At 74.0% G+C, this 112,058-nt stretch carries 109 protein-coding genes, 2 tRNA genes and 1 riboswitch (2 of these 112 only partly in view); of the genes, 39 read left to right on the plus strand and 72 right to left on the minus strand.

What is annotated here, in order from left to right; genetic code table 11:
- Positions 1-477 carry the final stretch of a DUF222 domain-containing protein gene (locus ACQZ2A_RS01130; RefSeq protein ID WP_430206652.1) on the plus strand. It extends 588 nt beyond the left edge of the window, so only the last 477 of its 1,065 coding nucleotides appear in the window; its start codon lies off the left edge, out of view; its stop codon occupies positions 475-477.
- Positions 478-511: 34 nt separating this feature from the next.
- Here the strand turns inward: ACQZ2A_RS01130 and ACQZ2A_RS01135 are convergent, their stop codons facing one another.
- On the minus strand, positions 512-958 hold the full coding sequence (locus tag ACQZ2A_RS01135; protein ID WP_430206653.1) for a VOC family protein: 447 nt from the start codon (positions 956-958) through the stop codon (positions 512-514).
- A gap of 156 nt (positions 959-1,114) precedes the next feature.
- Between ACQZ2A_RS01135 and ACQZ2A_RS01140 the strand changes: the two genes are divergently transcribed.
- Complete coding sequence (locus tag ACQZ2A_RS01140; protein ID WP_430206654.1) at positions 1,115-1,279, plus strand: hypothetical protein; 165 nt, start codon at positions 1,115-1,117, stop codon at positions 1,277-1,279.
- A 57-nt stretch (positions 1,280-1,336) separates the two neighbouring features.
- Here ACQZ2A_RS01140 and ACQZ2A_RS01145 read toward each other — a convergent pair whose 3' ends face one another.
- The 5 genes from ACQZ2A_RS01145 to uvrB all read right to left on the minus strand — a co-directional run bounded on the left by ACQZ2A_RS01145 (position 1,337) and on the right by uvrB (position 8,681).
- Positions 1,337-1,591, minus strand: a complete 255-nt coding sequence (locus ACQZ2A_RS01145; RefSeq protein ID WP_430206655.1) for a hypothetical protein — start codon at positions 1,589-1,591, stop codon at positions 1,337-1,339.
- Positions 1,588-2,988 (minus strand): glycosyltransferase family 2 protein, encoded by a 1,401-nt coding sequence (locus ACQZ2A_RS01150; RefSeq protein ID WP_430206767.1) that lies wholly within the window; start codon positions 2,986-2,988, stop codon positions 1,588-1,590. The genes ACQZ2A_RS01145 and ACQZ2A_RS01150 overlap by 4 nt, the downstream gene beginning before the upstream one ends.
- Positions 2,989-3,094: 106 nt before the next feature.
- Entirely contained in the window at positions 3,095-6,133 is a 3,039-nt protein-coding gene (locus tag ACQZ2A_RS01155) for a bifunctional diguanylate cyclase/phosphodiesterase (protein ID WP_430206656.1), read from the minus strand.
- A gap of 87 nt (positions 6,134-6,220) precedes the next feature.
- A complete protein-coding gene (locus ACQZ2A_RS01160; protein ID WP_430206657.1) occupies positions 6,221-6,547 on the minus strand; it encodes a hypothetical protein in 327 nt (108 codons plus the stop codon).
- A 22-nt stretch (positions 6,548-6,569) separates the two neighbouring features.
- Entirely contained in the window at positions 6,570-8,681 is a 2,112-nt protein-coding gene (gene uvrB, locus ACQZ2A_RS01165) for an excinuclease ABC subunit UvrB (protein WP_430206658.1), read from the minus strand.
- A 74-nt stretch (positions 8,682-8,755) separates the two neighbouring features.
- Between uvrB and ACQZ2A_RS01170 the strand changes: the two genes are divergently transcribed.
- Complete coding sequence (locus ACQZ2A_RS01170) at positions 8,756-10,279, plus strand: pyridoxal phosphate-dependent decarboxylase family protein (RefSeq protein ID WP_430206659.1); 1,524 nt, start codon at positions 8,756-8,758, stop codon at positions 10,277-10,279.
- Here ACQZ2A_RS01170 and coaE read toward each other — a convergent pair.
- Positions 10,206-11,399 (minus strand): dephospho-CoA kinase, encoded by a 1,194-nt coding sequence (coaE, locus tag ACQZ2A_RS01175; protein WP_430206660.1) that lies wholly within the window; start codon positions 11,397-11,399, stop codon positions 10,206-10,208. The two genes, ACQZ2A_RS01170 and coaE, sit on opposite strands and share 74 nt — an antisense overlap.
- Positions 11,400-11,464: 65 nt before the next feature.
- Here coaE and ACQZ2A_RS01180 point away from each other — a divergent pair, with 65 nt between their 5' ends.
- Positions 11,465-12,616 (plus strand): acyltransferase family protein, encoded by a 1,152-nt coding sequence (locus tag ACQZ2A_RS01180; RefSeq protein WP_430206661.1) that lies wholly within the window; start codon positions 11,465-11,467, stop codon positions 12,614-12,616.
- Complete coding sequence (locus ACQZ2A_RS01185) at positions 12,613-13,803, plus strand: acyltransferase family protein (protein WP_430206662.1); 1,191 nt, start codon at positions 12,613-12,615, stop codon at positions 13,801-13,803. The genes ACQZ2A_RS01180 and ACQZ2A_RS01185 overlap by 4 nt, the downstream gene beginning before the upstream one ends.
- On the opposite strand, the gene ACQZ2A_RS01190 is transcribed toward ACQZ2A_RS01185, so the two are convergent.
- The 3 genes from ACQZ2A_RS01190 to rpsA form a co-directional block, all read right to left on the minus strand.
- Positions 13,756-14,226 (minus strand): PPOX class F420-dependent oxidoreductase, encoded by a 471-nt coding sequence (locus ACQZ2A_RS01190; protein WP_430206663.1) that lies wholly within the window; start codon positions 14,224-14,226, stop codon positions 13,756-13,758. The genes ACQZ2A_RS01185 and ACQZ2A_RS01190 overlap by 48 nt on opposite strands.
- A 24-nt stretch (positions 14,227-14,250) precedes the next feature.
- The gene (locus tag ACQZ2A_RS01195; RefSeq protein WP_430206664.1) at positions 14,251-15,012 is read right to left on the minus strand and encodes a DUF4184 family protein; all 762 of its coding nucleotides are present in this window, start codon (positions 15,010-15,012) and stop codon (positions 14,251-14,253) included.
- Positions 15,013-15,094: 82 nt separating this feature from the next.
- A complete protein-coding gene (gene rpsA, locus ACQZ2A_RS01200; RefSeq protein WP_430206665.1) occupies positions 15,095-16,579 on the minus strand; it encodes a 30S ribosomal protein S1 in 1,485 nt (494 codons plus the stop codon).
- A 145-nt stretch (positions 16,580-16,724) separates the two neighbouring features.
- On the opposite strand from rpsA, the gene ACQZ2A_RS01205 reads away from it, so the two are divergent.
- Complete coding sequence (locus tag ACQZ2A_RS01205; RefSeq protein ID WP_430206666.1) at positions 16,725-17,516, plus strand: class I SAM-dependent methyltransferase; 792 nt, start codon at positions 16,725-16,727, stop codon at positions 17,514-17,516.
- Between the two features lie 24 nt (positions 17,517-17,540).
- On the opposite strand, the gene ACQZ2A_RS01210 is transcribed toward ACQZ2A_RS01205, so the two are convergent.
- A complete protein-coding gene (locus ACQZ2A_RS01210) occupies positions 17,541-18,461 on the minus strand; it encodes a DUF3068 domain-containing protein (RefSeq protein ID WP_430206667.1) in 921 nt (306 codons plus the stop codon).
- A gap of 122 nt (positions 18,462-18,583) precedes the next feature.
- Between ACQZ2A_RS01210 and ACQZ2A_RS01215 the strand changes: the two genes are divergently transcribed.
- The gene (locus tag ACQZ2A_RS01215; RefSeq protein ID WP_430206668.1) at positions 18,584-19,834 is read left to right on the plus strand and encodes an acyltransferase family protein; all 1,251 of its coding nucleotides are present in this window, start codon (positions 18,584-18,586) and stop codon (positions 19,832-19,834) included.
- Here the strand turns inward: ACQZ2A_RS01215 and ACQZ2A_RS01220 are convergent.
- The gene (locus ACQZ2A_RS01220; RefSeq protein ID WP_430206669.1) at positions 19,773-20,618 is read right to left on the minus strand and encodes a 2OG-Fe(II) oxygenase; all 846 of its coding nucleotides are present in this window, start codon (positions 20,616-20,618) and stop codon (positions 19,773-19,775) included. The two genes, ACQZ2A_RS01215 and ACQZ2A_RS01220, sit on opposite strands and share 62 nt — an antisense overlap.
- Before the next feature lie 128 nt (positions 20,619-20,746).
- Here ACQZ2A_RS01220 and ACQZ2A_RS01225 point away from each other — a divergent pair, with 128 nt between their 5' ends.
- Genes ACQZ2A_RS01225 through ACQZ2A_RS01235 form a run of 3 tightly spaced genes read left to right on the plus strand, consistent with a single transcriptional unit; the run spans position 20,747 to position 25,352 of the window.
- Positions 20,747-22,189: a glycosyltransferase gene (locus tag ACQZ2A_RS01225; protein ID WP_430206670.1), complete on the plus strand. Its 1,443-nt coding sequence runs from the start codon at positions 20,747-20,749 to the stop codon at positions 22,187-22,189.
- The gene (locus ACQZ2A_RS01230; protein WP_430206671.1) at positions 22,186-24,228 is read left to right on the plus strand and encodes a hypothetical protein; all 2,043 of its coding nucleotides are present in this window, start codon (positions 22,186-22,188) and stop codon (positions 24,226-24,228) included. Before ACQZ2A_RS01225 ends, ACQZ2A_RS01230 begins: the two co-directional genes overlap by 4 nt.
- Positions 24,225-25,352: a glycosyltransferase family 4 protein gene (locus ACQZ2A_RS01235; protein ID WP_430206672.1), complete on the plus strand. Its 1,128-nt coding sequence runs from the start codon at positions 24,225-24,227 to the stop codon at positions 25,350-25,352. The genes ACQZ2A_RS01230 and ACQZ2A_RS01235 overlap by 4 nt, the downstream gene beginning before the upstream one ends.
- A 10-nt stretch (positions 25,353-25,362) precedes the next feature.
- Here the strand turns inward: ACQZ2A_RS01235 and ACQZ2A_RS01240 are convergent, their stop codons facing one another.
- Positions 25,363-25,503, minus strand: coding sequence for a hypothetical protein (locus tag ACQZ2A_RS01240; RefSeq protein WP_204129979.1), 141 nt, complete (start codon positions 25,501-25,503; stop codon positions 25,363-25,365).
- A complete protein-coding gene (locus ACQZ2A_RS01245; RefSeq protein ID WP_430206673.1) occupies positions 25,503-27,254 on the minus strand; it encodes a hypothetical protein in 1,752 nt (583 codons plus the stop codon). The genes ACQZ2A_RS01240 and ACQZ2A_RS01245 overlap by 1 nt, the downstream gene beginning before the upstream one ends.
- Positions 27,255-27,305: 51 nt before the next feature.
- Here ACQZ2A_RS01245 and ACQZ2A_RS01250 point away from each other — a divergent pair, with 51 nt between their 5' ends.
- Both ACQZ2A_RS01250 and ACQZ2A_RS01255 read left to right on the plus strand, forming a co-directional pair.
- A complete protein-coding gene (locus tag ACQZ2A_RS01250) occupies positions 27,306-28,031 on the plus strand; it encodes a class I SAM-dependent methyltransferase (protein ID WP_430206674.1) in 726 nt (241 codons plus the stop codon).
- Positions 28,032-28,079: 48 nt separating this feature from the next.
- Positions 28,080-29,399, plus strand: a complete 1,320-nt coding sequence (locus tag ACQZ2A_RS01255; RefSeq protein WP_430206675.1) for a lipopolysaccharide biosynthesis protein — start codon at positions 28,080-28,082, stop codon at positions 29,397-29,399.
- A 24-nt stretch (positions 29,400-29,423) separates the two neighbouring features.
- On the opposite strand, the gene polA is transcribed toward ACQZ2A_RS01255, so the two are convergent.
- Complete coding sequence (polA, locus tag ACQZ2A_RS01260) at positions 29,424-32,138, minus strand: DNA polymerase I (RefSeq protein WP_430206676.1); 2,715 nt, start codon at positions 32,136-32,138, stop codon at positions 29,424-29,426.
- Here polA and ACQZ2A_RS01265 point away from each other — a divergent pair.
- From ACQZ2A_RS01265 to ACQZ2A_RS01275, 3 genes are all read left to right on the plus strand, one after another.
- The gene (locus ACQZ2A_RS01265; protein ID WP_430206677.1) at positions 32,137-32,568 is read left to right on the plus strand and encodes a PaaI family thioesterase; all 432 of its coding nucleotides are present in this window, start codon (positions 32,137-32,139) and stop codon (positions 32,566-32,568) included. The genes polA and ACQZ2A_RS01265 overlap by 2 nt on opposite strands.
- 147 nt (positions 32,569-32,715) lie before the next feature.
- The gene (locus ACQZ2A_RS01270) at positions 32,716-34,431 is read left to right on the plus strand and encodes a DUF1800 family protein (protein ID WP_430206678.1); all 1,716 of its coding nucleotides are present in this window, start codon (positions 32,716-32,718) and stop codon (positions 34,429-34,431) included.
- A 9-nt stretch (positions 34,432-34,440) separates the two neighbouring features.
- A complete protein-coding gene (locus ACQZ2A_RS01275; RefSeq protein WP_430206679.1) occupies positions 34,441-35,754 on the plus strand; it encodes a DUF1501 domain-containing protein in 1,314 nt (437 codons plus the stop codon).
- 108 nt (positions 35,755-35,862) lie between these two features.
- On the opposite strand, the gene ACQZ2A_RS01280 is transcribed toward ACQZ2A_RS01275, so the two are convergent.
- From ACQZ2A_RS01280 to hisI, 16 genes are all read right to left on the minus strand, one after another.
- Positions 35,863-36,423 (minus strand): GNAT family N-acetyltransferase, encoded by a 561-nt coding sequence (locus ACQZ2A_RS01280; protein WP_430206680.1) that lies wholly within the window; start codon positions 36,421-36,423, stop codon positions 35,863-35,865.
- A 158-nt stretch (positions 36,424-36,581) separates the two neighbouring features.
- Complete coding sequence (locus ACQZ2A_RS01285; RefSeq protein ID WP_430206681.1) at positions 36,582-37,175, minus strand: ANTAR domain-containing response regulator; 594 nt, start codon at positions 37,173-37,175, stop codon at positions 36,582-36,584.
- A 1-nt stretch (position 37,176) separates the two neighbouring features.
- A tRNA-Leu gene (locus ACQZ2A_RS01290) sits at positions 37,177-37,259 on the minus strand.
- A 39-nt stretch (positions 37,260-37,298) separates the two neighbouring features.
- A complete protein-coding gene (pyk, locus tag ACQZ2A_RS01295) occupies positions 37,299-38,762 on the minus strand; it encodes a pyruvate kinase (RefSeq protein WP_430206682.1) in 1,464 nt (487 codons plus the stop codon).
- A 77-nt stretch (positions 38,763-38,839) separates the two neighbouring features.
- Positions 38,840-40,300 carry a glutamate synthase subunit beta gene (locus tag ACQZ2A_RS01300; RefSeq protein ID WP_430206683.1) on the minus strand — a complete coding sequence of 487 codons (1,461 nt, stop codon included), beginning with the start codon at positions 40,298-40,300 and terminating at the stop codon, positions 38,840-38,842.
- Positions 40,293-44,834, minus strand: a complete 4,542-nt coding sequence (gene gltB, locus ACQZ2A_RS01305; protein WP_430206684.1) for a glutamate synthase large subunit — start codon at positions 44,832-44,834, stop codon at positions 40,293-40,295. The genes ACQZ2A_RS01300 and gltB overlap by 8 nt, the downstream gene beginning before the upstream one ends.
- A gap of 129 nt (positions 44,835-44,963) precedes the next feature.
- On the minus strand, positions 44,964-45,905 hold the full coding sequence (lgt, locus tag ACQZ2A_RS01310; protein ID WP_430206685.1) for a prolipoprotein diacylglyceryl transferase: 942 nt from the start codon (positions 45,903-45,905) through the stop codon (positions 44,964-44,966).
- Positions 45,906-45,932: 27 nt separating this feature from the next.
- Complete coding sequence (locus ACQZ2A_RS01315; RefSeq protein WP_430206686.1) at positions 45,933-46,709, minus strand: DsbA family protein; 777 nt, start codon at positions 46,707-46,709, stop codon at positions 45,933-45,935.
- Between the two features lie 32 nt (positions 46,710-46,741).
- Complete coding sequence (locus ACQZ2A_RS01320; protein ID WP_430206687.1) at positions 46,742-47,254, minus strand: MauE/DoxX family redox-associated membrane protein; 513 nt, start codon at positions 47,252-47,254, stop codon at positions 46,742-46,744.
- Positions 47,251-48,069, minus strand: coding sequence for a tryptophan synthase subunit alpha (trpA, locus tag ACQZ2A_RS01325; RefSeq protein ID WP_430206688.1), 819 nt, complete (start codon positions 48,067-48,069; stop codon positions 47,251-47,253). Before trpA ends, ACQZ2A_RS01320 begins: the two co-directional genes overlap by 4 nt.
- Positions 48,066-49,277: a tryptophan synthase subunit beta gene (gene trpB, locus ACQZ2A_RS01330; RefSeq protein WP_430206768.1), complete on the minus strand. Its 1,212-nt coding sequence runs from the start codon at positions 49,275-49,277 to the stop codon at positions 48,066-48,068. The genes trpA and trpB overlap by 4 nt, the downstream gene beginning before the upstream one ends.
- A gap of 44 nt (positions 49,278-49,321) precedes the next feature.
- Positions 49,322-50,122: an indole-3-glycerol phosphate synthase TrpC gene (gene trpC / locus ACQZ2A_RS01335; protein WP_430206689.1), complete on the minus strand. Its 801-nt coding sequence runs from the start codon at positions 50,120-50,122 to the stop codon at positions 49,322-49,324.
- Positions 50,123-50,135: 13 nt separating this feature from the next.
- A complete protein-coding gene (locus ACQZ2A_RS01340) occupies positions 50,136-50,363 on the minus strand; it encodes an HGxxPAAW family protein (protein WP_430206690.1) in 228 nt (75 codons plus the stop codon).
- Positions 50,364-50,426: 63 nt separating this feature from the next.
- On the minus strand, positions 50,427-51,032 hold the full coding sequence (locus tag ACQZ2A_RS01345) for a Trp biosynthesis-associated membrane protein (protein WP_430206691.1): 606 nt from the start codon (positions 51,030-51,032) through the stop codon (positions 50,427-50,429).
- Positions 51,029-52,591 carry an anthranilate synthase component I gene (locus tag ACQZ2A_RS01350; RefSeq protein WP_430206692.1) on the minus strand — a complete coding sequence of 521 codons (1,563 nt, stop codon included), beginning with the start codon at positions 52,589-52,591 and terminating at the stop codon, positions 51,029-51,031. The genes ACQZ2A_RS01345 and ACQZ2A_RS01350 overlap by 4 nt, the downstream gene beginning before the upstream one ends.
- On the minus strand, positions 52,588-52,956 hold the full coding sequence (hisI, locus tag ACQZ2A_RS01355; RefSeq protein WP_430206693.1) for a phosphoribosyl-AMP cyclohydrolase: 369 nt from the start codon (positions 52,954-52,956) through the stop codon (positions 52,588-52,590). Before hisI ends, ACQZ2A_RS01350 begins: the two co-directional genes overlap by 4 nt.
- A gap of 202 nt (positions 52,957-53,158) precedes the next feature.
- Here hisI and ACQZ2A_RS01360 point away from each other — a divergent pair, with 202 nt between their 5' ends.
- The 3 genes from ACQZ2A_RS01360 (at position 53,159) to ACQZ2A_RS01370 (ending at position 55,291) form a co-directional block, all read left to right on the plus strand.
- A complete protein-coding gene (locus ACQZ2A_RS01360; protein WP_430206694.1) occupies positions 53,159-53,422 on the plus strand; it encodes a hypothetical protein in 264 nt (87 codons plus the stop codon).
- Positions 53,422-54,810, plus strand: coding sequence for a DUF4331 domain-containing protein (locus tag ACQZ2A_RS01365; RefSeq protein WP_430206695.1), 1,389 nt, complete (start codon positions 53,422-53,424; stop codon positions 54,808-54,810). The genes ACQZ2A_RS01360 and ACQZ2A_RS01365 overlap by 1 nt, the downstream gene beginning before the upstream one ends.
- 88 nt (positions 54,811-54,898) lie before the next feature.
- Positions 54,899-55,291, plus strand: coding sequence for a hypothetical protein (locus ACQZ2A_RS01370; RefSeq protein WP_430206696.1), 393 nt, complete (start codon positions 54,899-54,901; stop codon positions 55,289-55,291).
- On the opposite strand, the gene ACQZ2A_RS01375 is transcribed toward ACQZ2A_RS01370, so the two are convergent.
- From ACQZ2A_RS01375 to hisF, 3 genes are read right to left on the minus strand one after another with little or no spacing between them, the layout of a single operon-like run.
- Entirely contained in the window at positions 55,266-55,943 is a 678-nt protein-coding gene (locus ACQZ2A_RS01375) for a Pr6Pr family membrane protein (RefSeq protein WP_430206697.1), read from the minus strand. The genes ACQZ2A_RS01370 and ACQZ2A_RS01375 overlap by 26 nt on opposite strands.
- Positions 55,944-55,978: 35 nt before the next feature.
- On the minus strand, positions 55,979-56,539 hold the full coding sequence (locus ACQZ2A_RS01380) for a hypothetical protein (protein WP_430206698.1): 561 nt from the start codon (positions 56,537-56,539) through the stop codon (positions 55,979-55,981).
- 20 nt (positions 56,540-56,559) lie between these two features.
- Positions 56,560-57,348: an imidazole glycerol phosphate synthase subunit HisF gene (gene hisF / locus ACQZ2A_RS01385; RefSeq protein ID WP_430206699.1), complete on the minus strand. Its 789-nt coding sequence runs from the start codon at positions 57,346-57,348 to the stop codon at positions 56,560-56,562.
- A gap of 37 nt (positions 57,349-57,385) precedes the next feature.
- Here hisF and ACQZ2A_RS01390 point away from each other — a divergent pair, with 37 nt between their 5' ends.
- From ACQZ2A_RS01390 to ACQZ2A_RS01400, 3 genes are read left to right on the plus strand one after another with little or no spacing between them, the layout of a single operon-like run.
- Entirely contained in the window at positions 57,386-57,964 is a 579-nt protein-coding gene (locus ACQZ2A_RS01390; RefSeq protein WP_430206700.1) for a hypothetical protein, read from the plus strand.
- Positions 57,961-59,067, plus strand: coding sequence for an FUSC family protein (locus ACQZ2A_RS01395; RefSeq protein WP_430206701.1), 1,107 nt, complete (start codon positions 57,961-57,963; stop codon positions 59,065-59,067). The genes ACQZ2A_RS01390 and ACQZ2A_RS01395 overlap by 4 nt, the downstream gene beginning before the upstream one ends.
- Positions 59,068-59,088: 21 nt before the next feature.
- The gene (locus ACQZ2A_RS01400) at positions 59,089-60,321 is read left to right on the plus strand and encodes a CynX/NimT family MFS transporter (RefSeq protein ID WP_430206702.1); all 1,233 of its coding nucleotides are present in this window, start codon (positions 59,089-59,091) and stop codon (positions 60,319-60,321) included.
- Here the strand turns inward: ACQZ2A_RS01400 and ACQZ2A_RS01405 are convergent.
- The 9 genes from ACQZ2A_RS01405 to ribD form a co-directional block, all read right to left on the minus strand.
- Positions 60,311-60,760: a PH domain-containing protein gene (locus ACQZ2A_RS01405; protein ID WP_430206703.1), complete on the minus strand. Its 450-nt coding sequence runs from the start codon at positions 60,758-60,760 to the stop codon at positions 60,311-60,313. The genes ACQZ2A_RS01400 and ACQZ2A_RS01405 overlap by 11 nt on opposite strands.
- Entirely contained in the window at positions 60,757-61,602 is an 846-nt protein-coding gene (gene hisG, locus ACQZ2A_RS01410) for an ATP phosphoribosyltransferase (protein ID WP_430206704.1), read from the minus strand. Before hisG ends, ACQZ2A_RS01405 begins: the two co-directional genes overlap by 4 nt.
- A 28-nt stretch (positions 61,603-61,630) precedes the next feature.
- Positions 61,631-61,894: a phosphoribosyl-ATP diphosphatase gene (locus tag ACQZ2A_RS01415; RefSeq protein WP_430206705.1), complete on the minus strand. Its 264-nt coding sequence runs from the start codon at positions 61,892-61,894 to the stop codon at positions 61,631-61,633.
- A gap of 67 nt (positions 61,895-61,961) precedes the next feature.
- Positions 61,962-62,999 (minus strand): class I SAM-dependent methyltransferase, encoded by a 1,038-nt coding sequence (locus ACQZ2A_RS01420; RefSeq protein WP_430206706.1) that lies wholly within the window; start codon positions 62,997-62,999, stop codon positions 61,962-61,964.
- Between the two features lie 16 nt (positions 63,000-63,015).
- Positions 63,016-63,777, minus strand: a complete 762-nt coding sequence (gene pnuC, locus ACQZ2A_RS01425) for a nicotinamide riboside transporter PnuC (RefSeq protein WP_430206707.1) — start codon at positions 63,775-63,777, stop codon at positions 63,016-63,018.
- Complete coding sequence (ribH, locus tag ACQZ2A_RS01430; RefSeq protein WP_430206708.1) at positions 63,774-64,283, minus strand: 6,7-dimethyl-8-ribityllumazine synthase; 510 nt, start codon at positions 64,281-64,283, stop codon at positions 63,774-63,776. The genes pnuC and ribH overlap by 4 nt, the downstream gene beginning before the upstream one ends.
- 31 nt (positions 64,284-64,314) lie before the next feature.
- Positions 64,315-65,541, minus strand: coding sequence for a bifunctional 3,4-dihydroxy-2-butanone-4-phosphate synthase/GTP cyclohydrolase II (locus ACQZ2A_RS01435; RefSeq protein WP_430206709.1), 1,227 nt, complete (start codon positions 65,539-65,541; stop codon positions 64,315-64,317).
- Positions 65,538-66,155, minus strand: coding sequence for a riboflavin synthase (locus ACQZ2A_RS01440; protein ID WP_430206710.1), 618 nt, complete (start codon positions 66,153-66,155; stop codon positions 65,538-65,540). The genes ACQZ2A_RS01435 and ACQZ2A_RS01440 overlap by 4 nt, the downstream gene beginning before the upstream one ends.
- 3 nt (positions 66,156-66,158) lie before the next feature.
- The gene (gene ribD, locus ACQZ2A_RS01445) at positions 66,159-67,193 is read right to left on the minus strand and encodes a bifunctional diaminohydroxyphosphoribosylaminopyrimidine deaminase/5-amino-6-(5-phosphoribosylamino)uracil reductase RibD (protein ID WP_430206711.1); all 1,035 of its coding nucleotides are present in this window, start codon (positions 67,191-67,193) and stop codon (positions 66,159-66,161) included.
- Between the two features lie 131 nt (positions 67,194-67,324).
- Positions 67,325-67,455: riboswitch (FMN riboswitch) on the minus strand.
- Positions 67,456-67,582: 127 nt separating this feature from the next.
- On the opposite strand from ribD, the gene ACQZ2A_RS01450 reads away from it, so the two are divergent.
- Positions 67,583-68,278 (plus strand): hypothetical protein, encoded by a 696-nt coding sequence (locus tag ACQZ2A_RS01450; protein WP_430206712.1) that lies wholly within the window; start codon positions 67,583-67,585, stop codon positions 68,276-68,278.
- 10 nt (positions 68,279-68,288) lie between these two features.
- On the opposite strand, the gene ACQZ2A_RS01455 is transcribed toward ACQZ2A_RS01450, so the two are convergent.
- Both ACQZ2A_RS01455 and rpe read right to left on the minus strand, forming a co-directional pair.
- Positions 68,289-68,900 carry a pentapeptide repeat-containing protein gene (locus ACQZ2A_RS01455; protein ID WP_430206713.1) on the minus strand — a complete coding sequence of 204 codons (612 nt, stop codon included), beginning with the start codon at positions 68,898-68,900 and terminating at the stop codon, positions 68,289-68,291.
- A gap of 2 nt (positions 68,901-68,902) precedes the next feature.
- Positions 68,903-69,559 carry a ribulose-phosphate 3-epimerase gene (gene rpe, locus ACQZ2A_RS01460; protein ID WP_430206714.1) on the minus strand — a complete coding sequence of 219 codons (657 nt, stop codon included), beginning with the start codon at positions 69,557-69,559 and terminating at the stop codon, positions 68,903-68,905.
- 39 nt (positions 69,560-69,598) lie between these two features.
- On the opposite strand from rpe, the gene ACQZ2A_RS01465 reads away from it, so the two are divergent.
- Positions 69,599-70,018 (plus strand): NUDIX hydrolase, encoded by a 420-nt coding sequence (locus ACQZ2A_RS01465; RefSeq protein WP_430206715.1) that lies wholly within the window; start codon positions 69,599-69,601, stop codon positions 70,016-70,018.
- A gap of 3 nt (positions 70,019-70,021) precedes the next feature.
- On the opposite strand, the gene ACQZ2A_RS01470 is transcribed toward ACQZ2A_RS01465, so the two are convergent.
- Together ACQZ2A_RS01470 and ACQZ2A_RS01475 are read right to left on the minus strand one after the other, a co-directional pair.
- Positions 70,022-70,444 (minus strand): GNAT family N-acetyltransferase, encoded by a 423-nt coding sequence (locus tag ACQZ2A_RS01470; RefSeq protein ID WP_430206716.1) that lies wholly within the window; start codon positions 70,442-70,444, stop codon positions 70,022-70,024.
- Between the two features lie 73 nt (positions 70,445-70,517).
- Positions 70,518-72,008: an RsmB/NOP family class I SAM-dependent RNA methyltransferase gene (locus ACQZ2A_RS01475; RefSeq protein WP_430206717.1), complete on the minus strand. Its 1,491-nt coding sequence runs from the start codon at positions 72,006-72,008 to the stop codon at positions 70,518-70,520.
- A 96-nt stretch (positions 72,009-72,104) separates the two neighbouring features.
- Between ACQZ2A_RS01475 and ACQZ2A_RS01480 the strand changes: the two genes are divergently transcribed.
- On the plus strand, positions 72,105-72,965 hold the full coding sequence (locus ACQZ2A_RS01480) for a DinB family protein (RefSeq protein ID WP_430206718.1): 861 nt from the start codon (positions 72,105-72,107) through the stop codon (positions 72,963-72,965).
- A gap of 7 nt (positions 72,966-72,972) precedes the next feature.
- On the opposite strand, the gene fmt is transcribed toward ACQZ2A_RS01480, so the two are convergent.
- Positions 72,973-73,911, minus strand: coding sequence for a methionyl-tRNA formyltransferase (fmt, locus tag ACQZ2A_RS01485; RefSeq protein WP_430206719.1), 939 nt, complete (start codon positions 73,909-73,911; stop codon positions 72,973-72,975).
- A gap of 53 nt (positions 73,912-73,964) precedes the next feature.
- Between fmt and ACQZ2A_RS01490 the strand changes: the two genes are divergently transcribed.
- Together ACQZ2A_RS01490 and ACQZ2A_RS01495 are read left to right on the plus strand one after the other, a co-directional pair.
- Entirely contained in the window at positions 73,965-75,107 is a 1,143-nt protein-coding gene (locus ACQZ2A_RS01490) for a helix-turn-helix transcriptional regulator (RefSeq protein ID WP_430206720.1), read from the plus strand.
- A 69-nt stretch (positions 75,108-75,176) separates the two neighbouring features.
- Positions 75,177-75,614: a hypothetical protein gene (locus ACQZ2A_RS01495; protein WP_430206721.1), complete on the plus strand. Its 438-nt coding sequence runs from the start codon at positions 75,177-75,179 to the stop codon at positions 75,612-75,614.
- Between the two features lie 6 nt (positions 75,615-75,620).
- On the opposite strand, the gene ACQZ2A_RS01500 is transcribed toward ACQZ2A_RS01495, so the two are convergent.
- Both ACQZ2A_RS01500 and metK read right to left on the minus strand, forming a co-directional pair.
- Complete coding sequence (locus tag ACQZ2A_RS01500) at positions 75,621-77,675, minus strand: primosome assembly protein PriA (protein ID WP_430206722.1); 2,055 nt, start codon at positions 77,673-77,675, stop codon at positions 75,621-75,623.
- Positions 77,676-77,745: 70 nt separating this feature from the next.
- Positions 77,746-78,966 carry a methionine adenosyltransferase gene (metK, locus tag ACQZ2A_RS01505; protein WP_430206723.1) on the minus strand — a complete coding sequence of 407 codons (1,221 nt, stop codon included), beginning with the start codon at positions 78,964-78,966 and terminating at the stop codon, positions 77,746-77,748.
- Positions 78,967-79,097: 131 nt separating this feature from the next.
- Here metK and ACQZ2A_RS01510 point away from each other — a divergent pair, with 131 nt between their 5' ends.
- Entirely contained in the window at positions 79,098-80,600 is a 1,503-nt protein-coding gene (locus ACQZ2A_RS01510; RefSeq protein WP_430206724.1) for a hypothetical protein, read from the plus strand.
- Complete coding sequence (locus ACQZ2A_RS01515; protein WP_430206725.1) at positions 80,600-81,799, plus strand: DivIVA domain-containing protein; 1,200 nt, start codon at positions 80,600-80,602, stop codon at positions 81,797-81,799. The genes ACQZ2A_RS01510 and ACQZ2A_RS01515 overlap by 1 nt, the downstream gene beginning before the upstream one ends.
- Before the next feature lie 304 nt (positions 81,800-82,103).
- Here the strand turns inward: ACQZ2A_RS01515 and coaBC are convergent, their stop codons facing one another.
- The 12 genes from coaBC to pyrR all read right to left on the minus strand — a co-directional run bounded on the left by coaBC (position 82,104) and on the right by pyrR (position 94,684).
- Positions 82,104-83,357, minus strand: a complete 1,254-nt coding sequence (gene coaBC / locus ACQZ2A_RS01520) for a bifunctional phosphopantothenoylcysteine decarboxylase/phosphopantothenate--cysteine ligase CoaBC (protein ID WP_430206726.1) — start codon at positions 83,355-83,357, stop codon at positions 82,104-82,106.
- A 5-nt stretch (positions 83,358-83,362) separates the two neighbouring features.
- The gene (gene rpoZ / locus ACQZ2A_RS01525) at positions 83,363-83,641 is read right to left on the minus strand and encodes a DNA-directed RNA polymerase subunit omega (protein WP_430206727.1); all 279 of its coding nucleotides are present in this window, start codon (positions 83,639-83,641) and stop codon (positions 83,363-83,365) included.
- Positions 83,642-83,644: 3 nt separating this feature from the next.
- Positions 83,645-84,226: a guanylate kinase gene (gmk, locus tag ACQZ2A_RS01530; protein WP_430206728.1), complete on the minus strand. Its 582-nt coding sequence runs from the start codon at positions 84,224-84,226 to the stop codon at positions 83,645-83,647.
- Complete coding sequence (gene mihF, locus ACQZ2A_RS01535) at positions 84,223-84,540, minus strand: integration host factor, actinobacterial type (protein WP_430206729.1); 318 nt, start codon at positions 84,538-84,540, stop codon at positions 84,223-84,225. Before mihF ends, gmk begins: the two co-directional genes overlap by 4 nt.
- 90 nt (positions 84,541-84,630) lie before the next feature.
- Entirely contained in the window at positions 84,631-85,497 is an 867-nt protein-coding gene (gene pyrF, locus ACQZ2A_RS01540; RefSeq protein WP_430206730.1) for an orotidine-5'-phosphate decarboxylase, read from the minus strand.
- On the minus strand, positions 85,494-86,444 hold the full coding sequence (locus ACQZ2A_RS01545) for a dihydroorotate dehydrogenase (RefSeq protein WP_430206731.1): 951 nt from the start codon (positions 86,442-86,444) through the stop codon (positions 85,494-85,496). The genes pyrF and ACQZ2A_RS01545 overlap by 4 nt, the downstream gene beginning before the upstream one ends.
- A gap of 8 nt (positions 86,445-86,452) precedes the next feature.
- Positions 86,453-87,328 carry a dihydroorotate dehydrogenase electron transfer subunit gene (locus tag ACQZ2A_RS01550; protein WP_430206732.1) on the minus strand — a complete coding sequence of 292 codons (876 nt, stop codon included), beginning with the start codon at positions 87,326-87,328 and terminating at the stop codon, positions 86,453-86,455.
- Positions 87,325-90,654 (minus strand): carbamoyl-phosphate synthase large subunit, encoded by a 3,330-nt coding sequence (gene carB, locus ACQZ2A_RS01555; RefSeq protein WP_430206733.1) that lies wholly within the window; start codon positions 90,652-90,654, stop codon positions 87,325-87,327. The genes ACQZ2A_RS01550 and carB overlap by 4 nt, the downstream gene beginning before the upstream one ends.
- A 1-nt stretch (position 90,655) precedes the next feature.
- Positions 90,656-91,822 (minus strand): glutamine-hydrolyzing carbamoyl-phosphate synthase small subunit, encoded by a 1,167-nt coding sequence (gene carA / locus ACQZ2A_RS01560; protein WP_430206734.1) that lies wholly within the window; start codon positions 91,820-91,822, stop codon positions 90,656-90,658.
- Positions 91,816-93,120 (minus strand): dihydroorotase, encoded by a 1,305-nt coding sequence (locus ACQZ2A_RS01565; RefSeq protein ID WP_430206735.1) that lies wholly within the window; start codon positions 93,118-93,120, stop codon positions 91,816-91,818. The genes carA and ACQZ2A_RS01565 overlap by 7 nt, the downstream gene beginning before the upstream one ends.
- Positions 93,117-94,061, minus strand: coding sequence for an aspartate carbamoyltransferase catalytic subunit (locus ACQZ2A_RS01570; protein ID WP_430206736.1), 945 nt, complete (start codon positions 94,059-94,061; stop codon positions 93,117-93,119). The genes ACQZ2A_RS01565 and ACQZ2A_RS01570 overlap by 4 nt, the downstream gene beginning before the upstream one ends.
- Positions 94,058-94,684, minus strand: a complete 627-nt coding sequence (gene pyrR, locus ACQZ2A_RS01575; RefSeq protein WP_430206737.1) for a bifunctional pyr operon transcriptional regulator/uracil phosphoribosyltransferase PyrR — start codon at positions 94,682-94,684, stop codon at positions 94,058-94,060. Before pyrR ends, ACQZ2A_RS01570 begins: the two co-directional genes overlap by 4 nt.
- A gap of 134 nt (positions 94,685-94,818) precedes the next feature.
- On the opposite strand from pyrR, the gene ACQZ2A_RS01580 reads away from it, so the two are divergent.
- Positions 94,819-95,577 (plus strand): metallophosphoesterase family protein, encoded by a 759-nt coding sequence (locus ACQZ2A_RS01580; protein ID WP_430206738.1) that lies wholly within the window; start codon positions 94,819-94,821, stop codon positions 95,575-95,577.
- A 3-nt stretch (positions 95,578-95,580) separates the two neighbouring features.
- Here ACQZ2A_RS01580 and ACQZ2A_RS01585 read toward each other — a convergent pair whose 3' ends face one another.
- Positions 95,581-95,955 carry a hypothetical protein gene (locus ACQZ2A_RS01585; protein WP_430206739.1) on the minus strand — a complete coding sequence of 125 codons (375 nt, stop codon included), beginning with the start codon at positions 95,953-95,955 and terminating at the stop codon, positions 95,581-95,583.
- A gap of 163 nt (positions 95,956-96,118) precedes the next feature.
- Between ACQZ2A_RS01585 and ACQZ2A_RS01590 the strand changes: the two genes are divergently transcribed.
- The gene (locus ACQZ2A_RS01590; RefSeq protein ID WP_430206740.1) at positions 96,119-96,310 is read left to right on the plus strand and encodes a hypothetical protein; all 192 of its coding nucleotides are present in this window, start codon (positions 96,119-96,121) and stop codon (positions 96,308-96,310) included.
- Between the two features lie 7 nt (positions 96,311-96,317).
- On the opposite strand, the gene ACQZ2A_RS01595 is transcribed toward ACQZ2A_RS01590, so the two are convergent.
- Entirely contained in the window at positions 96,318-96,791 is a 474-nt protein-coding gene (locus ACQZ2A_RS01595; RefSeq protein ID WP_430206741.1) for an N-acetyltransferase family protein, read from the minus strand.
- A 46-nt stretch (positions 96,792-96,837) separates the two neighbouring features.
- Between ACQZ2A_RS01595 and ACQZ2A_RS01600 the strand changes: the two genes are divergently transcribed.
- A complete protein-coding gene (locus ACQZ2A_RS01600; protein ID WP_430206742.1) occupies positions 96,838-97,416 on the plus strand; it encodes a maleylpyruvate isomerase N-terminal domain-containing protein in 579 nt (192 codons plus the stop codon).
- A gap of 40 nt (positions 97,417-97,456) precedes the next feature.
- Positions 97,457-98,113: a hypothetical protein gene (locus ACQZ2A_RS01605; protein WP_430206743.1), complete on the plus strand. Its 657-nt coding sequence runs from the start codon at positions 97,457-97,459 to the stop codon at positions 98,111-98,113.
- Between the two features lie 15 nt (positions 98,114-98,128).
- On the opposite strand, the gene ACQZ2A_RS01610 is transcribed toward ACQZ2A_RS01605, so the two are convergent.
- The 8 genes from ACQZ2A_RS01610 to ACQZ2A_RS01645 all read right to left on the minus strand — a co-directional run bounded on the left by ACQZ2A_RS01610 (position 98,129) and on the right by ACQZ2A_RS01645 (position 103,947).
- Positions 98,129-99,058 carry a reverse transcriptase-like protein gene (locus ACQZ2A_RS01610; protein ID WP_430206744.1) on the minus strand — a complete coding sequence of 310 codons (930 nt, stop codon included), beginning with the start codon at positions 99,056-99,058 and terminating at the stop codon, positions 98,129-98,131.
- On the minus strand, positions 99,055-99,792 hold the full coding sequence (locus ACQZ2A_RS01615; protein WP_430206745.1) for a zinc ribbon domain-containing protein: 738 nt from the start codon (positions 99,790-99,792) through the stop codon (positions 99,055-99,057). The genes ACQZ2A_RS01610 and ACQZ2A_RS01615 overlap by 4 nt, the downstream gene beginning before the upstream one ends.
- The gene (locus ACQZ2A_RS01620; protein WP_430206746.1) at positions 99,789-100,637 is read right to left on the minus strand and encodes a Nif3-like dinuclear metal center hexameric protein; all 849 of its coding nucleotides are present in this window, start codon (positions 100,635-100,637) and stop codon (positions 99,789-99,791) included. The genes ACQZ2A_RS01615 and ACQZ2A_RS01620 overlap by 4 nt, the downstream gene beginning before the upstream one ends.
- Before the next feature lies 1 nt (position 100,638).
- Positions 100,639-100,711 (minus strand) — tRNA-Val (locus tag ACQZ2A_RS01625).
- A gap of 91 nt (positions 100,712-100,802) precedes the next feature.
- Complete coding sequence (locus ACQZ2A_RS01630) at positions 100,803-101,282, minus strand: peroxiredoxin (protein ID WP_430206747.1); 480 nt, start codon at positions 101,280-101,282, stop codon at positions 100,803-100,805.
- A 93-nt stretch (positions 101,283-101,375) separates the two neighbouring features.
- Positions 101,376-101,816 carry a DUF3052 domain-containing protein gene (locus ACQZ2A_RS01635; RefSeq protein WP_430206748.1) on the minus strand — a complete coding sequence of 147 codons (441 nt, stop codon included), beginning with the start codon at positions 101,814-101,816 and terminating at the stop codon, positions 101,376-101,378.
- A gap of 38 nt (positions 101,817-101,854) precedes the next feature.
- On the minus strand, positions 101,855-103,426 hold the full coding sequence (locus ACQZ2A_RS01640; protein WP_430206749.1) for a PH domain-containing protein: 1,572 nt from the start codon (positions 103,424-103,426) through the stop codon (positions 101,855-101,857).
- Positions 103,423-103,947: a PH domain-containing protein gene (locus ACQZ2A_RS01645; RefSeq protein ID WP_430206750.1), complete on the minus strand. Its 525-nt coding sequence runs from the start codon at positions 103,945-103,947 to the stop codon at positions 103,423-103,425. Before ACQZ2A_RS01645 ends, ACQZ2A_RS01640 begins: the two co-directional genes overlap by 4 nt.
- A gap of 71 nt (positions 103,948-104,018) precedes the next feature.
- On the opposite strand from ACQZ2A_RS01645, the gene fdhD reads away from it, so the two are divergent.
- From fdhD to ACQZ2A_RS01680, 7 genes are all read left to right on the plus strand, one after another.
- Complete coding sequence (fdhD, locus tag ACQZ2A_RS01650) at positions 104,019-104,852, plus strand: formate dehydrogenase accessory sulfurtransferase FdhD (protein ID WP_430206751.1); 834 nt, start codon at positions 104,019-104,021, stop codon at positions 104,850-104,852.
- A gap of 122 nt (positions 104,853-104,974) precedes the next feature.
- A complete protein-coding gene (gene aceE, locus ACQZ2A_RS01655; RefSeq protein WP_430206752.1) occupies positions 104,975-107,755 on the plus strand; it encodes a pyruvate dehydrogenase (acetyl-transferring), homodimeric type in 2,781 nt (926 codons plus the stop codon).
- A 96-nt stretch (positions 107,756-107,851) separates the two neighbouring features.
- Positions 107,852-108,154 (plus strand): thiamine-binding protein, encoded by a 303-nt coding sequence (locus ACQZ2A_RS01660; protein WP_430206753.1) that lies wholly within the window; start codon positions 107,852-107,854, stop codon positions 108,152-108,154.
- A 48-nt stretch (positions 108,155-108,202) separates the two neighbouring features.
- Positions 108,203-109,630, plus strand: coding sequence for an argininosuccinate synthase (argG, locus tag ACQZ2A_RS01665; RefSeq protein ID WP_430206754.1), 1,428 nt, complete (start codon positions 108,203-108,205; stop codon positions 109,628-109,630).
- A gap of 35 nt (positions 109,631-109,665) precedes the next feature.
- Positions 109,666-110,844, plus strand: a complete 1,179-nt coding sequence (locus tag ACQZ2A_RS01670) for a PucR family transcriptional regulator (RefSeq protein WP_430206755.1) — start codon at positions 109,666-109,668, stop codon at positions 110,842-110,844.
- Positions 110,845-110,952: 108 nt separating this feature from the next.
- Positions 110,953-111,867 (plus strand): ACP S-malonyltransferase, encoded by a 915-nt coding sequence (locus tag ACQZ2A_RS01675; protein WP_430206756.1) that lies wholly within the window; start codon positions 110,953-110,955, stop codon positions 111,865-111,867.
- Positions 111,864-112,058, plus strand: partial view of a beta-ketoacyl-ACP synthase III gene (locus ACQZ2A_RS01680; protein WP_430206757.1) — the 5' portion only. 819 nt of this gene lie beyond the right edge of the window; 195 of the gene's 1,014 nt are visible here — the first part of the coding sequence; it begins with the start codon at positions 111,864-111,866; its stop codon lies beyond the right edge, outside the window. The genes ACQZ2A_RS01675 and ACQZ2A_RS01680 overlap by 4 nt, the downstream gene beginning before the upstream one ends.

Raw genomic sequence — 112,058 nt, forward strand, 5'->3', positions numbered from 1 at the left:
GACTTCGACGACCACGCGTGGACCATGGCCGTCGTCAGCCCCGGGTTCTCCGTCTCCGGCACCCACCTCCCGGGCGTGGGCTGGGTCGACCCCGCCACCTTGGCGAACCTCCTCAAGGTCCTGCCGATGGACGTCGCCAGGGCGGTGCTCGAGGCAGAGACCGGCACCCTCGCCTCCCTGACCACCAACGCGTACAAGCCGACCAAGGCCATCACCGACTTCGTGAAGACCCGCGACGGGACCTGCCGGATGTGGGGCTGCACGAGACCGGCCGAACGCTGCGACCTCGACCACGTCAAGGCCTGGCCCGACGGCACCACCACGCCCACCTGCCTGGAAGACCTCTGCCGCCGCCACCACCGGTTCAAGCAGCTCGGCCACTGGCGACCCGTCCTGTCACCCGACGGCACCCTCACCTGGCACGGCCCGAACGGCCGCGTCCGCACCACCGAACCCCAGCACCGCCTCCCGTCCTGACGAAGCGACGCCTCGCATCGGCGGGGAACGCTCCCTAGCCGCCCGGGCGTGGAGTCACGGCCTGACCGCCCCACTCCTCCGGAGCAGTGTCGTGCAGCGTCTGGTTGAGCACCCACTGGTGCCCGAAGGGGTCGTCGATCGTCGCCTGACGTTCCCCGTACTCCCAGTCCCGCTCAGGGTCCGCGACCGTCGCTCCACGGAGGACGGCCTCCGCGACCACGTCGGCGACGTCCTCCACCTTGAGCATCACCTGGTGGGACCGCGTCTCCCGTGGCGTCCGCCGACCGGGCCTCACCTCGGCGACGACGAGCTCGGCCGCGGGGCCCTCCGGGAGTCCCAGCTGCGAGCGGTGCCGCTCCCCGATGCGCACGTGCTCGACGAAGCCGAAGACCTCGCAGTACCAGGCGACGGCGGCCCGCACGTCGGCCACGATGAGCACGGGGAGCACGCGAGCGTGGGGCGCGGACCGGTTGGTGATCACCCGACCACCCTAGGTCCGTCCACCCCGACGCCCGGGGCCTGCTCGGCGCGCTCGGACGACTGGTGGGCGACCTGCGTCAGGCCGGCATCGGCCGATCGGCCCACCACCGCGAGCAGCCCTTGTCAGCGCACCGGGGAGGGTTTCTACGGTCGAGGTGTGACAGTGAGCGTGGTGGGGGTGGTGGTGCTCCTGGTGTGCGTCCTCTCGCTGACGATGCTCGCCTCGGGCATCTACCTGGTCACGTCCTACCGGCGACAGCGCGGGCAGCGAGCGGTGCTCGGACCGGCCCACGGGCAACCACCCCCGTGGAACACGTGGTAGAGCGCGAAGGCTGCGCGTCGTGACTGACGGACCGAACCGGGCCCCGTCGCTCGTCCTCTACCCGGACGTCGTCCCACCCGGCTGCGGCGGGCCGGGCTCGGTGGCGTCGGGATGGATGCTGCGGGTCTGCGCGCGGACGTAGCGCCGGGGCAGCCACTCGCGCGGGTAGACCTTCGGCAGGATCTTCGCGACGGCCAGCGCGACGTACATGACGGTGTTGATGGCCACGAAGACACTGAGCACGCTGAACCACGGCGAGAAGATCGTGCTCTCCGGGAAGAGGATCCCCGCGGGGACGACGGCGGCCGTCATGCCGACTCACCCTCCCGGACGACGACCTTGCCGTCCGCGGTCCGGGTGACGTGCGACCACTGGGCCTGCTTGCCGGTGAGGATGTCGAACACCCCGCGCAGGAAGACGACGTTGAGGAACGTGGCGTACACCAGCTCCGGGAAGAGGGTCAGGGCGACGAGGCGGGCGCGCCATCCGCCCCGCCAGGCGCTGATCACCCGCTCGACCATGAAGACGACACCGATGCCGAGCCAGAACGGGAACCACACCCACTCGTCCAGCGACATCGCCATCGTGAAGATCGCCACATAGTACGCCAGCAGGGCGACGGCTCCGTAGCCGATCCCGAACTGCTGCACCCAGTACCGCGACGTCTGCGGGGTGATGCCGTAGGCGCCGAGGTTCTCGAGCGCCCCCCGCTGCCAGCGCAGCCGCTGGTGCCAGATGGCGCCCCACGTGGGCATCACCTCGGTGACGACGGTGCACTGGGCGGGCGAGGTCATCAGTGCGCCGAGCGACTTCAGCGCGAGGGTCAGCTCGTTGTCCTCGGTCAGGGACACCGTGTCGTACACGTCGCCCGCGATCCCGGGGATCAGCCGGCCGCGCTGGGCCGCGACCTCGCGCAGCGCCCCCGAGCGGAAGACCGACGCCGTCCCCGTGAGCACGAAGAGGCGCCCCCGCCGGCGCTTGATGTCGCGGCTGTAGCGGATGTACTCGTTCCGCTGGAACTGGCCGATGAGCCCGTTGCCGTCCTCACCCATGAAGAGGCCGCCGATCGCCATGAGGGCGCGGTCCCCCGTCATCCGTGCCTTGGCCGTCTCGATGTACTCGCGCCCGATGACGGTGTCGGCGTCCATGACCATGACGGTGTCGTTCTCACCCATGCCGGGCAGCAGGCTGGCCAGCGCCTGGTTGAGCCCGCCGGCCTTCTTGTGCGTGTTGCCGACGGTCGCGAACACCTCCACCCCCGCCGCCCGCGCGAGGTCCTCGGTGGCGTCGGTGCAGTTGTCGGCGACGACGACGACCCGGTCGGGGCGGCTCGTCTGCTCCTCGAGGGAGGCGAGGGTCGCCGCGATGCGGTCCTCCTCGTTGTGCGCCGGGATGAGGACGGTCACCGTGACCGGACCGTGGAAGACCCCGGCGGTGCGGGCCATGACGAGCTTGGGCGCGAGCGGTGTCTCGCCGGCGTTCTCCGAGCGGCGGTACCGCTTGCTGATGCGGCTCTCGATCGCGGCGACGGCGGCGGCCAGCAGCAGGGCCAGCGCGACCGCCGCGACGAGCAGCTGCGTCGAGGGCGCCTGCGTGTCGTAGAGCACCTGCCACGCGCCGAACAGCAGGCCCTCGTCGGGCGGCGTCCTGGACTCGGGGTCGGTGAGCGCGAGGGCGAACCACAGCATCGCGGCCGCCGCGAGAGCCATGAGGACCACGAAGATCCCCGTACCCCGCTGGAGACGGTTCCCCGTGCCGCTCAACGAATCGTCCCTTCCGTGAGGTGTGCGGACGGGCGGCGGGAGGGGGTCCCGCTCATCGCTCCAGGTCCGCGTCCGAGCCCGGGACGACGATGCGGGCGGCATCCCCGAGGTGCTTGACGACGAACTCGTCGAACGGCACCGGCTCACCGAGCAGGAACCCCTGAGCGTAGTCGATGCCCAGGTCGTGGACGACGTCCAAGGTCTCCCACCGGCCGACGAACTCGGCCACCGTGCTCTTGCCGAGGAAGTGCGCGATCCGCACGATCGACTCGAGGATCGCCCGGTCGGTGTCGCTCTGGTCGGCGTCGGCGACGAACTCCCCGTCGATCTTCACGACGTCGAAGCGCATGTGCTTGAGGTAGGAGAAGGACCCGAACCCGGTACCGAAGTCGTCGAGGGCGAAGCGCGCCCCCAGGGCTCCGAGCCGGGCGGCGAAGGCCCGGGCGGCGAGCACGTCGGAGACGGCCGCCGTCTCGGTGACCTCGATGACGAGCGACTGGGCGTCGACGCCGTGCACGCGCAGGCCCTCGACGAGCTCGGCCTCGATCATCGGGTCGCCCATCGAGCGCCCGGAGAGGTTGACCGCGAGCGTCAGCTCGGGGGCGAGCGCCTGGAGCCGCTTGAGCATCTCGATGCCGTGGCGCACGACCCAGGCGTCCATCGCCGGTGCGAGCCCGGTGCGCTCGGCGATGTAGACGAAGCGGCCGGGCGAGACCGGCTCGCCCTCGTCGACGAGCCGCAGCAGCGCCTCGGCACCGCTGACCCGGTTGGTCCGGACGTCGATGATCGGCTGGAGGTACAGCTGGAACAGGTCGTTCTCGATGGCGTTCTCCAGCCGCGACCGCCACGCGAGGCGGGCCCCGGACCGCGGCTGGCGGGTCGACTCGCCGAGCAGGACGTAGCGGTTGCGGCCGTCGTCCTTGGCGTCGTACATGAGCATGTCGGCGAGGGCGAGGATGTCGGCGTCCTGCCCGGCGGCGTCGGCGAAGCTCACGACCCCCACGCTCGCCGTCACCCGCCGGTTGACGCCGTCGAGGGTGGAGGTGTGCGCGCGGACGCGGTCCACGATGTCCGCGGCGACGACCTCGGCGGACTCGCGGTCCGCGTCGGGCAGCAGCACGGCGAACTCGTCGCCGCCGAGCCGCGCGACGAGGTCCGAGGACGCCACGGCGCCGCGCAGGACGTTGGCCGTCGAGACGATCAGCTGGTCCCCCGCCGCGTGCCCGAGCGTGTCGTTGACGTCCTTGAAGTTGTCGAGGTCGAGCAGGATGAGCGCGCCCGTCGGTCCGTACCGGTCGCAGCGCGCGTGCTGGCGCTCCAGCTCCTGCTCGAACCGGCGCCGGTTCGGGAGGGCGGTGAGCGCGTCGTGGTCCGCGAGGTGGGTCAGACGCTGCTCGTAGCGGTGCCGGTCCGAGACGTCGATGACGTTCATGACGACGAGCTCGTCGCGCTCCTCGCGCTCGTCGGGGGTCGAGAGCACACGGCTGGTGAGGGCCACCCGCACGTCGACGCCGTCGGGGCGGGTGATTGTCCACTCGTCGCGGACCAGCCTGCCGTGCTCGACGAGCACGCGCTCGAGATGGCGCGCCACGCCGTCCGGGTGGTTCGGGGAGAGCCCGTCGACCGGGAAACCCACGAGCTCGTGGAGCATCCGGCCGGTGACCTCGGCGAGGCTGTCGTTGGCCCGGACGATGCGACCGTTGCGGTCGAGCACCGCGATGCCGTGCGGCGCGTCGGCGACGAGCCGTTCCGAGCGCTCGCGCGCGATGTCGACCTCGGCGATGCGACGGTGCTCCTCGGTGCTGTCGTGGAGCACCAGCAGCGCGCGGTCGGCGGCCCGCGACCCGGGGTCGGCCACGGGGACGGCGCTGACCGAGACCATCCGCGGCTCGCCGGTGACGACGTCGTCGATGACCACGAGCTCGTCCTCCACCCGCTCACCGCGCAGTGCCCGCCCGGGCGGGCTCATGTCGCCCTCCGGGCCGTCGGTGCCGACGGCGATGGCCAGGGCGGGCGGCGGGGTGAGGGTGACGCCGTCGGCCGAAGGACGACCGAGCCACCGGTGCGCCGCCTCGTTGAGCGGACGCATCCGGCCGTCCCGGTCGACGACGGCGAGGGCGTCGGGGATCGTGCGCGTGATGGCCACGAGGTCGGCAGCCTGGACGCGCGCGGCACGCTGGGAGACCGAGAGCGACTCCAGGAGGCGATCGCGCTCGGACTGGACGGTCGCGACGACCACCGGCACGCCGGCGGCGAGCATCATGTACGCCTGCACGACGAGGGCGCGCGTGCCGTCGTCCTCGATGGCCCCGAACGGGCCGCCCCCGGTGAAGCGGACGAGGGCGAACATCCCGAGCGCCACCATCGCCCCGTGGACCGCGGCGAGCGGCACGGGCAGCCGGATCCCGCTCCAGAGGAGCAGCGCGATGGGGAGGAACGCGAGCGGCAGGGTGTGGCTGGTGCCGAAGACCGCCCACACGAGCGGTGCCGTCACGACGACGACGAGCCCGAGCTCGGCGAGCTGGGCCCAGGTGACCTTCGGGCGGAGGTGGCGCATGGTCAGCCCGGGGCCGGCGATCACCGCGATGGCGGCACCGTTGCGCAGGACCCACGAGAGGGCCGTGGCCGGCGTCACCGGCACCTCGCCGTCGAGGGCGAGGCCGGCCATCGCCACCACGGCGCTGGCGAGCGTGGCCACGAGCCCGGCGGTGAGGAGGCGCAGGAAGTCGGAGAGGCTCGAGTACCGCTCGGCACCCCAGCGGGTGCGGTCCCGGTGCCGACGGCTCGTGCGCACCCGGATCTCGCTGTACGCCCGGCGGGTCCCGACCGCGACGACGACGTTCGCCGCCCCGAGCACGAAGGCGGTCCCCCAGCCGAACCCCGTGACGCCGTTGGCGACGGTGGCGACCGCCGCGACGGCGGCGGCGACGAGCACCAGCTCCCGCTGCGTGCGCGCGACGAGCGCCCACAGCGCCCCGACCCCGGCCGCCGGCCAGAACAGCGCCAACCCGGTGGTCGGGTCCACCAGGGCACGCCCGAGCACGGTGGCGACGGCGTAGGCGACACCGAAGGACGCGAAGCGCACGAGCATGCAGGGACCTCGAGGGGGACGAGCGGGGACAGGCAGCGCTCCATCATCCACCGCGGGGCGTCGCGCCGCGCGCCGGGACGCGCCGGGTCAGCGACCGAAGCCGGGGCTCTCCTCGTCGCGGGCCCGCGACCGACGGCGCAGCTCGGTGACCAGGCGCCGGTAGAGGTGCCACCTCCCCCAGGCGAGCAGGGCCACGAACGGCAGCACCACGGCCAGCGCCACCCACTGCTGCCGGACCACGAAGCTGACCATCACCCCCAGCATGGTCAGGGGCAGGACGGCCCACACGACCACCGAGGTCCGCAGCTTCCGCGTCGACGGCGGCGGGACGTAGAACGGGGAGCCGGGACCGGGCAGCGGGCCGAAGAGGTCCCGGCGGACCTCCTGGTCCTCGGGCTCCCCTTCCGTGCTCACGGACGACGGTTCTCGGGCGGGCTCACCGCGTGGCCTCGCTCATCTGGCGCAGCTCCTTCTTGAGGTCGCCGATCTCGTCGCGGAGCCGGGCCGCGAGCTCGAAGTGCAGGTCGGCCGCCGCCTGGTGCATCTGGGCGGTGAGCTCCTGGATGAGGTTGGCGAGCTCGCTGGCCGGCACGCCCTCACCCCGGCGCCCCGCCACGGCGACGTCGGCCGCCGCCGCACCGCGGCCACCGCGGCCACCGTCGGCCTTGCCGCGCGAGCGGGCCCGCCCGGAGCCGAGCAGCTCCTCGGTGTCGGCGTCCTCGCGCTGGAGCATGTCGGTGATGTCGGCGATCTTCTTGCGCAGCGGCTGGGGGTCGATGCCGTGCTCGCGGTTGTACGCCATCTGCTTCTCGCGCCGGCGCGTGGTCTCCTCGACGGCCTCGGCCATCGACGGGGTGATCTTGTCCGCGTACATGTGCACCTGGCCCGACACGTTGCGGGCCGCGCGGCCGATGGTCTGGATCAGCGAGCGGGCGCTGCGCAGGAAGCCCTCCTTGTCGGCGTCGAGGATGGCGACGAGCGAGACCTCGGGCAGGTCGAGGCCCTCGCGGAGCAGGTTGATGCCGACGAGGACGTCGTACTCGCCGAGCCGCAGCTCGCGGAGCAGCTCGACGCGGCGCAGGGTGTCGATGTCGGAGTGGAGGTAGCGGACCCGCACGCCCTTGTCGAGCAGGTAGTCGGTGAGGTCCTCGGCCATCTTCTTGGTGAGCGTGGTCACCAGCACGCGCTCGTTGCGTTCGGTGCGCACCCCGATCTCGTGGAGCAGGTCGTCGATCTGGCCCTTCGTCGGCTTGAGGACCACCTCGGGGTCGACCAGGCCGGTGGGCCGGATGATCTGCTCGACGTAGCCGTCGGACTTGGCGAGCTCGTAGGAGCCGGGCGTGGCCGACAGGTAGACGGTCTGGCCGATCCGGCCGAGGAACTCCTCCCACTTCAGCGGGCGGTTGTCCATCGCCGACGGCAGCCGGAAGCCGTGCTCGACGAGCGTGCGCTTGCGCGACATGTCGCCCTCGTACATCGCCCCGATCTGCGGCACGGTGACGTGCGACTCGTCGATGACGAGGAGGAAGTCCTCGGGGAAGTAGTCGAGGAGGCAGTTGGGCGCCGACCCGCGCTGGCGGCCGTCGATGTGCAGCGAGTAGTTCTCGATGCCGGAGCACGACCCGACCTGGCGCATCATCTCGATGTCGTAGGTGGTGCGCATCCGCAGCCGCTGGGCCTCGAGGAGCTTGCCCTGCTTCTCGAAGAGCGACAGCTGCTCCTCGAGCTCGGCCTCGATGCCGGCGATGGCCCGCTCCATGCGCGCCGGCCCGGCGACGTAGTGCGTGGCCGGGAAGACGTACATCTCCTGCTCCTCGCGGACCACCTCACCGGTCAGCGGGTGCAGCGTGTACAGCCGCTCGACCTCGTCGCCGAAGAACTCGATGCGCAGGGCGTGCTCCTCGTACACCGGGATGATCTCGACGGTGTCGCCGCGGACCCGGAAGGTGCCGCGGGTGAAGGCGAGGTCGTTGCGGGTGTACTGCATCTGCACGAAGCGGCGGATGAGGTCGTCGCGGTTGACCTCGTCGCCGACCCGCAGCGGGACCATCCGGTCGACGTACTCCTGCGGCGTGCCGAGGCCGTAGATGCAGGACACCGACGCGACGACGATGACGTCGCGGCGGGTGAGCAGGCTGTTGGTGGCGCTGTGCCGCAGCCGCTCGACCTCGTCGTTGATGGACGAGTCCTTCTCGATGTAGGTGTCCGTCTGCGGGACGTAGGCCTCGGGCTGGTAGTAGTCGTAGTAGCTGACGAAGTACTCGACGGCGTTGTTCGGCAGCAGCTCGCGGAACTCGTTGGCGAGCTGGGCGGCGAGGGTCTTGTTGGGGGCCATGACGAGGGTCGGGCGCTGGACCTGCTCGACGAGCCAGGCGGTGGTCGCCGACTTGCCGGTGCCGGTGGCGCCGAGCAGCACGACGTCCTGCTCCCCCGCGTTCACCCGCTGCGCGAGCTCGGCGATGGCCTTGGGCTGGTCGCCGGCCGGGGAGAACTCGGAGACGACCTCGAACGGCGCGAGGCGGCGCTGGAGCTCGGTGGTGGGACGCATCCCCCTACGGTATGCCGCGGCACCGACAGGCCGGGGTCTGGCCGGGGCACGGGCTCGGTGGGACCATCGTCGCCATGAGCGGTGCAGCCGACGGCAGCCTGGACCCGGCCGACTGGAACGCCTTCCGCGCCCTGGCCCACCGGGTCGTCGACGACATGGTCGACCGCCTCGAGCACCGCCGCGACGAACCCGTGTGGCGCCCGCTCCCCGACGACGTCCGCACCTCCTTCGACGGCCCGCTCCCCCGCACCGGGATCGGCGCCGAGGCGGCCTACGCCGAGGTCCTCGCCCGCGTCGTCCCGTACTCGATGGGCAACGACCACGCCCGCTTCTGGGGCTGGTACATGGGCGCCGGCCACCCCGTCGGCAACCTCGCCGACCTCGTGGCCAGCGTGCTCAACCCCAACATGGGCGGCGGCGACCACGCCCCGGTCCTCGTCGAGCAGCAGGTCGTGCGCTGGTGCGCCGAGGCGGTCGGCTACCCCACCGACGCGAGCGGCCTGCTCGTCAGCGGCGCCTCCGAGGCCAACCTCATCGGCCTGGCGGTGGCCCGCAGCGCCGTGCTCGGCCCCACCGTGCGCTCCGACGGGCTCGCCGGCACCGGCCGGGTCGCGGTCTACGCGAGCGCCGAGGTGCACAGCTGCCACCGCAAGAGCTGCGAGGTCCTCGGCCTGGGCGAGGCGGCCCTGCGGCTGGTACCGGTGCACGACGACTACACCCTCGACGTCGACGCCCTCGCCGAGGCCGTCGCCGCCGACCGGGCGGCGGGCATCCGGCCGCTGGCCGTCGTCGCGACGGCGGGCACCATCAACACCGGGGCGGTCGACGACCTCGACGCCGTCGCCGACCTCGCGGCCCGCGAGGGGCTGTGGCTGCACGTCGACGGCGCCATCGGTGGCTTCCTCGGGCTGAGCGGCCGCGCCGACCTCGTCCGCGGTCTGGCCCGCGCCGACTCGCTCGCCCTCGACCTCCACAAGTGGATGCAGGCGCCGATCGACGTCGGGCTCGTCCTCGTCCGGGACGAGGCGGCGCACCGGGCCACCTTCTCCGTCGTGCCGGCCTACCTCCGCCACGCCACCCGCGGCCTCGCGGCCGGAGACGTCTGGTTCAACGAGTACGGCATCGACCTCACCCGTGGCTTCCGCGCCCTGAAGGTGTGGATGGCCCTGCTCGCCCTCGGCGCCGACGCGCACGGCGCGGTGATGGACCGCACCACAGCGCTGGCGCACACGCTCGCCGACCGGGTCGACGCCCACCCGGACCTGGAGCGGATGGCCCCGGTCGGCTGCGACATCGTCTGCCTCCGCTACCGCCCCGACGGCCGCGCCGACCTCGACGACGAGGAGCTCGACGCCGTCAACCGCGAGCTCGTGCTGCTCGTCCAGGAGAGCGGCGTCGCGATCGTCACCGAGACCACCCTGCGCGGGCGGCTCGCGGTGCGCGTCGCCATCGGCAACCACCGGAGCGTGCCCGACGACGTGGACCTGTTCGTCGCCACCCTCGAGCGGCTCGGGCCCGAGGCGGTCAGGACGGTGGCACCGGCGGCGCCCAGCCCGTCCGCCGCGCCCACTCCTGCGCCCGGGGCCACGCCGCGCTGAACCAGGGCTCCTTGGCGTCCGCGTACTCCTCGGTCGTGGCCAGGCGCCCGGCGAGGTCGGCCTTGACGACCGCGTAGGCGTCGCGCTCGGCGCCCTCGGCGCGCAGCCAGTCCCGGAAGAGCAGCGCGAACTCCCATCCGGGGGAACCCACCTCGCGCACGTGCACGGGCGCCACCCGCGCCGGGTCCGCCGAGCCGTGGAAGCGCTTCGGCCACACGGTGCCGTCGTGGCCGTGGTCCTCGGTGTTCTCCCCCACGCGGGGGAAGCCCATCGACGCCATCGCGTCGACGAACGCGGGCGCGTCGGCGTCGGCGAGCGACCGCACGCCCACCTGGAGGTCGACGACGTCCTTGGCCGGCAACCCGGCGACGGCGGTGGAGCCGACGTGGTCCAGCGTGACCGCGGCGTCCCCCACGGCGTGCCGCACCCGGGCGAGCAGACGGCGGGCGGCCTCGGGCCACGCCGCGTCGGGCGGGCAGAGGACCGGCGCGGGCAGACGGCTGCGCGTCCCGGTGCGCAGGTTGGCGGCGAAGGGCTCGAGCCGCTCGTGCCAGAGTCGGCGGACGGCGACGTCGAGGGCCTCGCGCGAGCCCTCGTTGTCGAGCCACACGTCGGCGGCGGCGCGACGGGCCGGGTCGTCGGCCTGCGCCCCGATGCGTGCCCGCGCGTCGGCTTCCGCCATCCCGCGGTCGGTGACGAGCCGTCGCAGGCGCGTCTCCTCCGAGGCACCCACGACGAGGACGAGGTGGTACTCCCCCGCCATCGACTTCTCGACGAGCAGGGGCATGTCGTGCACGAGCACGGCGTCCGGGGGCAGCGCGGCGACGAGCTCGGCGGTGCGGGCCCAGATGGCCGGGTGCGTGATGCCCTCGAGGTCGCGCAGGGCGGCGGGGTCGCCGAACACGAGGCGACCGAGGGCGGGCCGGTCGAGCGAGCCGTCGGGTGCCAGGACGTCCGGGCCGAACCGGGCGGCGATCGCGGCGAGGGCCGGCGTACCGGGCTCGACCACCTCGCGCGCCACGGCGTCGGCGTCCACGACCGTGGCCCCCAGCGCCGCCAGCGCCCGCGCCGCGGTCGACTTGCCGGACCCGATGCCTCCCGTGAGCCCGACGCGCAGCATGCTCCCGACCCTAGCGGCCCGCGGTTCGGCGGGTCGCCGATGTGACCGGCGGGTAGCCTCCTCGCGTGACGACAGCGACGAGCCCGGGTCGGGCCACCCGGGTGCAGGCCCTCGACGGGCTCCGCGGTGTCACCATCGTCCTCGTGGTCCTGGGGCACCTCAGCGCCTTCCTCTGGCCGGAGGAGGGGATCCGCTCGGTGCCCTACCTGCGCGGGCTCGTCGGCGGTGGCGCCGTGCCGGTCTTCTTCGTCGTGAGCGGCTTCATCGTCACCTCCGGGCTGCTCCGTGACGTGGACCGCGACACCCTCGACCCGCTGCGCTTCCTGCTCCGCCGCGTGATCCGGGTGGGCGCCCAGCTCGTGCCGCTCTGCGCGGCGGTGGCCGTCGTCGCGGCGCTGGACCCCACGGACACCACTCCCGCCGACTCCACCGTGCGGACCCTGACGAACACGCTGACCTTCACCAACAACTGGCTCTACGCCCTCAACCCGCTCGGCGCCCGCAACGACATGGGCCACCTGTGGTTCCTCTCCATCCAGCAGCAGTGGTACGTCGTGCTCCCCCTCCTGCTGCTCGCGCTCGCCACCCGCCGCCGGCTCCTCGCCGCCGTGCTCGTGGCCCTGGCGGCGGCGTCCTCGACCTACCGGCTCGTGCGGGTCTCCGACCAGACCTGGTTCGCGCTGGCGGTCGACACCTTCGCGCGGGCCGACGCCCTCCTCCTCGGCGCCGCCCTGGCGGTCGCCCTCCCGTGGTTGCGCGGCCACGCGCGGTACGCGACGCCCGTGGCCACGGCCGCGATGCTCGCCCTCCTCGGCCTGCTCCTGCTCAACCCCGAGCTCGGTCCTCTCGCGTTCCTCCAGTGGTGGGGCGTCGTGTTCTCCGTCGTCGCGGTGGTGCTCGTCGGCGCCGTCGTCCTCCACGAGCAGCCGAGCGCCCTGACCCGCGGGCTCGCCGCGCCCTGGCTGACCTGGCTCGGCCGGGCGTCGCTCGTGATCTACGTGTGGCACTACCCGGTGATCTTCTTCGTCGGCCGCCACGCCACGGGCTCCTCGTGGCTCGTGCAGACGGTCGTGGTCCTCGCCATCGTCGCGGGCCTCACGGTGGCCTCGAACCGGTGGGTCGAGGACCCGGTGCGCCGCTGGCTGGCCACCCACCTGCGGCCCCCCCGCCCCGCAGGCGAGCCGCTGCCGTCCGCGTCCGGGACGGTGGCGCCGTGACCACCCTGACCCGCGGCGCAGTCTCCTCACTGCACACCCTCGCCGAGCGCTCGCGACCCCTCGACGGCCTGCGCGGCCTGGCCATCGCGCTCGTCGTCCTCTACCACTGCCACGTCGTCTGGCCGGCCGACGAGCGCCCCCAGCTCGGGTCGCTCTCGGCGCTGTTCGGCGGCGGCAACATCGCGGTGAGCGCCTTCTTCGTCATCAGCGGCTACCTCGTCACCGAGCGGCTGCTCGCCAGTGCCGAACGGCGCCGCCTGCTCGGTCCCCTCCTGTACCTCGAGCAGCGGACCGTCCGCATCGCCCTCCAGGTCTACGTGCTCCTCGTCGTCCTCTTCGTCGTCTGGAAGGTCGACCCCACCGACACCGCCAGCGAGCGGGCCACCGTGCGCTCGTTCGTGGCCGTGGCCACGTTCACCTTCAACACCTTCGTCCGCGACGACCCGCTGGGTGCGCGCTCCGACGTCGGCCCGCTGTACTTCCTCAGCATCGACGTCCAGTACTTCGCCGTCGCGACCGTCCTGGTCGTGCTCCTCGCGCGCTTCCGCAAGGCGCTGGTCGCCCTCGCTGTCGTCGCCTTCGTCGTCGTCTGTGCGTGGCGCTGGCACCTGTACCTCGAGGAGGGGTGGTACCGCGCCGCGCTCACCGCCGTCGCGCGGATCGACGGGCTCGTCGCGGGGTCTGCGGCGGCGGCCTTCCTGCACGGACGCCCGACACCCCGATGGCTGGCCCGCTCCGCGGGCGGGCTCGCCGGTGCCGGGTTCGTGGTGCTCGTCGGGCTGCTCGTCAGCACGGCCTTCGTCGGCATCGACGGCTACTTCGGGTGGCAGGGCGTCGTCGCGTCGATCGCGGCGACGCTGACCGTCGTCGGCCTGGCCAACGGCGCCGACCCGGCGACGCTGACCCCCCGGCTGCTGTCCTCGCGCCCCCTCGTCTTCCTCGGGCAGGCGTCACTGACGATCTTCCTGTGGCACATGCCGATCTACCAGTTCGTGCGACGGCACACGGAAGGTTGGGACACGCTGCCCCGTCTCCTGGCGGCCGTCATCCTGCTCGTCGCCGTCGTCGCGGTGGTGCACCGGCTCGTCGTCCCGGTGGTCGAGGGTGCGGTCCGCCGGGCGTTCCGACGGCTCACCCGCTCACCCGCCGGCGAGGCGCGCGGGGAAGCCGCCCGTCGCGACGGGTGACCAGCGAGTCGGGGTGATCCGCAGCAGCGACTTGCCCTGGTCGACCATCGCCTGCCGGTACTCGTCCCAGTCGGGGTGCTCGCCGGAGATGTTGCGGAAGTACTCGACGAAGGGCTCGACGTCGTCGACGGCGTCGACCACTTCGGCGTCACCATCGACCTGCACCCACGCGCCGCCGAAGTCGTCGGAGAGGACGAGGACGCTGCAGCGCGGGTCACGCCGCGCGTTGCGGACCTTCGCGCGCTCGGGGTAGCTGGTGACGACGATGCGCCCGGCGTCGTCGACGCCCCCGGTGACCGGCGAGGCCTGCGGCCGGCCGTCGGAGCCGCGGGTGGTCAGCAGGACCATCTGGTGGCGGGGACGGACGAACTCGAGGAGCGCCTCGAGGTCGACGTCGGTGTTCGTGGCGACGGTGCGTGGCATGCGCCCACCCTGCCACGCGGGGCCTCAGCCGAGCAGGTCCGGGGCCCTCGTGCGCACGGGCAGGAGCCACCAGCCGACGCAGGCGAGCAAGACACCCACCCCCGCGGCGGCGCCCCCGCGCGTCACCAGGCCGAAGAGCAGCACCTCCGGGGTCCCTCCCCGACGGTCGAGGGCCACGAGCACGAGCACCACCGAGACGAGGAGGACGAGGACGGCGGCGAGGAGCGCACGCTGCCGGGCGTCCACCCGCGCCGGCTCGGCAGCGCGAGGCACGGCACGCCGCGCCGCCCGTCCGAGCGCCAGCAGGACGAGTACCCCACCGACCACGCCGCTGCCGTACTGCGCCCACTTGTAACCGGGAAGCACGCCGACCCGGCTGTGCAGCAGCGGGACCCATCGGGTCCCCCACCGACCGGCGTGCGTGAAGGCGTCCCAGAGCACGTGGGTCGCGGCGCCGCCCACGACGCCGACTGCTGCCCACACCCACTGCCGCGGTGCGACCGCCACCGGCACGGGGAGCCGCGTGCCGACACCGAGAGGAAGGAGGTCGCGCAGCGCGCCGAGGACGACCGTCCGCCACGCGAGGACGGCGACGAGACCCACGAGCAGGTCGACCGTCACGATGCCGAGCACCGTGTGGGTCAGCCCGGCCCCGCGCCCACCGGTGAGGAACCACGGGTAGTCGGGAGCCATCGACCCCGCGACCCACGCGACCGGGACCACCCGGGCCGATCGTCGACCGAGGACCGGCAGCACGGCTGCGGCGTGGCTCGGGGTGAAGGGCACGGCTCAGGGTACGCACGAGGCCCGGCCCCCTCGCGGGGACCGGGCCTCGTGGCGAACCGTGCGTCGCGGGCGACGCGGTGGCTCAGTTGCCGGTGAGCTTCTCGCGCAGCGCGGCGAGCGCCTCGTCGGAGGCGAGGGTGCCCTCGTTCGCCGGCGCGGCCGGACGGGCGGAGGAACCCTCGGTGTCGGCGCTGTCCGAGGAGTACGACGTGGTCGCGGCCTCGCCCGCGGCCTCGGCGTCGGCCTTGACGGCCGCCTCGACCTGCGCGCGGTGCGCCTCCCAGCGCGAGTGCGCCTCGGCGTACTGCTTCTCCCAGGTCTCACGCTGCGACTCGAAGCCCTCGAGCCACTCGTTGGTCTCCGGGTCGAAGCCCTCGGGGTACTTGTACTCGCCCTTCTCGTCGTACTCCGCGGCCATGCCGTAGAGGGTCGGGTCGAACTCGACCTGGCCGGCGCCGTCCTCGTTCGCCTGCTTCAGCGAGAGCGAGATGCGGCGACGCTCGAGGTCGATGTCGATGACCTTGACGAAGATCTCCTGGCCGACCTGGACGACCTGCTCGGGCAGCTCGACGTGGCGCTCGGCGAGCTCGGAGATGTGGACCAGGCCCTCGATGCCGTCGTCGACGCGCACGAACGCACCGAACGGGACGAGCTTGGTGACCTTGCCCGGGACGACCTGGCCGATCGCGTGGGTCCGGGCGAAGTGCTGCCACGGGTCCTCCTGCGTCGCCTTGAGCGACAGAGAGACGCGCTCGCGGTCCATGTCGACGTCCAGGACCTCGACCTTGACCTCGTCGCCGACCTCGACGACCTCGGACGGGTGGTCGATGTGCTTCCAGGACAGCTCGGAGACGTGGACGAGACCGTCGACCCCGCCGAGGTCGACGAACGCACCGAAGTTGACGATCGAGGACACGACACCCGTGCGGACCTGGCCCTTGCCGAGCTCCTTGAGGAAGGTCGTGCGGACCTCGGACTGCGTCTGCTCGAGCCAGGCACGGCGCGACAGGACCACGTTGTTGCGGTTCTTGTCGAGCTCGATGATCTTGGCCTCGATCTCCTTGCCGACGTAGGGCTGGAGGTCGCGGACGCGACGCATCTCGACGAGGGAGGCCGGGAGGAAGCCCCGCAGGCCGATGTCGAGGATGAGGCCACCCTTGACGACCTCGATGACGGTGCCGGTGACGACGCCGTCCTCCTCCTTGATCTTCTCGATCGTGCCCCAGGCGCGCTCGTACTGGGCGCGCTTCTTGGACAGGATCAGGCGACCCTCCTTGTCCTCCTTCTGGAGGACCAGGGCCTCGACCTCGTCGCCGACCTTGACGACCTCGTTGGGGTCGACGTCGTGCTTGATCGACAGCTCACGCGAGGGGATGACGCCCTCGGTCTTGTAGCCGATGTCGAGGAGGACCTCGTCACGGTCGACCTTGACGATGCGACCCTCGACGATGTCGCCGTCGTTGAAGTGCTTGATCGTCGCGTCGATGGCGGCGAGGAGGTCTTCCTCGGAACCGATGTCGTTGATGGCGACCTCGGGGGCGGTCTTCTCGACCGTGCTGGCAGTCATGTAGTAGGAACTCCGATGTGGACAGATGGAATCGATGGATTGGTTCGCGCGCAGGCGTGACCCGCAGAGGTCACACGTGTGCTCGTGCAGCCTACCCGTGTCCGCACGCAGGGGGCAAAACGTCCCTGACCGGCGCGGACGCCGGATGAGCGAGGCCACCCGCCGGCCGGTCGGGACCGACGAGACGGTCGCCGCCAACCGGGCCTGGTGGGACGCCGAGGCGCCGGCCTACCACGCCGAGCACGGCACCTTCCTCGGCGACGACGGCTTCGTCTGGGGGCCCGAGGGCTGGACCGAGGAGGAGCTCGACCTGGTCGGCGTCCGCGACGGCATGACCGTGCTCGAGATCGGCGCCGGCGCCGGGCAGTGCTCGCGCTGGCTCGCCGGCCGGTACGACGTACGGGTCGTCGCGAGCGACCTCTCGGGCGGGATGCTGCGCACCGGGCGGGGCATCGACGCCGACCGCCCGGCCCCGCTCCCCCTGCTGCAGTGCGACGGCACCCGCCTGCCGCTCGCCGACGCCTCGGTGGACCGGGTGTTCACCGCGTACGGCGTCGTCCCGTTCGTCGCCGACAGCGCCGCGGTGCTGCAGGAGGCCGCGCGGGTCCTGCGTCCCGGCGGGAGGTTCGTCTTCTCGACGTCGCACCCGGTGCGCTGGGCCTTCCCCGACGTGCCCGGACCCGAGGGGCTCACCGCCACGCACTCCTACTTCGACCGCACGCCCTACGTCGAGAGCGAGGCCGGCGTCGTCACGTACGTCGAGCACCACCGGACCCTCGGCGACCTCGTGCGCCAGGTCGTCGCGGCCGGCCTCACCCTGCTCGACCTCGTCGAGCCCGAGTGGCCCGAGCGCAACGCGGCGGAGTGGGGCGGATGGTCCCCGCTGCGCGGGCGGCTGCTGCCCGGCACGGCGATCGTCGTCACCGAGCGCCGCTGAGGCGGGCGCCCGGCGGAGCGGGGCTCAGACCAGGGCCGGAGCGCGCTCCTCGCGCTCGGAGTGGCGCCCGCGGCGGGCGGTGGCCGCCAGCAGCAGGCCACCGACCAGGGCGAGCACGCCGAGGATGCCGCCGACGAGCGGCACGGTGCGGGTGAGCAGGCCCAGCTGCGCGGAGTTGCTCGAGCCGCTGTCGACGTTCGCCTTGACCGTCTCCTCGGTGAAGCCGAAGGTCAGGTCGAGGAACGTCGCGCCGTCGTCGAGGAGCCGGACCTGGTGCTCCTTCTGGTCGATGATCGCGCCGGTGCGCGGCTCGATCCACATCGTCTTCTCGGTGTTGTAGGTGCCCGGGACGCCGTCGGCGATCTGGATGGGCTGGTCCTTAACCGTGACGAGGAACTTGTAGGTGTCGAGGCCGTCGATGGCCTCCTCGCCCTGGTACACCGCGTCGACGGTGCCACCGACGAGGCCGTCCCAGAACGGGTAGGTCTTCTGCTCGGTGTCGAACGGGAACTTGTTGACCAGCCCCTCGACCGGCGCGGCGTCGGCCGGCAGGTTCTTGAAGTCGGGCACGGAGAGCCCCGTGAGCCGGTTCGTGGCGAACGTGCTGGTGCTCGCCGAGAGCAGCGTCTTGGACGGGTCGTCGGCCGCCACGCAGTCGGGGGCGTCGCCGTTCGGGTCGCGCACGAGGCAGCTGGAGTTCTGGAAGAGCACGACGTCGGAGGTGCTCAGCTCGGAGTCGGCGTGGGTGATGCTCACGGCCTTGACCGGTGTGTTCTCGAGCCCGTCGGGGCCGGCCACCTGGGCCTCGCCGCTCAGGCGCGTCACCGAGTCGGTGTCGAGCGGGGTCTTCTTGACCTGGCCCGATGCGTAGACGAGCGACAGGATCGCGGTCATCACCAGGAATGCTCCGAGGAAGACGAGGAGCTTCGTCACGATTCCGCGCACTGCTTGACCCTCCGTTGGGCTCGATGTCGGACAGAATGTAGCAGCAGGTGACCCGCCGGTAACCTCACTCCGGGAGCGCCCGCGTGGCGAACCGCCGCCACACCGTCCGAGAGGCCTGCCGCATGACCGCCCGACCTGCCGTCGACGCCGCGCGCGTCGGCCGCTCGGCGGCGCTGGACTGGATGCGCGGGGTGGCCATCGTCCTCGTCGTCCTCTCGCACATGTGGGCGCTGTGGTCGCTCGAGGCGCTCACCGGCCTGCCGCCCCTGCTCCACGTGCTCCAGAGCGGCAACATCGCGGTCACCGTCTTCCTCGTCGTCGCCGGCTTCCTCCTCGTCCGCTCGCTCATCGGGTCCGAGGGCACGCGCGCGGACGACACCGGTCGGGTCGGCGAGATCGCCGCCCGGCGACCGGCCGTCGTCGTGCTCACCCGGGTCGTCCGCATCGCGGCGCAGACCTACCCCCTGCTGCTGCTCATCTGGTTCACCACCCTCGCGGACCAGCCGACCCGCCTGCTCGAGACCCAGACCGAGCGCTCGGTCCTCTGGGTCTCGACCTTCGGCTGGAACATCTACCTGCAGTCCCAGGCGCTCCTGGCGCGCGCCGACCTCGGGCACCTCTGGTACACCGCGGTCTACGTGCAGGTGGCCGTCGTGCTCGTGCTCCTCGTCCGCGGGCTGCGCCACCGGCGCCTCGTCCTGGCCGCCACCCTCGGAGGGCTGCTGCTCGCCTGCACGCTCTGGCGCGCCCACGTCGTCGACGTCGAGCCGCTGACCACCGCGCTCCTGCGCACGACCACGCGCATGGACGGCATGCTCTGGGGTGCCCTGGCCGCGGTGCTGTGGCCCTGGCTCGGTGCCGTCCGCCGGCACGCCGGCACGGTCGTCTCGTGGTCGCTGGCCGGCTTCGGGGTCCTCGTCCTCGCGCTCGGCAACTCGGGGTCCTACCTCGGCTGGGGCGGCATCGCGGCCAACCTCGCCGTCGTCGCCGTCATCGTCGCCGCGCCGGGACTGCCGGCGGACGGGCGCCTCGCCCGCGTGCTCGGGTGGCGCCCCGCCGTCCGCCTCGGCCGCTGGTCCCTGGCGATCTACGTCTGGCACTACCCGATCTTCTTCGCGGTCGGCGCCCGGGTGCCGGACTGGCCCCCGCCGGCCAAGGCCGCCCTCGCGCTCGTGGTCCTGGCGGTCGCCGTGGCGCTCACGCTGCGCTATGTCGAGCGGCCGGTCGAGGCCTTCCTCGAGCGGCGGCTGCGCGCGCGCCCGGCCGACCGCGAGGAGCAGGCCGCCCTGCCCCGGGCCGACGCGGCGGCCCTCAGCCCCGACGCCGCAGCTTCTGCACCCGTGCCAGCACGCCCTGCACCGTCTCGTCCTTGAGCCCGAGGCGCCGCTTCGCGCGGTCGTAGACGTCGAGGGCGGTCCGGTCGGCCCAGATGGCCGCACCGCGCGTCGCGCCGTCCTGCGGCCGCGGCCGGTAGTTGGTGGAGCGGCGGACCGCCGCCTCCTCCTCGGTGAAGTAGTACAGCGCCATCGAGCGGCGGGCCTCGCCCGGGGGGCAGGTGAGCGGGTCCGGGTGGCCGTGGAAGCTGTCGGCGGAGGTCGTGAAGACGAGCATCCGGTTGCCCTTGGGTCGCACGGAGCCGCGCTTGGCGGTCATCTGCTGGTCCCACAGCTCCAGCTCGCCGCCCCACTCGGGGAGCCACTCCTCGTTGAGGTACAGCAGGATGTTGACCCGTCGCGCCCAGTTCTCGTGGTCGTGGTGGGTCGTGAAGTCGGCGTGGATGTTGAGGTGGCCGCCGCGCAGCGTCTGGTGCAGGCCGCCGCCGTCCATCGACCAGTCCGGGAGCAGGTCCTCGATGCCGGTCAGCTCCTCGAGGTAGCGCACGAACTCCGGGGCGCACAGCTCGCGGGCGACGGCGGTGAGGGTCGGGCCCCAGGTGTCGGGGGCCGTGTTCGAGTACTTGGTCTCGTTGACGTGCAGGTAGCCACGCCAGAACGGGTCCTCGGTGCCCGGGAACTCCGCGACCGCCGCCGCGAAGGCCTCGGGGGTGAGCACGTCGTCGAGCACGGTGTGCGGGAACGGCTCGGCGGCCCGGTACGCCGCCGCGGCCTCGGGGAGCGCGGCGGTGAGGCGGTCCATCGCGATGAGCGGGCTCGGCATGGCGTCAGTCTGGCACGGCGCCCCGGCCGGTCCTCACACATCGTTACCGGCGGGTCACATACAATCCATCGACGTCGCGACGCCGCCTCGACCCGGGTGGTGCAGCGCCCGAGACCGGACGGACCACCATGACCCACTCCCCTGCCGCGGCCGCACCCCGCGTCGGCGTCCTCGTCGTCGCGTACAACGCCGCGAGCACCCTCGTGCACACGCTCGACCGGCTCCCCGAGGCCTTCCGCGCCTCGGTCGACCACGTGCTCCTCGCCGACGACGCGAGCCAGGACGACACCTACGCCATCGGCATGGCGTACAAGGACACCTCCGACCTGCCGCTGACCGTCGTCCGGCACGAGAAGAACCTCGGCTACGGCGGCAACCAGAAGGCCGGCTACCGCTGGGCCATCGGGCACGGCCTCGACGTCGTCGTCCTGCTCCACGGCGACGGCCAGTACGCACCCGAGGTGATCGAGGACCTCGTCCGCCCCCTCACCGAGGGGCGTGCCGACGCCGTCTTCGGCTCGCGGATGATGGTCCGCGGGCAGGCGCTCAAGGGCGGGATGCCGCTCTACAAGTTCGTCGGCAACCGGATCCTGTCGACCTTCCAGAACGCGATGACCGGCGCCGACCTCAGCGAGTGGCACAGCGGGTACCGGGCCTACCGCGTCGACGCCCTCGCCGACCTCGCCCTCGATACGTACAGCGACGGCTTCGACTTCGACACCGAGATCATCCTCGGGCTGCTCGACGCCGGGAAGCACGTCGCCGAGGTCCCGATCCCCACGTACTACGGCGACGAGATCTGCTACGTCAACGGCATGGCCTACGCCCGCGACGTCGCGCGTGACGTGCTGCGCCACCGCGCCCGGCGGATGGGCTTCGGTGCGCAGGGCACGGCCGAGGCCTACGCGCTCAAGCCCTCCCCGCACTCCAGCCACGGCCGGATCCTCGGGTGGCTCGCGTCGTCGGCACCGGGCACCGTGCTCGACGTCGGCTGTTCCGACGGCGCGTTCGGTGCGCTGGTCCGGGCCGAGGGCCACCGGGTCGTCGGGGTCGACCTCGTCAAGCACGACGGCGTCGGCGACCGCCTCGACGACTTCGTCGAGGCCGACCTCGAGGGGGGTCTGCCCGAGGACGCCGGCACCGGCTACGACCACGTCGTCGCCGCCGACGTCCTCGAGCACGTGACCCGCCCGGAGGTGCTGCTCCGCGACATCGCCGCCCGGCTGGCGCCCGGGGGCGAAGTGCTCGTCTCGGTGCCGAACTTCGGCCACTGGTACCCCCGTGGGCGCACCGCACTCGGTCTCTTCGACTACGACAGCCGTGGCCCGCTCGACCGCGGCCACGTCCGCTTCTTCACCCGGCGCAGCTTCGAGAAGCTGGTGCGCGACTGCGGCCTGCGGATCGTCGAGCGCGACGTCGTCGGCGTGCCCGTCGACGTCCTCGACCGGGGGCGCGCCGGAGACCGCCGGGTCGACGTCGCCCGCGCGGTCGGGTCCGTGGACCGCGCCGCGGTGCGCGGGTGGCCGACGCTCTTCGGGTACCAGCTCCTCTACCGCCTCGAACCGGCGTGAGCCGCCCGGCACCTCCGCATCCACGGGTCGTCGTCGCGTCCCTCACCGGGTGCCTCCTCGGAGGCCTGGTCTACCTGCTCGTCCTGCTCGACCTCGCGTGGTCCCCCACCCGGACGGCGGTCGGGCTCGGGTACGGCTCGAACTTCTTCGACATCCAGGCCAACGCGTTCCTGGCCGGCCGGCTCGACGTGCCCGAGGGGTCGCTCGGCATCGAGGGGTTCGTCATCGGCGGGCGGACGTTCATGTACTTCCCGCCCTTCCCGGCGCTGCTGCGCATCCCGGTCATGCTCGTCACCCACGAGTTCGACGGCCGGCTGACGGTGGCCTCGATGGCCCTCGGGTGGCTCGTGCTCGCCGTGATGTCCGCGCGCCTGCTCTGGCTGGTGCGCCGGGTGCTGCGCGGGTCGGAGGTCCCGAGCCGCCGCGAGGCCGCGGCGGCCGCGGTGCTCCTCACCGCGATGACCGGCGGCACCGTCATCACCTTCGTCGCGGCCCTGCCGTGGGTCTACCACGAGGTCTACGTGTGGTCGGTGGCCACCGTCGTCGGGTCGCTCTACTGGCTCCTGCGCGCGGGGCTCGAGCCGAGCCGGCGCACCCTCGGCTGGCTCGCCGCCTTCGCGCTGGCCGCGGTCCTCACCCGCACCACCGGCGGCTTCGCGGTCTGCGGGGCGGCCGTCCTCGCGGCGCTCTGGTGGTGGTGGTCCGAGGGACGGCGCCGCCCTGCCGGTCGGCGGCTCCTCGTCGGCTTCCTCGCGGCGGGGCTGCTGCCGGTCGCGGCGTCGGTGGCCCTCAACGAGGTGAAGTTCGGCCACCCGTACCTGTTCCCCCTCCAGGAGCAGGTGTGGACGCAGGTCAACGAGCACCGGCGGGAGGCGTTGTCCGCCAACGGTGGTCACATCACGGGCCCCCAGTTCCTGCCGGTCACGGCCGACGCCTACCTCTCCCCGACCGGCCTGCGCCTGACGCCCTGGTTCCCGTGGGTCTCGCTCCCGGACGCCCCGCCCGTCGAGTCCGGCGGCGTCGTCCTCGACCAGACCTACCGCACGGCCAGCGTCCCCGCGACGACGCCGATGCTCCTCGTGTTCGCGCTGGCGTCCTTCCCGCTGCTCGTCCTCCTGCGCCGCAGACGGTCGCTGCGCCTGCTGGCGCCCCCGCTGCTCGGGGCGGCCGTCGTCCCGGCCGGCATCCTCATGTACGGGTACGTCGCGAACCGCTACACGAGCGAGTTCGTCCCCCTCCTGGTCGTGGGGTCCGCGATCACGACCTGGGCGCTGCTGCCCCGCCTGCTGCGCGGCTCCCGCCGCCGGGCGGGTGGGGTGCTGGCCGGGCTCGCCCTGCTCACCGCGTACTCCGTGCTCGTCCACACCGCGACGGGCCTGGCGGCCGGCGCGGTCACGGGCCGGGGTGACCGCCTCGTGCAGCTGCTCTCGGCCCAGCAGCGCGTCGACTCCGCCCTCGGCACCCAGGGGCCCCCGGTGCTCCGCGACGTCGAGGACCTCCCCGACGACGCCGCCCCCGACACCCTGGCCGCCGCCCCGGGCTGCTCGGCGCTCTACCTCGCCACCGGTGACCGGTACGAGCCGTGGGTGCTCGTCGAGGACTCCCCCACGGTGCTGCGGGTGACCGTGCACCGCGGGGTGCGCACCGGGCAGCTGGTGCTCGCGACCGTCATCGGGTCGCGCACCCGCGACGTCGTCCTCCAGACCCGGTCCGACCACCAGGTGCGGGTCGTCGTGCGCGACGGTGCCAGGGTCACGGCCGGCCCCTGGTACGGCGTCTACCCCGAGAGCTCGACGACGGTCGGCATCGGGGTCTTCTCCGACATCGGCGTCACCGAGGTCACCTCGACGCCCGGCGGCCGGGTCGCCGTCTTCCCCGCCCAGCGCATCGACGAGGACTGGGTCATCCGACCGGGACGCACCGAGGTCCGCCCCGACGTCACCGCCGAGGCCGACCGGCTGGGCATCACCGTGGAGAAGGCGCCGTCCCGGCCCACGACGCTGTGTCCGCGGGTCGTCTCGGGGGCGGGGGCCGGGTGACCGGCGCGCCGCTGCGCGTCGCCGTCCTGTCGTGGCGCGACCCCCGGCACCCGGAGGCGGGCGGCAGCGAGGTCTACGTGGAGGAGGTGGCCCGCGGCCTGGTCCGCGCGGGCCACGAGGTCACCGTCATCACGGCGCGGCCGCCCGGCGCTCCGCGGCGGGAGGTCCTCGACGGGGTGCGGCACCGACGCTCCGGTGGCCGCCTCACGGTGTACCTGCACGGGCTCTGGTGGGTCGCGCTGCACGGCCGCCGGATCGACGTGGTGGTCGACGTCATCAACGGGCTGCCCTTCGGCACACCGCTCGTGCGCCGACACGGAGTCGTGGCGCTCGTGCACCACGTCCACCGCGAGCAGTGGCGGATGATCTACCCCGGGCTGCGCGGACGGTTCGGGTGGTGGGTCGAGTCGGTGCTGACGCCCCGCCTGTACCGGGGGGTCCGGCACGTCACGGTGTCGGGTACGTCGCGGGACGACCTGGTGGCGCTCGGGCGGCGCAGGGAGGACGTGACGGTCGTCCGCAACGGGCTGTCGCCGCGGCCGCAGGCCGGCAGCCGGGCCCCGGAGCCGCGCGTGGTCGTGCTCTCCCGGCTCGTGCCCCACAAGCAGGTCGAGCACGTCCTCGACGCCGTGGCGGCGCTGCGGCACGAGCATCCGGACGTGCGGCTCGACGTGGTCGGGCGGGGCTGGTGGGCACCGCAGCTCGTCGAGCACGCGCGGGCGGTGGGGGTCGCCGACCTCGTCACCTTCCACGGCTGGGTCGACGACGACGAGCGGGACCGGCTGCTCGCCGGAGGCCGGGTGCTCGCGCTGCCGTCGGTCCGCGAGGGCTGGGGCATCGCCGTCACCGAGGCGGCCGCGCAGGGCACCCCGACCGTCGGCTACCGGACGAGCGGGGGCCTCACCGAGTCCGTCGTCGACGGCGAGACGGGCTGGCTGGTCGAGGGGCCCGACGAGCTGGCGCGGGTGCTGGGCGAGCTGCTGGCCGGCCGGCTCGACGTCGAGGCCGTGGGAGAGGCGGCGCGACGGCGTGCGTCGTCCCTGGACTGGACGCGCACGGCGCGGGAGTTCGAGGAGGTGCTCCTCGGGGTCACCACCGGACGGCGGGACCGAGGGGGGTCGTGACGACCGGGCGTCAGCCCTGGCCGTAGACGATGATCGGCTTGGACGCCGGGTTCTCGGCGGGAGCCGCCGTCTGCGAGGAGACGAGCCCGAAGATCGCGGCGAGCGCGAGCACGATGCCGGCGATGCCGGGGGCGACCACGTTGGCGATCATCACGACCTTCCCGTCGAGAAACTACGCCACAGTAACAGAACTCGGCGGCGCCGACGGGTCACTCCGGAGAGCGACACGACGACGAGGACCGCGAGCACCGCGAGGTCCGTCCCGGCGACGAGGGCGACCTCGCGGGCCGCGGCGCGGGGTGGGCCGGCGGCCGGGTCGGCCAGCTCGACGAGCACGAGGTCGGCCCCGTCGACCATGCGCCGCGCACCGGGGGCCGCGGCGAGGCTCTCGAGGAGCGGGCCGGCGTCGGGGTCGGTGCGGGTCACGAGCACCCAGCGCACCCCGGCGGCCGCGAGCCGCTCGCCGGTCCGGGCGTCCGGGCTCGCGAGGAGGGGACCGAGCCGGGCCGCCAGCGGGTCCTCCCCCGCCACGACGCGGTCGCCGACGGCGAGGTCGTCAGCGGTGACGACCGGTGTGTCGAACCAGCGCGACGCGGGGTCGTAGGTGGCGTACGCGGTGGCCCACGGGTAGGCCCGGTACAGGCGCCACGGGGCCGAGACGAGGAGCCCCTCGGTGCCGTCGACGACGCGGGCGACCGCCGCGAAGTCCGCGGGGTAGCGGCTGGGGGTGAGGACCCGGTGGACGACGACGGCGCCGTCGGGGAGCAGGACGAAGGGCGCGAGGAGGGCGGCTCCCACGAGCGTGGGCACGATGGCAGGCGCTCGTCGGCGGGCCGCCGAGAGCGCGGTGTCGGCGAGCACCCCGACGCCGAGGACCGCGAGCACGACGAACGGGGCGAGCCACTTCTGGCCGTCACGGAGGAGCCCGAGCCCCGGGACGACGTCGGTCCCGGTCCTGACGAGGTCGGCGCCCCAGGGCACGGTGGTCACGGCGGCGAGGACGAGTCCGCCCGCACCGAGAACGGCCAGGCGGCGGGGTACCACGCCGGGTCGTCGAGCGGCGGCGACGAGACCGCCGAGGACGACGAGCACGGTCACCGCGCCCAGCCAGCCGGTGCGCGAGCCCGGCACGCTGAACCGGTCCCAGATGCCCCCGAGGCCGAGCAGGCTCAGGACCGCCGGGCCGGGCAGCTCGGCACGGGCCGCGAACGCCGCGACCCCCGCGGGGTCCGACGTCCCGGCCGCCCCTCCGAGGAGCGAGGGCAGGAGCCACGGCAGCTGGACGATGGCGACCAGGCCGACGAGCCCGGCACTCCGCCGCCCGGCGGACCGGCGCACGCCGAGCACGAGTGCGACACCACCGGCGAGGACCGCCGACGTGGGGGTCAGGGCGCCGAGCCCGAGCCAGGGCGCGACCCGCGACAGGGTCCATCCGTCGGCGTCGCGCAGGACGAGGACCACCCACCAGAGGACGGCGTACCCGAGGACGAGTGCCCACTGGCCCAGGCCCAGCCGCTCGACGACGAAGGGGTTCCACACGGCGAGGGCGCCGACGAGCGCGCGGGCCGGGAGCGCCAGCGGGCGGGCGAGCCGGTGGGCCCCCCACCCCGCGAGGGCCAGCCCGCCGAGTACCGCGATGCGCCCGAGCACCGCCCCGTCGACGGCGGGGGAGAGGACGGCCACGACGGCGTCGAGCGGTGCCGAGCGCGGTGAAGCCTTGCCCAGGCCGAGCGCCTCGGCACGCAGCGGAAGGGCCGGGGTGAGGACGAGGTCCCGCGCGAAGGGGTACCCGCCACGGGTGACCAGCGGCCAGCCGAGCACCACGACGGGGACGAGCACCCAGAGGTCGAGGAGGGCGTCCAGCCGGCGTGCGCGTCCGCCCGGCCCCGTGCGGGCCACCATCGCGACCTCCCTATGCTGGCCCGGTCCGCAGCACACCCTAGAACACCGCCCGTGAGGAGCACCGTGCCCTCGGAGCACGCCGACGGCTTCGCGGCGGCCTGGCCCGGCATCGACGCCGTGCCCGGCTGGCTCACCCGCGACCAAGCGCGCCTGCTGTGGGACACGGTGGCCGCGGTCTCCCCCGGCCCCGCCCGGGTGCTCGAGGTGGGGTCGCACCGAGGACGCTCGACGTGCGTGCTCGCCGCCGCCCGGCCGGACGTCGCCGTCACCGCCGTCGACCCCTTCGTCCGCACCCGTCGCTACGCCGGCCCGCAGGTGCGCGAGCTCCTCGAGGCGAACCTCTCCGTCCTGGGTCTCGCCGACCGGGTGAGTGTCGTGGCCACGACCTCGGCGCAGGCGCGCCACGGCTGGGACGCACCGCTGGACGTCCTCCACGTCGACGGCAAGCACGACTACTGGACCGTGTCGGACGACCTGCACTGGGCCGAGCACGTGGTCCCCGGCGGCACGGTCGTAGTCCACGACTCCTTCTCCTCGGTCGGGGTCACGCTCGCGCTGCTGCGGCACGTCCTCCCCGGTGACCACCTCGCGTACCGCGGCCGCACGGGCTCGATGGCCCGCTTCGTCGTCACCCGGCCCACCCGCGCGGACCGGTGGGCGATGCTGCGCGAGCTGCCGTGGTGGCTGCGCAACGTCGTCGTCAAGGTGCTGCTCCGGGCGCGGCTGCACGGCGTGGCCGCATGGCTCGGCCACGAGGGGCCCGACGACCCCTACTGAGCCCGCGACCTCACGGCCGGCACCGGTACCGGGTGGTAACTTTCGCCGGTGACCAACCGTGGACGACGGGAGGGCGTCGTCGGCGGCGCGACGATGGCCGCCGCCATCGGGGTCATGAACCTCACGACCTACGGCCTGACCCTCGCCTGCGCCCGGCTGCTCGGGCCCGACGAGTTCGGCCAGTTCTCCTCGGTGCTCGGCGCGCTCATCGTCCTCAACGTCCTCTCCCTCGCGCTGCAGGCCACCGGTGCCCGGCGCGTCTCCACCGCGGTGGGCGACCCGTCCACCACCGTCCGCACCGTGCTCGCCGCGACCGTGCGCGGCGCCGTCGCGGTCACGGTGCTCGGGCTGGTCCTGGCACCGCTCGTGGAGCGCGGGCTGAGGCTCGACAGCCTCGTCGGCGCCCTCGCCCTCGCCGTCGCAGCCGGTCTGCTCACCCTCATGGGCGGCCAGGCCGGCATCCTCCAGGGCGAGCAGCGCTGGGCGTCCCTGGCACTGCTGTACGTGACGATGGGCACCGCCCGGCTCGCGCTCGGCGGGCTCGCCCTGCTCGTCGACCGGTCTGCGGCGGCCGCCCTCGTCGGCGTCGCCGTGGCGGCGGCCGCGCCCGTGCTCGTCGGTGCCGTGGCGCTGCGCCGCTCGGGTCACTGGGTGACGCGCGCCCCCGTCGGCGCCACCCCCGAGAGCACCTGGCGCGGCTGGGAGCGCGGCGGCGTGGCCCGCGAGGTGGCCCACAGCGCATCGGCCCTGCTCGCGTTCTTCGCGGTCTCCAACGCCGACGTGCTCGTGGCCCGCGTGGTGCTCCCGGGCGCCGAGGCCGGCCACTACGCCGCGGGCCTGGTCCTCACCAAGGCGATGCTCTTCCTCCCCCAGTTCGTGGTCGTCGTTCTCTTCCCGCGCATGGCCCGCGGCCACGACCTGCGTCGCACCCACGCGGTGGGGCTCGGCGCCATCCTCGGCCTCGGCGTGGTCGCCGTCGGCGGGGTCCTGCTGCTGCGCGGGCTGGCGCTGGAGTTCGTCGGCGGCCCGGCCTACGCGGCGGTCCGCGACGACCTCTGGCTCTTCGCCGCGCTCGGCACCGTGCTCGCGATGGTCCAGCTGCTCGTCTACGGCGCGTTGGCCCGGCAGCACCCACGCGCGGTCGTGCTGCTCTGGCTGGCCCTGGCCGCCACCGCAGGGTTCGCCGCGACCGTGGCCGACGCCCACGGCCTGCTGCTCGTCAAGCTCGGGGTCGACGTCGCGCTGCTCGTCGGGCTCGGCGCCTTCCTGCTGGCGCGCACCTCGCCCGAGGACGCCGAGGAGCTGGTGCCCGTCGACGTCCCGCTCGCCGAGGACCCGTCCTCCCCCGAGCAGCCCGCCGTCCGCTGACCCGCTGTGCCGGCGGCGCCGTCGTCAGTGCGCGGCGTCGTGCCAGGAGCGGCCGACCCCGACGCTGACGTCGAGCGGCACGTCGCCGAGGTCGAGCGCGGAGCCCATCTCGCGGCGGACCAGCGCCTCGAGGGCCTCGCGCTCCCCCTGTGCGACCTCGAGGACGAGCTCGTCGTGGACCTGGAGCAGCATCCGGCTCTTCGCCCCGTCGGCCTTCAGGGCGGCGTCGACGCCCTTCATCGCGAGCTTGATGATGTCGGCGGCGGTGCCCTGGATCGGGGCGTTGAGGGCCATCCGCTCGGCGCCCTCGCGGCGCTGGCGGTTGTCGCTCAGCAGGTCGGGGAGGTAGCGGCGGCGGCCGAGCATCGTCGCGGTGTAGCCGGTGGCCCGGGCCTCGACGACGACCTCGCGCAGGTAGTCGCGGACACCGCCGAAGCGGGCGAAGTACTCGTCCATGAGGCCCTGGGCCTCACCGGTGGAGATGGTCAGCTGCTTGGAGAGCCCGAACGCCGACAGGCCGTACGCGAGGCCGTAGCTCATCGCCTTGACCTTGCTGCGCATCTCGAGGGTGACGTCCGCGGGCTCGACGCCGAAGACGCGGGCGCCGACGAACCGGTGGAGGTCCTCGCCGGTGCGGAAGGCCTCGATGAGCCCCTCGTCGCCGGAGAGGTGGGCCATGATCCGCATCTCGATCTGGCTGTAGTCGGCCGACATCAGCGACTCGAAGCCCTCGCCGACGACGAACACCTCACGGATGCGCCGGCCCTCCTCGGTGCGGATCGGCACGTTCTGGAGGTTCGGGTCGGTCGAGCTGAGGCGCCCGGTGGCGGCGATGGTCTGCAGGTACGTCGTGTGGATGCGACGGTCCGGCGCCACCGACTTGATGAGCCCCTCGACGGTGACCCGCAGGCGGGAGGTGTCGCGGTGGCGCAGCAGCGCCTCGAGGAAGGGGTGCTCGGTCTTGGTGAAGAGGTCGGCGAGGGCGTCGGCGTCGGTGGTGTAGCCGGTCTTGGTGCGCTTGGTCTTCGGCATGCCGAGCTGGTCGAAGAGCACCTCCTGGAGCTGCTTCGGGCTGCCGAGGTTGACGTCCTCGCGGCCGATGGCGTCGTAGGCGTCCTGCTGGGCCTGGCGCATCTTCGCGGCGAAGTCGGCCTCGAGGGCGGTGAGCGCGTCCTCGTCGACGGCGATGCCGGTGCGCTCCATCTCGGCGAGGATGTCGACGAGCGGCAGCTCGAGGTCGGCGAGCAGCTCGGTGCCGCCGGTCTCCTCGACCTTCTCGGCGAGCACGGCCGAGAGCTCGAGGACCGCCCGGGCCCGCACCATCGCGTCGCGCTCGGCGGTGTCGTCGTCCGCCTCGACGTCGAAGGACAGCGTGCCCTGCGCGCCCTGCGAGCTCGTGGAGTCGCCCTCGGCGCTCAGCTCGCGGCCCAGGTGGCGGACCACGAGGTCCTCGAGGTCGTAGGAGCGCTGGTCGGGGCGGACGAGGTAGGCGGCCAGCGCGGTGTCGCTGGTGACGCCGTTCAGGGCGAGCCCGCGGGCGCGCAGTGCCTGGAGCTGCGGCTTGACGTCGTGGAGGACCTTCGGGGCGTCGGGGTCGGCGAGCCACCCGGCGAGGGCCTGCTCCTGCTCGGGCGTGAGCGTGGTGAGGTCGAGGGAGGCGGTGGCGCCGTCCTCGCCCGCGAGGGCGATGGCCCCCGCATCCCCCTCGCCGGCGCGGTAGTGGCCCGAGACCACGACACCGTGCGGCAGCGAGCGACCCACGGCACCGTCGCCGAAGCGGAGGGTGAGGTCGTCGGCGGTGAAGACCTCGCCGTCGAGCTCGAAGCCGCCCTCGACCTCGTCGGACTCGACGTCGAAGGTCTGGAAGAGCCGGTCGCGCAGGACGCGGAACTCGAGGCCGTCGAAGACCTGGTGCACCTCCTCGCGGTCCCAGGACGTGCGCTCGAGGTCGGCGACGGTGAGCGGCAGCTCGAGGTCGTCGACGAGCTTGTTGAGCCGCCGGTTGCGCAGCACGCCGTCGAGGTGCGCGCGCAGGTTCTCCCCCGCCTTGCCCTTGATCTCGTCGACGTGCGCGACGACGCCGGTGAGGTCGCCGTACTGGGTGAGCCACTTGGCGGCCGTCTTCGGGCCGACGCCCGGCACGCCGGGGAGGTTGTCGCTGGACTCGCCGACCAGGGCCGCGAGGTCGCTGTAGCGGTTCGGCGGCACGAGGTACTTCTCCTCGACGGCGGCGGGGTCCATCCGCCAGACCTCGGAGACGCCGCGTACGGGGTAGAGCAGGGTGACCTTGTCGGTGACGAGCTGGAAGGCGTCACGGTCGCCGGTGCAGATGACGACCTCGCTGCCGGCCTCGGTGGCCTGCCGGGTCAGGGAGGCGATGACGTCGTCGGCCTCGAAGCCCTCCATGCCGACGTGCTTGATGCGCAGGGCGTCGAGGACCTCGCGCAGCAGCGGCAGCTGGCCGGAGAACTCGGTGGGGGTCTTGGAGCGGCCGGCCTTGTACTCGCTGTACTCCTCGAGGCGGAAGGTCTGGCGCGAGACGTCGAAGGCGACGCAGACGTGCGTGGGCGCCTCGTCGCGCAGGACGTTGATGAGCATCGAGGTGAAGCCGTAGACGGCGTTCGTGTTCTGCCCGGTGCTCGTCGAGAAGTTCTCGACGGGGAGGGCGAAGAACGCCCGGTAGGCCAGCGAGTGTCCGTCGAGGAGGAGGAGCTTCACGCGTGGCAGCCTAACCACCATGACCGACAGCTCCGACCTCATGGCCGGCGTGCAGCGGATGCGCGCGATGAACCCCGACTCGCTGATGGAGCGGATGGGCATCGAGGTGGTCGAGGCCACCCCCGAGCGCCTCGTCGCGACGATGCCCGTCGCCGGCAACACCCAGCCGTACGGGCTGCTTCACGGCGGTGCCTCGGTCGTGCTCGCCGAGACCCTCGGCTCGATCGGCGCGGCCCTCCACGCCGGCGAGGGCAAGGCGGTCGTCGGCCTCGACATCAACGCCACCCACCACCGCGCGGCCCGCTCGGGGCTGGTCACCGGCACCGCGACGCCGCTCAGCCTCGGGCGCACGCTGGCCTGCTACGAGGTCGTCGTCACCGACGAGGACGGTCGACGGGTCTGCACGTCGCGGATCACCTGCCTCATCCGGGACGCCGCCCCGGGGGCCTGACGGGCGCCTCCGGGGCGCCCCGGGTCAGGGGCGCGTCAGGCCCGGGTCAAGGGCCGGTCAAGTCGGGCCGATCACGGCCGTCCGGCCCATCCTGACCAGCCCGAACGGCCGACGCCGGGGGTGGAGACGGCCGTCAGCATCGATGGTGTGAGCCCTGCCCTCTCTCGCCGTTCGACCGCCGCCGCCCTTCTCTCCGAGGTCGCCCGCGCTGTGGTCCCCGACCCCTCCGCCAAGGCCAAGGACGCCGCCCGCCGCACGGCGCTCAAGACGTCCGTGGCCCCCGCGACCCCGCCCCGGAACGAGCCGACCGGGAAGGCCCTGTCGGCCGCCCCGTCGGCACGCTCGGTGGACGCCGCCTACCGGCCGCGCGCCGCGGTGGGTGCGCCCCGGGCCAGCAGCGTCCCGCGCCGCGCGGTCGCCCGGGTGACCAGCGGGGTGACCGACGACCCGACGGCGCTGCACCTCGCCCGCCGGGCGACGTGGGGCGCGACGCCGGCCCTCGTGGCCGAGATCCGCTCCCGGGGCGCCCAGGCCTGGGTGGCCGACCAGCTCGACCCTGCGCGGCTCGTGCCCGACGCCGACTGCGACGCCCTCGTGGCCCGCCTCTTCCCCCGCCTCTCGCTGGCGACGTGGGAGGTGCACGACCGCTACTGGCCGAACAGCACCGGGGACCTCGGCGACGACGTCATCCAGTCCGTCCTGGCCCGCGCCCTGTGGTCCCGGCGGCAGCTGCTCGAGGTGATGGTCGAGTTCTGGACCAACCACCTCGTCGTCACCGCCCCGTGGGGCGACGCGTGGGACAGCGTCCACCGCTTCCACGTCGACGTCGTCCGCAAGTACGCGCTCGGCCGGTACGCCGACATGCTCGTCGCCGCGGCCAAGCACCCGGCGATGCTCGCCCAGCTCGACAACGAGTCCTCCTCGAAGCGCTCGCCCAACGAGAACTTCGGCCGCGAGGTCCTCGAGCTGCACACGGTGGGTGTGGACGGCGGCTACGCCGAGTCCGACATCCGCACCTCGGCGCTGGCCCTCACCGGCATGTCGACGGACGACGAGTCCGGCGAGTACCTGTACCGGCACATCCGCCACCACACCGGTGCGCTGAGCGTCCTCGGCTGGAGCGACCCCAACGCCTCCGCCTTCGGCGAGGCCGTCGGGGTCTCCTACCTCCAGCACCTCGCCCGGCACCCGAAGACCGCCCGGCGGATCGCCACCAAGCTCGCGGTGCGGTTCGTGTCCGACACCCCGCCGGCCTCCCTCGTCGACTCGCTCGCCGCCGTCTACACGGCGAACGACACCGCCATCGCCCCGGTCCTCCGGACGCTGTTCGCCTCCGCGGAGTTCGCGGCCTCGGCCGGCCAGAAGACGAAGCGGCCGCTGGAGCGGATGGTCTCGGTCTCGCGCGTGCTCGGGGTCACCCCGGGCCCGGACACCCGCGCCTGGCTGGGCGGGCTCTCCTGGTACGCGCGGGTGGCCGGGCAGGCACCGCTCGGCTGGCCGGCCCCGAACGGCTACCCCGACGTCGCGGCCGCCTGGGCCGGAGCCAACGCCACCCTCACCGCCTGGAACTGGACGATGGCGCAGGGCTGGACGGCCACCGAGTCGCCCGCGAAGCAGGTCGTCTACCCCGCCCTGCGCGGCCTGCTGCCGAGCACCCTCCCGGCCACCCACGGCGCCTTCGTCGACGCCCTCGCGGCGCGGCTGCTCCAGGTTCCGCTCTCGAGCGCCAAGCGCGACGCGGTCTGCGCCTTCCTCGACAAGACCGCCACCGCCCCGCTCAAGTCCACCGACGCCGCCGTCGGGTGGCGCCTCCCCTACGTCGTGGCGCTCCTGCTCGACAGCCCCGAGTTCGCGACCCGCTGAGGACCTCTGATGACCTCTCCCACCACCGTCCCCGCCCCGACCCTCGACGCCTGCGGGTGTCCCGAAGGGCGCGCCGTCTCCGGCGTCAGCCGCCGCGGGGTCCTCGCCGGCGCCACCGCCCTCGGCGCCGCGGGGGCCACCATCGCCCTCGCCTCACCGGCCGAGGCGATGACCCGGCTCACCTTCGCCGACGCCGGGTACACCGGCGACACGGTCGTCGTCCTCTCCTTCCGCGGCGGCATCGACGGCCTCTCCGTCGTCGCGCCCGTCGGGGATCCCGCCTACTACACCGCCCGGCCGACCATCGCCGTGCCCCAGGCACGCGGGCTCCAGCTCGACGCGCGCTTCGCCCTGCACCCGGCGCTGGCGCCGCTGCTGCCGCTGTACACCTCCGGCAAGCTCGCGGTGGTCCACGCCGTCGGCCAGCCGAACCCCACCCGCTCCCACTTCACCGACCTCGACGAGATGGAGCGCGCCGCCCCGGGCTCCTCGGTCCGCACCGGGTGGCTGGACCGGATGGTCGGAGCCACGACCACGCCGGGACCGTTCGCGGGCACCGCGATCGGTGGGTCCACCACGCCTCGCTCGATGCTCGGCCCGAGCGCGGAGCTCGCCATGCGCTCGGTGGACTCCTTCAGCCTCTCCGGTGCCTGGGACGCCACCGAGACCACCCGCTGGTCGACCGCCCTGCGCGCGCTGCACGCCGACGCGCCGGACGTCGTCGGCGCCCCGGCCCGCACCACCCTCGGCACGCTCTCGACGGTCGCCGCGCTCCACACCGCGGGGTACACGCCGGCCGGCGGAGCCGCGTACCCCTCGGGCGGTCTCGGGGACGCCCTGCGCGACACGGCCCGGCTCGTCAAGGCGGGGGTCGGGCTGCGCGCGGTCACCATCGACTCCGGCAACTGGGACATGCACACGGACCTCGGCCGCAGCGACAACGGCTGGATGGCCCGGCAGCTGACCGAGGTCGGCAAGGCCCTCGCGGCGTTCATGACCGACCTCGGCACGGCCGCCGACCGGGTGACGCTCGTGACCCTCTCGGAGTTCGGGCGTCGGGTGTCGGAGAACGGCTCCGGCGGCGTCGACCACGGCTACGGCAACTTCTCGTTCGTCCTCGGCGGCGGCGTGGTCGGCGGGTCCGTGTACGGCACCTGGCCGGGGCTGGCGCCGGCCAACCTGCAGGCGGGCGACCTCAAGGCCACGACGGACTACCGGTCGGTGCTCGGCGAGATCCTCGAGAAGCGCTGCGGCCTCACGGCCTCGACGGTGCTGCCCGGGCTGCCCTCGGCCCGCCTGGGACTCCTCCGCGCCCGCCCCTGACCCCCACCCCGCGCAGCCTTCGACCGACTTCTTGCCCATCCGCCACCTCGACGGCCCCGATCCGGCCCCTCGGAGGTGGCGTATGGGCAATAAGTCGGGGCCGGGGCGCTACGCCGAGCGGGCGGGGAACGCGCGCTGGCGCAGGCTGCGCCGGCGGCGGGTGAGCTCGAGGCCGGTCTCCGCCGTCTCGGGGGCGATCTTGCGCCGCAGCGTGCCGGTGGCGACGACGCGGCGGGTGACGACGGACCCGAAGCCGAGCCGGGCGAAGAAGCGGTTGGCGTCGCGGCTGGTGGTCGGGACGTTGGAGACGACCGTCTCGCAGCCGGCGCGCTCCGCCGAGCCGAGCACGGCCGTCAGCAGCGCCTTGGCCACGCCGTGCCGCCGCGCCTCCGGGGTCACCCAGAGCTGCTCGATGGCCACCTCGGGTGCCGGGCTGATGCCGAACGGGTTGTCGGTGGTGATGACGTAGCCGGCGGGCTCGCCGTCGAGGTGCGCGACGAAGGCCAGGACGCCGGGCCGGCGCAGCGCGGAGGCGAGCCGGCCGTCGGTGATGGTCCGGGCACAGACCTCGGGACTGGAGCCGGAGTCGACCCGCGCCTGCAGCCACAGTGCGCTGACGTCATCGAGGTGGTCGCCCACCTGCGTCACGTCGACGGGTCGTCGGGCCACCGGACCTCCTCGCTCACGGGCCCGCGACGCGGACCGCACCGACACCGGACACTATGCCCCTCGAACCGCGCGTGGATAGGGGGGTCGGCTCAGGAAGTCCTTGGTCGTGGAACCGCTCCGCCACCGGATCCCTCGTCGGACCCGGCCGGGGCCGTCGCTCAGGCCTTCTCCATGCCGGCGACCACTGCCTCGGCCACCTCGCGCATGCCCATCCGGCGGTCCATCGCGGTCTTCTGGATCCACCGGAACGCGTCGGCCTCGGTGATCTTCAGCTTGGCCATCAGCACACCCTTGGCGCGGTCGACGGCCTTGCGGGTCTCGAGCCGGTCCCCCAGGTCGGCGACCTCCTCCTCGAGCGCCTTGAGCTCACTCCACCGGGACAGGGCGATGTCGAGCGCCGGGGTGACGTCGCTCGCGGTGAACGGCTTGACGACGTAGGCCATCACGCCGGCGTCGCGGGCCCGCTCGACGAGCTCGGTCTGGCTGAAGGCGGTGAGCATCACGACGGGGGCCAGGCGCTCGGAGCCGATGGCCTCGGCGGCCGAGAGGCCGTCCATGACCGGCATCTTGACGTCCATGATGACGATGTCCGGCCGCAGCGAGCGGGTCAGCTCGACGGCCTGCTCGCCGTCGCCGGCCTGGCCGACGACGTCGTAACCGGCCTCGCGGAGCATCTCCGTGAGGTCGAGGCGGATGATCGCCTCGTCCTCGGCGACGAGGACGCGCTTGGTGGGGGCTGCACTCTGGGTCATGTGCCGGGAGCGGGACTCGAACCCGCACGCCCTCGCGGGCAGCGGATTTTGAGTCCGCCGTGTCTGCCGTTCCACCACCCCGGCCGGGGCGTCGTCAGTCTACCGACGGGCCCCGGTGGCTCCTCAGGCCCGTCCGTCCTCCGCGGCGTCGACGTAGGCGGGCGCCACGCGGTTCTTGGCGTCGCCGACCTTGTGCACGCGCAGGGCGTTCGTGGAGCCGGGGATGCCGGGGGGCGAGCCGGCCACGATGACCACGTTGTCGCCCTCCTTGACCCGGCCGAGCCCGAGCAGCACCTCGTCGACCTGCATCGCCATCTCGTCTGTGTGGCGCACCTTGCCGACGAGGAAGGTCTCGACGCCCCACGACAGCGCCAGCTGGCTGCGGGTCGCCTGGTTGGGGGTGAAGGCCAGCAACGGGATGCGCGGGCGGACCCGGGCGAGGCGCCGCGAGGAGTCGCCGCCCTCGGTGAAGGTGATGAGGTACTTCACCCCGAGCAGCTCGCCGATCTCGGCGGCAGCCGCGGTGACCGCCCCGCCCTTGGAGTTTGGCCGGGTGCCGAGCGGGCGGATGCGGTGCAGGCCGTGCGTCTCGGTGTTCTCGATGATGCGCGCCATCGTGCGGACCGCGGCGAAGGCGTGCTTGCCGACGCTGGTCTCGCCGGAGAGCATCAGCGCGTCGGCGCCGTCGAGGACCGCGTTCGCGGCGTCGGAGGCCTCGGCGCGGGTGGGGCGCGAGTTCTCGATCATCGACTCGAGCACCTGGGTGGCGACGATGACCGGCTTGGCCCGGCGGCGGGCGATCTCGCAGGCGCGCTTCTGCACGAGCGGCACCTGCTCCAGCGGCATCTCGACGCCGAGGTCGCCGCGCGCCACCATCACGCCGTCGAAGGCGCGGATGATCTCGTCGAGGTTCTCGACGGCCTGCGGCTTCTCGATCTTGGCGATGACGGGGAGGCGGATGCCCTCCTCGTCCATGATCTCGTGCACGCGGCGGATGTCGTCGGCGGTGCGGACGAAGGAGAGCGCGATCATGTCGACGCGAGTGCGCAGCGCCCAGCGCAGGTCGTCCTCGTCCTTCTCGGAGAGGGCCGGGACCGACACCGCGACACCGGGCAGGTTGATGCCCTTGTTGTTGGAGAGCGGGCCGCCCTCGAGGACCTGGCACACGACGTCGGTCTCGGTGACCTCGGTGGCGATCAGGGCGATCTTGCCGTCGTCGATGAGGATGCGGTCGCCGGCGTGCACGTCGCCGGGCAGGCCGGCGTAGGTGGTGCCGACCTCGTGGACGTCGCCGGGCACGTCCCGGGTCGTGATGGTGAAGGTGGCGCCCCGGACGAGCAGCACGGGCCCGTCGGCGAAGCGCGCGGTGCGGATCTTCGGGCCCTGGAGGTCGGCGAGGATGCCGACCGCTCGGCCCACGGCGTCGCTGGCGGCACGCACGTCGGTGTACACCTGCGCGTGGTCGGCGTGCGACCCGTGCGAGAGGTTGAGGCGGGCGACGTCCATGCCCGCCTTGACGAGCTCACGCAGGTTCTCCGCGGAGGAGGTGGCCGGGCCGAGGGTGCAGACGATCTTCGCGCGACGCATGGTGTCGAGCCTATCGGTGCAACCGTTTCCACCGTGACGGGGGCCACATCGCGAGCGGCCCCCGTCGAGCCCGCAGGTCAGGCCGTGAGCGGGCGGTCGGTGGGGTTGACCGGTCGGGGCAGGCGCGACGGCTTGTGCATCAGCCAGGCGTCGACCTCGTGGGCCACGGAGCGGCCCTCGGCGATCGCCCAGACGATGAGCGACTGCCCGCGCCCGGCGTCGCCGGCGACGAAGACGCCCGGCACCGACGACATGAAGTGACCGTCGCGCGCGACGTTGGTGCGCTCGTCCTTCTCGACGCCGAGCTGCTCGAGCAGGCCCTCGGCCTGGGGTCCGAGGAAGCCCATCGCGAGGAGCACGAGCTGCGCCGGGATCTCGCGCTCGGACCCCTCGACCTTCTCGAAACCGTTCTCGCCCATGCGGACCTCGTGCAGGCGCAGCGCCCGCACCTTGCCGTGCTCGTCGCCGACGACCTCGCTGGTGGTGGTCGCGTAGACGCGCTCGCCGCCCTCCTCGTGCGCGGAGGCGACGCGGAAGAGCATCGGGTAGGTCGGCCACGGGTGCGCGCCGGCCCGCTCGATGCCGGGCTGCGGCATGATCTCGAGGCTGGTCACCGACCGGGCGCCCTGGCGGTGCGCCGTGCCGATGCAGTCGGCACCGGTGTCGCCGCCGCCGATGACCACGACGTCCTTGCCCTCGGCGGTCACCTGGCCCTCGACGGCCTGCCCGAGCGCGACCCGGTTGGCCGGCGGGAGGAAGTCCATCGCCTGCATCACGCCGTCGAGCTCGCGCCCCGGGACGGGGAGGTCGCGCGGCACGGTGGCCCCGACCGCCACGACGACGGCGTCGAAGCGCTTGCGGAGGTCGGCGCCGGTGAGCTCGCGGCCCACCTCGACGCCGGTGCGGAACCGCGTTCCCTCCGACTTCATCTGGGCGATCCGCCGGTCGAGGACGGACTTCTCCATCTTGAACTCGGGGATGCCGTAGCGCAGCAGGCCGCCCGGCTGGTCGGCGCGTTCGTAGACCGCGACGGTGTGCCCGGCGCGGGTGAGCTGCTGGGCGGCGGCCAGCCCGGACGGACCGGACCCGACGACGGCGACGGTCTTGCCGGACAGCCGCTCGGGGGCCTGCGGCAGCACGGTGCCGTTCTCGAAGGCGCGGTCGATGACGCTGACCTCGACCTGCTTGATGGTGACGGGCGGCTGGTTGATGCCGAGCACGCACGCCGACTCGCACGGCGCCGGGCAGAGCCGGCCGGTGAACTCGGGGAAGTTGTTCGTGGCGTGCAGCCGGTCGATGGCCTCGCGCCACTCCCCCCGCCACGCGAGGTCGTTCCACTCGGGGATCAGGTTGCCGAGCGGACAGCCGCTGTGGCAGAACGGGATGCCGCAGTCCATGCAGCGTCCGGCCTGGCGCTGGAGCTCGGGGACCGGCTGGGCCTCGTAGACCTCCTTCCAGTCCCGGATGCGCACCGGGACCGGGCGCCGCCTCGGCAGCTCGCGCTCGCGCGTCCTGAGAAAGCCCTGGGGGTCAGCCACGGGAGGCCTCCATGATCCGCTCCCACACCTGGGTGCCGTCGGGGTCGAGGCCCTCCGCCTCCGCCTTGGCCCGCACGTCGAGGACGCGCTGGTACATGCGAGGGAGGACCAGGGTGAAGGCCGACCGGGCGGTGCCCCAGTCGGCGAGGAGCCGCGCCGCCACCGCCGAGTCGGTCCACCGGTGGTGGCGCTCGAGGAGGTCGTGCACGACCAGCTCGTCCTCGGCCCGCAGCGGGCGCAGGTCGACGAGCTCGGGGTTGACCCGCTCGGGGTCGAGGTCGAGGACGTAGGCCACGCCCCCGGACATCCCGGCGGCGACGTTGCGACCGGTCGGACCGAGGATCAGCGCGGTGCCGCCGGTCATGTACTCGAGGCCGTGGTCGCCGACGCCCTCGACGACCGCGGTGGCGCCGGAGTTGCGGACGCAGAACCGCTCGCCGACCCGCCCGCGCAGGAACAGCTCGCCGGAGGTCGCGCCGTAGCCGATCACGTTGCCGGCGATGACGTTCTCCTCGGCGACCAGCGCCGAGCCGGGGGCCGGCCGGACGACGACGCGCCCGCCGGAGAGCCCCTTGCCGACGTAGTCGTTGGCGTCGCCCTCGAGGCGCAGCGTGATGCCCGCCGGGACGAACGCGCCGAAGCTCTGGCCCGCCGAGCCGGTGAAGGTGAGCTCGATGGTGCCGTCGGCCAGCCCCTCGGGGTGGGCCTTGGTGACCTCGTGCCCGAGCATCGTGCCGACCGTGCGGTTGACGTTGCGGATGGAGAACCGCGCCGTGACCGGCTCGCCGTGGTCGATGGCGTCGCGGGCGGCGGCGATCAGCTGGTGGTCGAGCGCCTTCTCGAGGCCGTGGTCCTGGCCCACGCGGTGGCGCACGCCGGAGCCGTCCGGGGACTCGACCCGGGTCAGGATCGGCGAGAGGTCGAGACCGGAGGCCTTCCAGTGCTCGACGGCCTTGGCGACGTCGAGGTGCTGGATCTGGCCGATCGCCTCCTCGAGGGTGCGGAACCCGAGCGCCGCGAGGTGCTCGCGGACCTCCTCGGCGATGTACTCGAAGAAGGTCTCGACGAACTCCGGTGCGCCGGAGAAGCGTTCGCGCAGCTCAGGGTTCTGGGTGGCGATACCCACCGGACAGGTGTCGAGGTGGCAGACGCGCATGAGGATGCAGCCGGAGACCACGAGCGGCGCGGTGGCGAACCCGAACTCCTCGGCCCCGAGCAGCGCGCCGATGACGACGTCACGGCCGGTCTTGATCTGCCCGTCGACCTGGACCACGATCCGGTCGCGCAGGCCGTTGAGGACGAGTGTCTGCTGGGTCTCGGCGAGCCCGAGCTCCCACGGGCCGCCCGCGTGCTTGAGCGAGGTGAGCGGCGAGGCGCCGGTGCCGCCGTCGTGCCCGGAGATGAGGACGACGTCGGCGTGCGCCTTGCTCACCCCGGCCGCGACCGTGCCGACCCCGACCTCGGAGACGAGCTTGACGTGCACGCGCGCCGACGGGTTGGCGTTCTTCAGGTCGTGGATCAGCTGGGCGAGGTCCTCGATCGAGTAGATGTCGTGGTGCGGTGGCGGGCTGATCAGCCCCACGCCCGGCGTCGAGTGCCGCGTCTTGGCCACCCACGGGTACACCTTGGGGCCGGGCAGCTGGCCGCCCTCGCCCGGCTTGGCACCCTGCGCCATCTTGATCTGAATGTCGTCGGAGTGCGTGAGGTACATCGAGGTCACGCCGAAGCGGCCCGAGGCGACCTGCTTGATGGCCGAGCGGCGCTCGGGGTCGAGCAGGCGGTCGACGTCCTCGCCGCCCTCGCCGGTGTTGGAGCGCGCCTTGAGCCGGTTCATCGCGATCGCGAGGGTCTCGTGGGCCTCCTTGCTGATCGAGCCGTAGCTCATCGCGCCGGTGTTGAACCGCTTCACGATCTCGGCGACCGGCTCGACCTCGTCCAGCGGGACGGGCTCGCGCGGCTCGGCGCCACCGAGCTCGAAGAGCCCGCGCAGCGTCATCAGGCGGCCGGACTGCTCGTCGATGCGGCTCGTGTACTGCTTGAAGACGTCGTACCGGCGCTGCCGGGTGGCGTGCTGGAGCCGGAAGACGGTCTCGGGGTCGAACAGGTGCGGCTCGCCCTCGCGGCGCCACTGGTACTCGCCGCCGACCACGAGCTTGCGGTGCGCCTGGCGGATGCCGTCCGGCGGGTAGGCCGCCTCGTGGCGGGCGGCCGTCTCGGCGGCGATGACCCGCAGCCCGACGCCGCCGAGCTGGCTGACGGTGCCGGTGAAGAACTCGTCGACGAGCTCCTGGGAGAGGCCGATCGCCTCGAAAACCTGCGCGCCGCGGTAGGACGCGACCGTGGAGATGCCCATCTTCGACATCACCTTGAGCACGCCCTTGCCGAGCGCCTTGATGAGGTTGGCGACCGCCTTCTCCTCGGTGACCTCGGTGATGTCGCCGCGCCGGACCATGTCCTCGACGCTCTCCATGGCGAGGTAGGGGTTGATGGCGGCGGCGCCGTAGCCGATGAGCAGCGCGACGTGGTGGACCTCGCGGACGTCGCCGGCCTCGACGATGAGCCCGACCTGCGTGCGGGTCTTCTCGCGGATGAGGTGGTGGTGCACCGCGCTCGTGAGGAGCAGCGACGGAATGGGCGCGAGGTCGCGGTCGGAGTCGCGGTCGGAGAGGACGACGAAGCGCGCACCCTCGGCGATCGCCTCGGACACCTCCGCGAAGATCTCGTGCAGCCGGGCCCGCAGCGCCTCCTCGCCCCCGCTGACGTCGTACGTGCCGCGCACGACGACGGTGCGGAAGCCGGGCAGGTCGCCGTCGGCGTTGATGTGCACGATCTTCGCGAGCTCGTCGTTGTCGAGCACCGGGAACGGGAGCACGACCTGGCGGGCGTGCGCGGCGTTGGCGTCGAGGAGGTTGCCCTCGGGTCCGATCGAGCTGGCCAGCGAGGTGACCAGCTCCTCGCGGATCGCGTCGAGCGGCGGGTTGGTGACCTGGGCGAAGAGCTGGGTGAAGTAGTCGAACACCAGCCGGGGCCGCTCCGAGAGCACCGCGATGGGCGTGTCGGTGCCCATCGAGCCCAGCGCCTCCCCGCCCGTGCGCGCCATCGGCGCGACGAGGATCTTCAGCTCCTCCTCGGTGTACCCGAAGGTCCGCTGGCGCCGCGCGACCGAGGCCGCCGTGTGGATGATGTGCTCGCGCTCGGGGAGGTCGCGGAGCTCGATGAGGCCGGCGTGCAGCCACTCCTGGTACGGGTGCTCGGACGCGAGCCCGGACTTGACCTCCTCGTCGGAGACGATGCGGCCGGCCGCGGTGTCGACGAGGAACATCCGGCCCGGCTGGAGGCGCCCGCGGCGCACGACGTTCTCGGGCTCGAGGTCGAGCACACCGGCCTCGGAGGCGAGCACGACGAGGCCGTCGTCGGTGACCCAGTAGCGCCCCGGGCGCAGGCCGTTGCGGTCGAGGACGGCGCCGACGAGGGTGCCGTCGCTGAAGCAGACCGCGGCCGGCCCGTCCCACGGCTCCATGAACGTCGAGTGGAACTCGTAGAAGGCCCGGCGCGCGGGGTCCATCTCCTCGTGGTTCTCCCACGCTTCCGGGATCATCATGAGCACGGCGTGCGGCAGCGAGCGGCCGCCGAGGTGGATCAGCTCGAGGACCTCGTCGAAGGAGGCCGAGTCCGACGCCTCGGGCGTGCAGACCGGGGAGAGGCGGGCGAGGTCGCCGGGCAGCACGTCGGACTCGAGCTGGCTCTCCCGCGCGTGCATCCAGTTGCGGTTGCCCTTGACGGTGTTGATCTCGCCGTTGTGCGCGATGAGCCGGTACGGGTGCGCCAGCGGCCAGCTCGGGAAGGTGTTCGTGGAGAACCGGGAGTGGACGAGCGCGAGCTCGGTGGCGAAGCGCTCGTCGGAGAGGTCGGGGAAGAACGGCTCGAGCTGGCCGGTGGTGAGCATCCCCTTGTAGACGACCGTGCGGGCCGACAGCGACGGGAAGTAGACCTCGACCTCGCGCTCGGCACGCTTGCGCAGCGCGAAGGCCACGCGGTCGAGCTCGACGCCGGACCGTCCGTCACGGGCGGCGACGAAGAGCTGGCGGAAGCACGGCATCGTGGCGCGGGCGGCCTCGCCGACGAGGTCGGGGGTGACGGGCACGTCGCGCCACGCGAGGACGTCGAGTCCCTCGGCGTCCGCGATCTCGGCGATCCGGCGCTCGGCCTGCGCGCGCTCGTCGGCGTCGGTGGGCAGGTAGGCCATGCCCGCCGCGTAGCCCCCGGCGGCCGGGAGGTCGACGTCGAGGACGGCACGGAAGAAGGCGTCCGGGACCTGGGTGAGGATTCCCGCGCCGTCACCGACCAGCGGGTCGGCACCGGTGGCGCCGCGGTGGTCGAGGTTGCGCAGCGCGTCGAGGGCGTGGACGACGATGTCGTGGCCGGCGCTCCCCCGCATCGTGGCGACCATGGCCACGCCGCACGCGTCGTGCTCGTGCGCGCGGCGGTAGAGGCCGACGTCGTCGGGCTGGGCGGAGAAGCGGGCGACGGACACGTCGGGTCACCGTCCTCGGGGTCGACGGCCCCCGGTGGGGACCGAACACGGCAAGGTCAGGCGCGGACGACTACGGCCACGTCCCGGAATGCTATCCCCGGCCCCCCGCGTCTTGCCATTCGAGCCGGGCTATCCCACATCCTGGGATCCGGAGCGCTCGGCCGGAGCCGCTTCCGGAGTCCCATCGGTGTCCTCCGCGTCCTCCGTCGGGGGCTCCCCCGACGGCTCGACCGGGTCATCGGACGCGTTCGCCCGCGCCCGCCGGCCGGTGAACCAGACGATCCACAGGCCGAGGAGGAAGACGAGGATGCTCGTCCACACGTTGAGCCGCTGGCCGAGGATCAGCTCGGCCTCGTCGGTGCGCATCTTCTCGACGACGATGCGGCCGATCGGGTAGCCCGCCACGTAGAGGCCGAGCAGCTGGCCGGGCGCCAGGCGGCGGCGCCGGTCGACCATCAGCAGCGCGGTGCCGAGGGCGACGAGGAAGAGGGACTCGTAGAGGAAGGTCGGGTGGAAGACCCCCGCGATGACGGCGTTCCCCGAGGCGTCGGTGACCGCCCGACCGGCCGCCTGGTCCCACTGGTGGACCTCCAGCCCCCACGGGAGCGTGGTCGGGCCGCCGTGCAGCTCGTTGTTGAACCAGTTGCCCCAGCGGCCGATGGCCTGGGCGAACGCGACCCCCGGGGCCGCGGCGTCGGCGAAGGCGAGGAAGGGCACGCCGGCGCGCTTGCAGCCGATCCACACGCCGACGGCACCGAGCGAGATCGCGCCCCAGATGCCGAGGCCGCCGTTCCAGATCTTCACGGCGTCGAGGAGGTTTCCGCCCTCACCGAAGTACGGGCCGGGCGTGGTGACGACGTGGTAGAGCCGGCCACCGACGATGCCGAAGATGACGGCCCACGCGGAGACGTCGAGGACGATGCCGCGGTCGATGCCCCGCGAGGCGAGGCGGCGTCCGGTGAGCCAGACCGCGAGGACGATGCCGGCGAGGATGCAGAGGGCGTAGGCCCGCAGCGTCAGCGGCCCCAGCTCGAGGGCCCCGACGGTGGGGCTGGGCAGGTAGGTGGTCACGTCAGCGCCGCGGCTCGGGCCGGCGGGTCACTTGGTGGCGTCCTGGACGGCCTTCGTGAAGCCCTCCACGGTGCCGATCGTGGCCAGGTCCGTCATCTGCCCGTCGATCATCACCGTGGGGGTGCCCTGGAAGCCGGAGATCTTGAAGGCGGCGTCGTTCACGGAGCTGATGTACTTCGTGTACGTGCCGTCGGCGACGCACGTGTTCCAGGTGGTGAGCGCGTCGCCCGTGATGCCGGCCGTCTTCGCCCAGCCGTCGAGGGTGGCCTGGTCGACGTCCTCGCCCTCGGCCTTCTGGGCCGCGTAGACGGCGTCGTGGAAGGGCTGGAACTTGCCGTCGGCGGCGGCGCAGAAGGCGCCGTTGCCGGCCGGGGTGCTGTTCTCGGCGCCGGTCTTGTCGTCGAGGAAGTTCAGCACGTGGTAGGTGAGCTTGATCTTGCCGCTCTTGGCGAGGTCCTCGATGGTCGGGCCGAGGATGCCCTCGAACTGCGCGCAGACCGGGCACTGGAAGTCCTCGTAGAGGTCGACCGTGGGGGCGTTCGCGGCGGGCGTGACGTCGGCGAAGGCCGGGTAGCCCTTGCCCATCGTCGCGCCGGCCGGGGTGGCCGTGCTCGTCCCGACCGAGGCCTGCTTCTGGGCCTGGGACCACACCACGCCGCCGACGACGGCGATGATCGCGACCACGGCCACGACGGTGGCGACGACGATCTTGTTGGCTCCCCCGCCCCCGCTCTTCTGGGCGGCCTGGATCTTGGCCTGCCGGGCGTTGCCCGTGGCCTTCGTCGTGCTCGGCTTCTTGGCCATGGTCGTGGAGGTGCCTTTCGGGGTGGAGCGGGTCAGTGTCCGAAGAGGACGCGGTCGAGGGAGGCCAGGGAGCGTGGTCGCCACCAGAGGTAGGCCCCGGCGAGGGCGAAGACGGCGTCTCGGGCGATCTCCTGAGGGTACTTCGTCTCGTTCGCGCCGATCTTCCCGCCGCCGCCGAAGCAGCCGCAGTCGATGGTCAGGCCCCGCGCCCAGGCCTGCGCGATCCCGATGACGAAGACGACCATGAGGAGGGTGGCGACGACGGCGACCGGGCGGGTGAACAACCCGAGGACGAGCAGGACCCCGAGGACGATCTCGAGGAAGGGCAGGGCCAGGCCGATGAAGCCCGCGAGGTCGTACGGCAGGATCTCGTAGCCCTGGACGGCGCGCTGCGAGGTGAGCGGGTGCCCGACCTTGACCGCACCGGCGTAGACGAGCACCGCACCGAGGAAGAGCCGGGCGACCAGACCCACGACGTCACGGACGCGCTCGCGGCGGTGCCAGGGCTCGGTGGTGGTGTCGGTGCCCTCGGCGGTCGTGCTCATCGTCGTCCTTCCCGGACCCCTGCGGCGAGCTCCTCGGTCAGAGAGCGCAACGCCTCGAGGCGCTGCGCGGGTTCCCCGTCGCCGCCGAGCGTCCGCACCAGGGCCGAGCCGACGATGACGCCGTCGGCGTAGCCGGCGATCTCGGCGGCCTGCTCGCGGGTGGAGACGCCCAGGCCGATGCAGACGGGCAGGTCGGTGACCGCCCGCACCCGCTCGACGAGGCCCCGCGCGTCGGTGTCGACGCTCGTGCGCACCCCGGTGACACCCATCGTCGAGGCTGCGTAGACGAAGCCGCGGCAGGCGCTCGTGACGGTGGCGAGCCGCTCGGGCGTGCTGCTGGGCGCGACGAGGAAGACGCGGTCGAGGTCGTGGCGGTCGCTGGCCGCCACCCAGTCGCGGGCCTCGTCGGGGACGAGGTCGGGGGTGATCAGCCCGGCGCCGCCGGCGGCGGCGAGGTCGGCGGCGAAGCGCTCGACGCCGCGCTTGAGGACGAGGTTCCAGTAGGTCATGACGACCGGCACCGCGCCGGCCTCACGGACCGCCGCCACCGCTCCGAAGACGTCGTCGGTGCGCACCCCGGCCTCGAGGGCCGCGGCCATCGCGTCCTGGTTGACCGGGCCGTCGATCACCGGGTCGCTGTAGGCGATGCCGACCTCGACGACGTCGCAGCCGGCCTCGACGAGCACGCGCATCGCGTCGACGGACTCGGCCACGCTCGGGAAGCCGACGGGGAGGTAGCCGACCAGGGCCGCGCGGCCCTCCGCCCGGCAGCGGGCGAAGACGTCGGCGAGCGCCGTGTCGGTGGCGGTGGTCACTGGGTGCCCTCCTCGACGAGCCCGAACCAGGCCGCGGCGGTGTGCATGTCCTTGTCCCCGCGACCGGAGAGGTTGACGAGGAGCAGCGCGTCGGGGCCGAGCTCGCGGCCGACCTCCATCGCGCCGACGAGCGCGTGCGCCGACTCGAGCGCCGGGATGATGCCCTCGGTGCGGCAGAGCAGCGAGAACGCCTCCATCACCCGGTCGTCGGTGGCGTACCGGTACTCGGCCCTCCCGCTGTCGCGCAGGTGCGCGTGCTCGGGGCCGACGCTCGGGTAGTCCAGGCCCGCGGAGATCGAGTGCGACTCGATGGTCTGGCCGTCGGCGTCCTGCATCAGGTAGCTCATGGCGCCGTGCAGCACCCCCGGCGTGGCGTCGGCGGCGAACCGGGCCGCGTGCCGCCCGGACGCGACGCCCTCTCCCCCGGCCTCGACCCCGATGAGCCGCACGCCGGCGTCCGGCACGAACCGGTGGAAGATGCCCATCGCGTTTGATCCGCCTCCGACACAGGCGATCACGGCGTCGGGCAGCCGGCCGGTGAGCTCGAGGACCTGGGCGCGGGCCTCCTCGCCGATGATCGCGTGGAAGTCGCGGACCATCTCGGGGAACGGGTGCGGGCCGGTGACCGTGCCGATGGCGTAGTGCGTCGTGGAGACGTTCGTGACCCAGTCGCGCAGCGCCTCGTTGATGGCGTCCTTGAGGGTGGCCGACCCGTGCTCGACGGCGACGACGGTGGCGCCGAGGATCTTCATCCGGGCGACGTTGAGGGCCTGGCGCTCGGTGTCGACCTTGCCCATGTACACCGTGCACTCGAGGCCCATCAGGGCGGCGGCGGTGGCGGTGGCCACGCCGTGCTGGCCGGCGCCGGTCTCGGCGATGATGCGCGTCTTGCCCATCCGCTTCGTGAGCAGCGCCTGGGCCAGCACGTTGTTGATCTTGTGCGAGCCGGTGTGGTTGAGGTCCTCGCGCTTGAGGACCACGCGCGCGCCCCCGCAGTGCGCGGCGAAGCGCGGCACCTCGGTGATGATGCTCGGCCGGCCGGTGTACGTGGCGTGCAGCCGGGCCAGCTCGTCCTGGAACCCGGGGTCGACGGCGGCCTTCTGGCGGGCCTCGTCGAGCTGGTCGAGGGCGGGGACGAGGGCCTCGGGGACGTAGCGCCCGCCGAAGTCGCCGAAGCGGCCGGGGCGGGGCAGCTCGTCGACGGTCAGGCCGTCGGCGGGGTCGACCGGCTCGAGGGGCTCGGCGGGCTGGGTCACGGTTCCTCCTCCGCCGCACCGGCGGCGACGATGGCGGCCGCGGCCGCCGTGGGGTCCCCCGTGCGCACGAGCGCCTCGCCGACGAGGACGACGTCGGCGCCCTGGCGGGCGTAGGCGGCGGCGTCCTCGGGCCCGGTGATGCCGGACTCGGCGACGGTGACGACGCCGCCCGGCAGCAGCGGGCGCAGCCGCGAGAAGGTGTCGGCGTGCACCTCGAGGGTCTTGAGGTTGCGGGCGTTGACCCCGATGACCGAGGCGCCGGCGTCGACGGCGCGCTGGGTCTCGGCCTCGTCGTGCACCTCGACGAGCGCGGTCATCCCCAGCTCGCCGACGCGCGAGAGGAGGGCCGCGAGGGTGGGGTCGTCGAGGGCGGCCACGATGAGCAGGACGATGTCGGCGCCGTGCGCGCGCGCCTCCCACACCTGGTAGTCGGTGACGACGAAGTCCTTGCGCAGCACCGGGACCGACACGGCGGCACGGACGGCGTCGAGGTCGGCGAGGCTGCCGCCGAAGCGGCGCTGCTCGGTGAGGACGGAGATCGCCGAGGCGCCGCCGGCCTCGTAGGCGGCGGCCAGGGCGGCGGGGTCGGGGATGTCCGACAGCGCGCCCTTGCTCGGGCTGGCCCGCTTGACCTCGGCGATGAGCGAGAGGCCGGGACGGCGCAGGAACGCCTCGGCGTCCAGGGCCGGCGGCACAGCGGCGGCGGCGTCTCGCAGCGCGGCGAGGGAGCGGGTGGCCTCGCGCCCGGCGAGGTCCTCGCGGACCCCGGCGACGATGGAGTCCAGGACGGTGCTCACGGGCGGGGCGCCGTCATCGGATGGAGGGGGCCTCGGTGTGGTCGCGGCCCGCCGCGCCGTACCCGGCCATCGAGAGCACCTTGCCGGCGACGGCGCCGACCACGGCCAGCACCGCACCCCCGACGAAGAGCCAGAGGTTGGGGAACACGACCGCGAGGGACATGATCGTCGAGGCGACGATGATGATCGCCACGGCGGTCCAGGCGGCGACGCTGTGTCCGTGGTCCTCGTGCTCGTCCATGGGGTGCACCTCTGCGGTCGGGGGCCGTGGGCGGCCCGGCGGTCGTTCTCGTCGTCGATTCTGTCAGGTCCGCGGGTCGTCGCCGACGTCGGTCGGGTCACGTCCGGCGGACAGGTCGTCCCAGGCGGTGCCGACGCGCTCGCCCCGCGACCCCGCCACGTGGTCCTCGCCGGACCCCGTGCGCTCGTACCGGCGCGACGGGCCGGACCACCGGCGCCGGCCGACGAGCGCGGCCCCGAGGGCGAGGAGGGTGACGAGGACGCCGAGGAGGGCCACCCACGGCCACGCCGTCGCCGTGGCCTGCGCCTCCACCGTGCCGGTGCGCCCCACCCGGGCCGCGGCCACCGGCCCGAGGACCCCCGAGGGGTCCGCGAGCACGCGGGCGACGAGCCCGGCCGCGGCGACCACGCAGGCGACCCAGAGCACGAGGGCCACCCCGCGGGCGACCCGGCCGGCGGCGACGACGGCCACCGCGGCGGCGGCCACCGCGAGGGCGACGGCCGAGAGTCCGGGGGCGACCTCGGCGCCGGTGGCACTCACCCGGCTGCCGCCGAGCACGGCATCGGCGACCGTGCCGGTCACCCACGGCCGGAAGCCGGCGACCAGGACGACGCCGGCGCCGAGCAGTGCGAGGAGGGCCACCGGCCCCTTGCCGGTCAGCCGCCTCACGAGACGGTCCGCATCGACCCGGCCGTGGCGACCGCGCGGAGCGCGGCGGTCGCCTTGTGCACGCACTCCTCGTACTCGCGCGCGGGCACCGAGTCGGCGACGATGCCGGCGCCGGCCTGCACGTGGGCGACGCCGTCCTTGACGACGGCGGTGCGGATGGCGATGGCCATGTCGAGGTCGCCGTGGAAGTCGAGGTAGCCGACGACCCCGCCGTACACACCGCGCCGCGACGGCTCGTAGTGCTCGATCAGCGCCAGGGCGCGCGGCTTCGGGGCGCCGCTCAGGGTGCCGGCCGGGAAGGTCGAGACGAGGACGTCGTACGCGCTCGCGCCCGGCCGGGTGTCGCCGACGACGGTGGACTCGAGGTGCATGACGTGGCTGTAGCGGCGCACGTCCATGAACTCGACGACGTCGACGGTGCCGGGACGGCAGACCCGCTGGAGGTCGTTGCGGCCGAGGTCGACGAGCATCACGTGCTCGGAGCGTTCCTTGGGGTCGGCGAGCAGCTCCTCGGCGAGGCGCACGTCGTCCTCGGGCGTCTTCCCGCGGGGCCGCGACCCCGCGATCGGGTGGGTGATGGCGCGCTCGCCGGTCACGCGCACGAGCGCCTCGGGGCTGCTGCCGACGACGGTGTAGTCCGAGCCCTCGGCGTCGTGCAACCGGAAGAGGTACATGTACGGGCTGGGGTTGGAGGCCCGCAGCGCGCGGTAGACGTCGAGCGGGTCGCCCGGGCAGTCGAGCGAGAACCGCTGCGAGAGAACCACCTGGAACACCTCGCCGGCGCGGATGTCCTCCTTGGCGAGCTCGACGACCTCCTCGTACCGGCCACGCTCGGTGTTGGAGCGCACCTGCGCCATCGCCGCGTCGACCGCCTCGGTGTCGACAACCGCGACCGTGCTCGGGGCCGGCGCGGCGAGGGCGGCGGTCATCGCGTCGAGGCGGGCGACGGCATCGGCCCAGGCGTCCTCCACCCGCTCGTCGGTGTCGTCGTAGTTGACGGCGTTGGCGACGAGGAGGATCGAGCCGTCGGCGTGGTCGAGGACCGCGAGGTCGGTGGCGAGGACCATCGAGAGCTCGGGGAGGCCCAGCTCGTCTGGCAGCTCGGCGGGCACCTTCTCCCAGCGCCTCACGGCGTCGTAGGAGATCGCGCCGACCATCCCGCCGGTGAGCGGGGGCAGGCCGGCGATGGGCGGGGTGGCCAGCGCCTCCATCGTGCCGCGCAGCGCCTCGGTGGCCGGGCCCTCGGTGGGCACCCCGACCGGCGGCTCGCCCACCCAGTGCGCGAGGCCGTCCTTCTCGGTGAGGGTGGCCCGGCTGGCGGCGCCGACGATGGACCAGCGCGACCAGACGCCCCCGTGCTCGGCGGACTCCAGGAGGAAGGTGCCGGGCCGGCCGGCGGCGAGCTTGCGGTACACCCCGACCGGCGTCTCGGCGTCGCCCATCAGGCGGCGGACGACGGGGATGACGCGCCGGTCGCGCGCGAGCACACCGAAGACGTCCAGGCCCGGCCAGGTCTGCCCGAAGGCGAGGTCGGGGGTCTCGGCGGCGGGCGCGCTCACGCCCCTCCCCCGATCGTCGCCCCGAGGTCACCGGCGTCGAAGCAGGTGCGGTCGCCGGTGTGGCAGGCGGCGCCGACCTGGTCGACGCGCACGAGCACGGCGTCGCCGTCGCAGTCGAGCGCGACCGAGCGGACGTGCTGCACGTGCCCACTCGTGTCGCCCTTGCGCCAGTACTCGGAGCGGCTGCGCGACCAGAACGTCACCCGGCCCTCGGTGAGCGTACGGCGCAGCGCCTCGTCGTCCATCCAGCCGAGCATGAGGACCTCGCCGGTGTCGTGCTGCTGGACGACGGCCGCGACGAGGCCGTGCTCGTCGCGCTTGAGGCGGGCGGCGAGGGCGGGGTCGAGGGCGTCGGGGGTCGGCACGCGCCCATTCTGCCGTGGCGGCGCGGCCGGTCCGATCGCGCCCGCCCCCGCGCGCGGGAGACGTTCGGCGCATTCTCGCCGGATCCCCCATCCGGTCGGCCGAGGGCTCCGAACCACAGCGGGTCGCTGTGGACCCTGCTGGTCGGCAGCCATGACCCGCTCTCGCGCGGGAACAGGCCCGCGCCCCAGGAAGGGAACCGGCATGGCAGGGACATCACGACGCGGACTCCTCGCGGCGGCTGGAACGGGGACGGCCATCGCCGTCGTCGCGACAGCCGGTGCGGCACACGGCGCACCGCGCACCAGGGACGAGGCACTCGGCGAGCTCGACGGCGCCGTCCTCGTCGCCTTCATCGAGGACCCGGGCTCCGGCGTCCTCTCCCTCATGGTCGGCGAGGAGGAGGTCGAGGTCCACGACCCCGCCCTCGTCCGCCGGCTCGTCAAGGCGGCAGGGGGGAAGGCCTGATGTCCTCCCACCGCGAAGCACCCGAGGTCTCCAAGGACCCCGTCGCCGACAACACCGACGTCTACGCGTTCGTCAGCCCCGACAAGCCAACCCACGCGACGCTCATCGCCAACTTCATCCCGTTCCAGAACCCGCAGGGTGGGCCGAACTTCTACGAGTTCGGCGAGGACGTCCTCTACGAGATCAAGATCAGCAACTCGGGCACGGCCGGCGAGGCGGACATCGTCTACCGGTTCCGGTTCGAGACCACCATCCGCAACAGCAAGACCTTCCTCTACAACACCGGTCAGATCACCTCGATCTACGGGCCCCAGTGGAACCGGCCCCAGCGATACACCGTGACGCGCTACGAGAAGGGCAAGGGCTGGGCCACGCTCGCCGAGGGGCTCGGGTGCCCGCCGGTCAACGTCGGGCCGCGCAGCACGCCGGACTACGAGAAGCTCGCCGCGCAGGCAGTCCACCGCATCGCGGGCGGGCGCACCGTGTTCGCCGGGCAGCGGGCGGAGGGCTTCCACGTCGACCTCGGCAGCATCTTCGACCTCGGGACGCTGCGCCCCTTCCAGATGGCGCACCTCATCCCGTCCGCCACGGCGGCCGGGGTCAACGGCACCCAGGGGCTCAACGTCCACAGCATCGCCATCCAGGTGCCCACCTCCGACCTCACGGCCGACCACCGCACGCCGAAGGACGTCTCGTCGGCCACATCGGTCGTCGGCGTGTGGGCCACCGCGAGCCGGCAGAAGACCCGCGTGCTGCAGGCGGGCAAGGGCACCTCCACGGCGACCGGTCCGTTCCAGCAGGTCTCGCGGCTCGGGAACCCCCTGTTCAACGAGGTCATCACCCCGATGGCCGAGAAGGACCGGTGGAACGCCCTCGAGCCGTCGAAGGACTCGGCCTTCGCGACGTACGTCGCGCGGCCCGAGCTCGCCCGGCTGCTGCCGGTGCTCTACCCCGGGGTCTTCCCCAAGCTGGCCGCCTACAAGAAGAACCGCGCCGACCTGCTCGCCATCCTCCTGACGGGCATCCCGAAGGGTGTGGTGCCGGGGTTCCAGAACTACACGGGGACCACCCAGGCCGACATGCTGCGGCTCAACCTCGCGGTCCCGCCCGCGAAGAAGCCGAACCCGATCGGTCTCGTCGCCGGCGACGCCGCCGGGTTCCCGAACGGGCGCCGCCCGGTCGACGACGTCGTGGCCATCGAGCTGCGCGCCGTCGCCGGGGCGACCATCCCGCTCGTCGACCCGTCGTTCACCCCGGACGACGCGACCGCAGGGCTGACCGACGGCACGACGAACACCAACCCGCCCTTCCTCGACGTGTTCCCGTACCTCGGGACGCCCGCGGGCGGCTACCAGACGACGCCCGGCACGGCCGGCGGCGCCGCCTGATCACCGGTGCGTCCCACCCACCTCGTGCGGTGGGTGGGACGCACCGCACCCCCTCCCCCGCACCGCACCGCACCCGAGAGGACCTGCCATGGGCACCCCGGAGAACCCCCACGCCGGCCAGGGGCCGGTCCCGCTCGACATCGGCGGCGACGTCGGGGCGCTCGTCGTCACGATGCCGGACGGCCGGCCCGACCTCGAGGGCCTCGAGGTCGAGATCCGCCCGGCCGGCGCCGCCGCCCCCACGCACCACCACCACGACGGGCACCATCACCACGCGCACGGCGGCCACGACCACGCGCGCTCGCCCTTCCCGCACGTCGGCGTCGTGGGTCGCCCCACCCCCGCGGGCACGGTGCACTGCCTCGTCTACCCGGCGGTGACGGCCGGCGACTACGTGCTGTGCCCGATGCCCGGCGACACGGTCGCCCTGACTGCCACCGTGGTCGGCGGCGAGGTCACCGAGCTGGAGTGGCCGGGCTGACCGGCTCCGCGGGAGCGGGCCGCAGTCGGCGGTCCAGGGCGACCACCCCCGCGAACAGGCCGAGGAAGAGCACCGTGATGCCCACGCAGGCGACGACGACACCGGCCGCGCCGCCGTCCTCGCGGTGGTCGAGGAACGGGTAGGGGTACCAGCCGCTCAGCGCCCCGACGACGAGGGTCCAGACGAGCCAGACGACCGGCCAGGCGAGCGCCTCCCCTGCTGTGCGCCACGTCGTCCGGGGACGCGGCCCGACGAGGAACCAGGCGAGGACGGCCAGGACCGGCACCGCCATGTGGAGGAGCTTGTCGGCGAGCCAGTCGGCGCCCTCGAGGTCGAGCAGGGGGCGGAGCAGCACGAAGTGGACGAGGCCGGTCACGGTGATGCCGACCAGGGCCGCCAGCCGCACCGGGCGCCACCATCGGCCGTCGCGCGCGGGGTCGCGCCACAGCTGCCAGGCGGTGACGGCGACGAGGACGTTGCTCTGGATGGTGAAGTAGGAGACCAGCCGGCCGAGGCGGATCCCGAGCGGCGGGACCGACGTCTCGTCGAGCACCCGGCCGCCCTGCAGCACGAGGACGGTCTGGAGCACGAGCGCGGCGGTCGCCACGAGGGCGACGACGAGGTGCAGCATCCGGGCACGGGAGGCGGTCACGGGCGCGAGCCTAGGCCCGGAGGGGGCGACGCGGCTCAGGACGACGCCGCGAACACCGAGGCACCCCGTAGCACCGACCAGAAGCCGACGCCGAGGAAGACCGGTGCCCCCAGCAGCCCGCACCAGAAGCTGCGCGCCACCGCGCTTGGAGGGACGAGCGCCGCCGGCACGGCGATCGCGCTGAGCAGCACCGCCGCCAGGTGCAGCACCGGCTGACCGAAGACGACGGCGAGCGCGAAGAAGTGCACGCCGACGACGAGCAGGACCAGGGGCGCGAGGAGGTCGGACCGCCCGTGCCGGGCGAGCAGCAGGCCGGCGACCACCGCGACGAGCACCTCGGCCCAGAACACGACGAGGTAGAGGGTGAACCCCCGGCCACCCGTCGCGATCGCGGTCCCGCCGTCCCAGTTCCGGGCCGCGAGCGTGCCGCTCCAGCCGGCCAGCGCCAGCCCCGCGACGGACAGCACGCCGAGCAGCGCCCGCCAGACCCAGGCGCGGGGCGGCCCCTCCTGCGCCCAGCCGGCCCAGGCGAAGGCCCCGGCCCCGAAGACGGCCCCGATCATCACGAGGTCGCGCGGCAAGGTGTCGTCGAACATCGGTGGTCCCCCCTGGGACGTCAGGTGGCGGTGGCCCGCCGGACGGGCAGCCCCTCGGCGGCGAGGGCGTCCTTGACCTCGCCGATGGTCAGGTCGCCGAAGTGGAACACGCTGGCGGCGAGCACCGCGTCCGCCCCGGCCTCGACGGCCGGCGCGAAGTGCCCGACCGTCCCCGCTCCCCCGCTCGCGATGACCGGCACGCGCACCTCCGCGCGCACGAGACGGATCAGCTCGAGGTCGAAGCCGTCCTTGGTGCCGTCGGCGTCCATCGAGTTCAGGAGGATCTCGCCCGCGCCCAGCGACTCGGCACGGGCGCACCACTCGACGGCGTCGAGACCGGTACCGATACGACCGCCGTGGGTCGTCACCTCGAAACCCCCTGTCGCCGAACCTGATGCGTCGCGCCGACGGCGCACGTCGGCCGAGAGGACGAGCACCTGGGCGCCGAACCGGTCGGCGGTCTCGGCGATGAGCTCGGGGCGGGCGATGGCGGCGGTGTTGACGCCCACCTTGTCGGCGCCGGCCCGCAGCAGCCGGTCGACGTCGTCGACGGTGCGGACGCCACCGCCGACGGTGAGGGGGATGAAGACCTCCTCGGCCGTGCGGGCGACGACGTCGTACATCGTCGCGCGGTCGCCGCTGCTCGCCGTGACGTCGAGGAAGGTCAGCTCGTCGGCGCCCTGCTCGCCGTAGCGGCGGGCCAGCTCGACGGGGTCACCGGCGTCGCGCAGGCCACGGAAGTTCACGCCCTTGACGACGCGCCCGTCGTCGACGTCGAGGCAGGGGATGACACGCACGGCGACCGACACGCGCGTCAGCGTAGCCGCGGCACTAGGGTCGGTCAGCGTGTGGTTCCAGGTCACGGACCCCGCGGACCCGGCGCACGTCGACACGGTGCTCGCGGCGCTGCGCGACGCCCCGGCCCGCTGCGGTGGGGTGAAGGTCCTCGCCGTCGACGGGCCGAGCGGCTCGGGCAAGACCACGCTGGCCAAGGGGGTCGTCGACGCGCTCGGCTGCCCCGTCGTCCACATGGACGAGCTCTTCCCGGGGTGGGACGGCCTGGCCGACGCCGTGCCGCTGCTCGTCAACCAGGTCCTCATCCCCCTCTCGCGCGGCCGGGCGGCCCGGTACCGCCTCTGGGACTGGGAGACCGACACCTGGGGCGGGAGCCGCGACGTCGCGCACGCCCCGCTCCTCGTCGTCGAAGGCTGCGCCTCGAGCGTCGGTGCGGCGGGTGGCTACGCAGCCCTGCGGGTGTGGGTCGAGGCCGGACGTGCCGAGCGGATGCGGCGGGGTCTCGCCCGGGACGGCGAGACCTTCCGCCCGCACTGGGAGCGCTGGGCGGCCCAGGAGCGGGCGCTGTTCACGGCCGACCGCACCCGCGAGCGGGCCGACGTCGTCCTCTCGACCGGCGACGGGTCGTGAGCACCGCCGGGCGCGCCCGCCGCGTCGTGCTCGACACCCGGACCGGGCTCGAGCGCGGGCTGCACCGGCTGCACGACCGCCTGGTCTTCCTCGCGCAGATAGGCGTGGCCGTCGTCCTCGCCTGGACGCTCGCCCGGCACGGGCTCGGGCACGTCCAGCCGTTCTTCGCACCCGTCACGGCGATCCTCTGCCTCGGTCTCACCTACGGCCAGCGGCTGCGGCGGATCGTCGAGGTCAGCCTCGGCGTGGCCATCGGCGTGCTCGTCGGCGACGCCGTCGTGCTGCTCCTCGGCAGCGGTCCGGTGCAGATGGCCCTCGTCGTCGTGTTCGCGATGGCGGTGGCCATCGTCGTGTCGACGGGGCAGCTCGTCGTCATCCAGGCCGGGGTGCAGTCGGTGTTCATCGTGGCCTTCGTCGCGACGACCGGTCAGGGTGTGTCGCGGTGGCTCGACGCCGTCGTCGGCGGGGCCGTGGCCCTCGTCATCGGCGCCGTCGCCCCCACGACGCCGGTCGCCCGGCCGCGGGCCGAGGCGGCGCGCACGGTCCGCGGCGTGGCCGCGACCCTGCGTGAGGTCGCCGATGCCCTCCGCTCCCAGGACGCCGAGGCCGCCGCCGACGCCCTCGCCGCCTCCCGGGCCCTCGAGGAGCAGATCGGCGAGCTGCGGACCGCCGCTGCCGAGGGGGTGGCCGTCGTCCGGCAGTCGCCCCTGCTGCGCCGGCACCGGCCCCAGGCGGTGGCGGCCTCCGCCCTCGTCGTGCCGCTGGACCGGTGCGTCCGCAACCTGCGCGTCCTCGCCCGGCGGGCTGGGGTCGCGGTGCGCCGCGAGGAGCCGGTGCCCCCGCGCTACGTCGACCTCGTCGACGAGCTCGCCCGGGCCGCCGAGGACCTCGCCCGAGTCCTCGACGAGCACACGCTGCCCTCGGCCGGACGCGGCGTGCTGGAGCGGGTCGCCGGGCTCTCGGCGCGGGCCGAGCCGTCGGCCGGGCTCTCCGCCGAGATGGTGCGCGGGCAGGTGCGCTCGATGGTGGTCGACCTGCTCGTCGTCGCCGGCCTCGACGACGACGAGGCGCTCCAGATGGTCCCCGAGTCCCACCTGCCCTGACCCGGCTGGCACGATGCGTCGGTGAGCAGCCCGGATACCCGAGACACCCCGACGATGCCCCGCTGGGTGATCGTCACCGCGCTGGTGCTCGTGGCGTCGAACCTGCGGACGCTCATGGCCAGCCTGCCGCCGCTCGCCGAGACCATCCGGGCCGACCTCGGCCTGAGCAACGCCTGGCTGGGCGTGCTGACGACGCTGCCGGTGCTCTGCATGGGGCTGCTGGCGCCGGTCGCCAACCAGGTCGCCCGGCGCACCGGCCCCGCGTCGGCCGTGGGCGCGGGCATCGGGCTGGTCCTCGTGGGGGTGGTCGTGCGCGGCTCCGGCGGCGGGCAGGTGTGGTCGCTCTACGCCGGCACGCTCGTGGCCGGCGCCGGCATCGCGCTGGCCGGCACCCTGCTGCCGGGCATCGTCAAGACCGTCTTCCCGGCGCACCGCTCCGGCCTCGGCACCGGCCTGACGATGATGTCGATGATGGGCGGCGCCGCCCTGGCCTCGGCCCTGGCCGTGCCGCTGGCCGGTGCGCTCGGCGGGTGGTCCGGGTCGCTGCTCGCGTGGGCGCCGCTGGCCGCCGTCGCCGGGCTGGTCTGGATTCCGGTGGCGCGGTACGCGCGCCGCCGCGCGGCGAACCAGCCTGCGCCCGAGGACGTCTCGCACGCCCTGCCGTGGCGCAGCATCACGGCCTGGATGCTCGCGACGTACCTCACCTTCCAGTCGTGGCAGTTCTACTCCTCCCTCGCGTGGCTGGCGCCCACCTACGAGGCCTCCGGGTGGTCGGCCCGGGACGCGGGCCTGCTCATGTCCGTCTTCACCGGCGCCCAGCTCGTCTCCGGGCTGCTCGCCCCGGTGCTCCTGGACCGCCGCACCGACGCCCGCGTGCTGCTGTTCGGCGCGACGCTGCTCGGCGGGCTCGGGGAGGCCGGGGTCTGGCTCGCGCCCGACCTCGCGCCGTGGGGCTGGGCGGTGCTCGTCGGGGCCGGTCAGGGCGCGTGCTTCGCCCTGGGGCTCGGCCTGCTCGTCCGCTACGCCGCCACCGCGCGCGACAGCGCACGGCTCACCGCGATGGGCTTCCTCGTCTCGTACACGATCGCCTCGGCGGGCCCGGCGACGATGGGCGCGGTCCGCGACGCGACCGACGGCTACGCCTGGCTGTGGGCGCTGCTCGCGCTGCTCGCCGTCCCGCAGCTGCTCGCCGCGAGCCGGCTGCGCCCGGACGCTGCACGGGTGGGCGAGGCCGCCGAGCCGGTCAGGACCTGAGCCGGCGCTCGCGCACGAGGCCGGCGAGCCGGCGCGCCTCGGCCCGGCCCTCCTCGCCGTCGACCCGCTGCACCGCCATGACGGCGAGGACGTCGGTGTCGGCGAGCTCCAGGCTCACCCACGGGTCGCCGTCGGGGAAGCGGACGTCGACGATCTCGTCCCACCCGACCGTGCGGGTGCTCATGAGGTTGCGCACGGTGAGGCCGTCGGGGCCTGCCACCGCCCGGATGGCCGCGTACCTGGAGAGGAAGGCGGCCACGAGCAGGCCGAAGACGACGAGGGCCACCTGGTCCCCCGGCCCCCACGCACCCGAGACGCCCATCCCCACGGCGACGGCCGCGCAGATGACGACGAAGGTGCCCGCGACGACGAGCGGGACGACCCGCCCGCGGCGCGGTCGGAACGGCGCGGCCGGAGCGGGTCCCGCGGCGTCGCTCACAGGCGGCAGGCCGTGATGTCGGTGACGAGGATGGCCCGGGCGCCGAGGTCGTACAGCTCGTCCATCACGGCGTTGGTGCCGATCCGCGGGACCATCGCGCGCACGGCGCACCAGTCGCGGTTCTGCAGCGAGGAGACCGTCGGGCTCTCCAGGCCGGGGGTCACGGCGCAGGCACGGTCGACGAGCGAGGCCGGCACGTCGTAGTCGAGCATCACGTAGTGCCGAGCGGTGACGACGCCGAGGATGCGCCGGCGCAGCACCTCGATGCCGGCCTTCTCCTCGCTGCCGTCCCGGCGGACGAGGACCGCCTCGCTGCGCAGGATCGGCTCGCCGAAGACCTCGAGTCCCTGGCTGCGCAGCGTCGCGCCGGTCTCGACGACGTCGGCGATGACGTCGGCGACCCCGAGGGTGATGGCGGTCTCGACGGCGCCGTCGAGGCGCACGACCTCGGCCTGCACGCCGTGGTCGGCGAGGTGCTTCTCGACGAGCCCGGGGTAGCTCGTGGCCACGCGCCGCCCGGCGAGGCCGTCGACACCCGTCGCGGTGCCGGGGCGCCCGGCGTAGCGGAAGGTCGAGCCACCGAAGCCGAGGGTCATCACCTCGACGGCGGCCGAGCCGGAGTCGAGGAGCAGGTCGCGACCGGTGATGCCGCAGTCGACGGTGCCGGAGCCGACGTAGACGGCGATGTCGCGCGGGCGCAGGTAGAAGAGCTCGACGCCGTTGTCGGCGTCGGTGACGACGAGCTCCTTGGTGTCGCGGCGGGTGCGGTAGCCGGCCTCGCGGAGCATGGCGGCCGCGGGCTCGGAGAGCGACCCCTTGTTGGGGACGGCGATGCGGAGCATGGGGTGGTGGTCCTCGCGTTCGGGCCGCTCAGAGGTGGCGGTAGACGTCGTCGGGGGTCAGGTCGGTCGCGACCATGAGCACCTGGAGGTGGTACAGCAGCTGGCTGACCTCCTCGGCGGTGCGCTCACGGCCCTCGTGCTCGGCGGCCATCCAGACCTCGGCCGCCTCCTCCACGATCTTCTTGCCGATGGCATGGACGCCGGCGTCGAGGGCGGCCACGGTGCCGGAGCCCTCGGGGCGGGTGCGGGCCTTCTCGGCGAGCTCGGCGTACAGGTCGTCGAACGTCTTCACGAGGCACAAGGGTACGGGGGCGGCCGGGTGCCCCCGACAGCCGTCCGCCCCTCCCGTCCGGGCTCGCTCAGACGCGGGCCGCGAAGACGGCGTGCCCGTCGGCGGTGGTGTGCACGGCCACCTCGTGGACGCCCGCGTCCGCGAGGGTCCGGAGCACGGCCGTGCGGCCCCACAGCGGCCCGGCCCCCTCGCCTCCGGCCCTCCGTACCAGGGGGAGGCAGCGGGTGAAGCCCGACGCGTACTGCCACGCGGCACCCGAGGTCCGGTCGAGCGAGAAGTCCCCCGTGGCGTCGGCCTCGGCCACGACGAGGACCGCCCCCGGCGCGGCGTCCGCGAGGAGCCGGGCGAGGTCGGCGGCCGGCCGCGGGAGGTCGTGGAGGACGTCGACGAGCAGCACGACGTCGGGCCGCTCCCCCGCCGGCGCCTCGGGACCGACGACGCAGCGGTCGCCGAAGCGGGCCAGCCGGCCCCGCGCGATGCCGAGCGCCACGGGGTCGATCTCGAGCCCGACGAAGGACGCCTCGGGGTACCGCTCGGCGAGCACCTCGAGGGCCCACCCACCGCCGCAACCCACCTCGATCACGCGGCACCCGGCCTCCAGCGCCTCGACCACCCCGGCCACCGGGGCGAGGAGCGCGGTGACGACGGCGCCGGGGTCGGAGGCGAGCGCGGCGGCGTCCTGCAGCCGGGCCCAGCCGTCCCCGTAGACGGCCGGGTCGGCGCCCTCCCCGTCGCGCAGGGCGGCGGCGAGGGCGGCCACGACCGCCGGCGTGCGGTCGAGGAGCGCCGACTCGATGTCGACCGGGCTGTCCACACCGGCGACCTCGAGGACCTCGTCCAGGCCGGGCAGGGCCGCGAACCGGTGCCCCGTGGCGTCGACGTCGAGGAAGCCCGCGACGGTCATCGCCCGGCACCACTCGGCGGTGAGCCGGGGGTCGGTGCCCGCCCGGGCGGCCAGCTCCTCGGCCGTCCCCGCGGCGCCGACGACGGCGGAGAGCAGCCCGGCCCGGAACCCGGCGAGCAGCACGACGAGGTCGGCCCGTGCGTCGTGGACCCGCTCGAACGCCGCCCAGGCGTTGCCGGGTGTCCCGCCGTCGAGGGTCATCGCGCGGTCCGTCGGCTCAGGCCACCGCGGTCGGGGTGGTTGCGCGCTGCGCCCGCTCGTGCTCGGCCATCCGGGTGAGCTTGACCCACTGGCTGAAGCCGTAGAGGACGAACATCCCGTAGAAGATGTACATGACCGACGTCGGCACGTAGCCGGTGGCGAAGCCGAGCGGCACGCCGACGAGGTCGACGCCGATCCAGGCCAGCCAGAACTCGTTCCAGCCGCGGGCCATCGAGTACGTGGCGACGATCGAGCCGACGAAGATCCACGCGTCGCACCAGTAGAACCACCACTGCGGCGTGAAGAACGGGTTGGGCGAGAGGTTCCACAGCGCCACGAAGGCCTCGTGCACGACGACGGTGCCGAGCAGCCAGCCGGCCCCGACGGCGAGGCGCTCGCGCGACGTCATCCAGCGCGGGACGACGGCCGGTGCCCCGCCTCCGCCCGTGGCCCGGCGGTGCTGCGCCCACCGGTACCAGCCGTACAGGCTGACGATGATGAAGAAGACCTGGCGCCCGGACTGGCCGAAGAGCGGGATGCGCTGGTCGGCACCGAACGCGGCGCCGACGTAGACGAAGAAGAGCATCACGTTGGCGACGATGCCGACCGGCCAGGCCCACACGGCGCGCTTCATCCCGTACCAGGCCGACGCGACGCCGATGAGGACCCCGAGCAGCTCGAGCCAGTGCAGCCGGTACGGGCCGATGTCGACGCCGGCGTCGATCATCCGCTGGAAGAGGTTCTGCGAGGCGACGGTGGCGGCGGCGAGGGCGGTCATCGGCGGGCTCCTTCGGGCTCGGGGCGGGTGGTGGTGGAGGGAGCGACGCGGCGGAGCACGTCCGCCGTCGCGACGGCGGCGGTGGCGGCCTCGTGGCCCTTGTCCTCCGTCGAGCCGGGCAGGCCGGCGCGGGCCCGGGCCTGCTCGTCGTCGTCGCAGGTGAGCACCCCGAACCCGACGGGGACGCCGGTGCGTACCGACACCTCGGTCAGCCCGGCGGTGACGCCCTGGCAGACGTACTCGAAGTGCGGGGTCCCACCGCGGACGACGACCCCGAGCGCGACGAGCGCGTCGTGGGTCGGCGCCAACCGGGCGCACGCGACCGACAGCTCGACCGTGCCGGGGACGCGCACCACGAGCGGGTCCTCGACGCCGGCCTCGGTCAGGGCTCGCAGCGCGCCGTCCAGGAGGCCGTCCATCACCTCCGCGTGCCACGACGCGGCGACGACGGCCACGCGCAGACCATGCCCGTCGGCCGTGACGGTCGGGGCTCCGTGTCCACTCATCTCTCGTGCGCTCCTCGGGTGTCGTGGGGGGTCAGGCGGTGCTGCCGGAGTCGGCGGGGTCGACCGCGAGGTCGTGGCCCATCCGGTCGCGCTTGGTGCGCAGGTAGGCCGCGTTGGTCGGGAGCGGCGTGGTGCGCAGACGCTCGACGGCCAGGACCTCGATGCCGTGCCCCCGCAGTCCCTCGACCTTGGCCGGGTTGTTGGTGAGCAGCCGCACGGCGTCGACGCCGAGGTCGGTGAGGATGCCGGCCGCGGCGACGTAGTCGCGGGCGTCGACGGGCAGGCCGAGCTCGACCTGGGCGTCGACGGTGTCCAGGCCGCGGTCCTGGAGGGCGTAGGCCGCGAGCTTGCCGGCCAGTCCGACGCCCCGGCCCTCGTGGCCGCGCAGGTACACGACGACACCACCCTCGGCCGCGACCCGCTCGAGCGAGCGCTCGAGCTGCGGCCCGCAGTCGCACCGCTGCGAGCCGAGCACGTCGCCCGTGAGGCACTCGGAGTGCACGCGCACCAACGGCGCCTGCTCGGGAACACCGAGCGGCGAGACGAGCGCGAGGTGCTCCTCGCCGGTGACGCGGTCTCGGTAGCCCAGGGCCCGGAACGCGCCGTGCCGGGTCGGGACGACGGTGTCGGCGACCCGGTCGAGACGGTCGTGGCGCTGCCGCCACGCGACGAGGTCGGCGATGGTCAGGACGGGGAGGTCGTGGGCGGTCCCGAGCGCGAGCACGCCGGGCAGGCGGGTCATCGAGCCGTCGTCCTCGACGAGCTCGCCGATGACGCCCACCGGGGCCAGGCCCGCGAGCCGGCAGAGGTCGACGGCGGCCTCGGTGTGCCCGGGCCGCACGAGGACGCCACCGGCCCGGGCCCGCAGCGGGACGACGTGCCCGGGGCGGCGCAGGTCCGCGGCGGTGCTGGAGGGGTCGGCGAGGACACGGGCGGTGCGGGTGCGGTCGGCGGCCGAGATGCCGGTGGTGACGCCCTCCGCGGCGTCGACGGTGACGGTGTAGGCCGTCCGGAGCGGGTCGTGGTTGTCGGCGACCATGAGCGGCAGGCCGAGCCGGTCGGCGACCTCCTCGGTCAGGGGGGCGCACAGGTAGCCGCTGCTGTGGCGGACCGCCCAGGCCGTCCACTCCGCCGTCAGCGTCTCCGCGGCGAGGACGACGTCGCCCTCGTTCTCGCGGTCGGCGTCGTCGACGACGAGCACCGGGCGCCCGGCGCGCAGGGCGTCCAGAGCCTCCTCGACGGTGGCGAGGGTGGTCATGCGGACACCTCCGGGCGCGGCGCGAAGCGGGTGGCGAGCAGCCGCTCGACGTACTTCGCGAGCACGTCGACCTCGAGGTTGACCGGGTCACCGACCGCCTTGTGCCCCAGCGTCGTCAGCTCGAGGGTCGTGGGGATGAGCGAGACCGAGAACGCGTCGTCCGCGACGTCGACGACGGTGAGCGAGACGCCGTCGACGGTGACCGACCCCTTCTCGACGAGGTAGGGCGCGAGGTCGGCGGAGAGGGTGAAGCGCACGACCTCCCACCGCTCCCCCGGCTCGCGCGCCGTGATCGTCGCGGTGCCGTCGACGTGGCCCTGCACGACGTGGCCGCCGAAGCGCGCCGACGCGGCCATCGGGCGCTCGAGGTTGACGCGGTCGCCCGGGTGCAGCGCACCGAGGCTGCTGCGGTGCAGCGTCTCGGCCATGACGTCGACGGTGAAGGAGCCCTCGCCGTGCTCGGTCACGGTCAGGCAGACGCCGTTGACGGCGATGGACGCCCCGTGGACGGCATCGGACGTGACGAGCGGGCCGTGGACGGTGAGGCGGGCGCTGTCGGTGCCCTGCTCGAGGGCGGTGACGGTGCCGAGCTCCTCGACGATGCCGGTGAACACGGGTCAGCTCCTGGGGTGGTGGTCGGTGCGGGGGCGGGCGGTGATGCGGACGTCGTCGCCGAGGACGGTGACGTCGGTGGTCTCGAGGCGCACGGCACCCTCGATCGAGCCGATGCCGAGGTCGCCGACCGCGGCCGGCCCGGCGCCGAGGAGGACCGGGGCGAGGTAGGCGACCACCTCGTCGACGAGGCCGGCCCGCAGGAACGCGGCGGCCAGGGTCGCGCCGCCCTCGAGGAGGACGTGGTGCACCCCTCGGTCGAGGAGCGCCGCGAGGACCTCGGTCGGGTCGTGGGTGGGGAGGACGAGGGTCTCGGCGTGGCCGTCGAGGAGGCGGGCACCCGCGGGCACGGGGCGACGGCCCGCGACCACCCGCAGCGGCTGGCGGCCGGCGGGGTGGCCGTCGGCGTCGCGCACGGTGAGGGCGGGGTCATCGGCGAGGACCGTGCCGGTACCGACGAGGACGGCACCGACCCGGGCGCGGAGGCGGTGCACGTCGGCGCGGGCGGCCTCGCCGGTGATCCAGCGACTGGAGCCGTCGGCGGCGGCGGTGCGCCCGTCGAGCGTGCTCGCGGTCTTCCAGGTGACGAAGGGGCGGCCGGTGCGGCGGGCGTGCAGCCACGTCGCGTTGACCGCCTCGGCGGCGGCGCGCATCGCGGGGTCGTCCTCAACGTGGACGTCGAGGCCGGCCCGCCGGAGGTGCTCGGCCCCGCCGGCGGCCTTCGGGTCGGGGTCGGCGACGGCGTAGCGGACCGAGGTGATGCCGGCCGCGAGGAGCGCCTCGGTGCACGGTCCGGTCCGGCCCGCGTGGTCACAGGGTTCGAGGGTGACGACCGCGGTGCCGCCGCGGGCCGCGCTGCCCGCGCGGGCCAGGGCGTCGACCTCCGCGTGCGGCGTGCCGGCGCCGCGGTGGTGGCCGGTGCCGACCACGGTCCCGGCGCGGTCGGTGACCACGCATCCCACGCGCGGGTTGGGGTCGGCCTCGGGTCCGAGACGGGCAGCAACGAGCGCCCGCTGCATCAGCGCGGTGTGCTCGTGCATCTCTCTGCCCTCGTGCCTCGGACCGGTGGTCGGTCGGGCTCCGGGCTGATGGCCAGGGGACGGCAGGGGCACCCCGAGGGGTACGCCGTCGCCAACGGCCGCCGAGGACGGACCCTCGCGGGCCTGCCTCGGCACGTGCTGCCTACCATCCGGACTCTCACCGTCGGTCCCGGAGTTTCACCGGGTCAACCGGCCGCTGGCTGCGGTCGGGTCGTGGACTGTCACCACCGGTTCGGAATTGCACCGACCCCGGAGCACGTACTCGGCCAGTATGCACCCGCGGGTGCGGTGGTTTCGACCCGTTCCGGCGTGCGGTCGGGCACACCCCGTGCATCACGCAGGACGGAAACCCCGTGGCGCCCCCACGCCGTCGTCCCCACCATGGGGCCGTGCCCGATGTCTCCGACAGTCGATTCCGCGCCCTGGCCCGCTCCTCGCCGTGGCGCTTCACGACGCTGCGGTTCACCCACCGGCGGGCGTCCGGGGAGCAGGTCGATGCCCTGCTCCGGCGCCCCGGGTGGCTCCGGGTACGGACGGCATCCGGTGCCGAGCACGTCGTCACCGGCGTCCCGTACGCGCGGGAGGTCATCCACCTCGACGGGCGTGCGGCCGGGCCCGCCGACGAGGTGCTGCCCGCCGACGTCCCGGTCGAGCTCGACGCCGACGGCTTCGTCATAGCCCGGCCGACCTCCCTGTCGGTCCTCTGGGACGACCCGATGTGGCGCTCCTTCGACTGGGTGGCGATGCTCGACCCCGTCGAGCTGTCCACCGGCACCGTCGTCCGCGAGCTGGCGGCCACGACCCGTCACGGCCGCGAGACGTGGTGGGCCCGGATGGTCGCCACCGGCAACTACGAACCGCGATGCGGCTGTTGCCCGTTGCTGTGGGGCGCGGTCTCGGAACGCCTCGAGGACGAGGCCGGCGGACCGACGTACGCGCGGGACCACCCGGACGTCGTGTACCCGGACTCCTGGCTCGTGGGCCTCGACGTGCAGACCGGTGTCGTCGTCTCGACCGAGCCGCTCGGCGGGGACCGCGACGACCTCGGGTTCTCGGTGACGGTCCACGCGGTCGACGAGGACTGACCGGCGGCCCTCAGTCCTCGACGACGATGCCCAGCGCCCGGAGGATGCCGCCGGCCGCGAGCGCGTCGACGCGCATCCCGCGGACCCGGTTCTCGGAGGGGTCGACGACGTAGCCGGCGGCGCCGCGCAGGTCCGCCTCGCGCAGGTCGGTCCCGGCGAAGGTGGCCGCGCCCAGGTCGCAGCCCGTGAGGTCGGCCTTCCGGAGGTCGGCGCCGGCGAGGTCGACCTCGCGCATCGAGCAGCCGGTGAAGCGGGACCCGGCGACCTCGGTGTCCCGGAACGAGCCCAGGTCGAGGCGGCAGCGCTCGAGGTCCCACGGCCGGGTCGAGAGCGGGGCGGGCGCGGCGCGGGCCCACTGCACGGCCAGCGCCTTGCAGTCGACGAACCGGCAGTCGCTGAACCGGCTGCCGGAGAGGTCGACCCGCGACAGGTTGCATCCCGTGAAGGTGCAGTCGGTGAAGGTGCAGTCGCGCAGGACGGCACCCTCGAGGACGCATCCGTCGAGGCGGCAGGCCTCGAGCTCGAGACCTTCGAGCACCTCCCCGGGGGTGAGCCCCTCGGTGAGGTCGAGGTCGACCACGTAGCCGCCGGCGTCGGCGAGCCGCTCGGCCAGGGAGGACACCGTCAGTGCCGGTGGCGCTCGGCGAGCGCGCGCAGCTCGGCGACCGCGTCGGCGGCGGAGTCCTTGCCGTAGACGGCGGAGCCGGCGACGAAGACGTCGGCGCCGGCCTCGGCGCACTGCTCGATGGTCGTGGCGGAGACGCCGCCGTCGACCTGGATCCAGACCTCGCCGCCGTGCCGCCGGACCGCCTCGCGGACCTGGCGGACCTTGGGCATCTGGTCGGCCATGAAGGACTGGCCGCCGAACCCGGGCTCGACGGTCATCACGAGGACCATGTCGACCTCGGGCAGCAGCTCCTCGTAGGGGGCGAAGTCGGTGCCGGGCTTGACGGCGAAGGCGGCGCGGGCACCGGCGGACCGGATGGCGCGCGCCGTGGCCACGGGGTCGCGGACGGCCTCGATGTGGAAGGTCACCGACTGCGCGCCGGCCTCGGCGTACCCGGGGGCCCAGCGGTCCGGGTCCTCGATCATCAGGTGGCAGTCGACCGGAACCGGCGAGACCTTGAGCAGGGACTCGACGACCGGCAGGCCGAGGGTGAGGTTGGGGACGAAGTGGTTGTCCATGACGTCGACGTGCGCCCAGTCGGCGCTCGAGATCGCCTGGAGCTCGGACTGGAGGTTGGCGAAGTCGGCGGACAGGATCGAGGGCGAGATCTGCACGCGCGCCACCCTAGCGAGCGGCGGCTAGGGTCGGTCACCGTGACCTCCGCCGCCCGTTCCGAGCCCATCCGCGTCAGTGCGGTGGTGTTGCGCGACACCGCCGGCCGGGTCCTCACCGTCCGCAAGCGGGGCACCCGACGCTTCATGCTCGTCGGGGGCAAGCACGAGCCGGGCGAGGCGCCCGAGCGCACCGCCGTCCGGGAGGCCGCCGAGGAGGTCGGCGCCGTCCTGGACCCCGAGCGCCTGGAACGACTCGGGCTGTTCACCGCCGCAGCGGCCAACGAGGAGGGCCGGACCGTCGAGTCGATCGTCTTCGCCCATCCCCCGGTCCCGCTCGGGGAGCCGCCCGCGTCCGAGATCGAGGAGCAGCGCTGGCTGGACCCGCACGGTCCGTGGCCGGACGACCTCGCACCGCTCCTCGTCGAGCACGTCCTGCCACTGCTCGCCCGCGCGGGCTGACCGTCAGCGCACCATCCGGAGCTCGGCCAGCGGGAAGCCGGTGCCGACGGCGGAGGTGCCGTCGAGCGCGAAGCCGTTGCGCCGGTAGAAGGCGATGGCGCGCTCGTTGCCCTCGGCGACCCAGAGCTCGGCCGGCCGGTCGGCGACGGCCCACTCGACCAGCTCCTGGCCGAGCCCGGTGCCGAGGTGGTCGCGGGCGACGTAGAGCCCCCACAGCTCCTCGTCGCGGACGGGGTCCACGCCCTCGTGCACGCGCGCGGGCCCGGCCATCGACCACGCGACGGGCTCGTCCCCCGAGAACACCGCCGTCCGTCGAGCCCCCGCCGGGAGCGGCTCGGCGAGCACTCGCTGCCAGAGGGCGATGCGCTCCTCGGGCCCCTGGCCGTCGAACCAGCCCTGCGGGAGGAGCGGTCCGTACGTGTCCACCCAGGACCGGAAGTGCAAACGGCCGAGGGCCTCTGCGTCGGCCGGGACCGGCTCACGCCAGGTCCGCGCCTCCTCAGGCATCCGGGCGCTTCCGGAGGAGGGCGAGGAACATCGCGTCGGTGCCGTGGACGTGCGGCCAGAGCTGGACGTGCGGTCCGTCGCCGAGGTCGGCGAGGGGCGCGCCGGACGCATCCCGGAGGAACGGGCGGGCATCGAGGACCTCGACGTCGTCCCGCTTCTTGACGACGTCGGAGACGACGAACCGGGTCTCGGCGACGTGCGGGCTGCACGTGGCGTAGGCGACCACTCCCCCGGGCGCGACGGCATCGAGCGCCGAGGTCAGCAGCGCGCGCTGCAGCGGCCCCAGGGTGGCGAGGTCGGAGGGCTGCCGGCGCCAGCGCGCCTCCGGCCGCCGGCGCAGCGCACCGAGCCCCGTGCAGGGCGCGTCGACGAGGACGCGGGCGTACGCGGCGGGCTCCTCCTCGCCGATGGTGCGACCGTCGGCCGTCCGGATGTCGACGGGTCGACTTGCGGCAGAGGCCTTTTCGATGAGAGGCGCGAGGCTCGACCGGACCAGGTCGGCACGGTGCGGACTGACCTCGACGGCGGTGAGCGCGGCCCCCGCCTCGAGCGCCAGGGCGCCGAGGACGCCGGCCTTGCCTCCGGGACCGGCGCACAGGTCGAGCCAGCGCGCCGGCAGACCGTCCGGGACGTCGACCGCGGCAAGCGCGAGCGCGAGGTGCTGCGACCCCTCGTCCTGCACGGCGGCGCGGCCGTCGCGGACCGCGGCGATGCGGCCCGGGTCGCCGCTGCGCAGGACGACGCCGACCGGCGAGGTCGTGCTGGGCTCGCCGTCGGAGTCGTGCACCAGCTCCTCGACGGTGGCCAGGCCCGGGCGCGCCACCAGGTGGACGCGCGGCGGCACGTTGTCGGCGGCGAGCAGGGCGCCGAGCTCGGCGTCGACGGTGTCGGGCGTGGCCCGGCCGTGCCCGAGCAGGGCGGCCCGCAGCGCGCTGACGACCCACTCGGGGTGGGAGTGGCGGACGGCCAGGGCCGCCGCTCCCCCGCCCTGGGGCGTGACCGCCTCCGTCCACTCCTCCAGGGTGCGCTCGGTGACCCGCCGCAGGACGGCGTTCACCAGACCCGAGGCACCCTGCCCGACGACGGTGCGCGCCAGGCCGACCGTCTGGTCGGCGGCGGCGTGCGCCGGTACGCGCATCCCGAGGAGCTGGTGCGCGCCGAGGCGCAGGACGTCGAGGATCTCGGGGTCGATCCGCTCGGTGGGGCGGTCGGCCGCCACCGCGACGACCGCGTCGTAGAGCCCCTGCCAGCGCAGCGTCCCGAAGGCCAGCTCGGTGGCGAACGCGGCGTCGCGCGGCTCGAGCCGGCGCTGGCGGATGATCTTCGGCATCTCGAGGTTGGCGTAGGCGCCGTCCGCGACCGCACGCAACAGCGAGTAGGCGGCGAAGCGGGTCGGCTCGGCGCGACGGGTGCGCTGCGCGGGGGCGGTCCGCGAACGCTGGCGGGGGCCGCGGTGCGGCGGTCGGGCGGGGCGGTCGGGCACCCGCCGAGGCTAACGGGCCGCGTGCACCACGCCGAAACCCGTCGACGCCGGGGAAGCGGACGCCGACCGTCCGGTACCCCGCCTACGGTGACCGTCATGAGCGACGACGAGCACGAGTACACGTACGACGACGTCGACCTCACGGGGACCAGTGCGCGCCGGGTGGTCCTCCGCGAGGCCCGCGCCAGCCAGGTCGACCTGTCCGGGGCCCGGGCCGAGCGGGTGCGGCTGCGCGGCGCCCACGTCACCGGGGCCGACCTCACCGGCCTGCGCCTCACCGAGGTCCTGCTCGACGACGTCGTCATCCGGGGCGCGTTCGTCGAGGGCCCGGTCTCGATCAGCGGCGACGTCGAGGGACTGGTGGTCAACGGCATCGAGGTCGCCCCGCTCGTCGAGGCCGAGCTCGCCCGGCGCCACCCCGACTACGCGGCGATGAAGCCGACCGATGCCGCCGGCTTCCGGCACGCCTGGGACGTCGTCGAGGGGCTGTGGGCCGGCACCGTCGAGCGGGCCCGTGGGTTCACGCCCGAGCAGCTGCACGAGTCGGTCGACGGCGAGTGGTCCTTCACCGAGACGCTGCGCCACCTCGTCTTCGCCACCGAGTCCTGGGTCGGGCGCGTCCTGCGCGGCGACCCCTCCCCGTGGCACCCGCTCTCCCTCCCGTGGGACGGGATGGAGGACACCCCGGGCGTCCCGCGCGACCGCGAGGTCCGCCCGGCGCTCGACGAGGTGCTGGCGCTGCGACACGACCGGATGGCCTGGGTGCGGCGAGCCGTCGACGAGCTCAGCGACGCCGACCTCGAGCGCGAGCTCACGGTCGCCGACGGCGTCGGGTGGCCGCCGGCCGGGGAGACGATGCCGGGTAGCCAGCCCTTGCTCGTCGTGCTCAACGAGGAGTGGTGGCACCGCCGGTACGCCGAGCGCGACCTGGACGCGCTCGAGCAGCGTTCCGGCTGAACGGCGTTCAGTCCAGCGTCTCGCCGGGGGCGATGCGGGTGCCGCGGGCCCAGTCGGCTGCGGCCATCGGGCGCTTGCCGTGCGGGCCGACCTCGCCGAGGGCGACCGGGCCGGACGCCGTCCCGACGAACACCGAGCGCTTGGTCACGTGCAGGTCGCCGGGGCCGAGCGCGGGCGCCCCCTCGGGGACGGGGGTGGTGCGGTCGAGCGGGCCGACCTTGAGCCGCTCGCCGCGGAAGGTGCTCCACGCCCCGGGGTTCGGCGTGCAGCCGCGCACGTGCCGGTCGACCACGTGCGCCGGGAGGGACCAGCGCACCCGTGCCTCCTCCACGGTGAGCTTCGGGGCGTGGCTCACCCCGTCGGCGGGCTGGGGCACGGCGCGCAGCGAGCCGTCCTCGAGGCCGTCCATCGTCGCGACGAGCAGGCCGGCCCCGACGTCGGCGAGCCGGGCCAGCAGCGTCCCGGACGTGTCGGCGGGCCGGACGGTCTCGGTGACGGCACCGAGCACCGGGCCGGTGTCGAGGCCCTCCTCGATGACGAAGGTGCTCGCACCGGTGACCTCGTCCCCGGCCATCAGCGCGCGCTGCACAGGGGCCGCGCCGCGCCAGGCCGGGAGCAGCGAGAAGTGGAGGTTGACCCAGCCGTGGGCCGGCACGTCGAGGGCGACGCGCGGCAGGAGCGCACCGTAGGCCACGACCGGGCAGCAGTCCGGGGCGATCTCCCGCAGCCGGTCGAGGAACTCGGGGTCCTTCGGACGCTCGGGGGTCAGCACCTCGAGACCGTGCTCGAGCGCGACCTCCTTGACCGGCGACGGGTGCAGGGTGCGGCCGCGGCCGGAGCGGGCATCCGGCCGGGTGACGACGGCGACCACCTCGTGGCGGGAGGCGAGCAGCGCCCGCAGCGACGGGACGGCGGTGTCAGGGGTTCCGGCGAGGACGAGACGCACCCGCCGAGTCTAGGTGCGGTGACACCGGGCGCCGTCACGCCGATAATCGCCCCGTGAGCACGTCGTCGCGGACCCTGCTCCCCCGCACGGGAGCACGCGCGGTCGTGCCCTGGGCAGCAGCGGGTGGCCTGGTGCTGCTCGTCGGGTCCGGGCGGGCCACCGGCACGACGGTCCCCGCCACCTCCTGGTGGGTGGTGCTCGGGGTGCTCTCCCTCGCGCTCCTCGTCCGGCGCTGCGACCGCGGGCTCGGGACGGGCTGGGCCGGCTGGCGGTTGGTCCTGCGCATGCTCGTCCTGGCCGCGCTCGCGGTGCCCGCGGCGTGGTCCGTCGCCGTCCTCGCCTCGGACGTCCGCCCGGACGGGATGCTCGCGTGGCTCACGGCCCTGCTGGCCACCACCTCCCACCTCCCGCTCGTGGCCGCGTTCTCGCTCCTGCCGTGGCTCGCCACGCGCTACCTCGGCCACGGCTCGACGGCGGTCCTCCCGGTCGCGGTCGTGGCGCTCTGGGGGCTGGCGTTCCTCGCCTTCCTGCTCGTCTTCGACGACTACGCGCCACTGCGGGCGAGCGCGCCGCTGTCGGCACCGCAGGCCGAGGCCTGGGGCGCCGCGCTGCACACCGCCTTCCTGTCGACCGTGCTGCTCGGTCCCGCCCTGGCGGCCCGGGCGGCCTGGCGCTGCGAGGGCCCGGCGGCGCGCCGGGCCGGCCTCGTCGCCGGGCACGCGGTGGCGGGCGCGGCCCTCGTCATGCTCTGTGGTGCGCTCGGCGCCCTCGGCCACGGGGGCGCCGTCCTCGTCCTCGTGGGGATGGCCGCGGCCGTCTCCGTCCTGGCCGTCGGCTGCACCCGGGCGCTGGCCACGGACCTCCCGGCGCCCACCGCGGCGGACCTCGCGACGGCGGGCACCGCTGGCTCCCCCGGGCCCCGCGCCGCGACGGCGTGCCCGGAGGAGCCCTCGCACCCGTCCCTGACGCCCCGCGAGGCCGAGGTCGTCGCCCTCCTGGCCCAGGGGCTCTCCAACGCGGGGATCGCCGCCCGGCTCGTCGTGTCCGAGCGCACCGTCGACGCCCACCTGCGGTCGGCGTTCACCAAGCTCGACCTGCCCGAGGGCTCCGAGCGCAACCGCCGGGTCAGCGCCGTCCTCGCCTGGCAGCGTGCGCGCCCCGCGGCGAGCCCCGAGGCCGTCGAGGAGGCGGGTTAGGCGAAAGGGCCGATGCCCGGTCCACGGTCGGGCGCCATCGTCGTGGCACCGACCAGAGAGGACCTCCCCATGGCCGTCCGTCCCTGGCACCTCGTCGTCCTCGTGTGGGTGCCGTTCCTGTCCGTGTTCGTCTTCGCCGCCCTCGGGGACACGAGCGCGCTGCACATCACCTCGCACCTTCTCGCGATCGCCTGCCTCGTACCGGCGGTGGTCCTCGTCCTCCGGCTGCGCGGGTCCGTGTCGACGCGCGCCGGGCGCGGCGTCGCCACCGTCCTGGCCGTCGTCCTGCCGCTCGCCGTGCTCGGCCACCTCGCCGAGCTCGGCGTCGCCGTCGCCAGGCTCGCATCCGACGGGTGGGTGAACCGGGACACCGCGGACATCTGGGTCCGCGGCCCCCACGTGTGGGCGGCCAACGTCACGGTGCCCGCCATGATGCTCTCGATGCTCGGCGTCCTCGTGCTGGCTGCGGCTGTGCGCCGGTCCCGGCCACAGCAGGAGGTCGCCTGATGGCGGTCAGGCCGTGGGGTCGCGGGGGTCGACCCGGACGGTGACGGGGTCGGGCTCCTTGCGAGCCGAAGCCCGCGCGCGCAGCGCCGTCAGCTCGGCGGCCAGGGCCGGTCCGTCCTCGACGGGGACGGTCACGAGCGCGCGCCATCGCTCCTCGGCCTGGGGCAACGGACCGAGGACGGATGCCGACGTCGGCAGCGAGAGCCCGGCCAGGGCAGCGGTGACCGCCGCTCGCGTGCCGGTGAGGGCCGCCAGCCGTGCCGTCGGCGGCAGCGAGAGCTCGCGGCGCTCGGCGAGCTCGCGGTCGGCGAACCAGGCCGGGTCCCAGCGGACCAGGGCCTCGACCGCGGGCACGGTCACGTGCAGGGGCGCCCCCGCGAGGACGACCCGCCCTCCGGCGGCGGCCGGCCGGACGAGCGCCGCCGCCGCGCACCAGCGACGCAGCGCCTCCTCCCCCGCGTCGAGGGTCGGCCGGTCGAGCATCGCCCAGGCGTCGAGGAGCAGCGCCGCCGCGTACCCGCCCTCGGCCACCGGTTCGGCGCCGGGCGTCGACACGACGAGCCGCGGTGTGCCGGCCACGGCGTCGAGCACCGTCCCCGCCCCGGACCGCTCGACCGGCACCCCGGGGAAGGCCCGCCCGAGCTCCTCGGCCGTGCGCCGCGCGCCGACCACCGAGGAGCGCAGCCGGGTGCCCGAGCAGGCCGGGCAGGAGAACGCGGTCTCGACCCGGCCGCACCAGCGGCAGGCGACCGGACCCTGCGGCCCGGTGAGACCGAGCGGCCCCGCACACACGACGCACCGCGCCGGCCGCCGGCAGTCCTGGCACGAGAGCGAGGGCAGGTAGCCGCGCCGCGGCACCTGCACCAGCACGGGCCCGGTGGCCAGCGCCTCCTTCGCCGCTCGCCACGCGACGGTGGGCAGGTGGGCGGCGGCCACCGCGGCGTCGCGGCCGACGTCGTCACCCTCCCCCGCGACCCGGACCGCGGGGACCGCGCGGCGCACGGCACGGCGGTCGGCCTCGACCGGCGTGAGCACCCCGCGGGCCACGAGGTCGGCGACCGCGGCGGAGCGGGTGTGCCCGGCCGCGAGGACCGCAGCCCCGGCCAGCCCGGCCCGGGCCAGGAGGACCTCGCGCACGTGGGGATAGGGGGCACGGGGCTCGTCGAGGAGGTCGTCGCCGTCGTCCCACCACACGACGAGGCCGAGGTCGCGCACGGGCGCGAGGGCCGCCGCCCGGGTGCCGACGACGACGGGCACGTGGCCCCTCAGGACCTTGAGGAACGCGGTGTAGCGGGCCTGCGGCCCCTGGTCGGCGGTGAGCCGGGTGTGCCGACCGGTCCCGAGGACGTGGGCCAGCGCCGCCTCGACCCTTGCGACGTCGCGGTGGTCCGGGACGACGACGACCGCCCCCCGGCCGCCCTCGACCGCCGCCCGGACCGCCTCGGCGACCAGGGCCGGCCAGGAGGTGGCGGGCTCGACCGACGGCAGGGCCAGCGCGGTGGCGGCCGGCGCCCCACCCTCGCGCACCCGGGTGAGGAAGGCCGCCCCGGCGGGGTACGGAGCCCACGCCGCGGGCTCGTGGGGCGGGAGCGCGGGATGCTCCGGCGCCTCGGTGGCCAGGGCCTGCTCGGCGCGCGCGTGCCGGGGCGGCACCGCGAGGCGCAGCACATCACCCAGCGTGCCGGCGTAGCGCGCGGCCACCGCCCGCGCGGCGGCCAGCGCCTCGGGGGTGAGCACCGCCTCGGGCGAGACCAGGCGCCGCAGGGGGCTCAGCCGGCCCGTGTGCTCGGCGGTGTCGCGCCGCTCGAGCACCCAGCCGTCGAGGTCCTGCCCCGCGAACCGCACCTTGACCCGGGCGCCCGGCTCGGCACCGGCCGCCATCGACTCGGGCACGAGGTACTCGAAGGGCCGGTCGAGGTGGGCCAGCCCGGTGTCGACCTGCACGAGCGCGACCGGCCGGTCCTCGGTGGTGGGGTCGTCGCCGGCGAGGCGCCGCGGACGGCGCCGCCCGGCGTCCGCGATGAGGGCCAGCTGCTCGCCCTCCCCGCCGCTCTCCGTCACGGAGCCGAACCTAGCGGAGCCCGCCGACCCCGGTCGGGTCGGCGGGCTCCGCCTGTGGACGAACGCCGGATCAGCCGGCGACCGCGCGCTGCAGCGCCTCGACGCGGTCGGTGCGCTCCCACGTGAAGGCGTTCTCGACACCCTCGACGGAGGTGCGGCCGAAGTGCCCGTAGGCGGCGGTCGGCTTGTAGATCGGGCGGAGCAGCTCGAGCTCCTCGAGGATCGCCAGCGGGCGCAGGTCGAAGACCCGGCGGATGGCGTCCTGGATCCTTTCGACGGGAGCGGTCTCGGTGCCGAAGGTCTCGACGTAGAGGCCGACCGGCTGCGCGACGCCGATGGCGTAGGCGACCTGCACCTCGCAGCGACGGGCCAGGCCCGCGGCGACGACGTTCTTGGCGACCCAGCGGGTGGCGTACGCGGCGGAGCGGTCCACCTTCGACGGGTCCTTGCCGGAGAAGGCACCGCCGCCGTGGCGGGCCATCCCGCCGTAGGTGTCGACGATGATCTTGCGGCCGGTGAGGCCGGCGTCACCCATCGGGCCGCCGATGACGAACTTGCCGGTGGGGTTGATGTAGGTGCGGTAAGAGTCGGCGGCCAGCGCGGTGCCGGCGTCGGCGAGCTCGGCGAGGACCGGCTCGATGACGTGGCTGCGGATGTCGGGCTGGAGCAGGCCCTCGAGGCTGACGTCCTCGGCGTGCTGGGTCGAGAGCACGACGGCGTCGAGGGAGACGGCGCGGTCGCCCTCGTAGGCGATGGTGACCTGGGTCTTGCCGTCGGGGCGCAGGTAGGACAGCTCGCCGTTCTTGCGGACCGCCGTGAGGCGCTCGGAGAGCCGGTGCGCGAGGTAGATCGGCAGCGGCATGAGCTCGGGGGTGTCGTCGCAGGCGTAGCCGAACATCAGGCCCTGGTCGCCGGCGCCCTGCTTGTCCTTGGGGTCGACCCCGCCGCTGCGGTTCTCGAAGGCGGTGTCGACGCCCTGGGCGATGTCGGGGCTCTGCTGGCCGATCGAGACCTCGACGCCGCACGACGCGCCGTCGAAGCCCTTGGTCGAGCTGTCGTACCCGATGCCGAGCACGGTCTCGCGGACGATGCGCGGGATCTCGACGTAGGCCTCGGTGGTCACCTCGCCGGCGACGTGGACGAGCCCGGTCGTCACCATCGTCTCGACGGCCACGCGGCTCCGGGGGTCCTGGTCGAGCAGGGCATCGAGGATGCTGTCGGAGATCTGGTCGCAGATCTTGTCCGGGTGTCCCTCGGTGACGGACTCGGACGTGAACAGGCGTGCGGACACGCGGCAACTCCTTCGGAAGGGGGCGGCGCGGCCACGGACGGCGGGCAGCGCACCGCGCCCAACATACCGGTCCCTGAGAACACGGGTGGGCTCGGTCCGAGTCGCGGCGACTGCATGGAATCATGGGGCCCGTGTCCGAGGGGTCCAGCGACGAGGCGATGCGGCCGGGGCCGGGTGTGGCGACGTCCGCGAGCCCGGTCGACGAGGCCCTGTCCCTCCTCACCCGTGCCCAGGACCTGGCCGACCAGCTGCGCGAGGAGGCCGGCACCGAGCTGAGCTCGGCCCGCGCCGAGGCCGCGCGCATCCGGGCCGAGTCCGCGGCCGCCGCCCACGAGCTCGCCGAGCTGCGGGCCGGGGTCGACACCGCCCGCGAGGAGGGTGAGCGACGGCTCGAGGAGACGCGCACCGAGGTCGAGATCATGCTCGCCGACGCGGCGGACCAGGCCTCGCTCCTGCGCCAGCGGGCCACCAAGGCCAGCGACGAGGCCGTCGCGGTCGCCGAGGAGCAGGCCGTCGCCCTCGTGGCCGACGCGCAGCGCCAGGCCGACGAGACCCTCGAGCGGGCCCGCCTCGAGCACGAGTCGACGATGACCCGCCTCGCCGAGGAGGAGCGCGCGCACCAGGAGCGCTGGGAGCTGGAGCACGAGACCCACACCGCCGAGCTCGCCACGCTGCGCGAGTCCACCGGCACCGAGCTCGCCGGTTTGCGGCTCGAGGCCGAGCAGTTCGCGGCCCGGCACCGCGAGGACGCCGAGGCCGAGGTGCTCGGCCGGCTCACCGAGCTGACCACCCGCGAGGAGCAGGCCGCGGCCGAGTCCGCGCGGCTGGTCGAGGAGGCCCGCGCGGAGGCCACCCGGCTCCTCACCGACGCCGAGGCCGAGGCCGCGGGCGTCGTCGACAGCGCCGAGAAGCACCTCGCGTGGGCGCAGGGAACGGTGCGGGAGGTGCTCGAGCGGGCCGACGCCGAGCGCGACCGCCGGGCGCGCGAGCACCACCAGGAGATCGTCGAGCGCACGCGTGTTCACCGCCAGCGCGCGCAGACCCTCCTCGGCAGCGCCACCACCAAGAGCCGCGACCGGATGGCCGAGGCCGAGTCGGCGTCCCGCCGGATGCGCGAGCTCGCCGAGTCCGTCCTCGCCGAGGCCCGTGCCGACGCCGAGCGCACCCGCGAGGCCGCCGCCCGCGAGGCCGAGCGGCTGGTCACCGAGGCCCGCGAGCGGGAGGCGGAGTCCCTCGCGCGGGCCGAACGACGGCTGGCCGAGGCCGAGGAGGGGGCCCGCCGCGTGCGGCAGGCCACCGCCGAGGACCTCGAGCGGATGCACCGCGAGGCGCACGAGGGCCACCGGGCCGCGCGCGCCGAGATCGTCCGGGCCTCCGAGGACGCGCGCCGCCGCGCCGACGCCGTGCGCGCCGAGGCCCACGCCGCGGTCGAACGGGCCCGCTCCGAGGTGCATACACTCGCTGCGCGGCGCGACGCCATCACCACCCAGCTCGGGCGGCTGTCCGGGGTCATCGACGCCCTCGCCGTCCACGACGACGGGTCAACCCCCGACGCGCCGGTCCCCGACCCCGCCCCGCCCACCGACCAGGCAGCCCCGCCCGCCACCGACCCCACCCCCGACCAGGAGTCCTGATGAACCAGCCGGAGTTCCCCACCGTCTTCCGCGGCTACGACCCGGTGCAGGTCGACGCTCACCTCGCGGCGCTGCACCAGGCCGTCGAGACCGCGCGCCAGGAGACCGAGGCCGCCCGCCAGGAGGCCGCCGAGTCCTCCGTGGAGCTCTCCAAGGTCCGCCACGACCACGAGGCCGCCGCCGGCGAGCTCGAGGCCCACCGGGGTCGCGTCGCGCAGCTCGAGGAGGAGGGCCGCAAGGTCTCCAGCCCCACCTTCGCCGACCTCGGTGAGCGGATCGGGACGATGCTCGGCCTCGCCGACGAGGAGGCGACCTCCATCCGCGGCACCGCCGCCGCCGAGGCCGAGGAGTCCCGGCGCGCCGCCGAGCAGGCCTCCCAGCTGACCCGCGCCGAGGCCGACACCTACGCCGAGGAGACCCGCAACCGGGCCGACACCGACGCCGCCGAGGTGCTCTCGCGGGCCAAGGCGCAGGCCGACTCCATCGTCGACGACGCCGCCCGCGAGGCCGCCGCCCGCCGCGAGGAGGCCGAGGCCTACTTCGAGAAGCAGCGCGCCACCGCCGCCGCGCAGGCCGCCGACTTCGAGAGGACCCTCGGGGAGCGCCGCGACGCCGCCGCCGCCGAGTACAACGACCAGATCGCCAAGCAGGACCAGGCGCTGCTCGCGGTGCAGGAGCGCGCCGACCAGCTGGCCCGCGAGGCCGACGAGGACCACCAGGCCAAGACGGGCGAGGCGAACCGCCTGCTCGAGGCCGCGCGCACCGAGGCCGCCGACATCGTCCGGTCCGCCAGGGAGCAGGCCGACCGCGTGCGCCGCGACTCCGAGCGCGAGCTCGCCGCCGCCACCGCCCGGCGCGACAGCATCACCGCCCAGCTGTCCAACGTCCGCAACATGCTGGCCACCCTCGGTGGCCCGGCCGCGGCCGAGGCCCTGGTGGCCCAGCCCGAGGAGCCCGTCGCCGAGGAGCCGCCCGCGCAGGAGCCGGTCGTCGAGGAGGAGCCGGCGCTCGAGGACGCGGTCGTCGAGGAGCCCGGCGACGCCGAGGCCTCCCTCGACGACGAGCTCGAGGCCGGCGAGGAGCTCGACGAGGAGGTCGAGCCCGAGGACGAGCCCGAGGTCGTCGACGAGCAGGCCGACGCCGCGGACGAGCAGCCCGCCCGGAACGGCAAGGGCAAGCGGACCCCCGCCAAGCGCTGACCCCCGCGGGGCCCCCGCAGTCGAACGACGAGAACATGCCGTCCGCCCCTCGGGGAGGGCGGCATGTTCTCGTCGTTCGACCGCACACCGGGCCGACTGGCAGGTCGAGTACACCGCCGACTGAGCCCCTCCGCCGCCCGTCGCCGACTCCCACCGGCCCAGGTTCCGCGTCATCACAGTGACGGCGCGGAACTTCCACGTCGTCGTGGATGCATCCCCGTCGCTCCAAGATTTCCCCGTCATGACGGTGACGGCGCGGACGTTCGCGCATCGAGCGTGCGACCGGACTCCCGGGCGGACAGCCTCAGAGGAGGTCGGTGACGACGTCCCAGACGGCTCCGGCCACGGCGTCCTTGGAGGCGGGTCCGACGTCGAGGACGTCCTCGCTCCCCCGCCGCAGCACGTGGACGGTGTTCTCGTCCTTGCCGAAGGTGACGTCGGCACCGACCTCGTTGACGACGAGCACGTCGCAGCCCTTGCGCGCCAGCTTGGCCCGGCCGTGCTCGAGCACCGAGCCGGACACATCTCCGGTCTCGGCGGCGAAGCCGACCACGACCGGTGACGACGCGGCACCGCGCGCGGCGACGAGGCCGGCGAGGATGTCGGGGTTGCGGACGAGCGCCACACCGGGCGCTGACTCGTCGGGCGAGCCGTCGGACCCGACCTCGTGGGTCTTCTTGATCTTGTGGTCGGCGTACTCGGCGGGCCGGAAGTCGGCGACGGCGGCGGCCATCACGACGACGTCGGCCTCGGCCGCCTCGTCGCGCACGGCGGCCTCCATCTGCAGGGCGGTCTCGACCGGCACGGCCCGCACCCCGGCCGGCACCGTCAGCCCGGACGTCGTCACGAGCACGACCTCGGCGCCCCGGGCCGCGGCCACCCGCGCCAGGGCGTACCCCTGTTTGCCCGAGGAGCGGTTGCCGAGGTAGCGCACGGGGTCGAGGGGCTCGCGCGTGCCCCCGGCCGTGACGACGACCCGCCGCCCGGCCAGCGCCCCCCGGACGGGGGCGGTCGCGGAGGTCGCGGCCCCCGAACGACCCAGCTCGCGGCGGCAGATCTCGAAGAGCTGCTCGGGCTCGGGCAGCCGCCCCGGCCCGGTGTCGCGGCCGGTGAGCCGCCCCGAGGCCGGCGGCACGACGTGCACGCCGCGCTCGGTGAGGGTGCTGATGTTGGCCTGCGTGGCCGGGTGCTCGTACATCTCGGTGTGCATGGCCGGGGCCATGACCACCGGGCAGCGCGCGGTCAGCAGGACGTTGGTGAGCAGGTCGTCGGCCTGGCCGGTGGCCGCGCGGGCCAGCAGGTCGGCGGTCGCCGGGGCGACGACCACGAGGTCGGCCTCCTGGCCGATGCGCACGTGCGGCACCTCGGTGATGTCGGACCACACGTCGGTGTGCACCGGCTTGCCGGACAGCGCCGACCAGGTGGCCTCACCGACGAAGTGCAGCGCCGCCGCCGTCGGGACGACAGTGACGTCGTGGCCGGCCTCGGTGAGCAGTCGCAGGAGCGAGCAGGCCTTGTACGCCGCGATGCCCCCCGCGACGCCGAGGACGACCTTCACGGGCGTCAGCCCTCGGTGGGCGTCTCGGGGGTGGGCTCGGAGGTGAGCAGGCCCTCGTTGATCTCACGCAGGGCGATGGAGAGCGGCTTCTCGTGGACCTCGGAGTCCACTAGCGGGCCGACGTACTCGAGGAGGCCCTCCTGGAGCTGGGCGTAGTAGGCGTTGATCTGCCGCGCCCGCTTGGCCGAGTAGAGGACGAGGGCGTACTTGGAGTCGGCCTGCTCGAGGAGCTCGTCGATCGGCGGGTTGGTGATGCCGATGGGGTTCGCCACGGTTCCGGACACGCGTCAGTCTCGCTTCGATGTGGGGACGGGGGTTCGCGTCCATGATACGAGGTCTTCCGCCGCACGCCGAACCTCGTCGTTGACGATGGTGACGTCGAACTCCTCCGCGGCCGCCAGCTCCTGGCGTGCGGTGTCGAGCCGGGCGGCCCGTTCCTCGGCGTCCTCGGTGCCCCGGCCGACGAGCCGGCGCACCAGCTCGTCCCAGCTGGGCGGCGCGAGGAAGACGAAGAACGCATCGGGCATCGTGCGCCGGACCTGGCGCGCGCCCTGCAGGTCGATCTCGAGCAGGGCCGGCCGGCCGGCGGCCAGCGCCTCCTCGACGGGCCCACGCGGTGTGCCGTACTTGGCGCGGCCGTGCACGACGGCCGACTCCAGCAGCTCGCCGGCGGCGTCCATCGCGTCGAACTGCTCGTCGGTGACGAAGTGGTAGTGGACGCCGTCGACCTCGCCCGGGCGGGGGCGCCGCGTCGTCACCGACACGGACAGCCACACCTCGGGGTGGTGCTCACGGACGTACGCCGCGAGGGTCCCCTTCCCGACCGCGGTGGGCCCGGCGAGGACGGTGAGGCGCGAGCGGGCCGTCACTGCCGCCCGAAGCGGTCGAGGAGCGCCGCCACCTGGTTCTGGCCGAGGCCGCGCACGCGCCGGCTCTCGGAGATGCCGATCTCCTCCATGATCTGGCGGGCCCGCACCCGGCCGACGCCCGGCATCGACTCCAGGAGCGCGGAGACGCGCATCTTGCCGATCACGTCGTTGCTCTTCCCTTCCTCGATGACACCCCCGAGCGAGGCTCCGGCGCGCTTGAGGCGGTTCTTGACCTCGGCGCGCTCCCGACGGGAGGCCGCGGCCTTCTCGAGGGCGGCGGCGCGCTGTTCCTGGGTGAGCGGGGGGAGTGCCACGGGAGGATCCTTGCTGTCGCTGCGGATGCTGGCTGCTCAACACCCGGCGGGTACGTCGCGACTGTACCGCGCCGGGGCAGCCCCTCCGCGTCAGCCCCGCGCGGCCTCGACGACGGCCGCGAGCTCGTCCGCCGACCGGCGTGCCGCGGCGCTCAGCGAGGCGACGTCGGGGCCGGCCCCGAGCACCTCCCGCGAGCTGTTCCCGAGCACCTGCGGGAGGGCGTCGCCGAAGGTCGAGCGCAAACCCTCGGGGGTACCACCCTGGGCGCCCAGTCCGGGAGCGAGCAGCGGTGCGGCAGAACCGAACAGGTCGAGGCCGAGGTCGTGCACCGCGCTCCCTACGGTGGCCCCGACGACGAGGCCCACGCTGCCCAGCCCACCGTCCTCCCGGGCTGCTGCGTTGTCGGCCGCGGCCCCCTCCACGACCGAGGCCGCGACGGTGCGACCGTCGAGGCGCGCGTGCTGCACCGACGGCCCCTCGGGGTTCGACGTCAGGGCCAGGACGAAGACCCCGCGGCCGGTGGCGGCGGCCAGGTCGAGGGCCGGCCGCAGCGAGCCGTAGCCGAGGAACGGGCTGACCGTCACGGCGTCGGCCCGCAGCGGCGAGTCCTCGGAGAGGAAGGCCTGCGCGTAGCCGGCCATCGTCGTGCCGATGTCGCCGCGCTTGGCGTCGAGCAGGGTCAGCGTGCCGGCCTCGCGGAAGGCCTCCAGGACCCGCTCGAGGACCGCGACGCCGCGCGAGCCGAACCGCTCGAAGAAGGCCGACTGCGGCTTCACGCAGGCGACCTGCCCGCCGAACGCCTCGACGCACGCCATCGCGAACCGCTCGAGGCCGTCGACGGTGTCGGGCAGGCCCCACGCGTCGAGGAGGGCGGCGTGCGGGTCGATGCCCGGGCAGAACGGGCCGTGCTCGTCCATCGCGGCGCGCAGCCGGGTGCCGAAGGGAGTAGGTGTCACAGCCGGACCATCCTGTCGTGGGCGATGCCGACGACGTCGGCGAAGCGGGTGAGGCCGTGCCGGGCGACCTCGGCCTCGAGCTCGGTGAGGACGCGCCGGGGTGCGTGCGGGTCGTTGAACGTCGCGGTGCCCACCTGGACGGCCGAGGCCCCGGCGGCGACCAGCTCGAGGGCGTCCTTCCCGGTGCGCACTCCCCCGACCCCGATGACCGGCGCGGTCGGCACGGTGCCGGCGCGCATCGCGGACACCACCTGCCAGATCGCCCGCACGGCGACCGGCCGCACCGCCGGACCGGACAGCCCGCCCGTCACCCCGGCCAGCTGCGGGCGCAGCAGGTCGGTGTCGATGACGATGCCGAGCAGCGTGTTGATCATCGTCAGGCCGTCGGCGCCGGCGCGCAGGGCAGCGTCGGCGATGGCGACGATGTCGGTGACGTCCGGGGTGAGCTTGGCGAACACCGGAACGCCGTCCGGCACCCGGGTGCGGACGATCTGGACGACCCGCTCCGACGACACCGGGTCGCAGGCGAAGACGAGGCCACGATTCGCGACGTTCGGGCAGGAGATGTTGGCCTCGACACCCACGACGCACGACCACGCCGGCGAGGCGACGAGCCGCTGGACGACCTCGCCGAACTCCTCGGCCGTGTTGCCGGCGACCGACACCAGCACTCGCGCACCCTGCTCCGCGAGCCACGGGAGGTCCTTCTCGCAGAAGGCGTCGATGCCGGGGCCCTGGAGCCCGATGGAGTTCAGCATCCCGGAGGCCGTCTCGGCCATCCGGGGGGTCGCCCGGCCCGAGCGCGGGTCCTTCATCACGGTCTTGGTCACGAACGCCCCGAGCTCGGACACCGGGAAGAACCGGTGCAGCTCCTGGCCGTTGGCGGCGCAGCCGGAGGCGGTCATCACCGGGTTGGGCAGCTCGACGCCGGCGAGGCTGGTGCGCATGTCGACCATCAGTGACCCCCCGGCCTCGGCGCCCCGAGCGCGTCGTCGGGCACGCGGGTGATGCCGCCCTCGATGGCGTCCCAGCGCACGCGGTCACCGCGGAAGACCGGCCCCTCGACGCAGGAGCGGACCATCCGGGTCACGCCGTCGTTCCCCGTCACGGGCATCACGCAGGTCATGCAGACGCCGACGCCGCAGGCCATCGACTCCTCGACGGCGACCTGCGCGACCGCACCGTGGGCCTGCGCGACGTCGGTGACCGAGCGCAGCATCCCCATCGGGCCGCAGGCGTAGACGACGCCGGCCGACGTGCGGTCGATGACGTCGCCGAGCACGTCGGAGACCCAGCCCCGGCGACCGGCGGAGCCGTCGTCGGTGGTGACGGTGACGCCGTCGGCGCTGCGGCGGGCCTCGACGACCCCGAAGAGCCGGTCCTCGGAGGCGGCGCCCAGCACGATCTCGACGTGGCAGCCGCGCGCGCGCAGCTCCTCGGCGAGCCAGAACAGTGGCGCGGAGCCGTAGCCGCCGCCGACGAGCACGCACGCGACCGGCTCGGCCGGCAGCGGGAACGGGCGGCCGAGCGGGCCGACGACGTCGACCGCGTCGTGGGCCGAGAGCCCGGTGAGCCACTGCGTGCCGGGACCGTGGGCGGCCACGACGACGTCGACGGTGCCGCCGTAGGTGCCCGACGGCTTAACCTTGTGGAGCGAGAAGCAGCGCCGCAGGAGGTTCGCCGAGGTCGGCCCGCCGACGGCCAGCGCGACGAACTGCCCGGGGTGGGCGAGCTCGGCGACGCCCGGCGCGACGAGGGTGAGGTGGTGGTACGCCCCGACCCGCCGGTTGGCGATGACCTCGCCGGCGACCTGCACGACCCCCGAGCTCACGCGTCCGCCCCGATCCCGTGCAGGTCGAGGGCGGCGGCGTGGTCCTGCAGCGAGGTGACCGTGAGGTCGTCGTGCTGGACCGCCTCGATGGCGAGCACGGCGGCGGCCAGCTGCTGGACCGTGGTGATGATCGGCTTGTCCATCGCCGCCGTCGCCGCCCGGATGGCGTAGCCGTCGGCGCGCGTGGTGGCGCTCGGCCCGCTCGGGCTGTTGACGACCATGTCGATCTCACCGGCGTTGATGAGGTCGACGACCGACTGGCCGCCCTCGCCCCGCTCGGCGTGCTTGAGCACGACATCGGCCTCGATCCCGTTGCGGTGCAGCACCTCTGCGGTGCCGGACGTGGACAGGATGCGGAAGCCGAGATCGACCAGGCGCTTGACCGGGAAGATGATGGCGCGCTTGTCACGGTTGGCGACGGAGACGAACACCGTTCCGCTGGTGGGCAGCCCGCTGATCGCGCCGAGCTGGCTCTTGGCGAACGCCCGGCCGAAGTCGGTGTCGATGCCCATGACCTCACCGGTCGAGCGCATCTCCGGGCCGAGCAGGCTGTCGACGACGAGGCCCTCGGCGGTGCGGAACCGCTTGAAGGGCAGCACGGCCTCCTTGACCGACACCGGCGCGGTCGCGGGCATCCGCCCACCGTCGGCGTGGCGGGGCAGGACGCCCTCGTCGCGGAGCTGGGCGATGGTGGCGCCCAGCATGATCCGCGCCGCGGCGTTGGCCAGCGCGACGCCCGTGGCCTTGGCGACGAAGGGCACCGTGCGCGACGCCCGGGGGTTCGCCTCGAGCACGTAGAGGATGTCCTGGGCCAGCGCGAACTGGACGTTCATCAGCCCGCGCACCCCGATGCCCTGCGCCAGCTTGAGCGTGGACTCGCGGACCCGCTCGAGCTCGGTGGCGCCGAGGGTGACCGGCGGCAGGGCGCACGACGAGTCGCCGGAGTGGATGCCGGCCTCCTCGATGTGCTCCATGATCCCGCCGAGGTACATCTCCTCGCCGTCGTAGAGGACGTCGACGTCGATCTCGATGGCGTCGTCGAGGAAGCGGTCGACGAGCACCGGGTGCTCCGGGCTGGCGACCGTGGCCCGCTCGACGTACCCGGACAGGGTCTCGTCGTCGTAGACGATCTCCATGCCCCGCCCGCCGAGGACGTAGGACGGCCGGACGAGGACGGGGTACCCGATCTCGCGTGCGATCTCGACGGCTTCCGGTGCGCTGTAGGCGGTTCCGTGCTTCGGGGCGGGCAGGTCGGCCTCGTGCAGCACGCGCCCGAAGGCACCGCGGTCCTCGGCGAGGTCGATGGCCTCGGGCGAGGTGCCGACGATCGGCACCCCGTTCTCCTTGAGCGCCTTCGCCAGCCCGAGTGGCGTCTGCCCACCGAGCTGGACGACGACCCCCGCCACCGGCCCGGCCTGCTGCTCGGCGTGCACGACCTCGAGGACGTCCTCGAGGGTCAGCGGCTCGAAGTAGAGCCGGCTGCTCGTGTCGTAGTCGGTGGAGACGGTCTCCGGGTTGCAGTTGACCATCACGGTGTCGTAGCCGGCGTCGCGCAGCGCGAAGGAGGCGTGGACGCAGGAGTAGTCGAACTCGACACCTTGGCCGATCCGGTTCGGACCCGAGCCGAGGATGAGGACGGCCGGCCGCTCGCGCGGCGTCACCTCGGACTCCTCGTCGTAGGCGCTGTAGTGGTACGGCGTGCGGGCGGCGAACTCGGCGGCGCAGGTGTCGACGGTCTTGTAGACCGGGCGCACCCCGAGGGCGTGCCGCACGCCGCGGACGACGGCCTCCGGCATCGAGCGCAGCGACGAGAGCTGGGCGTCGCTGAAGCCGTGCCGCTTCGCGAGGCGCAGCAGGTCGGGTGTGAGCTCGGCTGCGGCGGAGACGTGCTCGGCGACCTCGTTGATCAGCTCCATCTGGTCGAGGAACCACGGGTCGATGCCGGTGGCCTCGTGGACCTCCTCGACCGAGAGCCCGCCGCGCAGCGCCTGCTGCACGAGGACGATGCGCCCGTCGGTGGGGCGGCGCGCGGTGTCGAGCAGCGCGCGCGCCTCCTCGGTGGTGGGCCGCTCCCCCGTCCAGTGGAAGCTGCTGCCGGCCTTCTCGAGGCTGCGCAGCGCCTTCTGCAGCGCCTCGGTGAAGGACCGGCCGATGGCCATCGCCTCGCCGACCGACTTCATCGTCGTGGTCAGCGTGTCGTCGGCCGCGGGGAACTTCTCGAAGGCGAAGCGCGGCACCTTGACGACGACGTAGTCGAGCGTGGGTTCGAAGCTCGCCGGCGTCTCCTGGGTGATGTCGTTCGGCACCTCGTCGAGCGTGTAGCCGATGGCCATCCGCGCGGCGATCTTGGCGATCGGGAAGCCGGTGGCCTTGGACGCCAGCGCCGAGGAGCGGGAGACGCGCGGGTTCATCTCGATGACGACGACCCGCCCGTCGACCGGGTTGACGGCGAACTGGATGTTGCAGCCGCCGGTGTCGACACCGACCCGCCGGATGATCTGGATCCCGATGTCCCGCAGCGTCTGGTACTCGCGGTCGGTGAGGGTCAGGGCTGGGGCGACGGTGATCGAGTCGCCGGTGTGCACGCCCATCGGGTCGAGGTTCTCGATGGAGCAGACGACGACGACGTTGTCCGCGTTGTCGCGCATGACCTCGAGCTCGTACTCCTTCCAGCCGAGGATCGACTCCTCGAGGAGCACCTCGGTGACCGGCGAGTACTGGAGGCCGGCCCCGGCGATGCGGCGGAGCTCCTCCTCGGTGTACGCGAAGCCCGAGCCGAGACCGCCCATCGTGAACGAGGGCCGGACGACGACCGGGTAACCGAGCTCCTCGGCGGCCGCGAGCACCTCGTCCATCGAGTGGCAGATGCTCGAGCGCGCCGACTCGGCCGGGAGCCCGTCGAGGTCGCGGACGGCGTCGACGACGCCCTTGAACTTCTCGCGGTCCTCGCCGAGCTGGATGGCCTCGACGTTGGCGCCGATGAGCGGGCAGTCGTACTTCTCCAGGATCCCGCGGTCGTGCAGCTCGATGGCGCAGTTGAGCGCGGTCTGCCCGCCGAGGGTCGCGAGGACGGCGTCCGGGCGCTCCTTGGCGATGATCTTCTCGACGATCTCGGGGGTGATCGGCTCGACGTAGGTGGCGTCGGCGAACTCCGGGTCGGTCATGATCGTCGCCGGGTTGGAGTTCACGAGGACGACCCGGATGCCCTCCTCACGGAGCACCCGACAGGCCTGGGTGCCGGAGTAGTCGAACTCGCAGGCCTGGCCGATGACGATCGGGCCGGACCCGATGACCAGCACGCTCGTGATGTCGTCGCGCTTCGGCATGTCAGCTCACCCCTTCCGTCGTCGGGCCGGGCGTTCGCGCACCGGACATCAGGTCGATGAAGCGGTCGAAGAGGTAGGCGGCGTCGTGCGGGCCGGCCGCGGCCTCCGGGTGGTACTGGACCGAGAAGGCGGTGAGCCGGTCGCCGTCTCGCACCTCGAGGCCCTCGACGACGTCGTCGTTCAGGCAGACGTGGCTGACGCTGGCCTCCCCGAACTCGGTTGCGGTGGAACCCTCCAGCGGGGCGTCGACGGCGAAGCCGTGGTTGTGCGCGGTGACCTCGACCTTGCCGGTGGTGCGGTCCATCACCGGCTGGTTGATGCCGCGGTGGCCGTACTTCAGCTTGTAGGTGCCGAACCCGAGCGCCTTGCCGAGGATCTGGTTGCCGAAGCAGATGCCGAAGTACGGGAGGCCATCGCGCAGGACGCCGCGCAGCAGCTCGGCCTGGACCTCCGCGGTCGCCGGGTCGCCGGGGCCGTTGGAGAAGAACACGCCGTCGGGGGCGACCGCGCGCACCTCCTCGAGGGTCGCGGTGGCCGGCAGCACGTGCACCTCGATGCCGCGCTCGGCCATCATCCGCGGGGTGTTGCTCTTGATGCCGAGGTCGACCGCCGCCACGGTGAACCGCTTCTCCCCCACCGGCGGCACGACGTAGGCCTCCTTGGTGGCGACCTCGGCGGCCAGCGCCGACCCGGCCATCTCGGGGGCGTCGGTGACGCGGTGCAGCAGCTCGGGGCGCGGCAGCGCGGAGAGGTCGCCGGAGAAGATGCCGACCCGCATCGCCCCGCGCTCGCGCAGGTGGCGGGTCAGGGCGCGGGTGTCGACGTCGCAGATGCCGACGACGCCCTGAGTGTCGAGCTCGTCCTCGAGCGAGCGGTTCGAGCGCCAGCTCGACGGGCGCAGCGCGGGGTCGCGCACGACGTACCCCGCCACCCAGATGCGGCCCGACTCGTCGTCCTCGTCGTTCCAGCCGGTGTTGCCGACGTGCGGCGCGGTCATCACGACGACCTGCCGGTGGTAGCTCGGGTCGGTGAGGGTCTCCTGGTATCCGGTCATGCCGGTGGAGAAGACCGCCTCGCCGACGGTCTCGCCGCGGCGGCCGTAGGCGGAGCCGGTGAAGGTGCGGCCGTCCTCGAGGACGAGGACGGCGGGCTCGCGGGTGGTCAGCACGGTGCAGGCTCTCCTTCCCGCGCGGTGACGGCGCCGCGCAGGATCGTCGTGTGGACCGCGCCGGTCAGCGACCGGCCGTGCCACGGGGTGTTGCGGGACAGGGAGTGGCTGGCGTCGCGGTCGACGGTGACCGACGCCGTGGGGTCGACGAGGACGAGGTTGGCGGGCTCGCCCGCGGCGATCGGGCGGCCGTGCTCGGCGAGCCCCGCGATGCGGGCGGGGTTCTCGGACATGACCTTCGCTAGGCCGGCGAGGGTCATCGCGCCATTCGTCACGAGGAGGTCGTGGACGACGCCGAAGGCGGTCTCGAGTCCGAGCATCCCGAACGCGGCGTCGACGAAGGCGTGCTCCTTGTCGTGCCGGGCGTGCGGGGCGTGGTCGGTGGCGACGGCGTCGATGGTGCCGTCGAGGAGGCCGTCGCGCAGCGCCTGCTGGTCCTCGGTGGGCCGCAGCGGCGGGTTGACCTTGTAGACGGGGTCGTACCCGGCGAGCAGCTCGGTGCCGAGGGCGAGGTGGTGCGGGGTGACCTCGGCGGTCATCGCGATGCCCTGCGCCTTGGCCCAGCGCACGACGTCGAGGCCCTCGGCGGTCGAGACGTGGGCGACGTGCACGCGGCTTCCGGTGTGCCGGGCGAGCATCGCGTCGCGGGCGATGACGGCGGCCTCCGCGACCGGCGGCCAGCCCGGTAGCCCGAGCCGCCCGGAGAGCTCACCCTCGTGGCAGCAGGCCTGCGAGCCTGCGAGAGAGGGGTCCTGGCTGTGCTGGCTGACGACACCGCCGAAGGCGCGCACGTACTCGAGCGCCCGGCGCATCACGCGGGCGTCCGCGACGCAGCGGCCGTCGTCGGAGAACACCGAGACCCGCGCGCGGGAGCGGTGCATCAGGCCGAGCTCGGCGAGCTCGTGGCCCTCGAGGCCCTTGGTGACCGCGCCGACCGGGACGACGTCGACGAGCCCGGCGGACCGGCCGAGGTCGAGGACGCGCTCGGCGGCCTCGGCGGTGTCGGTGACCGGGTTGGTGTTGGCCATGGCGAGGACGGCCGTGAAGCCGCCGGCCGCCGCGGCGCGGGACCCGGTGGAGATGGTCTCGGCGTCCTCCCGGCCCGGCTCGCGCAGGTGGGTGTGCAGGTCGACGAAGCCGGGCAGCAGGACGAGGCCGTCGGCGTCGAGCCGCTCGACACCGGACGGCGCTTCGGATGCGGCGTCCGCACCGACGGCGGCGACAACGCCGTCGCGCACCAGCACGTCGGCCGCTGCCTCGCCGAGGAGACGGGCCCCCGTGATCAGCAGGTCGCTCATGCCGCGGCCTCCTCGCCGGCGAGGAGGTGGTAGAGGACGGCCATCCGCACCGCCACCCCCGCGCTCACCTGGTCGAGCACGAGGCTCTGCGCGGCGTCGGCGGCGTCGGCGCTGATCTCCAGGCCGCGGTTCATCGGGCCGGGGTGGCAGATGACGGCCTCGGGGTTGGCGGCGGTCAGGGCACGCAGCCGGTCGCGGGTCAGGCCGAAGCCCACGGTGTACTCCCTCGGGGTCGGGAAGAAGCCGCCGCTCATCCGCTCCTTCTGGACGCGCAGCATCATCACGGCGTCGGGACCGGAGGCGAGGACCTCGTCGAGGTCGTCGGTGAGGTGCAGGCCGTCGGCGGCGGCCCACGAGCCGATACCGCTCGGCATGAGGGTCGGCGGGGCGACGAGCGTGACGTCGGCGCCGAGGGTGCGCAGCGTGATGGCGTTGGAGCGGAACACCCGGCTGTGGGTGAGGTCGCCGACGATGGCCACCCGGCGGCCCTCGAGGGAGCCGAGCCGCTGCTCCATCGTGTAGGCGTCGAGGAGGGCCTGGGTCGGGTGCTCGTGCGTGCCGTCGCCGGCGTTGACCACACTGGCGTCGACCCACTGGGAGACCTGGTGGGCGCTGCCGCTGGCCATGTGCCGGATGACCACACAGTCGACGCTCATCGCGTCGATGGTCATCACGGTGTCCCGCAACGACTCCCCCTTGCTCGTCGACGAGCCCTTGCCGGTGATGTTGATGGTGTCGGCGCTCATCCACTTGCCCGCGATCTCGAAGCTGGACCGCGTGCGGGTGGAGTCCTCGAAGAAGAGGTTGATGACCGTGCGGCCGCGCAGGGTCGGGAGCTTCTTGACGTCGCGCCGCTGCACCTCGTGCATCTCGGCGGCGGTGGCGAGCAGCATCCGGACGTCGTCGCGGGTCAGGTCGGCGCTGGAGAGCAGGTGCCTCATCGGGTGCCTCCCGGGGTCGAGGGCCGGCCGGCGCGGGTCTCGCCGGCGGCGATGGACACGGAGTCGCCGGCCTCGTCGACCCCGGCCAGGCGCACCATCACGCGCTCGGTGTGGGCGGTCGGCAGGTTCTTGCCGACGTGGTCGGCGCGGATGGGCAGCTCGCGGTGGCCCCGGTCGACGAGCACCGCGAGGCGCACGGCGCGCGGGCGGCCGAGGTCGGCGAGGGCGTCGAGCGCGGCCCGGATGGTGCGCCCCGAGTAGAGGACGTCGTCGACGAGCACGACCACGCGGTCGTCGACGCCCGTGGCCGGGATGCGGGTGCGCAGCGGGGCGCGGGTCGGCTGGTGGCGCAGGTCGTCGCGGAACATCGTGATGTCCAGCTCGCCGACCGGCACCTCGGCGCCCTCGACGTCGTGGAGGAGGGCCGCGAGGCGGCGGGCCAGCTCGACGCCGCGCGTCGGGATGCCGAGGAGGACGAGGTCGTGGGCGCCCTTGTTCCGCTCCACGATCTCGTGGGCGATGCGGCGCAGGGCCCGGGAGACGTCGGGCTCGCTCATCACGGTGCGCGGGGCACCGGGAGCGGCGGCGTCACCGGCCGGGGGCAGCGTGTCGTCGGCGCGCACAGGCGCAGACCTCCTTCCCTGCCTCACGGGACAGGTCGTTAAAGGACGTCGATCGCGGATCACTCTACGGGGTCGGCACGAGTGGGTCGGACACGTGCCCACGACCCGGGACCGTGTCGCCGTAGGGTCGGTGGATGAGCGCTGCCGAGGTCGGGTCGATCGCCCTGCTGTCCGACACGCACGGCGTCCTGCCCGTGCTCGAGGCGGTGCTCGCCGAGCCCGACGTGCGGGCCGCCGACCTCGTCGTCGTCACCGGCGACCTCGTCTCCGGGCCGATGCCGGTCGAGACGCTCGACGCCCTGACCGCCCTCGGCGACCGCGTGCTGCTGGTGCGCGGCAACGCCGACCGCGAGGTCGTCGAGGTCACCCGGGGTGGCTCCACGCCGCACGCCGAGTCGGTGTTCTGCGCCGAGGTGCTCCGGCCGGACCAGGTCGAGCTGCTGGCCGCGCTCCCCCATCCGGTCGTGCGGTCGGTGGCCGGGTTCGGTGACGTCCTGTTCTGCCACGGCAGCCCTCGCGACGACGACGAGGTGGTGCTGGTCGACACCCGGCTCGAGCGGTGGGCGGAGGCGTTCGCCGACGTGCCGTCGTCGGTGGGGACCGTCTGCTGCGGGCACACGCACATGCCGTTCGTGCGGCTCGTGGACCGCCGGCTCGTGGTGAACCCGGGGAGCATCGGGATGCCGTACGGGCGGGTCGGGGGCGCGTGGGCGCTGCTGCGTGACGGGCAGGTGTCGCTGCGGCACACCGAGATCGACGTCGACGCCGTGTGCGACCGCATCGTGGCGGAGTCGACCTACCCGGACGCGCGGGGCTGGGTGGACGAGTACGTGCGGGGCGAGCACTCGGACGCGGTGGCGCTCACCGTGTTCGGGCCGCGGGACGGGCGCTGAGGTTCAGGCGGTGCCGGCCGGGCGGAAGCCCGAGCACAGGACCCGTAGGTGCGTGATGCGCTCACCGTCCGTGCGGTAGTACGCCTGCTGCTCGGCGGTGAAGTCACCGTCGGCGTTGTGCAGCGCGAGCCGGTACGAGACCCGCTGGGTGTCCTCGACGGGCGCGCCCGTGGTGACGTCGAGGAGGGCGCGCACCTCGTCGGAGTCCTCGAACCACGACCCGAAGAGCACCTCGACGAGCGCGTCGGGACCGGTGCCCTCCCAGGCCCGGCCGGGAGTGAGCCCGCGGAAGTCGACGTCCGCGGCCACGAGCTCGTGGACCGTGGCGGCGTCCTTGGCGGCGATCGCCTGTGCGAGGCGGGGGCCGAGCGTGCTCATCCGCACAGTGGACCATGCCGGGCGACGGCCGCGCCAGCACCCCGGCGACCGGTCGATGGCGGGTGTCATCCAGGTCGTGAGACACATAACCATGACCTATGGGTCAGGTAACACACTGTGATGCACTGGTTGCCCGGTCCCGACACCGCCGAAGGAGGCCCCGATGACGACCACCGCCCGCACCACCCCCGGTGCCGAGACCTGTCCCCTCGCGGAGGCCGCCGGAGCGCCCGTCGTCGCACCGACCCGCCAGCCGCTCTTCCCACCGGCCGACGCCGACGCCGAGACCTACCGCGCCTGGCTCGCCGCCTCGCCGTGGCCCGAGGTCGTCTTCGCCAGCGCCGGAGCCCGCTGAGCGCGGCTCACGCGAGGTCGAGCTCGAAGCGGCGCAGCACCGGGTGCGGCGCGAAGAGCGACCACGACACCTCGTCCGTGCGCCGCCATCCCCGTCGCTCGTAGAACGCGATGGCGCGCCGGTTCTCCTCGAAGACCCGCAGCCAGGCGCGCGCGTGGCCCTGCGCCCGCAGGGTGGCGACCAGCTCGTCGTGCACCACGCCCGCGAGGCCGCTCCCCCACGTCGAGCGCGCGGTCCCGAGGTGGAACAGCTCGTCCCCGCGCGTGGCGGCGAACCCGACGAGCACCCCGTCCTCCTCGGCCGCGTACGAGCGGATGGCCGGGTCGGCGAGCTCGTGCACCCAGCGGGAGCGCACCGCATCGTGCGGGAACGGGTGGGTCTCCTGCGGGAAGATGTGGCCCAGTGCCTCGACCGCGCCCTCCTCCTGGAGCGGCAGGAGCGCATCGAGGTCCTCGAGCCGGAGGGGGCGCAGAACTGCCATGCGCCAGACGGTAACCCGGCCGCACGCGCCCTGACAGGCTGGGTGGATGGCCCTCACCGTCGCGCACGACCCGGCCGTCACCGCCCTCCGTGGCGCCGTGGACGCCTTCCTCCGGACCACCCGCTCGCTCCCGGAGGTCGCGCTCCTCGAGCCCTCCCGCTGCCTCGGCTGGACCCGGTTCGACGTGGTCGACCACGTGCTCGCGGGATGGAGCGAGCTGTTCGCGGGGCTGGCCGACCGCACCGACGGCCCGCCCACGGTCGATGCCGCCTCGTACTGGACGGCCTACGCCGAGCAGGAGTCCGGTGCCGACCCCGTCCTCGTCGTCATGGCCCAGCGACGCCACGCGCTCGCGCACTCCCGGCCGTCCGCGGCCGTGACCGCCCTCGACGCCGTCGGCGCACAGCTCGACCGTGTCGTGGCCAACCTCCCCGAGGGCCACCACGCCTTCCAGGGTCACGTGCTGACGAGCGGTGACCTGCTCACGACCTGGGCCGTGGAGACGGTCATCCACCAGCACGACGTGGAGGCCGGTGACGACCTGCCCGAGGCCGCGCTCGACCTCGCGCACCGCACGGCCGAGCACGTCCCGGACCTCGCCGGACGTCTCCCGACCGGCACCTGAGTACCGCTGCGGATGCCCGGCGCCCGTCGGATCGGCGACCGTGAGCGGCATGAAGTGGCTGCTCGGCGTCCTCGCCTCCCTCGTGGTAGTCGTCCCGACCGTGGTGCACGTCCACGACGGTGTCATCGCCACCCACGACCTGCAGCTCGCTCGCGAGGCCGCCGCCTCGGAGCTCGCTGCCGCGCTCCCCGCCGCGCTGTCGGCGACCGGGTCCGAGAACCGACGCGCGCTGCGCGACCTCCCGCCGGCCTCCGGCACGTGGCAGGAGGTCGGGTGCGACATCGACAGCGTCGACGCCGGACTGCTGCCCTACGACCACGTCCAGTGGTGCCGGGTCCGGACCTACGCGATCCTTCCCGACGACGCCGCGGCAGCGGACGGATGCACCTCCACGACCACGCCCCGACGCGAAGGGGACATCGGCAACACCGTCGTCCTCACCGGGACGCAGGAGGCTCTCGAGAACCCGGAGCCCGGCGACGACTGCCTTCCCGGGACGCTGAACGGCACGTGGGCGCAGGGCACGTGGGTCGTCCGAGGCGCTCGTCCGGGGCCACTCCCCGCCGGGTCCCGCTGGCAGGTCGTCATCACCGAGACCCCGGCGAGCCAGTCGCACCTCGGCTGCGACCCGTGGGACATCGTCCTGTGCGGTGACCCACCCGGCGTCCCGTACACCGGCGCCGCCCTGGTCGGCTGACGCCCGGCCCGCTCGTCAGGTGCGGTTGGTGAAGGCGACCGAGACGTCGTCGTCGGACCAGACCTCGATGCCCGCCAGCGACCCTGCGGCGACGGCGATGCGCCCGAGCCGGTCCGAGGGCATCCCGAGGACGTGACCCAGCACGGCTCGGACCGTGTCGGGGGCGCACACGACGACGGTCGTGCCGCCGCGCGCCACGACCTTCCCCCACGCCTCGGCGACGTCGCTCCCGGCCCACGCCGCGTCGACGACCGACCCGACACCGAGCACGTCACCGACCTCGGCGGCCGTCTCGACCGCGTCGTCGGAGGGGTCGGTGAGCAGGCAGCGCGGCGCGCCGCCGAGCAGCCGCTGGACGGCGGCTGCCGCCGACGTCGCCGCCGACCCCGACGCGCCGGCCACGAGGACGACGCGCACCGGGGTTCCCGGCCGACGCGGCACCGGCGCGCACGCCGCCGCGTCATCCGTCACCACGTCACCCGCCGGCTCCTCGACCGCCCCGCCGTCGTGGTCGCGACGGACGGTCAGGCCGTCCATCCCGTCGTTCGAGAGCGCGTCGGCGTCCTTGTTCTCGGCCCGCGGGATCCACTGGTAGCGCACCGACCCGCCGCCGTCCCGCAGCGCGTTCGCCAGCTCGCGCGCCTCGAGCGCCAGCCGACGCATGTCCTCGTGCTTGATCTTCCAGCGGCCCGACATCTGCTCGACGACGAGCTTGGAGTCCATCCGCACGAGCACGTCGGCGGACGGGTCGATGGCGTGCGCCGCCTCCAGGCCGGCGATGAGCCCGCGGTACTCGGCCACGTTGTTCGAGGCCTTGCCCAGCGGCTCGGCGCGCTCGGCGAGCAGCGCGCCGGTCTCGGTGTCGCGCACCAGCGCCCCGTACCCGGCGACGCCGGGGTTGCCGCGCGACCCGCCGTCGGCCTCGACGGTGAGCCGCCGGCTCACAGCCCGGACTCGGGGGTGCGCACGAGGATGCGGTTGCACTCCTCGCAGCGGAGCACCTCGTCCTCCGCGGCGGAGCGCAGGCGCTGGATCTCGACGGGGTTGAGCTCGAGACGGCACCCCTCGCAGCGGCGCTGGCGCAGCGCGGCGGCCCCGGTGCCGGAGGAGGCGCGGATCTTCTCGTAGAGGGCGACCAGGTCCTCACCGACCTCGTCGACGACGCCGGCCCGGGGCGCCGCCACGGTCTCCTCCTCGGCGGCGAGCGTCGCGAGGGCGGCGTCGCGGTCGGCCTCGAGCCGGCCGATCCGCTCGCCCAGCTCGGCGCGCCCGCGCTCGAGCTCGGCCACGTCGTGCTCGGCGTCCTCGGCGCGCTCCATGACCTCGAGCTCGACCTCCTCGAGCTCGCCCTGGCGGCGGGCGAGGGACTCGAGCTCGTGCTGAAGGGCCTGGAGGTCCTTCGCGGTCCCGGTCCCGGCGTCGAGGCGGGCGCGGTCGCGGGCGGCGCGGTCGCGGACCAGCTGGACGTCGGCCTCGGACTTGGCGACCTCGCGCTGGATGTCCCCCAGCTCGGTGCGCGAGCGGACCAGCTGGTCGTCGAGGAGGCGGGCCTTGCCCTCGAGGTCGGCGAGCTCCGCGAGCTGCGGCAGGGTGCGCCGCGCGTGCGCGATCTGGCCCAGCCGCGTGTCGATGGCCTGGAGGTCGAGCAGCCGCTGCTGTCGGGCGGACTCGGCTCTCACGGGGTACCTCCTGCGTCGGCACCGACGACGAACGTCCAGGGGTCGGTGCGCACTGTGCTGATGTGGGTCTCCACCCTAGTGGCGTCCTCCCCGAGGGCCGCGCGCAGTGCCCGGTCGGCCCGCCCGAGCCAGACCTGCTCGCTCGCCCAGTGCCCTGCGTCCACGAGGTAGGGCGGGCCGCCGCGCGACTCCTCGCGCGCCTCGAGCGCCGGGTGGTGGCGCAGGTCGGCCGTCACGTAGACGTCGGCACCGGCCGCGCGGACCGCGTCGAAGAGGTCGTCCCCCGCCCCGCCGAGCACTGCCACGCGGCGCACCGGGGCATCCGGCGGTCCGGACACCCGGACGCCGACCGCAGTCGCCGGCAGGTGCACCGCGAGGTCCTCGACGAAGCGACGCAGGGACACCGGCTCGGGCAGGTCGCCGACGCGTCCCATCGCCTGCCCCTCGGACCACGCGAGCGGGTCGGTGTGCCCGAGCCCGCTCGCCTCGGCCAGCGCCTCGCAGACGCCCTCGTCGGCGACGTCGGCGTTCGTGTGCGCGACGTACAGGGCGATGTCGCCGACGACCAGCCCCGTGACCGTCGCGCCCTTGCCGGTCGTCGTCGCCACCGAGTGCACCCCGCGCAGCAGCAGCGGGTGGTGGGTGAGCAGGAGGTCGGCACCGAGGGCGCGCGCCTCCTCGACGACCGCCAGCGTCGGGTCGACGGCCAGGTGGATGCGACGCACCGGCTGGGCGGGGTCGCCGGTGACGAGCCCGACCCGGTCCCAGGACTGGGCGGTCTCGGGCGGGTAGAGACGCGCGAGGACGTCGAGCACCTCGCGCAGGGTCAGCGGGGTGTCGTCCATGTGGGCCCGGCCGGGATCGAACCGACGACCGACGCGGTGTAAACGCGGCGCTCTACCAGCTGAGCTACAGGCCCCTGGCCGGCGCCGACCCGAGGGCGCGGCGACCGACCGCCGACATCATGGCAGGTCGCGTGGCCCGCGGCGGCCACCCGGCGTCGGCGCGCGTCAGCGGGCCAGCTCGGCGACGGCGGACGGGATGTCCGCGAAGTCGCGGCGCTCCCCCGGTCCGTTGACGAGGGTCCAAGCGATGCGCCCGTCGCGGCCGACGAGGAAGGTGCCCCGCTGGGCGGCCCCGGTGCCCTCGTTGAGCACGCCGAAGGAGCGCGCCACCGCGCCGTGTGGCCACGCGTCGGAGAGCAGGGGGAAGAAGTAGCCCTGGATGTCCGCCCACGCCCGCAGGCTGAAGACGGCGTCGCACGCGATGCAGACCACCTGCAGGTCGTCGGTGACGAAGCGCTCGAGGTGGTCGCGGATCTCGTCGAGCTCACCCGTGCAGATGCCCGAGAAGGCCCAGGGGAAGAAGACGACGACCACGTTCCGCTCGGCCGTGAGGGCCGAGAGGCTGACGTCGGCACCGTTCTGGTCCCGGAGCGTGAAGTCCGGGGCGAGGTCGCCCACCTCGAGCGGGCGGGGTGCGTCGGTCATGGGTCCATCCTGCCAGTCACGGGACACCCCGGCTCCCCCGACCCCGCATACCCCCCGTGGTGTGCCTCACCCCACCGCCGGCGGACCGGGCGGTCAGCGCCGCCCGCCGCGCGGGGCGACGAGCTTGTGCGCCCGCCAACCCTCGGCGGCGTTGAACGTCCCCGCCAGGTGCAACCCGGTGACCACCGCGGCCTCGTCGATGTCGCTCGGGTCCACCTCGCCGGCGTCACCGCGCGGCGTCAGCAGGACGACGAAGCCGCCGTCGTCGAGGGCCCCGACCATGTCGACGAGCGCGTCGCCGAGGTCGCCGTCCTCGGGACGGAACCACAGGAGCACGGCATCGGCCGCCCCCGTGTACTCGTCGTCCTCGAGCTCGGCGCCGCACGCGTCCTCGACGGCGAAGCGGAAGGGGTCGTCGACGTCGTCGTCCCAGCCGAACTCCTGGACCACCTGCTCGGGGGCGAAGCCGAGCCGTTCCACGGCGGCGTTCACGGTCGACCCGGGGTCGACCGGGGGCGGTGCGGGCGTGTTCACGCGGACAAACCTCTCATGACGGGGATCGCTACGGGTGCCTAGTCCACCAACCCGGTCGGGTCCGGTGCAAGAGGTTCCAGGTCGGGGGCCGCGTCGGCCGGGCCACCCGCTCCGACCAGCCGACGCGCCTCGCGCGCCCGGTCGCCGACGACCTCGAGGAAGTCCTCGGCGCGGGCGGCGTCCAGGTGCGGCACGGAGGCGTCGACGGGCCCCGGCGTCGAGACGACCGTCGCGCTCACGAGCCCGAGCCGGGCCTGCAGCGGGCCTTGGCGCAGGGCGAGCGACTGCACCCGCGCGTGCGGCACGACCACCGCCCGCCGGGTCCAGCGTCCCTTGCGCACGTAGAGGGCGCGCGAGGCCACGGCGTAGCCGGTGCGCCGCCACGACCACGGGTCGAGCCACCGCGCGCCGGCCGGCGGCCCGGTCCATCCCGGCTCGCCGCCGTCGCCGTGCAGCGCCTCGAGGAGCACGGGGTCCTCGGGATGGGCACCGAGGGCCGAGAGCACGGCCAGCGCCTCGGCGGACGTGCCGACCGGCAGGAGCACGGTCTCGGTGTCGTCACCGTCGGCACCGGCCTTGACCCCGGCGACGTTGACCCGCACGCGCCACCAGCCCCACGGCCGCCACCAGAGCGGCTGGAGGACCTCGACCGCCTGCACCCGGTGCAGCGGCACGGTGGCGACCCGCAGGTCGGTCAGGCCGTGCCGCACCCGCAGGGCCGTGCGCGAGCGGGCGATCGAGAAGTTGCCGTGGACGAGCATCTCCTTGACCCGGCTGGCCGCCAGGCCGAAGACGACGGGGATCATCGCCGGCGCCGCAGCGAGCGCCTCGAGACCCGCCTCGGCGATGCCGACCGTGAGCGCGGCGCCGACGACGAGGATGCCGAGGACGATGGTCGAGCCGTGCAGGACGGTCGCGACGAACAGCCGGCCGTTCGGGACCGTGACGAGCGGGTCGGCGTCGTCTGGACGGCGCGCGGCGCCGGCCGCGGGTGCGTCCACCGCGGCACCGGGGACCTCCACCCCGGCACCGGGGGCGTGCTGGGGCGCACCACGGTCGTCCGCGCGACCGGCGAGGTCGAGCAGGTGCGTGCGCAGCTCCTCGGCCCGGTCCGCACCGAGGAAGGCGAGGGTGAGGTGGGAGTCCGAGCCGCCCGCCGACTGCACCACGACCTGGCTGAGCCCGAGCAGCCGGGCGAGGATGGGGCGCGTCGTCTCGACCGCCTGGACCCGCTCGAGCGGCACCTGCCGGTGCTGGCGGAACAGGACGCCCGTGCGCAGCTCGACCTGGCCGCCCGCGACCCGGAAGCGCGAGAACCGCCAGCTGACCCAGCTGACGCCGCCGACGGCCGCGAGGACCACGACGAGCGCCACGAGCGCGAGGACCGGGTGGGCGGTGATCGCCCGCCCGCCGGTGTCGTCGGCGACGTCGCCCGGGATGAACCGGCCGGGCTCGAAGGACTGGAACAGGGTGTCGACGAGCTGGCTGATGGCGTAGCCGAGCACGGCGAGCAGCACGACCCCACCGCGCAGCAGCGGCGAGAGGGGGTGCAGCCGCTGCCAGCCCTGGTCGGCCGGCTCCCCCGCGGCCACCGCCCCCTGCTCGGTCACAGGCCGGCCCGCTGCGCCTCGCCCCGCGCGGCGAGCCGGGCGCGCAGCGCCTCGGCCTCGGCGGTCGGCAGCCCGGGCAGCGACCCCCCGCTCTCGGGGGACGCGGTGTGGATCTCGCACGAGGCGATGCCGAAGCCTCGGGCCAGCGGCCCGGACTGGATGTCGACGTACTGGAGGCGGCCGTACGGGACGCTGACGAGGCTGCGGAAGAGCCGGCCCTTGCGGATGACGATCTCCTCGTCGAGCTCGACCCACGAGATCGCCGAGACCTGGCGGCGGATGACCCACGCCGACCACAGGCTTACGACCAGGAGCGCCGCCGTGCCGAGCCAGACCCATCCGGTGACGAGCAGGGCCACGAGCACGGTGGCCAGCAGCGGCAGGACGAGGACCGCCGCGAGGACGAGCAGCCGCACCGTCGCGAGCTGCGGCGCGACCGGCCGCCACCCGAGCGAGCCACCGCGGAGGGTGACCTCGGGAGCGGGGTCTGCGGGCGGGCTCGGCGGGGCCGGGTCGGTCATGGCGCCCAGTCTGCCCCAGCCCCCCGACCCGCTCGCGCGAGCCCGTGGGCGCGGTGTGTTTGGATGCCGTCATGGGCCGGGTGACCACACGGGTGCCCCGCACGCGGGTCGACGTCGCGCGCGAGGTGGTGGTCGGCCGCCCGGACACCGTCGCCGTCGAGGAGCCCGTCGAGGTCCGGGTCGGCGAGAGCCCGGTGACGACCACGATGCGCACGCCCGGCGACGACTTCGACCTCGCCCTCGGCCACCTCCTCACCGAGGGGATGATCGGCTCCGCCCACGACGTCGCGGCGATGATGCACTGCACCGACGTCGGCCCCGACGGCTCGCCCACCTTCAACGTCGTCGAGGCCACCCTCTCCCCCGGTGTCGCGCTGCTGCGCCCGGCCCGCGAGCGCACCGAGACGATGACCAGCGCGTGCGGTGTCTGCGGCTCGGCCTCCCTCGACGCCGTCCGCACGGCGAGCCGCTTCGACGTCGCCGCCGACCCCGTCGCGCTCGAGCCCGCGGTCCTCGCCGGCCTGCCGGATGCGCTCCGCGAGAGGCAGCCCGTGTTCGAGCGCACGGGCGGTGTCCACGCCGCGGGCGTCGCCACGCCGGACGGCGAGCTGCTCGTGGTCCGCGAGGACGTCGGCCGGCACAACGCCGTCGACAAGGTCGTCGGTGCACTGGCCCGCGAGCGCGAGCTGCCCCTCGCCGCAGCGGTGCTCGTCGTCAGCGCTCGCGCCAGCTTCGAGATCGTCCAGAAGGCGGCGGTGGCCGGCATCCCGGCGGTCGTCGCCGTGGGCGCCCCGACGTCGCTGGCCGTCGAGCTCGCCGCCGACGCCGGCATCACGCTCGTCGCCTTCACCCGCGAGGGCCGCTTCTCCGTCTACGCCCGGCCCGACCGCATCGTCGGCCTTTGACCTCCTTCGACGTACCGGCCGGTAACGGACCCGGATTGTGACGGCGGCCGCGCGAGGGTGAAGGATGGGCGGACCGGCCCCCGACCCGGGGCGCGGATCGCGACCGCTGAAAGGACGTGCGCGTGGCCCTCCACGAAGACGTCGGACCCATCCTCAACGGCATCCCGACGCACCTCCCGGACATCGACCCCAGCGAGACCGACGAGTGGCTCGACAGCCTCGACGCGGTCATCGACGGCCCCGGCCGGATGCGCGCGCGCTACCTGATGCTGCGCCTCCTGGAGCGGGCCCGCTCGATGCAGGTCGGCGTCCCGTCGCTGACGACCACCGACTACGTCAACACCATCGGCCCCGAGCAGGAGCCGTGGTTCCCCGGCGACGAGGACACCGAGCGCCGCTTCCGCGCCCTGCTGCGCTGGAACGCCGCGATGGTCGTCCAGCGCGCGCAGCGCCCGGGCATCGGCGTCGGCGGCCACATCTCCACGTACGCCTCGGCCGCGACGCTGTACGAGGTGGGCATGAACCACTTCTTCCGCGGCAAGGACCACCCCGGCGGTGGCGACCACATCTTCTTCCAGGGCCACGCCTCCCCCGGCATGTACGCCCGCGCCTTCCTCGAGGGCCGGGTCAGCGAGGACCGCCTCGACGGCTTCCGCCAGGAGCACAGCCACGTCGTCGACGGCGAGCCGCTCGCGCTGCCGAGCTACCCCCACCCGCGCCTCATGCCGGACTTCTGGGAGTTCCCCACGGTGTCGATGGGCCTCGGCCCGATGAACGCCATCCACCAGGCGCAGTTCGACAAGTACCTGCACAACCGGGGGATCAAGGACACGAGCCAGCAGCACACGTGGGCCTTCCTCGGTGACGGCGAGATGGACGAGCCCGAGTCGCGCGGGCTGCTCCAGCTCGCCGCCCAGGAGGAGCTCGACAACCTCACCTTCGTCGTCAACTGCAACCTCCAGCGCCTCGACGGCCCGGTGCGCGGCAACGGCAAGATCATCCAGGAGCTCGAGGCCTTCTTCCGGGGCGCCGGCTGGAACGTCATCAAGGTCGTGTGGGGCCGTGGCTGGGACCCGCTGCTCGCCGCCGACGGCGACGGCGCCCTCGTCCACCTCATGAACTCGACGTCGGACGGCGACTACCAGACCTTCCGCGCCAACGACGGGAAGCACGTCCGCGACAACTTCTTCGCGCGAGACCCCCGCACCCGCAAGATGGTCGAGGACTGGTCCGACGACGACATCTGGTGGAAGCTCAAGCGCGGTGGCCACGACTACCGCAAGGTCTACGCGGCGTACAAGGCCGCCATGGGGCACACCGGCCAGCCGACCGTCATCCTCGCGAAGACGATCAAGGGCTACGGCTTGGGCAAGGGCTTCGCGGGGCGCAACGCGACGCACCAGATGAAGAAGCTGTCGCTCGACGACCTCAAGTCCTTCCGCGACTCGCTGAACATCCCGGTCACCGACGCCCAGCTCGAGGACCCCTACCGCGCGCCGTACTTCCACCCGGGCGCCGACGACGAGGTCATCCAGTACGCGCTCGAGCGGCGCCAGAAGCTGGGTGGCGGTCTGCCGGAGCGCCGTTCGAAGCACATCCCCATCCACCTGCCCGACGGCTCGGCCTACGCGCAGGTGAAGAAGGGCTCGGGCAAGCAGGAGGTCGCCACGACGATGGCCTTCGTCCGGCTGCTCAAGGACCTCATGCGGGACAAGGAGTTCGGCAGCCGCATCGTGCCGATCATCCCCGACGAGGCCCGGACCTTCGGGATGGACAGCTTCTTCTCGACGATCAAGATCTACAACCCGCACGGCCAGCGCTACACGCCGGTCGACGCCGAGTTGATGCTCGCCTACCGCGAGGCCACCGACGGCCAGATCCTCCACCTCGGCATCAACGAGGGCGGGTCGATGGCGGCCTTCACGGCCGTCGGGTCGAGCTACGCCACGCACGGCGAGCCGATGATCCCGATCTACGTCTTCTACTCGATGTTCGGCTTCCAGCGCACCGGTGACTCGGTGTGGGCCGCGGCCGACCAGATGACGCGCGGCTTCCTCATCGGGGCCACCGCCGGACGCACCACGCTGACCGGCGAGGGCCTCCAGCACGCCGACGGTCACAGCCCCCTGCTCGCCTCGACGAACCCCGCTGTCGTGCACTACGACCCGGCGTTCGCCTACGAGATCGCGCACATCGTGCAGGACGGTCTGCACCGGATGTACGGCACCGACGAGTCGCTCACCGACGACGAGCGCAACGTCATCTACTACCTGACGGTCTACAACGAGCCGATGCGCCAGCCGGCCGAGCCCGAGGACCTCGACCGCGAGGGCGTGCTCAAGGGCATGTACCTCTACGCCGAGGGCACCACCGAGGGCCTGCCCGAGGGTGCGCCGCGCGTGCAGCTGCTCGCGTCGGGCGTCGGGATGCCGTGGGCGCTCGAGGCCCAGGAGCTCCTGCGCAACGACTGGCACGTCGCCGCCGACGTCTGGTCGGTCACCTCGTGGAACGAGCTGCGCCGCGACGGGCTCCGGTGCGACGAGGCCGCGTTCCTCCACCCGGAGGACGAGGCGCCGGTGCCGTGGGTCACGCAGAAGCTGCAGGGCCGCCAGGGCCCGGTCGTGGCCGTGTCCGACTACATGCGGGCCGTCCAGGACCAGATCGCCCAGTGGGTGCCCGGCGACTTCGCCTCGCTCGGCGCCGACGGGTTCGGGTTCTCCGACACCCGTCCCGCCGCCCGCCGGTACTTCCACATCGACGGCCCGTCGATGGCGGTGCGCGCCCTGCAGTCGCTCGCCGAGCGCGGTGAGGTCGAGCGGTCGGTGCCGCTCGAGGCCGCCCGCCGGTACCGGCTGCACGACGTGACCGCCGGCTCGTCCGGAAACGAGGGCGGCGACAGCTGACCTCGGCCCGTCGAGAGTAGAGAACACGCCGCCTGCGCACCGTCGCACGCGGCGTGTTCTCTACTCTCGACGGGTGAGCACCCCAGGAGCAACCCGATGATCGCCGCCTTCAGCATCGCCCCGAGCAGCCCGGACGACACCGGCTCCTACGCGGCCGCCGTCGCGGAGGCGGTCGACATCGTGCGGGCCTCCGGGCTGCCGCACGAGACGAACGCGATGTTCACCAACCTCGAGGGCGAGTGGGACGAGGTGTTCGGCGTGCTGAAGCAGTGCGTCGACGCCATGACCGCCCGCCACCCCCGCGTCTCGCTCGTCGTGAAGGCCGACATCCGCCCCGGACACACCGGGATGCTGGAGTCGAAGGTCCGGCGCATCGACGAGGCCCTCGGCGAGGAGTAGGGCCGGCTCGACTTTGGATGTATGCAGAGCTCTGTATATGCTTGCATCGTGTCCAAGGTCCTGACTTCCCTGCCCGTCGGCGAGCGCGTCGGCATCGCCTTCTCCGGAGGGCTCGACACCTCGGTCGCGGTCGCGTGGATGCGCGAGAAGGGCGCCGTGCCCTGCACGTACACCGCCGACCTCGGCCAGTACGACGAGCCCGAGATCGACACCGTCCCGGACCGCGCCGGCCAGTACGGCGCGGAGGTGGCGCGGCTCGTCGACTGCCGCTCCGCGCTGGTGGAGGAGGGCCTGTCCGCGCTGGCCTGCGGCGCCTTCCACATCCGCACCGGCGGGCGCACCTACTTCAACACCACGCCGCTGGGGCGGGCCGTCACCGGCACCCTCCTCGTGCGCGCGATGCAGGCCGACGAGGTCGAGATCTGGGGCGACGGCTCGACCTTCAAGGGCAACGACATCGAGCGGTTCTACCGCTACGGCCTGCTCGCCAACCCGAACCTGCGGGTCTACAAGCCGTGGCTGGACGCCGACTTCGTCACCGAGCTCGGCGGCCGGCACGAGATGAGCGCCTGGCTCACCGAGCGCGACCTCCCCTACCGGCAGAGCCAGGAGAAGGCGTACTCGACCGACGCCAACATCTGGGGCGCCACGCACGAGGCGAAGACGCTCGAGCACCTCGACGAGTCGATGGAGGTCGTCGAGCCGATCATGGGCGTCCGCTTCTGGGACCAGTCCGTGGCGATCGAGCAGGAGGACGTGACCATCGCGTTCGTCGAGGGCCGCCCGGTCGCGATCAACGGCCGCACCCTCGACCCCGTCGCGCTCGTGCACGAGGCGAACACCATCGGCGGGCGGCACGGCATCGGCATGTCGGACCAGATCGAGAACCGGATCATCGAGGCGAAGTCGCGCGGCATCTACGAGGCGCCCGGCATGGCGCTGCTGCACATCGCCTACGAGCGGCTGCTCAACGCGGTGCACAACGAGGACACGATCGCGAACTACCACAACGAGGGTCGGCGCCTCGGGCGGCTGCTCTACGAGGGCCGCTGGCTCGACCCGCAGAGCCTGATGCTCCGCGAGGCCGTCCAGCGCTGGATCGCCTCGGTCGTCACCGGCCAGGTGACCCTGCGGCTGCGGCGCGGCGAGGACTACTCCCTCGTCGACACCCGCGGCGAGAACTTCAGCTACCACCCGGACAAGCTCTCGATGGAGCGCGTCGAGAACGCCGCCTTCGGCCCGCAGGACCGGATCGGGCAGCTGACGATGCGCAACCTCGACATCGCCGACAGCCGCGCCAAGCTCGAGCTCTACGCCGAGCAGCCGAACGACCAGGGCCAGCTGCTCGTCGAGAACGGCACCCTCTTCGGCGAGCTCCCGGCCGGTGGCTACGACCGGATCACCGACAACCCGGGCGCCGACGGCACCGACGAGCAGGCGCTGGACGCGGCGGCGATGGAGTTCGGCACCGACTGAGCCGCTCGTCCGGAACCTCCAAATAGACTCCGGGCATGCCGACCGTCGCCTCCGCCGAGACCCGGGCGCGCGTCAGCCGGGCCGCCGGCGACCTCGGCGCGGCCGCGGTGCGCCAGATGGAGGCCGACCACGAGTGGTTCCGCGCCCTCTCGGCCGAGAACCGCTCGTGGGTCGGGCTCGTCGCCCAGGCCGGCATCACGAGCTTCATCGAGTGGTTCGGCGGCGACCAGGAGCGGGCCGCCGTCACCGCTGACGTCTTCGGCACCGCCCCCCGCGAGCTGACCCGCTCGATCAGCCTGGCGCAGACCCTCGACCTCATCCGCACCGTCATCGGCGTCGTCGAGCGCGACATCCACGACCTGGCCGCCCCCGGCGAGGGTGACGGTGCCCGCGAGGCCGTCCTGCGCTACAGCCGCGAGGTCGCCTTCGCCGCCGCCGAGGTCTACGCGGAGGCCGCCGAGGCCCGCGGCGCGTGGGACGCGCGCCTGGAGTCACTCGTCGTCGACGCCGTCATCCGCGGCGAGGCCGACGACTCGATGCAGTCCCGCGCCGCCGCGCTCGGCTGGGGCGCCGTCAGCGGCGTGGCCGTCGTCGTCGGCTCGACCCCGGTCGGGGCCACCGGGGCCGTCATCGGCGAGCTGCACCGCACCGCCCGGCGCAGCGGCGTCGAGCTGCTCGTCGCCATCCACGGGCCGCGGGTGGTGTGCATCGGCGGCGGGGTCACGGACCCGATGTCCCTCGCCGAGACCCTCGATGCCCACCTCGGCGACGGCCCGCTCGTGGTCGGGCCCACCGTCCCGCACCTGTTCGCCGCGGGCCGGAGCGCCCGCGCCGCCATCTCCGGGCACACCGCGGCGCCCGCCTGGCCCGGTGCCCCGCGGCCGGTCCACGCCGACGACCTCCTCGCCGAGCGCGCGCTGCTCGCCGACCTGCCCGCGCGCAACGCCCTGACGGCGCGCATCGTGCGCCCGCTCGAGGAGGCCAGCGGCGGCTCGCTGCTGGAGACCGCGGCGGCGTGGCTCGACGGCGGCCTCGGGGTGGAGGGCACGGCCCGCGCGCTCATCGTCCACCCCAACACGGTCCGCTACCGGCTCGCCGGCATCGCCAAGGCCACCGGGTACGACCTCACCGACCCCCACGACGCCCAGACCGTCCGCCTGGCGCTCGCCCTGCACCGGCTCGGCCCCGTGACGCGCGCCACTCCCCGACCCTGACGCCGCCCCTCGTCGCGCACGGATTGTGGGAATCCTCCAAACCGGGGCGCCGAGGTTCGTCCCCGCTCGTCACGAGGAGGGCACGGCCGACGGGACAGGCTGGGACGCGTGATCGTCATCGTCTGTCCGGGCCAGGGATCGCAGACCCCCGGCTTCCTCGCCCCGTGGCTCGAGCTGCCCGGCGCCCGTGAGCACCTGAGCGCGCTGTCGGACGCCGCCGGGGTCGACCTCGTCGCCCACGGCACGACGTCCGACGAGGAGACGATCAAGGACACCGCCGTCGCCCAGCCGCTGCTCGTCGGCGCCGGCCTGCTCGCGCTGCGGGCCCTCGGTGAGCACACCGCCCCCGGCGCCCTCGCCGGCCACTCCGTCGGAGAGATCACGGCGGCTGCCGCCGCGGGCGTCCTCGCCGAGGACGACGCGATGCGCCTCGTCGCGCTCCGCGGCCGGGCGATGGCCGAGGCCAGCGCCGCCACCCCCACCGGCATGAGCGCGGTCCTGGGCGGCGACCCCGCCGACGTCCTCGCGACGATCGAGCGGCACGACCTCACGCCGGCCAACGTCAACGGCGCCGGCCAGGTCGTCGCCGCGGGTGCGCTCCCGGCCCTGGCCGCCCTGGCCGCCGACCCGCCCGCGAAGGCGCGCGTCATCCCGCTCAAGGTGGCCGGGGCCTTCCACACCCACTACATGGAGCCGGCCGTCGAGGCCCTGCGCGCAGCCGCCGCCGACCACGACGTCTCCGACCCCGGCGTCACCCTCGTCTCCAACCGCGACGGAGCCACGGTCACCGACGGGCGCGAGGCCCTCGACCGGATCGTCGCGCAGGTGTCGAACCCGGTCCGCTGGGACCTGTGCATGGAGCGCTTCGCCGCGCTCGGGGTGACCGGCATCATCGAGCTGCCGCCGGCCGGCACGCTCGTCGGCCTCGCCAAGCGCGCCCTCAAGGGCGTCGAGCTCCTCGCGGTCAAGACGCCCGACGACCTCGACGCCGCCCGCACCCTCCTCGAGGAGCACACCGCATGAGCCCCACCCCCAAGGGCACCGGCCACCTGACCGCCGGTCCGGTCACGAACTCGCGGATCAGCGGCATCGGCGGCTACCGGCCGCGCCGGGTGGTCCCGAACAGCGAGCTCGTCGAGCGCATCGACTCCTCCGACGAGTGGATCCGCGAGCGCTCGGGCATCATCGAGCGCCGCTTCGCCGGCGAGGGCGAG

Origin of the sequence: Phycicoccus avicenniae (assembly GCF_050496545.1) — a bacterium.
Taxonomy (GTDB): domain Bacteria; phylum Actinomycetota; class Actinomycetes; order Actinomycetales; family Dermatophilaceae; genus Phycicoccus; species Phycicoccus avicenniae_A.

Excerpts from the sequence above, each read along its gene's own strand:
- ACQZ2A_RS01600 (WP_430206742.1), top strand. The coding sequence starts at position 96,838 with ATGGCCCTCACCGTCGCGCACGACCCGGCCGTCACCGCCCTCCGTGGC.
- pnuC (WP_430206707.1), bottom strand. The coding sequence starts at position 63,777 with ATGACCGCCCTCGCCGCCGCCACCGTCGCCTCGCAGAACCTCTTCCAG.
- ACQZ2A_RS01435 (WP_430206709.1), bottom strand. The coding sequence starts at position 65,541 with ATGACCACCCTCGCCACCGTCGAGGAGGCTCTGGACGCCCTGCGCGCC.
- fdhD (WP_430206751.1), top strand. The coding sequence starts at position 104,019 with ATGGGCCGGGTGACCACACGGGTGCCCCGCACGCGGGTCGACGTCGCG.
- ACQZ2A_RS01220 (WP_430206669.1), bottom strand. The coding sequence starts at position 20,618 with ATGCCGAGCCCGCTCATCGCGATGGACCGCCTCACCGCCGCGCTCCCC.
- ACQZ2A_RS01630 (WP_430206747.1), bottom strand. The coding sequence starts at position 101,282 with ATGACCGACGCACCCCGCCCGCTCGAGGTGGGCGACCTCGCCCCGGAC.
- ACQZ2A_RS01240 (WP_204129979.1), bottom strand. The coding sequence starts at position 25,503 with ATGATCGCCAACGTGGTCGCCCCCGGCATCGCCGGCATCGTGCTCGCG.
- ACQZ2A_RS01215 (WP_430206668.1), top strand. The coding sequence starts at position 18,584 with ATGACCGCCCGACCTGCCGTCGACGCCGCGCGCGTCGGCCGCTCGGCG.
- rpsA (WP_430206665.1), bottom strand. The coding sequence starts at position 16,579 with ATGACTGCCAGCACGGTCGAGAAGACCGCCCCCGAGGTCGCCATCAAC.
- ACQZ2A_RS01245 (WP_430206673.1), bottom strand. The coding sequence starts at position 27,254 with ATGGTGGCCCGCACGGGGCCGGGCGGACGCGCACGCCGGCTGGACGCC.
- uvrB (WP_430206658.1), bottom strand. The coding sequence starts at position 8,681 with ATGCGTCCCACCACCGAGCTCCAGCGCCGCCTCGCGCCGTTCGAGGTC.
- ACQZ2A_RS01670 (WP_430206755.1), top strand. The coding sequence starts at position 109,666 with ATGCCGACCGTCGCCTCCGCCGAGACCCGGGCGCGCGTCAGCCGGGCC.
- ACQZ2A_RS01515 (WP_430206725.1), top strand. The coding sequence starts at position 80,600 with ATGAACCAGCCGGAGTTCCCCACCGTCTTCCGCGGCTACGACCCGGTG.
- ACQZ2A_RS01565 (WP_430206735.1), bottom strand. The coding sequence starts at position 93,120 with ATGAGCGACCTGCTGATCACGGGGGCCCGTCTCCTCGGCGAGGCAGCG.
- ACQZ2A_RS01265 (WP_430206677.1), top strand. The coding sequence starts at position 32,137 with ATGACCGACAGCTCCGACCTCATGGCCGGCGTGCAGCGGATGCGCGCG.
- ACQZ2A_RS01580 (WP_430206738.1), top strand. The coding sequence starts at position 94,819 with ATGAGCGCTGCCGAGGTCGGGTCGATCGCCCTGCTGTCCGACACGCAC.
- ACQZ2A_RS01225 (WP_430206670.1), top strand. The coding sequence starts at position 20,747 with ATGACCCACTCCCCTGCCGCGGCCGCACCCCGCGTCGGCGTCCTCGTC.
- ACQZ2A_RS01545 (WP_430206731.1), bottom strand. The coding sequence starts at position 86,444 with ATGCGCACCAGCCTCGCCGGCGTCGAGCTGCCCAACCCGGTGATGACC.
- ACQZ2A_RS01145 (WP_430206655.1), bottom strand. The coding sequence starts at position 1,591 with ATGACGGCCGCCGTCGTCCCCGCGGGGATCCTCTTCCCGGAGAGCACG.
- ACQZ2A_RS01380 (WP_430206698.1), bottom strand. The coding sequence starts at position 56,539 with ATGTTCGACGACACCTTGCCGCGCGACCTCGTGATGATCGGGGCCGTC.
- ACQZ2A_RS01285 (WP_430206681.1), bottom strand. The coding sequence starts at position 37,175 with ATGACCCAGAGTGCAGCCCCCACCAAGCGCGTCCTCGTCGCCGAGGAC.
- pyk (WP_430206682.1), bottom strand. The coding sequence starts at position 38,762 with ATGCGTCGCGCGAAGATCGTCTGCACCCTCGGCCCGGCCACCTCCTCC.
- ACQZ2A_RS01340 (WP_430206690.1), bottom strand. The coding sequence starts at position 50,363 with ATGGACGAGCACGAGGACCACGGACACAGCGTCGCCGCCTGGACCGCC.
- ribH (WP_430206708.1), bottom strand. The coding sequence starts at position 64,283 with ATGAGTGGACACGGAGCCCCGACCGTCACGGCCGACGGGCATGGTCTG.
- ACQZ2A_RS01360 (WP_430206694.1), top strand. The coding sequence starts at position 53,159 with ATGGCAGGGACATCACGACGCGGACTCCTCGCGGCGGCTGGAACGGGG.
- ACQZ2A_RS01570 (WP_430206736.1), bottom strand. The coding sequence starts at position 94,061 with ATGAGGCACCTGCTCTCCAGCGCCGACCTGACCCGCGACGACGTCCGG.
- ACQZ2A_RS01420 (WP_430206706.1), bottom strand. The coding sequence starts at position 62,999 with ATGACCCTCGACGGCGGGACACCCGGCAACGCCTGGGCGGCGTTCGAG.
- ACQZ2A_RS01365 (WP_430206695.1), top strand. The coding sequence starts at position 53,422 with ATGTCCTCCCACCGCGAAGCACCCGAGGTCTCCAAGGACCCCGTCGCC.
- carB (WP_430206733.1), bottom strand. The coding sequence starts at position 90,654 with ATGCCGAAGCGCGACGACATCACGAGCGTGCTGGTCATCGGGTCCGGC.
- ACQZ2A_RS01315 (WP_430206686.1), bottom strand. The coding sequence starts at position 46,709 with ATGGCCAAGAAGCCGAGCACGACGAAGGCCACGGGCAACGCCCGGCAG.
- ACQZ2A_RS01480 (WP_430206718.1), top strand. The coding sequence starts at position 72,105 with ATGAGCGACGACGAGCACGAGTACACGTACGACGACGTCGACCTCACG.
- ACQZ2A_RS01320 (WP_430206687.1), bottom strand. The coding sequence starts at position 47,254 with ATGAGCACGACCGCCGAGGGCACCGACACCACCACCGAGCCCTGGCAC.
- hisG (WP_430206704.1), bottom strand. The coding sequence starts at position 61,602 with ATGCTCCGCATCGCCGTCCCCAACAAGGGGTCGCTCTCCGAGCCCGCG.
- polA (WP_430206676.1), bottom strand. The coding sequence starts at position 32,138 with ATGGTGGTTAGGCTGCCACGCGTGAAGCTCCTCCTCCTCGACGGACAC.
- ACQZ2A_RS01645 (WP_430206750.1), bottom strand. The coding sequence starts at position 103,947 with ATGACCGACCCGGCCCCGCCGAGCCCGCCCGCAGACCCCGCTCCCGAG.
- ACQZ2A_RS01595 (WP_430206741.1), bottom strand. The coding sequence starts at position 96,791 with ATGGCAGTTCTGCGCCCCCTCCGGCTCGAGGACCTCGATGCGCTCCTG.
- ribD (WP_430206711.1), bottom strand. The coding sequence starts at position 67,193 with ATGCACGAGCACACCGCGCTGATGCAGCGGGCGCTCGTTGCTGCCCGT.
- ACQZ2A_RS01275 (WP_430206679.1), top strand. The coding sequence starts at position 34,441 with ATGACCTCTCCCACCACCGTCCCCGCCCCGACCCTCGACGCCTGCGGG.
- coaE (WP_430206660.1), bottom strand. The coding sequence starts at position 11,399 with ATGCTGCGCGTCGGGCTCACGGGAGGCATCGGGTCCGGCAAGTCGACC.
- ACQZ2A_RS01590 (WP_430206740.1), top strand. The coding sequence starts at position 96,119 with ATGACGACCACCGCCCGCACCACCCCCGGTGCCGAGACCTGTCCCCTC.
- ACQZ2A_RS01155 (WP_430206656.1), bottom strand. The coding sequence starts at position 6,133 with ATGCTCGTGCGCTTCGCGTCCTTCGGTGTCGCCTACGCCGTCGCCACC.
- ACQZ2A_RS01205 (WP_430206666.1), top strand. The coding sequence starts at position 16,725 with ATGAGCGAGGCCACCCGCCGGCCGGTCGGGACCGACGAGACGGTCGCC.
- ACQZ2A_RS01620 (WP_430206746.1), bottom strand. The coding sequence starts at position 100,637 with ATGGACGACACCCCGCTGACCCTGCGCGAGGTGCTCGACGTCCTCGCG.
- ACQZ2A_RS01495 (WP_430206721.1), top strand. The coding sequence starts at position 75,177 with ATGGCCGTCCGTCCCTGGCACCTCGTCGTCCTCGTGTGGGTGCCGTTC.
- ACQZ2A_RS01370 (WP_430206696.1), top strand. The coding sequence starts at position 54,899 with ATGGGCACCCCGGAGAACCCCCACGCCGGCCAGGGGCCGGTCCCGCTC.
- ACQZ2A_RS01190 (WP_430206663.1), bottom strand. The coding sequence starts at position 14,226 with ATGCCACGCACCGTCGCCACGAACACCGACGTCGACCTCGAGGCGCTC.
- ACQZ2A_RS01660 (WP_430206753.1), top strand. The coding sequence starts at position 107,852 with ATGATCGCCGCCTTCAGCATCGCCCCGAGCAGCCCGGACGACACCGGC.
- ACQZ2A_RS01170 (WP_430206659.1), top strand. The coding sequence starts at position 8,756 with ATGAGCGGTGCAGCCGACGGCAGCCTGGACCCGGCCGACTGGAACGCC.
- ACQZ2A_RS01150 (WP_430206767.1), bottom strand. The coding sequence starts at position 2,988 with ATGGCTCTCGCGGCGGCCGCGATGCTGTGGTTCGCCCTCGCGCTCACC.
- ACQZ2A_RS01585 (WP_430206739.1), bottom strand. The coding sequence starts at position 95,955 with ATGAGCACGCTCGGCCCCCGCCTCGCACAGGCGATCGCCGCCAAGGAC.